General features: G+C 67.2%; 91 protein-coding genes. 37 read left to right on the top strand and 54 right to left on the bottom strand.

Going from position 1 to position 91,233, the window contains the following annotated elements:
- Both ACEQX1_RS06175 and ACEQX1_RS06170 read right to left on the bottom strand, forming a co-directional pair.
- A partial coding sequence (locus ACEQX1_RS06175; protein WP_370196621.1) for a DUF1638 domain-containing protein occupies nucleotides 1-471 on the bottom strand: 471 nt, incomplete at its 3' end.
- Nucleotides 471-1,154 carry a corrinoid protein gene (locus ACEQX1_RS06170; RefSeq protein WP_370196620.1) on the bottom strand — a complete coding sequence of 228 codons (684 nt, stop codon included), beginning with the start codon at nucleotides 1,152-1,154 and terminating at the stop codon, nucleotides 471-473. The genes ACEQX1_RS06175 and ACEQX1_RS06170, both read right to left, overlap by 1 nt.
- Before the next feature lie 350 nt (nucleotides 1,155-1,504).
- Between ACEQX1_RS06170 and ACEQX1_RS06165 the strand changes: the two genes are divergently transcribed.
- The 4 genes from ACEQX1_RS06165 to ACEQX1_RS06150 all read left to right on the top strand — a co-directional run bounded on the left by ACEQX1_RS06165 (nucleotide 1,505) and on the right by ACEQX1_RS06150 (nucleotide 7,302).
- Nucleotides 1,505-3,088, top strand: a complete 1,584-nt coding sequence (locus ACEQX1_RS06165) for a trimethylamine methyltransferase family protein (RefSeq protein ID WP_370196619.1) — start codon at nucleotides 1,505-1,507, stop codon at nucleotides 3,086-3,088.
- A gap of 277 nt (nucleotides 3,089-3,365) precedes the next feature.
- Nucleotides 3,366-4,925: an adenylate/guanylate cyclase domain-containing protein gene (locus tag ACEQX1_RS06160; protein ID WP_370193406.1), complete on the top strand. Its 1,560-nt coding sequence runs from the start codon at nucleotides 3,366-3,368 to the stop codon at nucleotides 4,923-4,925.
- A gap of 314 nt (nucleotides 4,926-5,239) precedes the next feature.
- The gene (locus ACEQX1_RS06155; protein WP_024351360.1) at nucleotides 5,240-5,671 is read left to right on the top strand and encodes a universal stress protein; all 432 of its coding nucleotides are present in this window, start codon (nucleotides 5,240-5,242) and stop codon (nucleotides 5,669-5,671) included.
- A gap of 50 nt (nucleotides 5,672-5,721) precedes the next feature.
- Entirely contained in the window at nucleotides 5,722-7,302 is a 1,581-nt protein-coding gene (locus ACEQX1_RS06150) for an alanine/glycine:cation symporter family protein (protein ID WP_370193405.1), read from the top strand.
- Nucleotides 7,303-7,323: 21 nt separating this feature from the next.
- Here the strand turns inward: ACEQX1_RS06150 and bmt are convergent, their stop codons facing one another.
- Complete coding sequence (bmt, locus tag ACEQX1_RS06145; RefSeq protein WP_024351358.1) at nucleotides 7,324-8,334, bottom strand: betaine--homocysteine S-methyltransferase; 1,011 nt, start codon at nucleotides 8,332-8,334, stop codon at nucleotides 7,324-7,326.
- A 415-nt stretch (nucleotides 8,335-8,749) separates the two neighbouring features.
- Between bmt and ACEQX1_RS06140 the strand changes: the two genes are divergently transcribed.
- Complete coding sequence (locus tag ACEQX1_RS06140; protein WP_188076226.1) at nucleotides 8,750-8,956, top strand: hypothetical protein; 207 nt, start codon at nucleotides 8,750-8,752, stop codon at nucleotides 8,954-8,956.
- Nucleotides 8,957-9,083: 127 nt separating this feature from the next.
- Here ACEQX1_RS06140 and ACEQX1_RS06135 read toward each other — a convergent pair whose 3' ends face one another.
- The 4 genes from ACEQX1_RS06135 to ACEQX1_RS06120 all read right to left on the bottom strand — a co-directional run bounded on the left by ACEQX1_RS06135 (nucleotide 9,084) and on the right by ACEQX1_RS06120 (nucleotide 14,611).
- Nucleotides 9,084-10,151: a glycine betaine/L-proline ABC transporter ATP-binding protein gene (locus ACEQX1_RS06135; protein WP_370196618.1), complete on the bottom strand. Its 1,068-nt coding sequence runs from the start codon at nucleotides 10,149-10,151 to the stop codon at nucleotides 9,084-9,086.
- Nucleotides 10,144-11,031: a proline/glycine betaine ABC transporter permease gene (locus tag ACEQX1_RS06130; protein WP_009210069.1), complete on the bottom strand. Its 888-nt coding sequence runs from the start codon at nucleotides 11,029-11,031 to the stop codon at nucleotides 10,144-10,146. Before ACEQX1_RS06130 ends, ACEQX1_RS06135 begins: the two co-directional genes overlap by 8 nt.
- Before the next feature lie 245 nt (nucleotides 11,032-11,276).
- On the bottom strand, nucleotides 11,277-12,275 hold the full coding sequence (locus ACEQX1_RS06125; RefSeq protein ID WP_370196617.1) for an ABC transporter substrate-binding protein: 999 nt from the start codon (nucleotides 12,273-12,275) through the stop codon (nucleotides 11,277-11,279).
- Nucleotides 12,276-12,631: 356 nt separating this feature from the next.
- Nucleotides 12,632-14,611 (bottom strand): bifunctional diguanylate cyclase/phosphodiesterase, encoded by a 1,980-nt coding sequence (locus ACEQX1_RS06120; RefSeq protein ID WP_246716053.1) that lies wholly within the window; start codon nucleotides 14,609-14,611, stop codon nucleotides 12,632-12,634.
- Between the two features lie 288 nt (nucleotides 14,612-14,899).
- Here ACEQX1_RS06120 and ACEQX1_RS06115 point away from each other — a divergent pair, with 288 nt between their 5' ends.
- Nucleotides 14,900-15,328 (top strand): L,D-transpeptidase, encoded by a 429-nt coding sequence (locus ACEQX1_RS06115; RefSeq protein ID WP_370193403.1) that lies wholly within the window; start codon nucleotides 14,900-14,902, stop codon nucleotides 15,326-15,328.
- 48 nt (nucleotides 15,329-15,376) lie between these two features.
- Here ACEQX1_RS06115 and ACEQX1_RS06110 read toward each other — a convergent pair whose 3' ends face one another.
- The 5 genes from ACEQX1_RS06110 to ACEQX1_RS06090 form a co-directional block, all read right to left on the bottom strand.
- Nucleotides 15,377-16,333 carry a lipid A biosynthesis lauroyl acyltransferase gene (locus ACEQX1_RS06110; protein ID WP_188076222.1) on the bottom strand — a complete coding sequence of 319 codons (957 nt, stop codon included), beginning with the start codon at nucleotides 16,331-16,333 and terminating at the stop codon, nucleotides 15,377-15,379.
- Nucleotides 16,330-17,397, bottom strand: coding sequence for a zinc-binding dehydrogenase (locus ACEQX1_RS06105; protein ID WP_370193402.1), 1,068 nt, complete (start codon nucleotides 17,395-17,397; stop codon nucleotides 16,330-16,332). Before ACEQX1_RS06105 ends, ACEQX1_RS06110 begins: the two co-directional genes overlap by 4 nt.
- Nucleotides 17,398-17,502: 105 nt before the next feature.
- Nucleotides 17,503-18,804: a beta-ketoacyl-ACP synthase gene (locus ACEQX1_RS06100; protein ID WP_188076220.1), complete on the bottom strand. Its 1,302-nt coding sequence runs from the start codon at nucleotides 18,802-18,804 to the stop codon at nucleotides 17,503-17,505.
- A gap of 7 nt (nucleotides 18,805-18,811) precedes the next feature.
- A complete protein-coding gene (locus tag ACEQX1_RS06095) occupies nucleotides 18,812-20,023 on the bottom strand; it encodes a beta-ketoacyl-ACP synthase (protein ID WP_370196616.1) in 1,212 nt (403 codons plus the stop codon).
- Nucleotides 20,024-20,118: 95 nt separating this feature from the next.
- Complete coding sequence (locus tag ACEQX1_RS06090) at nucleotides 20,119-20,400, bottom strand: acyl carrier protein (protein WP_024351348.1); 282 nt, start codon at nucleotides 20,398-20,400, stop codon at nucleotides 20,119-20,121.
- 312 nt (nucleotides 20,401-20,712) lie between these two features.
- Here ACEQX1_RS06090 and ACEQX1_RS06085 point away from each other — a divergent pair, with 312 nt between their 5' ends.
- The 4 genes from ACEQX1_RS06085 to ACEQX1_RS06070 all read left to right on the top strand — a co-directional run bounded on the left by ACEQX1_RS06085 (nucleotide 20,713) and on the right by ACEQX1_RS06070 (nucleotide 24,661).
- A complete protein-coding gene (locus tag ACEQX1_RS06085) occupies nucleotides 20,713-21,189 on the top strand; it encodes a MarR family winged helix-turn-helix transcriptional regulator (protein ID WP_370194686.1) in 477 nt (158 codons plus the stop codon).
- Nucleotides 21,190-21,264: 75 nt separating this feature from the next.
- Nucleotides 21,265-22,281: a tRNA dihydrouridine(20/20a) synthase DusA gene (gene dusA / locus ACEQX1_RS06080; RefSeq protein ID WP_370194688.1), complete on the top strand. Its 1,017-nt coding sequence runs from the start codon at nucleotides 21,265-21,267 to the stop codon at nucleotides 22,279-22,281.
- A gap of 52 nt (nucleotides 22,282-22,333) precedes the next feature.
- Nucleotides 22,334-23,746, top strand: a complete 1,413-nt coding sequence (locus ACEQX1_RS06075; protein WP_370194689.1) for an aldehyde dehydrogenase family protein — start codon at nucleotides 22,334-22,336, stop codon at nucleotides 23,744-23,746.
- A gap of 90 nt (nucleotides 23,747-23,836) precedes the next feature.
- Complete coding sequence (locus ACEQX1_RS06070; RefSeq protein ID WP_009210052.1) at nucleotides 23,837-24,661, top strand: sulfite exporter TauE/SafE family protein; 825 nt, start codon at nucleotides 23,837-23,839, stop codon at nucleotides 24,659-24,661.
- Between the two features lie 9 nt (nucleotides 24,662-24,670).
- On the opposite strand, the gene ACEQX1_RS06065 is transcribed toward ACEQX1_RS06070, so the two are convergent.
- From ACEQX1_RS06065 to ACEQX1_RS06055, 3 genes are all read right to left on the bottom strand, one after another.
- A complete protein-coding gene (locus tag ACEQX1_RS06065) occupies nucleotides 24,671-25,381 on the bottom strand; it encodes a TIGR02281 family clan AA aspartic protease (RefSeq protein ID WP_370196615.1) in 711 nt (236 codons plus the stop codon).
- Nucleotides 25,374-25,619 carry a DUF1289 domain-containing protein gene (locus tag ACEQX1_RS06060; protein WP_370192543.1) on the bottom strand — a complete coding sequence of 82 codons (246 nt, stop codon included), beginning with the start codon at nucleotides 25,617-25,619 and terminating at the stop codon, nucleotides 25,374-25,376. Before ACEQX1_RS06060 ends, ACEQX1_RS06065 begins: the two co-directional genes overlap by 8 nt.
- 148 nt (nucleotides 25,620-25,767) lie before the next feature.
- Nucleotides 25,768-27,273 (bottom strand): HAMP domain-containing sensor histidine kinase, encoded by a 1,506-nt coding sequence (locus ACEQX1_RS06055; protein ID WP_187390614.1) that lies wholly within the window; start codon nucleotides 27,271-27,273, stop codon nucleotides 25,768-25,770.
- Between the two features lie 229 nt (nucleotides 27,274-27,502).
- Here ACEQX1_RS06055 and ACEQX1_RS06050 point away from each other — a divergent pair, with 229 nt between their 5' ends.
- From ACEQX1_RS06050 to ACEQX1_RS06040, 3 genes are all read left to right on the top strand, one after another.
- The gene (locus tag ACEQX1_RS06050) at nucleotides 27,503-28,114 is read left to right on the top strand and encodes a glutathione S-transferase (protein WP_370196614.1); all 612 of its coding nucleotides are present in this window, start codon (nucleotides 27,503-27,505) and stop codon (nucleotides 28,112-28,114) included.
- 7 nt (nucleotides 28,115-28,121) lie between these two features.
- On the top strand, nucleotides 28,122-28,751 hold the full coding sequence (locus ACEQX1_RS06045) for a uracil-DNA glycosylase family protein (protein ID WP_370192539.1): 630 nt from the start codon (nucleotides 28,122-28,124) through the stop codon (nucleotides 28,749-28,751).
- 80 nt (nucleotides 28,752-28,831) lie between these two features.
- A complete protein-coding gene (locus ACEQX1_RS06040) occupies nucleotides 28,832-29,317 on the top strand; it encodes an Lrp/AsnC family transcriptional regulator (protein ID WP_009210047.1) in 486 nt (161 codons plus the stop codon).
- A gap of 85 nt (nucleotides 29,318-29,402) precedes the next feature.
- Here the strand turns inward: ACEQX1_RS06040 and ACEQX1_RS06035 are convergent, their stop codons facing one another.
- The 3 genes from ACEQX1_RS06035 to ACEQX1_RS06025 form a co-directional block, all read right to left on the bottom strand.
- Nucleotides 29,403-30,272 (bottom strand): NAD(P)-dependent oxidoreductase, encoded by an 870-nt coding sequence (locus ACEQX1_RS06035; RefSeq protein WP_370192537.1) that lies wholly within the window; start codon nucleotides 30,270-30,272, stop codon nucleotides 29,403-29,405.
- A 91-nt stretch (nucleotides 30,273-30,363) separates the two neighbouring features.
- Nucleotides 30,364-31,170 (bottom strand): ABC transporter permease, encoded by an 807-nt coding sequence (locus ACEQX1_RS06030; RefSeq protein ID WP_370192535.1) that lies wholly within the window; start codon nucleotides 31,168-31,170, stop codon nucleotides 30,364-30,366.
- Nucleotides 31,167-31,877: an ABC transporter permease gene (locus ACEQX1_RS06025; RefSeq protein ID WP_370192533.1), complete on the bottom strand. Its 711-nt coding sequence runs from the start codon at nucleotides 31,875-31,877 to the stop codon at nucleotides 31,167-31,169. The genes ACEQX1_RS06030 and ACEQX1_RS06025 overlap by 4 nt, the downstream gene beginning before the upstream one ends.
- A gap of 117 nt (nucleotides 31,878-31,994) precedes the next feature.
- Here ACEQX1_RS06025 and ACEQX1_RS06020 point away from each other — a divergent pair, with 117 nt between their 5' ends.
- Nucleotides 31,995-32,963, top strand: a complete 969-nt coding sequence (locus ACEQX1_RS06020) for an MBL fold metallo-hydrolase (protein WP_370196613.1) — start codon at nucleotides 31,995-31,997, stop codon at nucleotides 32,961-32,963.
- 75 nt (nucleotides 32,964-33,038) lie between these two features.
- Here ACEQX1_RS06020 and ACEQX1_RS06015 read toward each other — a convergent pair whose 3' ends face one another.
- The 4 genes from ACEQX1_RS06015 to ACEQX1_RS06000 form a co-directional block, all read right to left on the bottom strand.
- Complete coding sequence (locus tag ACEQX1_RS06015) at nucleotides 33,039-33,836, bottom strand: ABC transporter substrate-binding protein (protein WP_370193310.1); 798 nt, start codon at nucleotides 33,834-33,836, stop codon at nucleotides 33,039-33,041.
- A gap of 138 nt (nucleotides 33,837-33,974) precedes the next feature.
- Entirely contained in the window at nucleotides 33,975-35,240 is a 1,266-nt protein-coding gene (locus tag ACEQX1_RS06010) for a multidrug effflux MFS transporter (protein ID WP_370196612.1), read from the bottom strand.
- Nucleotides 35,240-36,133 carry a DMT family transporter gene (locus ACEQX1_RS06005; protein WP_370193308.1) on the bottom strand — a complete coding sequence of 298 codons (894 nt, stop codon included), beginning with the start codon at nucleotides 36,131-36,133 and terminating at the stop codon, nucleotides 35,240-35,242. Before ACEQX1_RS06005 ends, ACEQX1_RS06010 begins: the two co-directional genes overlap by 1 nt.
- Nucleotides 36,134-36,235: 102 nt before the next feature.
- Nucleotides 36,236-36,562: a hypothetical protein gene (locus ACEQX1_RS06000; RefSeq protein ID WP_370193307.1), complete on the bottom strand. Its 327-nt coding sequence runs from the start codon at nucleotides 36,560-36,562 to the stop codon at nucleotides 36,236-36,238.
- Between the two features lie 40 nt (nucleotides 36,563-36,602).
- On the opposite strand from ACEQX1_RS06000, the gene ACEQX1_RS05995 reads away from it, so the two are divergent.
- Complete coding sequence (locus ACEQX1_RS05995) at nucleotides 36,603-36,857, top strand: hypothetical protein (protein WP_370193306.1); 255 nt, start codon at nucleotides 36,603-36,605, stop codon at nucleotides 36,855-36,857.
- A gap of 38 nt (nucleotides 36,858-36,895) precedes the next feature.
- Here the strand turns inward: ACEQX1_RS05995 and ACEQX1_RS05990 are convergent, their stop codons facing one another.
- Both ACEQX1_RS05990 and moaA read right to left on the bottom strand, forming a co-directional pair.
- Complete coding sequence (locus ACEQX1_RS05990) at nucleotides 36,896-37,375, bottom strand: hypothetical protein (RefSeq protein WP_370196611.1); 480 nt, start codon at nucleotides 37,373-37,375, stop codon at nucleotides 36,896-36,898.
- A 2-nt stretch (nucleotides 37,376-37,377) separates the two neighbouring features.
- Nucleotides 37,378-38,367, bottom strand: coding sequence for a GTP 3',8-cyclase MoaA (gene moaA, locus ACEQX1_RS05985; RefSeq protein WP_024351327.1), 990 nt, complete (start codon nucleotides 38,365-38,367; stop codon nucleotides 37,378-37,380).
- A 209-nt stretch (nucleotides 38,368-38,576) separates the two neighbouring features.
- Here moaA and ACEQX1_RS05980 point away from each other — a divergent pair, with 209 nt between their 5' ends.
- Nucleotides 38,577-38,942: a gamma-butyrobetaine hydroxylase-like domain-containing protein gene (locus ACEQX1_RS05980; protein WP_188076204.1), complete on the top strand. Its 366-nt coding sequence runs from the start codon at nucleotides 38,577-38,579 to the stop codon at nucleotides 38,940-38,942.
- Nucleotides 38,943-38,959: 17 nt separating this feature from the next.
- Here the strand turns inward: ACEQX1_RS05980 and ACEQX1_RS05975 are convergent, their stop codons facing one another.
- The 5 genes from ACEQX1_RS05975 to ACEQX1_RS05955 form a co-directional block, all read right to left on the bottom strand.
- Nucleotides 38,960-39,763, bottom strand: coding sequence for a GGDEF domain-containing protein (locus ACEQX1_RS05975; protein WP_370193304.1), 804 nt, complete (start codon nucleotides 39,761-39,763; stop codon nucleotides 38,960-38,962).
- Nucleotides 39,764-39,857: 94 nt separating this feature from the next.
- A complete protein-coding gene (locus tag ACEQX1_RS05970) occupies nucleotides 39,858-40,589 on the bottom strand; it encodes a proteasome-type protease (protein ID WP_024351325.1) in 732 nt (243 codons plus the stop codon).
- Nucleotides 40,590-40,732: 143 nt separating this feature from the next.
- Nucleotides 40,733-41,683 (bottom strand): alpha-E domain-containing protein, encoded by a 951-nt coding sequence (locus tag ACEQX1_RS05965; protein ID WP_024351324.1) that lies wholly within the window; start codon nucleotides 41,681-41,683, stop codon nucleotides 40,733-40,735.
- A gap of 10 nt (nucleotides 41,684-41,693) precedes the next feature.
- On the bottom strand, nucleotides 41,694-43,088 hold the full coding sequence (locus ACEQX1_RS05960; RefSeq protein WP_024351323.1) for a circularly permuted type 2 ATP-grasp protein: 1,395 nt from the start codon (nucleotides 43,086-43,088) through the stop codon (nucleotides 41,694-41,696).
- A 157-nt stretch (nucleotides 43,089-43,245) separates the two neighbouring features.
- Nucleotides 43,246-44,610, bottom strand: a complete 1,365-nt coding sequence (locus ACEQX1_RS05955; RefSeq protein WP_370196610.1) for a PLP-dependent aminotransferase family protein — start codon at nucleotides 44,608-44,610, stop codon at nucleotides 43,246-43,248.
- Between the two features lie 373 nt (nucleotides 44,611-44,983).
- Between ACEQX1_RS05955 and ACEQX1_RS05950 the strand changes: the two genes are divergently transcribed.
- Together ACEQX1_RS05950 and ACEQX1_RS05945 are read left to right on the top strand one after the other, a co-directional pair.
- Nucleotides 44,984-45,745, top strand: a complete 762-nt coding sequence (locus ACEQX1_RS05950; protein ID WP_024351321.1) for an SDR family NAD(P)-dependent oxidoreductase — start codon at nucleotides 44,984-44,986, stop codon at nucleotides 45,743-45,745.
- Between the two features lie 175 nt (nucleotides 45,746-45,920).
- Nucleotides 45,921-46,787, top strand: coding sequence for a DMT family transporter (locus tag ACEQX1_RS05945; RefSeq protein WP_188076201.1), 867 nt, complete (start codon nucleotides 45,921-45,923; stop codon nucleotides 46,785-46,787).
- Between the two features lie 15 nt (nucleotides 46,788-46,802).
- Here ACEQX1_RS05945 and ACEQX1_RS05940 read toward each other — a convergent pair whose 3' ends face one another.
- Both ACEQX1_RS05940 and ACEQX1_RS05935 read right to left on the bottom strand, forming a co-directional pair.
- Nucleotides 46,803-47,372, bottom strand: a complete 570-nt coding sequence (locus ACEQX1_RS05940) for a TadE/TadG family type IV pilus assembly protein (protein WP_370193199.1) — start codon at nucleotides 47,370-47,372, stop codon at nucleotides 46,803-46,805.
- Nucleotides 47,373-47,379: 7 nt separating this feature from the next.
- A complete protein-coding gene (locus ACEQX1_RS05935; RefSeq protein ID WP_162142670.1) occupies nucleotides 47,380-47,946 on the bottom strand; it encodes a TadE/TadG family type IV pilus assembly protein in 567 nt (188 codons plus the stop codon).
- Nucleotides 47,947-48,152: 206 nt separating this feature from the next.
- Here ACEQX1_RS05935 and ACEQX1_RS05930 point away from each other — a divergent pair, with 206 nt between their 5' ends.
- Nucleotides 48,153-48,971, top strand: coding sequence for a 3'(2'),5'-bisphosphate nucleotidase CysQ (locus ACEQX1_RS05930; protein WP_370196609.1), 819 nt, complete (start codon nucleotides 48,153-48,155; stop codon nucleotides 48,969-48,971).
- Here the strand turns inward: ACEQX1_RS05930 and ACEQX1_RS05925 are convergent.
- Nucleotides 48,965-50,494 carry an undecaprenyl-phosphate glucose phosphotransferase gene (locus ACEQX1_RS05925; RefSeq protein ID WP_370193203.1) on the bottom strand — a complete coding sequence of 510 codons (1,530 nt, stop codon included), beginning with the start codon at nucleotides 50,492-50,494 and terminating at the stop codon, nucleotides 48,965-48,967. The genes ACEQX1_RS05930 and ACEQX1_RS05925 overlap by 7 nt on opposite strands.
- A 297-nt stretch (nucleotides 50,495-50,791) precedes the next feature.
- Nucleotides 50,792-51,352: a polysaccharide biosynthesis/export family protein gene (locus ACEQX1_RS05920; protein ID WP_024351315.1), complete on the bottom strand. Its 561-nt coding sequence runs from the start codon at nucleotides 51,350-51,352 to the stop codon at nucleotides 50,792-50,794.
- Between the two features lie 270 nt (nucleotides 51,353-51,622).
- On the opposite strand from ACEQX1_RS05920, the gene ACEQX1_RS05915 reads away from it, so the two are divergent.
- Nucleotides 51,623-52,384: a hypothetical protein gene (locus tag ACEQX1_RS05915; RefSeq protein WP_370196608.1), complete on the top strand. Its 762-nt coding sequence runs from the start codon at nucleotides 51,623-51,625 to the stop codon at nucleotides 52,382-52,384.
- A 10-nt stretch (nucleotides 52,385-52,394) separates the two neighbouring features.
- On the opposite strand, the gene ACEQX1_RS05910 is transcribed toward ACEQX1_RS05915, so the two are convergent.
- Complete coding sequence (locus ACEQX1_RS05910; protein ID WP_370193207.1) at nucleotides 52,395-52,634, bottom strand: DUF2842 domain-containing protein; 240 nt, start codon at nucleotides 52,632-52,634, stop codon at nucleotides 52,395-52,397.
- Between the two features lie 164 nt (nucleotides 52,635-52,798).
- Between ACEQX1_RS05910 and ACEQX1_RS05905 the strand changes: the two genes are divergently transcribed.
- Together ACEQX1_RS05905 and ACEQX1_RS05900 are read left to right on the top strand one after the other, a co-directional pair.
- Nucleotides 52,799-53,899, top strand: a complete 1,101-nt coding sequence (locus ACEQX1_RS05905) for a COX15/CtaA family protein (protein ID WP_370196607.1) — start codon at nucleotides 52,799-52,801, stop codon at nucleotides 53,897-53,899.
- Between the two features lie 86 nt (nucleotides 53,900-53,985).
- Nucleotides 53,986-55,356 (top strand): HD-GYP domain-containing protein, encoded by a 1,371-nt coding sequence (locus ACEQX1_RS05900; RefSeq protein WP_370193211.1) that lies wholly within the window; start codon nucleotides 53,986-53,988, stop codon nucleotides 55,354-55,356.
- A 24-nt stretch (nucleotides 55,357-55,380) separates the two neighbouring features.
- Here the strand turns inward: ACEQX1_RS05900 and argC are convergent, their stop codons facing one another.
- From argC to ACEQX1_RS05870, 6 genes are all read right to left on the bottom strand, one after another.
- Nucleotides 55,381-56,436, bottom strand: coding sequence for an N-acetyl-gamma-glutamyl-phosphate reductase (gene argC / locus ACEQX1_RS05895; RefSeq protein WP_370196606.1), 1,056 nt, complete (start codon nucleotides 56,434-56,436; stop codon nucleotides 55,381-55,383).
- Between the two features lie 123 nt (nucleotides 56,437-56,559).
- On the bottom strand, nucleotides 56,560-57,702 hold the full coding sequence (locus ACEQX1_RS05890) for a DegT/DnrJ/EryC1/StrS aminotransferase family protein (protein ID WP_187390636.1): 1,143 nt from the start codon (nucleotides 57,700-57,702) through the stop codon (nucleotides 56,560-56,562).
- Nucleotides 57,703-57,887: 185 nt separating this feature from the next.
- Nucleotides 57,888-58,850, bottom strand: coding sequence for an agmatinase (gene speB / locus ACEQX1_RS05885; protein WP_370193215.1), 963 nt, complete (start codon nucleotides 58,848-58,850; stop codon nucleotides 57,888-57,890).
- Between the two features lie 178 nt (nucleotides 58,851-59,028).
- Nucleotides 59,029-59,505 carry a 30S ribosomal protein S9 gene (gene rpsI / locus ACEQX1_RS05880; RefSeq protein ID WP_024351307.1) on the bottom strand — a complete coding sequence of 159 codons (477 nt, stop codon included), beginning with the start codon at nucleotides 59,503-59,505 and terminating at the stop codon, nucleotides 59,029-59,031.
- Nucleotides 59,505-59,969, bottom strand: coding sequence for a 50S ribosomal protein L13 (gene rplM / locus ACEQX1_RS05875; protein WP_024351306.1), 465 nt, complete (start codon nucleotides 59,967-59,969; stop codon nucleotides 59,505-59,507). The genes rpsI and rplM overlap by 1 nt, the downstream gene beginning before the upstream one ends.
- Before the next feature lie 212 nt (nucleotides 59,970-60,181).
- Nucleotides 60,182-60,595, bottom strand: coding sequence for a PaaI family thioesterase (locus ACEQX1_RS05870; RefSeq protein WP_370193226.1), 414 nt, complete (start codon nucleotides 60,593-60,595; stop codon nucleotides 60,182-60,184).
- 219 nt (nucleotides 60,596-60,814) lie between these two features.
- Between ACEQX1_RS05870 and ACEQX1_RS05865 the strand changes: the two genes are divergently transcribed.
- A complete protein-coding gene (locus ACEQX1_RS05865) occupies nucleotides 60,815-61,633 on the top strand; it encodes an enoyl-CoA hydratase (RefSeq protein ID WP_370193218.1) in 819 nt (272 codons plus the stop codon).
- 62 nt (nucleotides 61,634-61,695) lie between these two features.
- Complete coding sequence (locus ACEQX1_RS05860) at nucleotides 61,696-62,190, top strand: CoA-binding protein (RefSeq protein ID WP_370196622.1); 495 nt, start codon at nucleotides 61,696-61,698, stop codon at nucleotides 62,188-62,190.
- Nucleotides 62,191-62,229: 39 nt separating this feature from the next.
- Here the strand turns inward: ACEQX1_RS05860 and ACEQX1_RS05855 are convergent, their stop codons facing one another.
- Both ACEQX1_RS05855 and ACEQX1_RS05850 read right to left on the bottom strand, forming a co-directional pair.
- Nucleotides 62,230-62,733: a GNAT family N-acetyltransferase gene (locus ACEQX1_RS05855; RefSeq protein ID WP_370193220.1), complete on the bottom strand. Its 504-nt coding sequence runs from the start codon at nucleotides 62,731-62,733 to the stop codon at nucleotides 62,230-62,232.
- A 57-nt stretch (nucleotides 62,734-62,790) separates the two neighbouring features.
- Entirely contained in the window at nucleotides 62,791-63,897 is a 1,107-nt protein-coding gene (locus ACEQX1_RS05850; RefSeq protein ID WP_370196605.1) for a Gfo/Idh/MocA family protein, read from the bottom strand.
- Between the two features lie 197 nt (nucleotides 63,898-64,094).
- Here ACEQX1_RS05850 and ACEQX1_RS05845 point away from each other — a divergent pair, with 197 nt between their 5' ends.
- Complete coding sequence (locus tag ACEQX1_RS05845) at nucleotides 64,095-65,372, top strand: O-acetylhomoserine aminocarboxypropyltransferase (protein ID WP_188076185.1); 1,278 nt, start codon at nucleotides 64,095-64,097, stop codon at nucleotides 65,370-65,372.
- Nucleotides 65,373-65,500: 128 nt separating this feature from the next.
- Nucleotides 65,501-65,848 carry a cupin domain-containing protein gene (locus ACEQX1_RS05840; protein WP_370196604.1) on the top strand — a complete coding sequence of 116 codons (348 nt, stop codon included), beginning with the start codon at nucleotides 65,501-65,503 and terminating at the stop codon, nucleotides 65,846-65,848.
- A 216-nt stretch (nucleotides 65,849-66,064) separates the two neighbouring features.
- On the opposite strand, the gene ACEQX1_RS05835 is transcribed toward ACEQX1_RS05840, so the two are convergent.
- On the bottom strand, nucleotides 66,065-66,787 hold the full coding sequence (locus ACEQX1_RS05835) for a hypothetical protein (RefSeq protein ID WP_370196603.1): 723 nt from the start codon (nucleotides 66,785-66,787) through the stop codon (nucleotides 66,065-66,067).
- Between the two features lie 233 nt (nucleotides 66,788-67,020).
- On the bottom strand, nucleotides 67,021-68,028 hold the full coding sequence (locus ACEQX1_RS05830) for a heme-binding protein (protein WP_210310180.1): 1,008 nt from the start codon (nucleotides 68,026-68,028) through the stop codon (nucleotides 67,021-67,023).
- A 442-nt stretch (nucleotides 68,029-68,470) separates the two neighbouring features.
- On the opposite strand from ACEQX1_RS05830, the gene ACEQX1_RS05825 reads away from it, so the two are divergent.
- A complete protein-coding gene (locus ACEQX1_RS05825; protein ID WP_370193370.1) occupies nucleotides 68,471-68,947 on the top strand; it encodes an SRPBCC family protein in 477 nt (158 codons plus the stop codon).
- A gap of 148 nt (nucleotides 68,948-69,095) precedes the next feature.
- On the opposite strand, the gene ACEQX1_RS05820 is transcribed toward ACEQX1_RS05825, so the two are convergent.
- Nucleotides 69,096-69,992, bottom strand: coding sequence for a LysR family transcriptional regulator (locus tag ACEQX1_RS05820; RefSeq protein WP_024351295.1), 897 nt, complete (start codon nucleotides 69,990-69,992; stop codon nucleotides 69,096-69,098).
- A 57-nt stretch (nucleotides 69,993-70,049) separates the two neighbouring features.
- Nucleotides 70,050-71,021, bottom strand: a complete 972-nt coding sequence (gene trxB, locus ACEQX1_RS05815; protein ID WP_370193369.1) for a thioredoxin-disulfide reductase — start codon at nucleotides 71,019-71,021, stop codon at nucleotides 70,050-70,052.
- 260 nt (nucleotides 71,022-71,281) lie between these two features.
- On the opposite strand from trxB, the gene ACEQX1_RS05810 reads away from it, so the two are divergent.
- Both ACEQX1_RS05810 and ACEQX1_RS05805 read left to right on the top strand, forming a co-directional pair.
- A complete protein-coding gene (locus tag ACEQX1_RS05810) occupies nucleotides 71,282-72,667 on the top strand; it encodes a TrkH family potassium uptake protein (protein WP_230785040.1) in 1,386 nt (461 codons plus the stop codon).
- 19 nt (nucleotides 72,668-72,686) lie between these two features.
- Nucleotides 72,687-73,538, top strand: coding sequence for a glycosyltransferase family 25 protein (locus ACEQX1_RS05805; RefSeq protein ID WP_370193368.1), 852 nt, complete (start codon nucleotides 72,687-72,689; stop codon nucleotides 73,536-73,538).
- On the opposite strand, the gene ACEQX1_RS05800 is transcribed toward ACEQX1_RS05805, so the two are convergent.
- The 5 genes from ACEQX1_RS05800 to carA form a co-directional block, all read right to left on the bottom strand.
- Nucleotides 73,514-74,560 (bottom strand): glycosyltransferase family 4 protein, encoded by a 1,047-nt coding sequence (locus tag ACEQX1_RS05800; RefSeq protein ID WP_370193367.1) that lies wholly within the window; start codon nucleotides 74,558-74,560, stop codon nucleotides 73,514-73,516. The genes ACEQX1_RS05805 and ACEQX1_RS05800 overlap by 25 nt on opposite strands.
- A gap of 134 nt (nucleotides 74,561-74,694) precedes the next feature.
- Nucleotides 74,695-75,168 carry a transcription elongation factor GreA gene (gene greA, locus ACEQX1_RS05795; protein ID WP_024351290.1) on the bottom strand — a complete coding sequence of 158 codons (474 nt, stop codon included), beginning with the start codon at nucleotides 75,166-75,168 and terminating at the stop codon, nucleotides 74,695-74,697.
- A gap of 185 nt (nucleotides 75,169-75,353) precedes the next feature.
- The gene (gene carB / locus ACEQX1_RS05790; protein WP_370196602.1) at nucleotides 75,354-78,785 is read right to left on the bottom strand and encodes a carbamoyl-phosphate synthase large subunit; all 3,432 of its coding nucleotides are present in this window, start codon (nucleotides 78,783-78,785) and stop codon (nucleotides 75,354-75,356) included.
- Nucleotides 78,786-78,999: 214 nt separating this feature from the next.
- Nucleotides 79,000-79,260 carry a helix-turn-helix domain-containing protein gene (locus tag ACEQX1_RS05785; RefSeq protein ID WP_370193684.1) on the bottom strand — a complete coding sequence of 87 codons (261 nt, stop codon included), beginning with the start codon at nucleotides 79,258-79,260 and terminating at the stop codon, nucleotides 79,000-79,002.
- A 218-nt stretch (nucleotides 79,261-79,478) separates the two neighbouring features.
- Nucleotides 79,479-80,666 carry a glutamine-hydrolyzing carbamoyl-phosphate synthase small subunit gene (gene carA / locus ACEQX1_RS05780; RefSeq protein WP_188076177.1) on the bottom strand — a complete coding sequence of 396 codons (1,188 nt, stop codon included), beginning with the start codon at nucleotides 80,664-80,666 and terminating at the stop codon, nucleotides 79,479-79,481.
- Nucleotides 80,667-81,080: 414 nt separating this feature from the next.
- Here carA and ACEQX1_RS05775 point away from each other — a divergent pair, with 414 nt between their 5' ends.
- Nucleotides 81,081-81,530: a GatB/YqeY domain-containing protein gene (locus ACEQX1_RS05775; RefSeq protein WP_024351285.1), complete on the top strand. Its 450-nt coding sequence runs from the start codon at nucleotides 81,081-81,083 to the stop codon at nucleotides 81,528-81,530.
- Nucleotides 81,531-81,560: 30 nt separating this feature from the next.
- Here ACEQX1_RS05775 and ACEQX1_RS05770 read toward each other — a convergent pair whose 3' ends face one another.
- Both ACEQX1_RS05770 and ACEQX1_RS05765 read right to left on the bottom strand, forming a co-directional pair.
- Nucleotides 81,561-82,280, bottom strand: a complete 720-nt coding sequence (locus ACEQX1_RS05770; protein WP_370196601.1) for an LrgB family protein — start codon at nucleotides 82,278-82,280, stop codon at nucleotides 81,561-81,563.
- Complete coding sequence (locus ACEQX1_RS05765; protein WP_370193681.1) at nucleotides 82,273-82,629, bottom strand: CidA/LrgA family protein; 357 nt, start codon at nucleotides 82,627-82,629, stop codon at nucleotides 82,273-82,275. The genes ACEQX1_RS05770 and ACEQX1_RS05765 overlap by 8 nt, the downstream gene beginning before the upstream one ends.
- Nucleotides 82,630-82,788: 159 nt before the next feature.
- Between ACEQX1_RS05765 and dnaG the strand changes: the two genes are divergently transcribed.
- From dnaG to ACEQX1_RS05730, 7 genes are all read left to right on the top strand, one after another.
- Nucleotides 82,789-84,753, top strand: coding sequence for a DNA primase (gene dnaG / locus ACEQX1_RS05760; RefSeq protein ID WP_370196600.1), 1,965 nt, complete (start codon nucleotides 82,789-82,791; stop codon nucleotides 84,751-84,753).
- A gap of 306 nt (nucleotides 84,754-85,059) precedes the next feature.
- Entirely contained in the window at nucleotides 85,060-87,057 is a 1,998-nt protein-coding gene (rpoD, locus tag ACEQX1_RS05755; RefSeq protein ID WP_024351281.1) for an RNA polymerase sigma factor RpoD, read from the top strand.
- A gap of 258 nt (nucleotides 87,058-87,315) precedes the next feature.
- Nucleotides 87,316-87,609, top strand: coding sequence for an HlyU family transcriptional regulator (locus tag ACEQX1_RS05750; RefSeq protein ID WP_370194502.1), 294 nt, complete (start codon nucleotides 87,316-87,318; stop codon nucleotides 87,607-87,609).
- Between the two features lie 134 nt (nucleotides 87,610-87,743).
- The gene (locus tag ACEQX1_RS05745) at nucleotides 87,744-88,613 is read left to right on the top strand and encodes an SDR family oxidoreductase (RefSeq protein WP_370196599.1); all 870 of its coding nucleotides are present in this window, start codon (nucleotides 87,744-87,746) and stop codon (nucleotides 88,611-88,613) included.
- 45 nt (nucleotides 88,614-88,658) lie between these two features.
- Nucleotides 88,659-89,066 carry a ketosteroid isomerase-related protein gene (locus ACEQX1_RS05740; RefSeq protein ID WP_370194503.1) on the top strand — a complete coding sequence of 136 codons (408 nt, stop codon included), beginning with the start codon at nucleotides 88,659-88,661 and terminating at the stop codon, nucleotides 89,064-89,066.
- Complete coding sequence (locus ACEQX1_RS05735; protein ID WP_370194504.1) at nucleotides 89,063-89,677, top strand: GNAT family N-acetyltransferase; 615 nt, start codon at nucleotides 89,063-89,065, stop codon at nucleotides 89,675-89,677. Before ACEQX1_RS05740 ends, ACEQX1_RS05735 begins: the two co-directional genes overlap by 4 nt.
- Nucleotides 89,678-89,868: 191 nt before the next feature.
- Nucleotides 89,869-90,219: a hypothetical protein gene (locus ACEQX1_RS05730; protein WP_370194505.1), complete on the top strand. Its 351-nt coding sequence runs from the start codon at nucleotides 89,869-89,871 to the stop codon at nucleotides 90,217-90,219.
- A gap of 74 nt (nucleotides 90,220-90,293) precedes the next feature.
- Here the strand turns inward: ACEQX1_RS05730 and ACEQX1_RS05725 are convergent, their stop codons facing one another.
- Nucleotides 90,294-91,043 (bottom strand): SIMPL domain-containing protein, encoded by a 750-nt coding sequence (locus tag ACEQX1_RS05725; protein WP_370193995.1) that lies wholly within the window; start codon nucleotides 91,041-91,043, stop codon nucleotides 90,294-90,296.
- Nucleotides 91,044-91,233: the final 190 nt, after the last annotated feature.

The raw sequence follows: 91,233 nt of genomic DNA, 5'->3' as shown, positions 1-91,233 counted from the left end.
GGTGACGAAAAAGCTGCCTACTTCTGCTTCAACGATATCCTCAAAAAGCGGGCTGGTTGCATAGAATTCATAGCAATGCGCATGCGGCAAGCGCTCTGCATCGTGCCGTGCAAGCACGGCATCAAGCGCACCGCCCGTTCCGCAGTCGCCATAGCCGATCAGTACTTGCGAGTATTTCTCGCGATGCTGCGCGAGGAACTCGTCGACCCGCGGCGCGATCTGCGCCGGGCGGTTATGCAATTCGGCGGGCAGGCAGTGCAGGACCAGCTCTTCCTCGCCTATCCCCAGCTGCTTACGCAGCGCGATAACCTCATTGGCAAGCGCACCGCAGGCGAGGATCAGCGCCGGGCCGTCGGGATTTCGTGCCGTGGTGGCAAGCGTCGCGCCGACCGATCCCGCCTCGCCCCGCGGCTTGGCACGCCGTTCCAGTCGCGACTGCCGTCCGCCCGACCGGCGAGCGGCGCCGGCCATCAGTGGTTCTGCCCAACCAGTGCGCGGGCGAGCTCTGCGCTCATTGCCGCGTCGCGACCATATTGCGTGGCCCCGATCGCATCGGCGAACTCCTGGTTCAGCGGCGCACCGCCAACCATGACGGGAAGCTCCTTCATGATCCCGCGCTTGTCGAGTTCTTCGATGACGACGCCCATGTAGGGCATGGTCGTCGTCAGCAGCGCCGACATGCCGAGGAATTCCGGCTGGTGGTCCTCGATCGCCGCGAGATATTTGTCGACGTCGATATTGATGCCGAGATCGACGATCTCGAAGCCGGCGCCTTCCATCATCATGCCGACGAGATTCTTGCCGATGTCGTGGATGTCGCCCTTCACCGTGCCGATGACCATCTTGCCCTGCTTCGGCGCGCCGGTCTCGGCGAGCAGCGGCCGCAGGATGGCCATGCCGGCCTTCATCGCATTGGCCGACAGAAGCACCTCGGGCACGAATAGGATGCCGTCGCGAAAATCCTCGCCGACGATCTGCATGCCGCCGACCAGCGCCTTGGTCAGGACGTCGTAGGGCGTCCATCCGCGTTCGAGGAGGATCTGCGTTCCTTCCTCGATCTCCTCGCGCAGTCCGTCATAGAGGTCGTCCTTCATCTGGGCGACGAGATCGTCGTCCGACAGTTCGGCCAGAATGATGTCGTCGGCATCGGCCATGGCGCATTCCTTGTGGCGGGACGAACCCGGAACTGCCCCGAACGCGACTTTCAGCGACTGCGCCGCCTCGTCCGTCCGCAGCCCTCACTCTAGGGCAGCCGCAGCCGCGCAATCTCTTTGCTGCGACATCCGCCATTGCGAAAGCGACGTGCGCGCCGCCGCGCGACGCGGCGCGCAGGCGCCCGGCAGGGTCCGGCCGATGCGGACCCGCGCCGTCATTGTTCTCGGCGCGTCACCGGCCTTCGCAGGTAAGACGGCAACGGCCGGCGCTGCTCCTAGTATCGGTGACAGATCGAACGCCCGTGCGGCTTGAGCCGGCGCGGGCTGCCGCTTTGGCCGGAGACCTGACGATGAGCGACGAGACCGGACATCTGAGCGAGACGCCGCGCACCGAAGGCGGCCGGCGCGGCCGCGGCACCGGCGGCGGGGCGACGGCCCGGCGCGCCGCCCGGGTCCAGAGCGCGTCCGGGACGAAGCTGAGCTACATCCGCCGCAACGTGCCGGAATACGAGCTGCTCGACGAGGCAGGCCTCGCCATCATCGAGGCGAATGCCGACACCATCCTCGAAGAGATCGGCATCGAGTTCCGCGACGACGCCGAGGCGCTGGAGATGTGGAAGGCGGCGGGGGCCGAGGTCTCGGGCGAGCGCGTCCGGTTTCCGAAGGGCCTGTGCCGCGAGCTTCTGAAGACGGCGCCGCGGACCTTCGTCCAGCATGCCCGCAACCCGGAGAACTCGGTCGAGATCGGCGGCAAGGCGACCATCTTCGCCCCGGTCTATGGCCCGCCCTTCGTCCGCGATCTCGACGGCGTGCGCCGCTATGCGACCATCGAGGATTTCCGCAATATCGTGAAGCTCGCCTATCTGGCGCCGTCGCTGCATCATTCCGGCGGCACCGTCTGCGAGCCCGTCGACATCCCGGTCAACAAGCGGCATCTCGACATGCTGCTGGCCCACGTGACCCTGTCGGATAAGCCGTTCATGGGCTCGGTGACGGCGCCGGAGCGGGCTCGCGATACGGTGGAGATGTGCCGCATCCTGTTCGGCGAAAAGTTCGTCGACGAGAACTGCGTCGTCATCAACCTGATCAACGCCAATTCGCCGATGACCTTCGATGGCACCATGCTGGGCGCGCTGAAGGTCTATGCCCGCGCCAACCAGGCCTGCATCGTCACGCCCTTCATCCTCGCCGGCGCGATGAGCCCGGTCACGGTTGCCGGCACGCTGGCGCAGGTTTTGGCCGAGGCGCTGGCCGGTGCCGCCTTCACCCAGCTCTGCCGGCCGGGCGCCCCGGTGGTTTTCGGCACCTTCGCCTCGTCGATCTCCATGCAGTCCGGGGCGCCGACCTTCGGCACGCCCGAGCCGGCGCTGGTATCCTACGGCGCAGCCCAGCTGGCGCGTCGCCTCGGCCTGCCGTTCCGCACCGGCGGGTCGCTCTGTGCCTCCAAGGTGCCCGACGCCCAGGCCGCCTATGAGAGCGCCAACACGCTGAACTCCACCATGCTGGCGGGCACCAATTTCGTCCTGCATGCGGCCGGCTGGCTGGAGGGCGGACTGGCCGTCTGCTTCGAGAAATTCGTGATGGATTGCGACCAGCTCGGCATGATGCAGGCCTTCTCGCGCGGCGTCGATCTGTCGGAGAACGGACAGGCCATGTCGGCGATCCGCGAGGTCGGTCCGGGCAGTCACTTCCTCGGCTGCCAGCACACCCAGGACAATTTCCAGACGGCGTTCTACCGCTCGGCCATCGCCGACAACAATTCCTTCGAGCAATGGTCGGCGGAAGGCGCGTTGCGCGCCGAGAACCGCGCCGGCCAGCTTTGCCGCCGCTGGCTGGACTCCTACGAGGCGCCGGCGCTCGATCCCGCCATCGCCGAGGCGCTGACGGCGTTCGTGGCAAAGCGCAAGGCCGCCGAGGCCGACGCCTTCGCCTGAAAGGGAGAGGCGGACCCGGCCGCCCAGCCCGAAACCACCGCGGCGGCGAGGATCGCCCGGACGATCCACCGCGCGGTCTGGCGCGGCGGCGATGAGCGCTGACGGCTGAGGCGCGGCGGACGCGCCGGACGGGCTGGGTACTGGCTGCGCGGCCGGGGCGTTTCCCCGCCGCTCGCGGCGCCCCGGAAAATGACGCAAAGACATCTGCCGCGTTTTGTCGTTATATTTGCGCCACCCGTTCGAGGAGAGAACGATGGGCGCGATCTTCCGGTATCTGATGGCACGGCCGATCTACTTCGCCATCACGGTGGCGCTGGCGCTGGCGCTTCTGCCGGTGGCGGTCTGGATGGATCTGCGCCATCTCTCCGACACGGCGCTGAACGCCCAGGCGAACAGCCTGAATTCCATGATCACCGACATCCGCAGCTATTATGCGCGCAACGTCGTCGGCCGGGTGCTGGCCAATCCCGAGGGCCGGACCATCGCCGCCCATAATTATCTGGAGGTGCCCGGCGCGATCCCGATTCCGGCCACCCTGTCGCTGGAGCTGGGCGAAGTGATCGGCCGGCGCGGCGAGAATATCCGCTACCGCTTCGCCTCCGATCTGGTCTTCGCCAAGCGCGCGCCGCATGTCCTCGACGCCTTCGAGCGCGACGCGCTGCAGACCTTCCGGACCAAGGGCGCCGACCATCCGCTGATCACCCAGGTCAACGGTTCGCTGCTCGACCGCAATATCCGGCTGGCGGCGCCGGTGGTGATGGGCGAGGCCTGCGTCGCCTGCCACAACGCCCATCCCGAAAGCCCGAAGCGGGACTGGCAGGTCGGGGACATCCGCGGCATCCAGGAGGTGGAGATCGAGCAGCCGATCGCCGCCAATCTCCTCTCCTTCAAGTATCTCCTCGCCTATTTCGTCGGCGCCGGCCTGTTCGGCGTGTGCTTTGCCGCCCTGCAATGGCGCCAGGCCCGTACTTTCGGGCGCATGAACACCGAGCTGGAAGAGGCCAATTCCTTCCTAGCCTCGGTCTCCATGAAGATTTCCAAATACCTGTCGCCGCAGGTCTATCGCAGCATCTTCAGCGGCGAGCGCGACGTCACCATCTCGACCGAGCGCAAGAAGCTGACCATCTTCTTCTCCGACATCAAGGATTTCACCGTCACCTCCGAGAGGCTGCAGCCGGAGGAGCTGACCCAGGTTCTGAACGAGTATTTCACCGAGATGTCGAAGATCGCGCAGGAGCATGGCGCCACGGTCGACAAGTTCATCGGCGATGCGATCCTCGCCTTCTTCGGCGATCCCGAAACCATGGGCCCGCGTGAGGATGCCAAGGCGTGCCTGGCCATGGCGATCGCCATGCAGCGGCGGATGGTGGAGCTCAACGCCGAATGGCGCCGACGCGGGATCGAGAAGCCGTTCCAGGCCCGGATGGGGATCAATACCGGCTTCTGCAATGTCGGAAATTTCGGCAGCTCCGATCGCATGGACTACACGATCATCGGGGCCGAGGCGAACCTCGCCGCCCGGCTGGAACAGATCGCCGAGCCCGGCGGCATCGTGATGAGCTACGAGACCTATGCCCATGTGGAAGACGATGTACGGGCGCGGCCGCTGGCGCCGATCTCGCTCAAGGGCATCAGCCGCGAGGTAATCCCCTATGTGGTCGAGGGCATCCACGACGAGGCCACGGACGCGGCGCCCGGCGTGATCAACGAATATGCCGAGGGCGCCCGCATCTTCCTCGATCTCGAACGGCTGACCGAGGTCGAGCGGGACCGCCTGCATGCCGTCCTGACCGACGCCGTGGAAGCGCTGAAGCGACGCCGGCCGCTGACATCCTGAGCGGAGCGCTGCCCCTGCGGCATTGCACGCCTTCGGATCGCGTCGAATGCGGCCGGATGATCTTCGGCGGTGAAGCTGCATCCCGCGGCCGGGCGCGTGAGGGCGGCCGGAGCCCAGCCCTCTGGAAACACGAAGGATTTCCCGCTGATAGGGCCAGGTGACGGAGGTCACGCCGAGCGCTGCGGCCTTCGGCGTCAACACGCATGGCGCGAAAAGCGTTTGCCATCACCGGAATTGAACCTACCATAATCAATATTGATGGTTTGGCTCAGATCGTCTTGCTGCCCGACCGACCGATAGAGGGGTGATCGCCCATGGCGACCGAGATCTTTGTCGTTGCCTATGACGGGCATGATCGCAGCGTCGTCGACTACGCGGTGGTGCGGGCCAAGGCGAGCGGGGCGGCCCTCCACATCGTCCACGTCCTGCAATGGTCGCCCTACAGCTTCTTGACCGCCGAGGAACTCGACGAGCGCAAGATGCGCCGGCGCCAGGAACTCGAACGCGCCAGGACCACGTTGCTCGATCCGCTCGTCGCCGAGATTTCGGCCGAAGGGGTCACCGTCGATTGCGAAATCCGCTTCGGTGCACCGACCGAGATCATCCTCGCGGTCGCCGAGCATCAGAAGGCGGCGATGATCTTCGTCGGGCGCACGGGCAGGGGCCCGGTCCAGAACAAGATCTTCGGAAGCGTCACCCTGGGACTGGCGCAGGTCGCCCGCATCCCGACCGTGATTGTGCCATGAGCCGCCCTGCATCCGCCCCACGGAATTTCGATCCAGACAGAGGTTGCGTCATGCCGAAGACCGCCGCTCTCCTGCCGCTGGCGGGCGCCAGCCTTCTCCTGGCCGGGCCCGCCGCAGCGCAGGACGCCGAGCCGGGCTTTTCCATCGATGCGACCCTTTCGGCGATCATGGAGCCTGTGACGACGCCCTTCGTCAGCTTCATCTTCGCGCCGCTGCCGGGCACCGAACTGCCCTGGATCGTCCTGTGGCTGATCACGGCGGCGGCGATCTTCACGGTCTATTTCGGCTTCGTGCAGTTTCGCCTGGTCGGCCATGCCATCCAGCTCGTGCGCGGCCAGTACACCTCGCCGGATGCGGCGGGTGAGGTCACCCATTTCCAGGCGCTGGCGACGGCGGTCTCGGGCACGGTCGGCCTCGGCAATATCGCCGGCGTCGCCGTCGCGGTGTCGATCGGCGGCCCGGGCGCCACCTTCTGGATGATCCTTGCCGGCCTTCTCGGCATGGCCTCGAAATTCACCGAATGCACCCTCGGCGTGAAATACCGCGAGGAATTTCCCGACGGGCGCGTCTCCGGCGGACCGATGCATTATCTGCGCAAGGGCATGGCGGAACTCGGCTACGCCAAGCTCGGCCGGTTCCTCGCCGTCCTCTTCGCGATCTTCTGCGTCTTCGCCTCCTGGGGCGGCGGCAACATGTTCCAGGCCAACCAGGCCCATGCGCAGCTGGTCGTCATCACCGGCGGCGAGGAGAGCTTCCTGAACGGCCGCGGCTGGATCACCGGCGTCGTCATGGCGATCATCGTCTTCATGGTCATCGTCGGCGGCATCAAGTCGATCGCCCGCGTCACCGAGAAGCTCGTGCCGTTCATGGGGCTGCTGTATCTGGGCGCTGCCCTGGTGATCATCGGCGTCGAATACGACCGGATCGGCTGGGCGGTCGGCCAGATCTTCGCCGGCGCCTTCACCGGGCTGGGGGTCGCCGGCGGCATCGTCGGCGCACTGATCCAGGGCCTGCGCCGCGCGACCTTCTCCAACGAGGCCGGCATCGGATCGGCGGCGATCGCCCATGCGGCGGTGCAGACCGACCATCCGGTCACCGAGGGCTTCGTGTCGATGCTCGAGCCGTTCATCGACACGGTGGTGATCTGCACGGCGACGGCGCTGGTGATCACCATCAGCGGCGTCATGCAGCAGGACCCGGCCACCGGCCTGTATGTCTGGGATCAGGGCCTCGGCCAGATCGCCACGGAAGGCTCGCTCAGCGGCGTCGAACTGACCTCGGCGGCCTTCGGCACGGCGATCCCGTGGTTCCCCTACGTCCTGGGGCTCGCCGTGGTGCTCTTCGCCTTCTCGACGATGATCTCTTGGTCCTATTACGGGCTGAAGGCGTGGCTGTTCCTGTTCGGCGATTCCAAGACCTCGGACCTGTTCTTCAAGGTCCTGTTCTGCCTGTTCGTCGTTCTCGGCGCGTCGGTCAGCCTGGGCGCGGTGCTGGACTTCTCCGACGCCTCGCTGTTCGCCATGGGCATCGCCAACATCATCGGCCTGTACTTCCTGATGCCGGTCGTGAAGCGGGAGATGACCGGCTACCTCGCCAAGCTGCGGGCCGGCAAGATCCCGCGCTATCACTGACCGGGAAAGCGCGAAGCCGGATCAGTCCCGGCTTCGCCGCCGGCCCGTGCGCGGCGCCGTTTCGCCTGCGGCCGACGCCGCCTTGTTGACCAGCGGACCGACGGCCTCGACGATTTCGGCGATGCTCGGCCGCTGACGGCGCACATGGGTATCGATGGCGTGGCGCATGGCGCCGAGATGATGTGGCGAGGTTCCGCAGCAGCCGCCGATGATCCGGGCGCCCGCATCGATCGCCAGCCGGGCGTAATCGGCCATCTGCTCGGGCGTGCCGGAATAGACCGTGCCGCCGTCGACGAAGCGCGGAATGCCGCAATTGGCCTTCACGACCAAAGCGGAGTCCGGCGAACCCGTTTCCAGCTCCAGAGCCGTCGCCAGCATGTCCGACGCGCCGACGCCGCAATTCGCGCCGACCGCGACGGGGCGCGGCGACAGGCCGTCGACCGCCTTGTGGAAGTCGCAAGGGTGGATGCCCATCATGGTGCGGCCGGCGCTGTCGAAGGAGCCGGTGACGACATAGGGCATGTCGCAGGCAAGCGCCGCCTCGGCCGCCGCGCGCACCTCTTCGGCCGCCGACATGGTCTCGATCCACACGACGTCGACGCCGCCGTCCTTCAGCCCGGCGATCTGCTCGCGGAAGGCCTCGACGGCCTCGGCATAGGAAAGGGCGCCCAACGGCTGCAGCAACTCGCCGGTCGGGCCGACCGATCCGCCGACGACGACGGGACGACCGGCCGCATCGGCCACCGCCCGCGCCAGTTCGGCGGCGATCCGGTTGAGCGCGTGGGTGCGATCTTCGGCCTGGTGCAGCTTCAGCCGGTGGCGATTGGCGCCGAAGGAGCAGCTGAGGATGATGTCGGCGCCGTTGTCGACGAAGGCCTGATGCAGCGCCGTGATCCGGTCGGGATGGCTCTCCAGCCACATCTCCGGCGCTTCGCCGGCCTCCAGCCCCACCTCGAACAGATTGGTCCCGGTGGCCCCGTCCGCGAGGAGGACGCCCTTCGCGTCCAGGAGCTGGGTCAGCGAATGCGGCATCTGGTGGCCTCCGGTTCGAGCGGCGTCGCGGCGACGCCTGATGATGATGCGACGGCGGCACGGGTCCTTGCGGCAAGCGGCCCGTGTGCGTCTGGCCGGATGATGCCGGCCCTGCGGCGGCTGCGATCTTCCGAACGCGTCATCGCGCAGTCAGCCCGCGGCAAGCGACGTACGCCGCGGAAGATGCGGGGACCTGAGACACAATGTCTTGGGGACAAGTCGGATTGTGCGGTGCAACCGCCACAATCGGCGGCCAAGAGGGAACCCACGCACCGGATGGCAAACGGCCTTCCGTGGCGGCAAACGGGGTTGCCGCAAAGTTCCGGCAAGGTTTTGTTAATAATTTGACCATGGCGATTCGCGCGGCAGCGCGCGAGGGGAATCGCCGCAGAGGGACGAAGCAGGGGGATTTTGCATGTTCGAGCGATTGCCGAAGCGACTGGACGAGGTCGACATCGTCACCGCCGCCATTCGCGCGCTCGCCCGTGAGGGCTACGACCGCGCCCGGATCGAGCAGGCGCTGATCCGCCAGGCCCCGGTCGATCTCGACCTTCTGGCCGAATGCTACGAGCGCATCTTCGGCGCCGGCGCTTCCACGCTGTCGGACCGCATCGCCGCCTGATTGCCGCGGCGGCGCGGCCGTCGCCGATCGCACGAAACCCGCAACGTGGGGATGTCGCGGGTCGGATGAGATCGCTGCGGCGACCGGCGACCGGCGACACCCTGCGCCGCCGGCCATCCTCGCAGGATTACAGTTCGCTGGCGTCCAGCGCGTCTTTCAGAACCGGCGTGACCATGGCCGCCATCAGGCCGCGCATGGTCAGGGTGCCCATCGGCATGCCGGTCCCGTTGACCACATGCGCCTTGGTGACGCCGTCGCCGGTCATGCGGCGCGCAGCTTCCTCCAGGATCGTGCCGCGCTGGATCGGCACGCTTTCCGGCGCCGGTGCCTCGCCCGGCGCGATCGGCTCCATCACCGTCTCGACCTGAATCACCCGGCCACGGTTCACCTCGCGCACGAAGGACGAGATGTAGTCGTCGGCCGGGCGCAGCACGATGTCCTGCGCGGTGCCCTGCTGGACGATCTCACCGGCCCGCAGGATGGCGATCTGCTCGCCGAGCCGCAGCGCCTCGTCGAGATCGTGGGTGATGAACACGATGGTCTTGTGCAGTTCTGTCTGCAGGTCGAGGAGCACGCTCTGCATGTCGGTGCGGATCAGCGGATCGAGCGCCGAGAAGGCCTCGTCCATCAACAGGATGTCGGCGTCCGTCGCCAGCGCCCGCGCCAGGCCGACGCGCTGCTGCATGCCGCCCGACAGCTGGGCCGGATAATTGTCCTCGTAGCCCTTCAGCCCGACGCGCTCGATCCAGCGCATCGCGCCGTCGCGCTGCTCCTTGCGCGACTTGCCCATCACCTCCAGCCCGTAGGCGACATTGTCGATGACGGTCTTGTGGGGCAGCAGCCCGAAGCGCTGGAAGACCATCGAGATCTTGTGCCGCCGGAAATCGCGTAGGCGCGTGTCCGACATGGCGAGGACATCCTCGTCGTCGATCAGGATCTCGCCGGCCGACGGTTCGATCAGCCGGTTGATGTGGCGGATCAGGGTGGACTTGCCCGACCCCGACAGCCCCATCACCACCTGGATGCCGGAGGCCGGGATGTCGATGTTGATGTCCTTCAGCCCGAGCACGTGGCTGTGCTCGGCGAGGAGCTCGGTCTTCGACATGCCCTGGCGTACGAGATCCACCATCGCTTTGTCTTCGGGACCGAAGATCTTGTAAAGATTGCGGATCTTGATGGCGATCTCATCAGCCATGGGCGGCCTCCCGGTGACGCTGCAGGCGCTTGCCGTAGGCCTGGCTGGAGCGGTCGAAGATGATGGCGATGGCGACGATCGCCAGGCCATTCAGGACGCCCTGCGTGAAATACTGATTGGTGATGGCCTGCAGCACAGGCTGGCCGAGGCCGCGCACGCCGATCAGCGAGGCGACGACGACCATGGCGAGGGCCATCATGATGGTCTGGTTGATGCCGGCCATGATGGTCGGCAGGGCGAGCGGTAGCTGCACCTGTGTCAGCTTCTGCCAGCCCGAGGAGCCGAAGGCGTTGGCGGCCTCCAGCACTTCCTTGTCGACCAGCCGGATGCCGAGATTGGTCAGCCGGATGATCGGCGGCATGGCGTAGATCACCACCACCAGCAGACCCGGAATGAGGCCGATGCCGAGCAGCATGACGATCGGGATGAGATAGACGAAGGACGGCATCGTCTGCATCACGTCGAGGATCGGATTGATGACCGCCTGCACCTTGTTGGAGCGCGACATGATGATGCCGATCGGCATGCCGATGATGATCGACATGAGCGTGCAGACGACGATGATCGACAGGGTTCGCATGGTGTCTTCCCACATGCCGAACACGCCGATGAGGATCAGGGCGACGAAGGTGCCGACGGTGATCGCCTTCGACCGGCTGGCCAGCCAGACGATGCCGACGATGACGAGCAGGATGATCCACCACGGGGTCTGGATCAGGAGCCGTTCGAACCACAGGAGGAACTCGAGCAACGGGCGGAAGATCGCTTCGATCGTGTCGCCATAGGCGCGCGAGAACGAGCGGTAATACTGGTCGATCGTGCGCGACATCAAGCGCAGGTCTCGCCCCGCCAGTTGTGGAAATTCGGTCAACCAATCCACAGTCGAGGTCTCCTTGGCATGTTTTCTGGATCATGGGGCCCGGGGCGGGCCTGCGGTCGCACGGCCGGCGATGGACCCGCGAGGGGGCCGTGGTGCCGGTCGCAACCGTGGGGCAGGGCGCGTCGGCCGGGATCGGCCGTCAAGCGCCCGCCAGGCGCATTGCCCGGAATCGGGCAGCGGCGAGAATGACCTGCCGGTGGTGCGACCACCGGCAGGTCCGTCGTCATCGTGTCAGCCGGTCCGGATCAGAGCGCCGACTTGATCTTCTCGGCCGCGTCCTCGGAGACCCAGCCGGTCCACAGGTCCGGGTTGTTCTCGAGGAAGTAGTAGGCGGTGTCCTCGCCGGTCGCCTGCTGCTCTTCCTTCCAGGCGAGGAGCTTGTTGACCGTGTCGTTGCCCCAGGCGCGGGTGTTCAGATACTCGGCTACCTCGGGCGACTGTTCCTGCACCTTCGGCGTCAGGACGGTGAAGACCTCGGACTTGGTCCAGGCGTTGATCTTCGGCTCGGCGCAATCGACCTGGGTCGTGCACTCGGCCCATTCCTTGGGATCGTGCTCGGCGTCGAAGGGCAGCTTCTTCATCGGGTACTTGCCGAGAATGGCGGTCGGCGCCCAGTAATAGCCGAGCCACGGCTCCTTGTTCTCGTAGGCCTTGGCGATCGAGCCATCGAGCCCGGCGGCCGAGCCGGTGTCGATCAGGGTGAAGCCCTTCTCCTCGCCGTCATAGGCCTTGAACAGGTTCGCCGTGGTGATCTGGCAGCCCCAGCCAGCCGGGCAGTTGTAGACGGCGCCCTTGGACGGATCCTCGGTCGCCGGGAACAGCTCGGGATGCTCCAGCGCGTCGCCGACGGTCTTGATCTCGGGATGGGCCTCGGCGAAGTAGGTCGGGACCCACCAGCCTTCCTCGCCGCCGTCCGACAGGACCTCGGCGCCGAAGGCGATGGTGCCTTCCTCGGCGGCCTTGTCGATCTGGTCGCGGAACTGGTTGACCCACATCTCGGGCGCGACGTCCGGCTCCTGCTTCTCGGTCATCGAGGCGAAGGTCGGCATGGTGTCGCCCGGCAGGAGGCGCACGGTGCAGCCATAGCCCTCTTCGAGGATGATTTTGTCGATCGCCGCCAGAACCTCTGCCGACGCCCAGTTCATGTTCGACACGCTCAGTTCACAGTTCTCCTGCGCCGAGGCGGTGGCGCTGAACCCGAACAGGGCGGCTGCGAGACAGGTTGAGGCGAGAAGAAATTTCATGCGTAATCCTTACTTCTTTGTGCGAGGCGAGTATCGTACGCAGGAATGGCGACGCGAACACGGGGTGATTGTGCCCATGTCGCCCGCATACGACTCGTTGCTGCCGGACGGCAGACATCTCTTTGAACGTTCTTGGAGAGGCTAGCCTGCTAACGGCCGGAATCCAACCTGTTTTCTCAAATATGGCGCTCGTGGGGCAGCCGGACAGGGCTGCGCGCGGCAAAATCCACGGCCTGTTCGGCCGCTGCAGACGGGCGTCCGGCGGGCTGGCAGCGACAGGCTGCCGCGGGGATTTGAAGGGGGGCGGGAAATCGCGCCGGCGCGGCGAAGAGGTCCCTGGGAGTACGGCGAAGACGCTACGCGGTCGCCGACGGACGCACCGCGCTGTCGTCGGACGGCCCGTGGCGGAACCGCGCCAGCGCTTCGCTGGCCACCCGTTCGGCCGGCATCGGCTTGCCGAAATAGAAGCCCTGGAGCTGGTCGCAGCCCAGGCTCTTGAGCAGGTCGACCTGCTCGCGGGTCTCGATGCCCTCAGCGGTGACCTTCATGTTCATGTGGTGGGCCATCGAGACAATGGTGTCGAGAATCTGCGGCACGCTGGGCTCGCCATTCTCGTAGGCCACCATGAAGGACTGGTCGATCTTCAGCTTGTCGAACGGGAAGCGCCAGAGATAGCCGAGCGAGGAATAGCCGGTGCCGAAATCGTCCATGTCGATGGAGATGCCGAGGGCCTTCAGTTCGCGCAGCTGGGCGAGGATCTCGTCGGAGCGCTCAAGAACCAGCGACTCGACCACCTCGATCTCGAGACGGCTGCCGTCGACGCCGGCCTTGTCGAGGGCCGACTTGACGATCGAGACGAGGTCGCCGTCGCCGAATTGCACCGGGCTCAGATTGACCGAAACGAAGAGATGCTCCGGCCACAGCGCGATCTGGCGCACGGCCTCGCCGATCACCCAGGTGCCGATGGTCTTGATGTAGCCGCGCGCCTCGGCGATCGGGATGAAGACCGCCGGCGAGATCTGGTTGCCCTCTTCGTCGCGCATGCGGATCAGCGCCTCGAAGCCGAGCAGCCGCGATCCGTCCCCGTTGACGATCGGCTGGTAGAACAGCTCGAAGCTCTGGTTCTCCAGAGCCCGACGCACCAGACCTTCGATATGCCGGCGATGATGCATCGCCTCGTCCATGGACGGTTCGAAATAGATCAGGTTGCGGGATTTGTCGGTCTTGTGCTGCAGATGCGCGAGCTCGGCATGCTTGACCAGTTCCGAATGGGTGCGTCCGTCCTGGGGCGCGAGCGCGCAGCCGATGGAGACGCTCGGGGTCACCGTGGTGCCCTCGATCTCGACCGGCTCTGTCACCGCGTCGACGATCCGCTTGCACAGCGCCGCCACATCTTCCTGCGAGGCGACCCGGCGCTGCAGGACGGCGAAATCGTCGGCGCCGAGGCGGGCGAGCAGGTCGTTGCGGTCGACGACGCCGATCAGCCGGTCGGCCACCACGCGCAGGAGCTCGTCGCCGGCGGCCTGGCCCAGCCGGTCGTTGATCTCGGACATCTCGTCGATGTCGATATACAGATAGGCCATGCGCTCGCGGGTGGCGCGCACCGTGGCCAGCACCCGGTCGCTCTCCTCCTGCATGCGATGCCGGTTGAGCAGCTTGGTCAGGGCGTCGTGATTGGCCAGGAAGATGATGCGCTCGTCCGCCTCGGCGATCTTGCGCTTGCGGCGGATATAGAGGAGCAGCGGCACCGCCGTGGCGAAGAAGATCAGGACCAGCAACAGGGCGGAGGCGTTCGCCAGCGTCGTTTTGAACGCACTGCGGTTGGCGACCATGTTGCCGACCATCGAGACATAGCCGATCGTCTGGTCGTTCCGGATCAGCGGCATGATCACCGTCGGATTGGTGAAGCCGTCATCCTCGACGACCTGCCAGTCGCCCTCGCGCGCCAGGACGCTCTCGGACAGCCGGTCGCCCGACTGCATGCCGCCCGGGCGGTCGCGCAGCAGCCATTCATAGCGGTCGGAGCGCGTGCGATAGACCTCTTCGCCGTTGCGATCGAAGATCGCGAAACTCTCGATATTGGCGAGGTCCGCCAGCCGGCGGATGTCGGTTTCGGCGTCGGGGTCGCGGGACAGGCCGGTGAGGAAGGCATCGACATTGCCGCCGGGCTGGGTGAGGAGCCGGGCGAAGTTCTCGCCCTTGGTCCGCATCTCGGTCTCGACGAGACCGCCGACGGTGGCGCCACCGATGGACAGCGCGCCGAACACGACGACGCCGGCGATCGCCAGCCCGCCGAGAACAGTCAGTCCATTCCTGTAAAAAAACTTGAGCACCATCGCCCATTCCGCGCCGATTTCGCTGCGACCGTATGTCCAAGACGTAAAGATTTATCGAACATTGGCCGAAGGGCTGATCGGTGGCGTCGGCAGAAGAGACGCGAAGCCGTCTTGATGGCGCGCAAACCCTTACCCAGAGGGAAGCGGAGGAGGAGGCGCAGTTGCCGGAATATCGCGTCCCCAGACCGTGTTAATCTGTTCACGTTTTTGGCAGTTGACCGCGCGGCAGAATTGAAACTAGGTTTTTCTGCGGCGGGAATGTGGAGTTCTTGGGTCGGAGTCAAAAACATGAAGAAACTACTGGTCGCGATCGTGATGATCGCGGGCGTGCTCGGCTGCGGCATCTCGACAGCATCCGCCGGCCTGGTCGCCAAGGTGGACCTGTCCGCCCAGACGATGACGGTGATCAAGAACGGCCGGGTGATGTATCGCTGGCCGGTCTCGACGGCCCGCCGCGGCTATGTCACGCCGACGGGAAGCTGGCGGGCCAAGCGCATCCACCGCATGTGGCATTCGCGCAAATACGACATGTCGCCGATGCCCTATTCGGTCTTCGACCACCGCGGCTACGCCATTCACGGCACCGGTGCCGTCAGCCGGCTCGGCCGCCCCGCCTCGCATGGCTGCGTGCGCCTGCACACCGCCAATGCCAAGATCTTCTATACGATGGTCCGCAAGATGGGCATGCGTAACACGAGGGTCGTCGTCCAGCGCTGAACGACCGGCGCCCGGCCACGCAAGCGGCCGGGTCGCGACGGCGAGCCCTCAAGCGGGCTTCGGCTGCGCGGGCTTGCGGCGGGCCTTGCCGCTCTTCCAGCGGTCGTGAAACCACATCCATTGTTCGGGATGCTCGCGCACCCAGCCCTCGACCACGTCGTTGAGCAGCTGGCAGGTGGCGGTCACGTCGATCTCGCCGCTGTCGGCTCGCGGCAGCTCCAGTCGCGGCTGCAGCTCGAGCCGGTAGCGCCCGCCCGGCAGGCGGATCGACCGCGCCGGGTAGATCTCGCAGTCGAACTGGCGCGCCAGCTTCGGTAGCAGCGGATTGGTGCGGCATTCCCGGCCGAAGAAGGTCGTCGGTTCGCCCTTGCGGAATTTCTGGTCCACCAGCATGCCGACCGAGCCGGAACGCTGCAGGATACCGGCCAGCGACCACGCCGCGCCGGCCTTGGACGGCACCATGTGGCCGCCGCTGGTCCGCCGCGCGGCCTGCACTTCCTTGGCGATGTAGCGGTTGTTGGGCTGCCGGAAGAGGGCGGTGAATTCCAGGTCGAAGGCGGCCGCCGCGATCGGCAGCAGCTCGAAGCAGCCGAGATGGCCGGTGAAGAAGATGAACGGGCCCTTGCGCTCGCGCAGTTCGGCGAAGATTTCGGCGCCCTCGACCTCGATGCGCCCGGCCTCGGGGTTCTCCGGGTCGAAATCGAAGAGATCGTCGAGGAACACGAACTCGGCGGCGAGCCGGCCCATCTGGCCCCAATTGTCCCGCGCCACCTGCTCGACCCAGGCCGCGTCCTTTTCCGGATAGGCCTGCTGCAGATTGTCGACCGCCAGCCGGTGGCGGCTCGTCCACGGGCCCAGCAGCCGCGCCGTGCGGTCGGCGAAGGACAGGCCGACATCGGCCGGCAGCAGCCGGATGGTCCGCAGCGCGGCGAACAGCACCTGGGCAATGACGAAGTCCGCGGCGCGCTTGGCCCGCAGCGCATAGCGCGCGACGAAGAGGTTCATGCCGCGCGCGGGTTTGCGCTCTCGCTGCCGGCCTCGTCGGCGACGCGCAGCACGATCTTGCCGAACACCTCGCGCGCCTCCATCCGCTTCAGCGCGATGTCGATCTGGTCGAAGCCGATCTCCGCGTCGATCACCGGATGGACGATGCCGCGGGCCATCTTCTGCATGGCGTCGCGCATGTTCTCCATGCGGCAGCCGAAGGAGCCGAACAGCTTCAGCTGCTGCTGGAAGAGCTGCATCAGGTTCATCTGGGTGGACACGCCCGATGTCGAGCCGCAGGTGACCAGCCGGCCGCCGCGCTTCATGCACAGCATCGAGCCCGCCCAGGTGTCGGCGCCGACATGCTCGAAGACGACGTCGACGCCCTTCTTCTTGGTCAGCTTGCGGGTGACGCCCTCGAAGCGGTCGACGCGGTAGTTGATGACGTGGTCGGCACCCAGCGCCCGGGCGCGCTCGGCCTTGTCGTCGGAGCCGACGGTGGTGATCACCGTCGCGCCGTGCCGCTTGGCAAGCTGGATCGCCGCCGAGCCGATGCCGGACCCGCCGGCATGGACGAGAATGGTCTCGCCCGGCTCGAGCTTGGCATTGTCGAACAGCATGTGCTCGACCGTGCCGAAGGTCACCGGCGCCAGCGCCGCGCCGATGGCGTCGCAGCCGGGAGGGGCAGGGACCAAGAGGCGCGCCGGCAGATTGACCTTCTCCTGGGCGAAGCCGTCGAGATGGAAGCCGTGCACGCCCGAGACGTGTTCGCAGAGATTGTCGCGGCCTTCGCGGCAGGGGCGGCACAGGCCGCAGGTCTGCGCGCCGTAGATCGCTACCAGCTGGCCGGGCAGCACCGAGGCAACGCCGGGTCCGATCGCCGAGACGACGCCCGACGCTTCGGCGCCGACGACCAGCGGCATCTTGCGCTTGGCGAAGGCCATGCCGCGCCAGCCCCAGACGTCGATATGGTTCAGCGCGACCGCGGCAATGTCGACGGTGACCTCGCCGGGGCCGGGCGGTGGCGGTGGCGGCAGGTCCACCTGCTTGAGTTCGCGGTCGCCGACGAGTTGCAATGCCCGCATGGGAAGATCCTCAGACTGGATAGTGACGGCGTTGCCGTGCGGCCCCGAAGGCCGCGCGACGCCGATGGCCGGCCGGGCGGGTCGATCCCGCCGCGGCCCTGGCATTCAGTGGCGCGGTTCGCGCCCGATGACGAGGCAGGCGTTCTGCCCGCCGAAGCCGAAGGAGTTCGACAGCACCGTGGCGATCTCGGCCGGACGCGCCTTGTTCGGCACGGTGTCCAGCTCGATCGCCGGGTCCGGCACTTCGTAGTTGATCGTCGGCGGCAGCAGGCCGTTCTGGATCGACAGCACCGAGAACACCGCCTCGATCGCGCCGGCCGCCGTCAGCGTGTGGCCGATCATCGACTTGTTCGAGGAGATCGGCGTCGTCTTCAGCGCCTCGCCGAACACCGCGGCAAGGCCGGTGGCCTCCATGCGGTCGTTCTCCGGCGTCGAGGTGCCATGGGCGTTGATGTAGTCGATGTCCGACGGCTCCATGCCGGCGTCGGCGATGCCGGCCGCGATGGTCGCGATGATCGGCGAGCCGTCCGGCTTGGAACGGGTGCGGTGGAAGTCGTCGGCCCGCTCGCCGCAGCCATGGATGACGCCGAGGATCTTGGCGCCGCGCGCCTTGGCCGCGCTCAGCGATTCCAGCACCAGCGCGCCGGCGCCCTCGGCCATGACGAAGCCTTCGCGATCCTTGGAGAAGGGCTTGGAGGCCTTTTCCGGATACTCGTTATTGGTCGACAGGGCCGACAGCAGCGAGAAGCGGATCAGCGATTCCTGGGTGATCGACCCGTCGGTGCCGATGGCGATGGCGCGGTCGGTCTCGCCGCGGCGGATCGCCTCGACACCGAGCTGGATCGCCGAGGCGCCCGATGCGCAGGCGGTCGACAGGGTGATCGGCAGGCCGCGCGTGCCCAGCCGGTCGGCCAGGAGCTCGGAGATGCGGCTGCACTGGGTCAGGTTGTAGATCGCCTTGTCGGGGCGGCTGCGCGCAATCTGCAGCAGGCGGTCGTAGCCGGCCTCCTCGATGGTCGCGCCGTCCATCGCGTCGAGGGCGAGGCGATGCTGCCACTCCATCTCCACCGGCGGGGCGGCGAGGAACAGCGGTCCGCCGAAATCGTCGTCGGCAAGGCCGGCCATGCGCACGGCTTCCGAGCCGGCGGCTTCCGCCATCATGTAGGAGAGACCCGTCGAGGTCTCCGAGCCGGGGCCCATGAAGTCCACCGAGCCGGAGATCGTGGTGCGCAGGCTGTCGGTCGAGAAGCGCTCGATCCGGTGGATGCCCGAGCGGCCCGAGGACAAAGCGTCCCAATTGTCGTCGACGCCGCGGCCCAGCGACGAGACGAGGCCGAGCCCGGTGATCGCGATCACCGGGCGCCCGAGAAAGTCCAGCTCTGCGGTGTTGCCGTTCGCGCTCATCATCCGATCCTTACAGTCTGCGTCCGTCCACGGCTTCCAGTTCGCAGGCACCCTCGGCGTGAAGGTGACCGATCGCGGTCACGATGGCGCGCCGCGGGGCCGCTGAAGCCGGGCGTTCCTCGCCGACATCGAAGGGCGGGATCACCGCACCGCGAGACAGCGCGCCGGCGGCCAGCGCCACGCCGGCCGGGACCTGCGCCTCGAAGGCATGGCCGAGCATCGTCCCATACGCCCTGACCGGGGCATCGGGAAACCGTTTGTTCAGGACGCTGCGTTCCACATCCAGCAACGGCTTGATGCCGGCGGCGCCGCTGAAGATCAGCGTCTCGTCGCTCGCCGATCCGCCTTCAGGCAGCAGCGCCTCGAAGCGCGCCGCCGTGCGCTCGGCGTCGCGCTTGCCGCGGTCGCCGGAAGCGCTGACCAGCCGCGCATAGGCGAGGGCCGAACGGGCTGCGGCGTGTTCGGCCGATTCCAGGATGAGGAACGCCCCGACGCTGCCGACGGTGATGCCGTCATGGCCCTCGGTGCGCGAGGAGACCGGCCGCCAGTCGTCGCGCAGCATCAGGCCGGCGAGGTCGAAGTTCAGGATCAGGTCCTTGCGCTCAGCCGAGAACGAGCCGCCAACGAGGCAGATATCGCTCTGGCCGGCGGCGATCCGTGCCCGCGCGGAAGCGATGGCCGAGATGCCGGCCGCTTCCTCGCCCATGAAGGTGCGCGAGGAGCCCGTCACCTTGTGGACGATGGAGATGTTGCCGGCGAGAAGGTTGGAGAGCTGCGCCAGGAACAGGGTCGGGCGCAGTTCGCTGCCCAGCGTCTCGTTGACGATCCGGTCGCGGTCGTTGGCGCCGCGCGCCTTGTCCATGACCAGTGCGTCGACAGCGGTGTCGCGTTCGCCGCCGCCGGCGGCCACGACCATGTCGATCTTGGCGCGCACGGCCTCGTCGGCCGGGATACCGGCATCGGCGAGCGCCAGTCCGGCCGCATAGGTGCCCAGCTTCTGCCAGGTCTCCATCTGCCGCTGGTCACCCCGCTTGGGGATCTGGCTGGACCAGTCGATGGGCGGCAACGGGTGCACGAAATAGGGCGCGTAGGTCTCGGCATCGATCCGCGGCTGCGGTGCCGGCGCGCGGCCCATGGCGTCGAGATGGGTGGCGATGCCCTCGCCGAGCGAGGACACCAGCCCGATCCCGGTGATCACCACGTCTCTGGCATTCTGTGTCATGCAATCGTTCCACTATCCCAATCGTCCGTCCCGCCCGGCGATCGGTTCCCGAGGGCCTCCCGCTGGCGAACGGCGCCGGGCGCCGTTCCGCTGTGTCAGCCGGCCTTGGCGGCGCGCAGTTCGTCAATCTTGGCGCAGAGGTTCTTCAGGACGAAGTATTCCTCGGTCGGCGCCTCGCCGTCATTGACCGCCTGGGTCCATTTCTCGAGCGGGATCTTGATGCCGAATTCCTTGTCGATCGCGAAGACGATGTCGAGGAAGTCGAGCGAATCGATGCCCAGATCGTCGATCGTGTGGCTTTCCGGCGTGATCTCGGCGCGGTCGATCTCGCTGGTCTCGGCGATGATATCCGCGACCCGGTCGAAGGTAGAAGACAATGAATTATCCTTGTCATGTCTGGAAGAGCGATTTGGGCGCGAAGCTATAGGGAATTCGCCCGAAAAAGCAAAGCGAGGACTGTGGTGATGCCTTGGCCGACGCGCTTGCGGCGCGTCGCCGGCGGCCCTCGTGGCGCCTTCCTGTGGCAAAGGCATGGCGAATAGCGGTCGGTGGTCGGGAACGCAGGGCGCTCATGTGACGTTCACAGGACAAGACCGGATCAGTTTCCAACGATTGGCGGTGCAAGTGTCGGCACGGCAATCGCCACGGCTGTTTCCCCGCGACCCCTCCGGCCACCGGGAACAAGAACGATGACCGCGCGCCAGATCACGGCAAGAAAATCCCGGTCGGCCGACCGCCGGTCCGACCTGTTCCTGACCAGTCGCCTGATCCGTGCGGCCACGGTTCTGGGCCGCGTCGCCGCCCAGGTCCACAAGAGGGAGCACCGGCTGTCGGCCCCCGAATTCACCGTGCTGGTCATCCTTGGCAGTGCCGACGGCGAGACGGTGACGTCGTCGCATATCGTCGAGGCCACCGAGATGGACAAGACCAAGGTCAGCCGCGCCGTCTCCGCCCTCGACGAGCGGGGCTGGCTGCACCGCACCCGTGCGACCGCCGACCGGCGCTTCGAATATCTCGCCCTGACGGCGGAGGGCTCCAGGGTCTATGCCGAGCTGATGCCCAAGGTGGAAAAGGCCGAGAGCAACGTGCTGGCACTGCTGACCGCCGAGGAGCGCGACGGGCTGGAACGCGGCCTCGACGGCCTCGACCGCGCCTTCGGCCAGTAGCGCGCGGCGGGTTTGACCGGCCTTCTCGACGCCCCGGTGCTTGGCAGCGGGGCGCCAAATGGCTACCTCTCCGCGATGCAGACGTCTTCATCCCCTTCCGCCGCCCGGTCGCGCCGCTTCGCCGTGGCCCCGATGATCGACTGGACCGACCGGCATTGCCGGTTCTTCCATCGGCAGCTCACCCGGCATGCGCTGCTCTATACCGAGATGGTCGTCGCCGACGCGATCCTGCATGGCGACCGCGACCGGCTGCTCGGCCATGACGCGGTCGAGAACCCGGTGGCCCTGCAGATCGGCGGCTCGGAGCCGCAGAAGCTGGCGGAAGCCTGCCGGATCGCGGCGGATTTCGGCTATGACGAGATCAATCTGAATGTCGGCTGCCCCTCCGACCGGGTGCAGTCCGGGGCGTTCGGTGCCTGCCTGATGCGCGAGCCCGACCTCGTCGGCCGCTGCCTCGCGGCCATGGCCGAGGCAAGCGACGTGCCGGTGACGGTGAAGTGCCGGATCGGCGTCGACGAGCAGGATCCGGAGCCGGCGCTCGACGATCTTGCCGACGCCGCGGTTGCCGCCGGCGTGACCACGATCTGGGTCCATGCGCGAAAAGCCTGGCTGCAGGGGCTGAGCCCGAAGGAAAACCGGGACATCCCGCCGCTCGACTACGACCGCGTCCACCGCTTGAAGCAGCGGCTGCCGGAGGCGTTCGTCGGCCTCAATGGCGGGCTGACGACGCTGGATGCGGCCGTCGAGGAGCTCGACCGCGTCGACGGGGTGATGATGGGCCGTGCGGCCTACCAGACGCCGGACCGGCTGACCGAGGTCGATGCCCGCATCTTCGGCGCGGCGCCCCGGCCGGTGGACTATGCCGCGCTGATCGACACCATGGCGGATTACGCCGCGCGGCATCTGGAGAACGGCGGCCGGCTGGGGCAGGTGACCCGGCACATGCTCGGCCTGTTCAACGGCATGCCCGGCGCGCGGCGCTGGCGCCAGATCCTGTCGGACGGCGCGGTGCGCCCGGACGCCGGACCGCAGCTGCTGCGCGAGGCCTTCGCCGCCGTGCGGCTGGATGGCGACAAGCGCCACGCCGCCTGACACCGGCGACCGCGCCGATGACGATCACCCGACAGCACGAACGGATCGCGCCATGAACGACGACACTCTGCAGGCGCGGTTCGACCGCCAGCATGCGGCCTCGCGCAGCCAGCCGGCACCGGATGCCGTTGCACGCCGCGACGCGCTCGCGCGTCTGCGCCGGCTGATCGTCGGCAATGTCGATGCCATCGCCGCGGCGATCTCCGCCGATTTCGGCCAGCGCTCGAAGACCGAGACCGAACTCCTCGAGGTCGGCCCGACCCTCAATGCCATCCGCCACGCCTCCAAGTCGCTTGCCGGATGGATGAAGCCGCAGCGCCGCGGCATCGACATCACCTTCCAGCCGGGCCGGGCCTGGGTGCGCCACGAGCCGCTCGGCGTCGTCGGCATCATGGCGCCCTGGAACTATCCGCTGATCCTGACGCTGGCGCCGCTGGCCGACGCGCTGGCGGCCGGCAACCGCGCCATGCTGAAGCCGTCGGAACTGACGCCGCGCTTCTCCGAACTGCTGCAGCGCCTGGTCGCCGAGCATTTCGCCGCCGACCAGGTGACGGTCGTCGTCGGCGACGTGCCGGTCGCCAAGGCGTTCTCGGCGCTGCCCTTCGACCATCTGCTGTTCACCGGCTCGACCCATGTCGGCCGCGAGGTGATGCGCGCGGCGGCCGAGAATCTGACACCGGTGACGCTGGAACTCGGCGGCAAGTCGCCGGCGATCATCTGCCCGGACTATTCCGTCGACGCGGCGGCGCGGTCGATCGCCTTCGGCAAATGGCTGAATGCCGGCCAGACCTGCATCGCGCCGGACTACGTACTTGTGCCCGCGACATCTCTCGACGCCTTCGTTGCCGCAGCGATGGCGCAAGCGCGATCCGCCTATCCGGAACCGGCGGCGAATGCCGACTACACCAGCATCATCAGCGAGCGGCACCATGCCCGTCTGGCAGCCGCGCTGGCGGAGGCCGAGGTCGCCGGCGCCACCGTGCATCGCCATTCCGACACGGTGGCGAGCGAAACGGGGGAGGGCGCGGCACGGATGGCACCCGCCATCGTCGTCGGCGCCCCCGAGGACAGTGTCCTGATGCGCGAGGAGATCTTCGGCCCAATCCTGCCGGTCGTGGCCTATCGCGATCTCGACGAGGCGCTGGCGATCGTCAATTCGCGCGAGCGGCCGCTGGCGCTCTATTGCTTCACCGGCGACAAGCGGACGGAGACGCGGGTCCTCGACGGGGCGATTTCCGGCGGCGTGACCGTGAACGGCACGCTCCTGCACATCGCCCAGGACAATCTGCCCTTCGGCGGGATCGGCCTGAGCGGCATGGGCGCCTATCACGGGCGCGACGGCTTCCTGCGCTTCAGCCATGCCCGGGCGGTCTACAAGGTCGGGGCGATAAACGTCTTCGAGCGGCTCGGCCCGCCCTGGGGCCGGGCGGCCCGCATGGTGTCGCAGCTGATGCTGCGGCGCTGATCTCCCGCCGAACCTCGGCGTAGCCGCGCCGGTTTTTCCGCGGTGCAACATAACGGATGCATTCGCGACTGTTCCCCCCTATGAGGAACCATGCAGCCGATCGAAGCGTCCGCTCTGATTCCCTACCTCCTGCCGCTCTTCGGAGCGGCTGCGGCCGCGGGCTTCCTCGCCGGCCTGTTCGGCATCGGCGGCGGCGCGATCTTCGTGCCGGTGCTCTACCAGACCTTCGAGGAACTCGGCGTCAGCCACGAAGTCTCGATGCATCTGGCCATCGGCTCGTCCCTGGCGATCATCGTGCCGACCTCGATCCGCTCGCTGGTCTCGCACTGGCGGCGCGGCGTCGTCGACTGGCGGCTCCTGAAGGAATGGGTCGTGGCGATCCCGCTCGGGGCGATCGCGGGGGCCATGGTCGCCGCGGCGGCCTCTTCGGGCGAGTTACGCGGCATTTTCGCGGCGCTGGCCCTGGTGCTCGGGCTGAAGCTGGTCTTCGGCAAGGTGCCGATGTCCTTCGGCAAGCAGTTGCCTGGCCTTGCCGGTCGCTCGGTCGCCGGCTTCCTGATCGGCCTCTTGTCCTCGTTGATGGGCATCGGCGGCGGTGTCCTGAACAACACCTTCATGACGCTCTACAACCGGCCGATGATCGAGGCGGTGGCCACCAGCGCCGGCGTCGGCGTGCTGATCTCGGTTCCCGGCCTGCTCTCCTACGCCATCGGCGGCTGGGGCGATCCGCTGCTGCCGGCCTACAGCATCGGCTTCGTCAGCCTGGCGGCGGTGCTCCTGATCGCGCCGGCCTCGATCCTGGCGGTGCCGCTGGGCGCCGCGCTGGCCCACCGGCTGACCCGCCGCCAGCTCGAGCTCGGCTTCGGCGCGTTTCTTCTGATCGTCGCCGCGCGCTTCGCCTATTCGCTGCTCTGAGACAGTCGTTCAGTCGGTCAGGATTAGCCGGTCGCCGCGAAAGTCGAAGGAGGTGAGGGTGTTGAGAAAGCTCATGCCGAGCAGTGCGACGCCGAGGCCGTCGCTCTCCGTCACCGCGGCCGTCACGCCGTGCCGCACGATGTCGCCGACCCGCACCTCGTCGAGCCGCACCGGCGCCGCGCCGACGACGCCATTGGCCGTCATCACCTGCTGCGAATAGCGCAGTCGCGTCGTGTCGATGCCGACGGATTCGGCCGTCGAGCGGTCGAGCGCGATCATCGAGGCACCGGTATCGACCATGAACGAGATGGGCTTGCCGTCGATCTCGCCGTCGAGATGGAAATGGTCGTCGGCGCCGCGCAGCGACATGAAGCGGCTGCCCTCGGTGCCGTCGCCGAGCGAAACCAGTGTGCCGGGCACGAGGACGGCGACGACACGGTCCTTCAGGGCCGAGAGTTCCGGCGCAAAGCCATAGGCGGCGATCAGCACGAGGAAGGCGAGGCCCCAGATCGCCGCGCCCTTGAGCGCGCCGGCGAGGTTGGTTCGCAGGAACAGGATCGCGCCGGAAGCCAGCGCCAGCCCCCAGACGCCGTAATAGGCGAGGCTGGCGAACTGGTTGTCCGGCAGGCCGGCAATGGTGCCGTCCTGGTTGAGGACGAGGGCCAGGCACGCCACGCCGAGAATGGCGAGGATGATCCAGAGGAGGCTGCCTCTACGCATCGTCCGCTCCTTGCGCTTCGGCCCGTTCGCGTTCCAGCCGCCGTCGCCTGGTTTCGCGCCGGGCCGGGCGCTCGATCGTCGCCATGCGGGCCGGCAGGGTGTCCATCACGGCGCGGCGCTGTTCGGGGGAGAAGGCGATCCACGCGCCGATCTCTTCGCCCGTGCGGCCGCAACCGAAGCAATAGCCGGACCGGGGATCGATCGCGCACAGGGAGATGCAGGGGCTTTCGATGCTCATGGGTCCGCGGCGCGTCGGTGTCACAATCGGGGCGTCGGCGGGCGTCGTCGCACCGCGTTTCATGACCCGGATATGGCCTTTCGGGCCGTGACCTACAAGCGCGCCGCGTCGTTGCGTCCGGCTGGAAATCCGCCACGGTGCCGAGGCGTCAGGCGTATTCGTCGAGGGCCGGCATGACTTCCAGGACGCGGGAATTGGGGAAGATCGCGATCGCCTCGGTGCCCTCGCGCAGCCGCGAGCGCAGCTCGAACGAGCCGTCATGCATCTTCATCAGCGCCTGGACGATCGGCAGGCCGAGGCCGGTGCCCTGTTCGGCGCTCTTGATGGCGATGGAGCCCTGGCCGAAGGACGACAGGACGATCGGGATCTCCTCCTCGGGGATGCCCGGACCATTGTCCTTGACCGCCAGATACTGGCCGCCGCCGGCGGTCCAGCCGACGCGCAGGGTGATCTCGCCGCCGCGCGGGGTGAACTTCACCGCGTTCGACAGGAGGTTGAGGATGATCTGGCGCAGCGAGCGCTCGTCGGCCCACATGGCCGGCAGGCCGGCTTCGAACTCGGCGCCGATGACCAGGTCCTTGGCTTCCGCCTTCACCCGGACATAGCCGAGGCAGTCGCGGGCGATGGCGACGATGTCGACGGCTTCCTCGCTGAGGGCATAGCGCCCGGCCTCGACCCGCGACAGGTCGAGGATCTCGTTGATCAGGCCGAGCAGATGCTGCCCCGAGGCATGGATGTCGGCGATGTAGTCCTTGTAGGATTCGTTGCCGATGGGGCCAAGGATCTCGTTGCTCATCACTTCGGAGAAGCCGAGAATGGCGTTCAGCGGCGTGCGCAGCTCGTGGCTCATCGTCGCCAGGAAGCGCGACTTGGCGAGGTTGGCCTCTTCGGCCCGGCTGCGGGCCTCGTCGGACATGATCTTCGCCATTTCCAGCTCGGCGATCAGCTCGTCCTTCTCGCTCTGGTGCTTCAGCCGGGCGATGCTGGCGCGGCGCAGCATCTCGGCAACGAAGGCGAAGAACGGCACGGCGCCGATCAGGACACCGTACATCGCCGAGGCCATGGGCTGGGCCGTGGTGACGATGCCGTAGCCGAGCACCAGGATGGTCGGCAGGAAGGTGAGCGGGACGACGGCGCGCAGCGTCGAGGACACCATGGCGATCATCGCGATGGCGAGGAAGATCACCGTGAACTGGAAGAGCTCGAAGCGCAGCGGTTGGCATTCGGCGCAGGCCAGCGTCGCCAGATACGCCCAGGACAGGCCGGCCGCCACATGGCCGGCAAGGAAGATCCGCGACCAGCGGGTGATGCCGGCGCGCGTCAGGTTGTCGGCCGGAAACCGCCGCGACACGACGACCAGGGCGAAATGGCCGAGCAGGGCGAAGCCGGTCCACAGGATCGCCGGCAGCGGACCGGTGAAGATCGAAAGGCCGAATCCGGTGAGGATGACCGGCAGGGGCAGGACGATCGCCGCCGCCTGGATCGCCGCGGCATGCTGGACCAGGAGCTCGCGTTCGAAGTTCGGCTGCAGCCCGCCACGCGCCGACAGACGTTCCCGCGCGGCCTTCAGCGTCCGGGTCAGGTCGCCATTGCGGGCGGCCCGTCGTCTGGCGATGACCGTGTGGTCGTAGGAGTGGGGAGCTGCGATTGTCATGAACGCGATCGATCGCCTGCATACGCTTGCCGGAGCGCCCATGATGTTTCGAGGAGATTAAGAAACTCTCTTAAGGATTCCCGAAATGTCGAGTTTGTCTGGGGAAAAGCGCCGGCGCGGACCCGCCGCCGCAGGGCGCCGTCGCCCCCATGGCGGGGGATGCGGGCTTGCCGCCGGACGGGCGCGTGCCTAATGCTCGGGGTGAAAAAAAAGTGGGAGGATCTCTACGATGAAGCTGTTCGACGGTGGCCGCGCGCCCAATCCGCGCCGGGTGCGGATCTTCCTGGCCGAGAAGGGCCTGTCGGTGCCGACCGAGGCGGTGGACATGGCCAAGCTCGGCCATCGGTCCGAGGAGATCAGCCGCCGCAATCCGCTGCAGCGGCTTCCTGTCCTTGAACTCGACGACGGCACGATCCTGACCGAATCCGTCGCCATCTGCCGCTATTTCGAGGAACTGCATCCCGAGCCGGCGCTGTTCGGCACCGGCGCTCTCGGCCGCGCCCTGGTGGAGATGTGGAACCGCCGCATCGAGCTCGGCTTCTACGCCTGCGTCGCCGCCGCCTTCCGCCACACCCATCCGGCGATGGCCGAATGGGAAGTGCCGCAGATCGCCGAATGGGGCGCGGCGAACCGCCCCAAGGCGCTCGACTTCCTGGCCCTTCTCGACCAGCATCTCGCCGACAACCGCTTCGCCGCAGGCGCCGACTACAGCATCGCCGACATTACCGGCCTCGTCGCCATGGACTTCATGAAACCGGCGAAGATCGACCTGCCGGACAACCTTTCCAACGTCGCGCGCTGGTACGCCGAGATCTCGGCACGGCCCAGCGCGACGGCCTGACGTCACCTTGACGTCGGCAGCGGCCGAGAACCCGGCGGCGCTCTACGACACGATCCGCGCCTGCCGGATCTGCCGCGACGCGCCGGTCGGGCCGCCGCTGCCGGTCACGCCCAATCCGGTGCTCACTCTTTCCGGCACGGCCCGGCTGCTGATCGCCGGCCAGGCGCCCGGCAACCTCGCCGACCGCTCGACGACGCCGTTCAACGATCCGTCGGGCGTCCGCCTGCGCGACTGGCTGGGGCTGTCGCCGGAGGTCTTCTACGATCGCGCGCGGGTGGCGATCCTGCCCATGGGCTTCTGCTTTCCCGGCACGGATCCGAAGGGCGGCGACCGCCCGCCGCGCATCGAATGCCGCGCCACGTGGCACGACCGGGCGATGGCGGCTATGCCGCAGATCGAGCTGATCCTGGCGATCGGCCAGCATGCCCAGCGCTTCCACATCGCCTCCGGCGCCGGGCGGACCCTGACCGAGACGGTGGCGAACTGGCGGACGATCCTCGCCGGGGGCGGGCGCTTTGCTCCCGTCCTGCCGCTGCCGCATCCGTCCTGGCGCAACAGCGGTTGGCTGAAGCGCCACCCCTGGTTCGGCGAGGAATTGCTGCCGGAACTGCGCGGGCGCGTCGGTGAGCTTGTCTGAGCGGGCGATTGTTCGGCCACCCTACCGATTTGCCGCCGGCTCCTGTAATCCTCTGGCGCAAGGACAGGAGTGACACGTCGATGGACCGGTTGGACAAGAAGATACTGAGACTGCTGCAGGAAGACGCGACGCTGGCGGTGGCCGACGTCGCCAAGCGCGTCGGCCTGTCGACCACGCCGTGCTGGCGCCGCATCCAGAAGCTGGAGGAGGAGGGGGTCATCCGCCGCCGCGTGGCGATCCTCGACCCGGTCAAGGTGAATGCCCGCGTCACCGTCTTCGTCTCGATCCGCACCAATTCCCATTCCAACGAATGGCTGAAGCGCTTCTCCGAGGTGATCGGCGAGTTTCCTGAAGTGATGGAATTCTACCGCATGAGCGGCGACGTGGATTACCTGCTGCGCGTCGTCGTGCCGGACATCGCCGCCTATGACGCCTTCTATCAGCGCATGATCTCGAAGATCGAGATCCGCGACGTGTCCTCGTCCTTCGCCATGGAGCAGATCAAGTACACGACGCAGATGCCGCTGGACTACATGGTCCTCGACAAGGAACCGCGCGAGACCTGAACCGGCGATCGGTGCGCGATATCAATAGCTTGGCGGCCAGACTGGAATCGATCTGGCCGCCACTTCATGCAGCAGGTGAAGCGGCTCAGCGCTCCAGGCGGGCGAGCAGTGCCGAAGTGTCCCAGCGCTTGCCGCCCATCGCCTCGACCTCGGCATAGAACTGGTCGACCAGCGCGGTGACCGGCAGGGTGGCGCCGTTGCGCTTGGCCTCGGCGAGGCAGATGCCGAGATCCTTGCGCATCCATTCGATGGCGAAGCCGTGCTCGTACTCGCCGGCATTCATGGTCTTGTGGCGGTTCTCCATCTGCCAGGAGCCCGCGGCGCCCTTGGAGATCACGCTGACGACGTTCTCGATGTCGAGGCCGGACTTCTTGCCGAAGGCGATCGCCTCTGACAGGCCCTGAACGAGACCAGCGATGCAGATCTGGTTCATCATCTTGGTGAGTTGACCGGCGCCGGCCGGGCCCATCAGGCCGACCATCTTGGCATAGGCGTCGATGACCGGCTTGGCCGCATCGAAATCCGCCTGTTCGCCGCCGCACATCACGGTGAGGGCGCCGTTCTCGGCGCCGGCCTGGCCGCCCGAGACGGGCGCGTCGATGAACTTGAAGCCCTTGGCGCTGGCCGCTTCCGCCAGCTCGCGGGCGAGCTCCGCCGAGGCGGTGGTGTTGTCGATCAGCATGGCGCCGGCCTTCATGCCGGCAAAGGCGCCGTCGTTGCCGTAGATCACCGAGCGCACATCGTCGTCATTGCCGACGCAGCAGAACACGAAGTCGGCGTCCTTGGCGGCTTCGCGCGGCGTCGCGGCATGGGCGCCGCCATGCTCATCGGCCCATTTCTGCGCCTTGGCGGCGGACCGGTTGAAGACGGTCACGTCGTGGCCGCCCTTTGCCTTGAGATGTCCGGCCATCGGATATCCCATGACGCCGAGACCGATGAATGCAACTTTCGCCATGTTCTCACTCCCCCAATATGTCGTTCTGCGATGCGAGTGACCTTGTCCGGTCGCCTCGCGTTTCAATCCGGTGGCCGATCCGGCTCCTAAGCTAGCGCTTCAGATGCCGGGTCAGCCGCCGCTCGATGAAGTTGGTCGCGTGTCTCAGCCCCTCGACGATGGCGAGATACAGCACCGCCGCCCAGACATAGGTCTGGAAGTCGAAGGTGCGCGAATAGGCCTGCCGCGTCTCGCCGAAGAGATCGTAGACGGTGATGATCGCCACGATCGCCGAGGCCTTGATCATCAGGATGATCTCGTTGGCATAGGGCCTCAGCGCCACGATCATCGCCTGGGGCAGGATCACCTTGAAGAAGATCACCACCCGCGGCATGCCCAGCGACCGGGCGCCCTCCCACTGGCCGGTCGGCACGCTCTGGATGGCGCCGCGCAGGATCTCGGCCTGATAGGCCGCCGTGTTGAGGGTCAGCGAGAACAGCGCGCAGTACCAGGCCTCGCGGAAGAACCACCACAGGCCGACCGTCTCGAAGGCGCCGCGGAACTGGCCGAAGCCGTAATAGACGAGGAAGATCTGGGCGATCAGCGGCGTGCCGCGGAAGAAATAGACGAAGACGAAGGCGAGGGTGCGCGCCACCGGGTTGGCCGACATGCGGCCGAGCGCCACCGGCAGGGACACGGCGGCCCCGCAGACGAAGGAGCCGACGACCAGCGTGACGGTGATCCACAGGCCCGACAGGTAGGACGGGCCGAAGCGCGTGAACAAGGTCGGATCGAAGCCGCGGATGATGTAGATCGCCAGCCCGATGGAGATGGCGATCCAGATGCCGATCGCGATCAGCCCGCCGATCTTCGGCTTCGGCTTGACCACCGGCGGCGCGGCCATTGCGGCATTGCTCATTTCGCCACGTCCCCGCGCTTCGTCCAGCGGTCGATGCCGCCGATGGCGATCGAGGACAGCATGGTGAGCACCAGGTAGAGCACGATCGCCACGCCGAAGAAGTAGAACGGCTCGCGCGTCACGCGCGCCGCGATGCCGGTCTGGCGCATGATGTCGGCAAGCCCGATGACCGAGACCAGCGCCGTGTCCTTCAGGAGGTTCATCCACAGATTGGCGAGGCCCGGCAGGGCGATGCGGATGATCTGCGGCAGGATGACGAGAATCATGATCCGCGCCGGACCGAGGCCGAGCGCCGCGGCGCCCTCGCGCTGACCGGGGGGAATCGCCCGGAAGGCCGACAGGAAGACCTCGCTGGCGAAGGCCGAGAAGACGAAGCCCAGCGCGATCATGCCGGACACGAAGCTCGACAGGGCGATGTCCGGCAGGCCGGTCGACTGGGTGAGGGAGCGCAGCAGGCCGTTGGCGCCGAAATACACGACAAACAGCGTCAACAGCTCCGGCAGGCCCCGGAAGATCGTCGTGTAGATGTTGGCCGACAGGTTCAGATAGCGGTCGTCGGACTGTTTCGCGAGCGACAGGAGGAAGCCGAAGACGAGGCCGATCGGCAGCGTCGCGAGGCCGAGCGAAACGGTGACGAGGACGCCCCAGGCGATGTCGTCTCCCCATCCCGTGGGGCCAAAGCCGATGAGCGTCCAGTAATGATCCATCAAAATCCATGGTTAGCCGCCACCGGCGGGATCATCAAGCCGGGCGGACACACCGTTTCATTGCATTGGCCGGACGCGGCGATATTTCCACGCTCCCAACATCAAGGAGCCTCCGCCATGCCCGTTTCCCGCCGCCACTTCGTTGCCGGGGCGCTGAGCGCCCCCGTCCTGTTGCGCCTCGGCGCGCTGCCGGCCGCCGCCAAGGCACCCACGCCGACGAGCCAGGTGCTGCCGGTCCAGCAGATTCGCGTCGGCAAGGCGATCGTCACCGCGGTCTCCGACGGCTATCTCGACCTCGACATCGCGCTTCTGTCCAATATCGAGGCGTCCGAGGCCGAACGCCTGCTCGACGAAGCCTTCAAGGGCGCCCCGCCGGTGACCACCGGCGTCAACGCCTATGTCGTGCATCTGGCCGAGCAGACGGTGCTGATCGACACCGGCGGCGCGGGCGCCTTCCCGCAGATGGGCAAGCTGCAGGATCGCCTGACGGCGGCCGGCATCCCGCCCGAGGACATCGACGCGGTGCTCCTGACCCATCTGCATCCCGACCATGTCGGCGGGCTGGTGCTCGACGGCAAGCTCGCCTTCCCGAACGCGACCGTTCATGTCCACAAGGCCGAGTACGATTTCTGGACCAGCATCGAGAACCGCGACGCGGCGCCGGATTCGGTGAAGGGCTTCTTCGACGCGGCCCGCACTGCGATGGAGGTCGCCGGCGACAAGGTGAAGACCTTCGCGGCGGCCGGCGACGTCGTGCCCGGCATCGCCGCCCGCGAGCTCTTCGGCCACACGCCCGGCCATTGCGGCTATATGATCGGCGAGGGCGCCGATGGCCTCCTGGTCTGGGGCGACATCGTCCACGCCGGCGCCATCCAGTTCGCCCGCCCGGATGTCGGCATCGCCTTCGACGGCGATCCGCAGGCGGCGATCGCCACGCGCGAGGCGCTGCTGGCGGATGTCGCGGCCAATCGCACGCGCATTGCCGGCATGCACATCGCGTTTCCCAGCATCGGCCATGTGGTCAAGGGTGCGGGCGACGCCGCCTACGCCTTCCGGCCGTCCGAATGGCAGTACGATCTGGGCTGACCGCCGGGATCGATCGCGCATGAAAAAGCCGCGGCGGGTCGCCCCGCCGCGGCTTCGCATCATTCGGGTCCGGGCTTACTCGCCGTAGACGTCGAACTCGAAATACTTCTTCTGCACCTCGTCATAGGTGCCGTTCTCGCGGATCGCGGCGATGGCGTCGTTGAACATGCCGGCCAGCTTGTCGCTGCCCTGGCGCAGGCCGATGCCGATGCCCTTGCCGTAGATCGCCGGGTCGGCCTTCAGCGTGTCGAGGAGCTTGCAGCAGGCGCCGGCGTCGCTCTTCAGCCACTCGTCCAGCACCACGACGTCATCGACCACCGCGTCGACGCGGCCGCTCTCGATGTCGAGCTTGTATTCCTCGGCGGTCGGGTACTGGCGGACGTCGGCGTCGGGGAAGTAGCTTTCCGCGGCGCGCGCATGGGTGGTCGAGGTCTGCGCGCCGATCGCCTTGCCGGCCAGGGCCTCGGCGGTGGCTTCGGTGATGTCGGAATCCTTCGGCACGGCGATGGCCGGCGGGGTCTGGTAATATTTGTTGGTGAAGGCGATCTGCTCCTCACGCTCCGGCGTGATCGACATCGAGGCGACGAGCGCGTCGAAATTGCCGTTCTGCAGCGCCGGGATGATGCCGTCCCAATCCTGGGTGACGAAGCTGCACTCGACCTTCATCTCGGCGCACAGCGCCTTGGCGATGTCGACGTCGAAGCCCTGCAGTTCGCCGGAGGCGTCGAGGAAGTTGAACGGCGGATATGCGCCTTCGGTGCCGATGACGACCTTCGACCAGTCCTTGTCGGCGTCGCTCTCCTGCGCCTGAGCGTGGCCCAGGGCGAGGGCGGCAACGGTGGCGGCAAGGGCGAGAGTTCGGGTGAGACGCATGAAAACCTCTTGTGGGTAGAGGGCATGCCCGGGCCGGTGCGGCCTGTCAGGAAGGCATGCCTGTTATGGCGCCAATGCTGGCAATTTTTGCCGGGTGAGGCAACCGCCAAGCGCTTTCGGATGAAACCATCATTGGCGTCAGCCGGCGGCGTTCACGCGCTTGGCCGACAGCGCCACGCCGAGGCCGGCAATGGCGATCCCGGTCATCAGCAGGAGCAGGCCGACGGCGCCGCCGCTGCCGGTGGCCAGAAGCGCCGCGAGGATCGAGCTGAGGGCCCCGACGCCGATCTGGCAGGCGCCGAGCATGCCTGCGGCGGCCCCGGCGGCCTGCGGCATGACGCTGACGCCGCCGGCGGTCGCCGTCGGCAGCACCAGCCCGTTGCCGAAGCCGACAAAGAGCATCGGGGCGAACAGCGTCAGCGGCGACAACAGCCCGCCGGCGATCAGCGCCAGCGACAGGCTGGTCGCGGCCAGCGAGATCACCGCGCCGGTGACCATCATGGTCTTGATGCGGAAGCGTTCCGAGAGCCGCGCAGTGGCGAAATTGCCGAGCATGTAGCCGATGGCGCAGAGCGCGAACCAGACGCTGTAGCCGGCCGGCGTCATGCCCAGCACCGTCATGGCAATGAAGGGCGCGCCGCCGAGGAAGCCGAAGAACACCGCCGAGGTGAGCGACGACGTGCCGACATAGATCCAGAAGGCCGAGGAGCCAGCGAGTTCGCCATAGGCCCGCAGCTGCGGCAGGATCGGCCGCCCGGTCTCGCTGTTGGTCTCCGACAGGTCGAAGGCGAGAAGCACGATCGTCACGATGCCGATGCCGGTCAGCAGCCAGAAGACGCTGCGCCAGCCGAAGGCGGTATCGAGGACGCCGCCGATCAGCGGCCCGATCATCGGCGCGACGGCAAGCCCCATGGTGACGTAGCCGATCATCGCGGCCGCCCGCTCGCGGCTGTAAACGTCGCGCACGATGGCCCGCGATAGCGCGATGCCGGTGGCGCTCGCCGCCTGCACGACACGGCCGACGAGGAACAGCACCACGTCATCGGCCATCAGGCAGAGCAGCGTGCCGACGAGGAACAGCACCATGCCGCCGAGAATGATCGGCCGGCGTCCGTAGCGGTCGGAGAGCGGTCCGGCGACGAGCTGGATCAGCGCCGTCGCCACCAGATAGAGCGATAGGCCGAGGCCGACCGTCGCGCCGTCGGCCGACAGATCCGCGGCGATCGAGGCCATCGACGGAATGAAGATGTTGATGGCCAGCGGCGACAGCGCCGAGGCGATCATCAGCGTGACCAGCATCGGGCGGCGCGCGGCGGCGCCCGTGAGCGGTGCGGCGGCGGGAGGCGTTCCGGCCGTCGGCAGGACCGTCGGCTCGGCGTCGTGACCGGGAGTATCCCTCAGCATCAGTGCACCTGTGTCTTGACCGGCGCGGCGACGCCCCGGACCCGTTCCCGATATAGGGTGTAAAGTCCGCTCGCCACCACGATGGCCGCGCCCAGCAGCGTCAGCGGCGAGGGCAGATCGCCGAAGACGACGAGCCCGAGGATCAGCGCGAAGACGAGGACCGCATAGCGGAAGGGCGCGACGAAGCCCATGTCGCCGATCCGCATCGCCTGGACGATGAAGATGTAGCCGACGGCGATGGACGCCGCCGCGCAGCTCAGATGGACCAGCGTCAAGGCCGGCATCGGCCGCCAGCCGCCCGCCAGCGGGATCAGCAGCCAGCCGAGCAGCGAGACGGCGATCGCGGTGATCATGGCAATGAACAGCGACGGCACCTTCGGGTCCATGCGCCGGGTCGTCAGGTCGCGAACCGCCGATGCGGCCACCGAGGCCAGCACCGCGAGGGAATAGATGGTGAAGCCGTCGGTGCCCGGGCGCACGATGACGAGGACGCCGACGAAGCCGACGGCGATCGCCGCCCAGCGCCGCCAGCCGACGGGCTCGCCGAGAAACAGCGCCGCGCCCAGCGTGACAGTCAGCGGCAGCGCCTGGAAGATCGCCGAGGCGTTGGCGATGGGCATGTGGGACAGGGCGGTGATGTAGGACAGGGTCGCGGTGATGTCGGCGATGGTGCGCACCAAGAGCCGCGGCTTCATCGCCATGGCGAGGGGGCGCAGCGCGCCCATCCGCCAGGCCAGGAGGAACAGCAGCAGCGAGGCGGCGACGCCGCGCACGGCCATGATCTGGGGCGGCGAGATGTGGTCGGCCGCCAGCTTCACGAAGGTGTCGTTGACGACGAAGCCCGCCATGGAAACGAGCATGAAAAGCGCGGCGCGGGCGTTGTCGCTGAGCAAGGGAAGCCGCCGGATCGGTTGCTGGAGAAGTGTCAGGCAGCCTTAGCGCTTTGACGGCGACCACGCGACTGCAAATGCGTCATTCCCTATGCCGAAAAGCCGTCACGTCGTTGTGATTGCAACTTTAACGATTTCTGCAAAACCGTGGAAAGTCGTGCCGGCGTAAGTCTCCGTCTCTTTGTATCCAGGAGCGTAACCTATGGCATTGATCGATCTCGTCTCACCCGGCAGTCGGCAGACGCCGCCGCCCAGCAGCCAGCCCCAGCCCAGCGAGCAGACGCCGCCGCCGGCTGAAGCGAACAGCGGTTCGGGCGCCTCGGCGTCGCCGGCCAACGGCACCTCGTCGAACGAGACCCAGTCGGCGTCGGCGAATGCCGGGACCGCCGGCACGTCGTCCTCGTCATCCGGCGCAGGCGCATCGTCCAGCAATGCAGCGGCTTCCTCGACGGCGAACCGCGACAGCGCGCCGGTGACCGGTGCGTCCGCGACCCGGGCGCTGGCCGTCGCGCCGCGGACCGCCGCCGCGATCGATCAGTTGCGCGAAGCCGCGATGGCCAATCTCGAGGCCATGCGCACGCAGAGCATGATCGACGATCTGGGGACGTCCGCGACGCAGAAGACGCTGCTGACCGAAGACGAGCCGGTCGGCGAGGCCGCGCAGCAGGCGCCGCAGGCCGTGGTCGAGACCGTCAAGGAAGCCTATCGCGAGAGCGAACGGGCCTGATCGCGAGGCGCCCGGCGACGGGCGCCTCCCTTTGCGGCTCAGTCGCGCGCGGGCCCGTCCAGCGTCATGGTGATCGGGCCGACCAGCTTGTCATAGGTCTCGCGCTCCGATTCCGGGTAGCGGATCGAGACCGAATGCACGAGATCGCCGCGGAAGATGTAGCGCTCGTAGAAGATCCGGCCGTCGCGATAGCCCGAGACGACGGCCCAGCGCTTGCCGGACCGGTCATAGGTGACCTCGTCCGTATCGGCGCGCTGCCCCACCACCGCCTGGGGCGTTTCGCCGGGTTCGCGCGGCCGGGCATAGATGAAGATCTCCGCGCCCTCCGGCGAGCTCCAGCCGAGACCGTCGCCATTGGTGGGCGCCGGCAGCTGGTTCGGAAAGGCTTCGGCGGGAAAGCTCGCCGTCGTGCCGAAGCGTTCGTTGCGATAGGTGACGTCGTCGGCGTTGGCCGGCGCGGCAGAGGTCAGCGCCGCCGCCAGGGCCAGCGCGGCAACGGACAATCGTTCAAGGCGCATCATTATCCTCCGGTCATGCTCATGTGCCGCGATACCGAGGGCTTGCTCGTGTCGCGGTCGATGATGAAGTCATGTCCCTTCGGCTTGCGGCCGATCGCCTCGTCGATGGCGTTCGACAGCAATTCGTCGCCCTCCGAGGCGCGCAGCGGCGCCCGGAGATCCGCGGCGTCTTCCTGACCCAGGCACATGAAGAGGGTGCCCGTGCAGGTGACGCGGACGCGGTTGCAGCTTTCGCAGAAATTGTGGGTCATCGGCGTGATGAAGCCGAGCCGCCCGCCGGTCTCGGCCACTTCCACGTAACGTGCCGGACCGCCCGTCTTGTAGGGGATGTCGTTCAGCGTCCAGCGCTGGGACAGATCGCGGCGCACCTGGCTGAGCGGCAGATACTGGTCGGTGCGGTCCTCGTCGATCTCGCCCAGCGGCATCGTCTCGATCAGCGTGAAGTCGATGCCCTGGCCATGGGCCCACTCGATCATGCCGGGGATCTCGTCCTCGTTGAAGCCCTTCAGGGCGACCGCATTGAGCTTGATCTTGATTCCGGCGGCCTGCGCGGCGCGAATGCCGCCCATCACCCGGTCGAGTTCGCCCCAGCGGGTGATCTGCTTGAACTTGTCGGGATCGAGCGTGTCCAGCGAGACGTTGAGGCGCTTGACCCCGCAATCGGCCAGTTCGTCGGCGAAGCGGGCGAGCTGCGAGCCGTTGGTGGTCAGGGTCAGCTCTTCGAGCGCGCCCGATTCCAGATGCCGCGACAGAGAGCGCACCAGATGCATGATGTTCTTGCGCACCAGCGGCTCGCCGCCGGTCAGCCGCAGCTTGCGCACGCCCTTGGCGATGAAGGCGCTGGACAGCCGGTCGAGCTCTTCCAGCGTCAGCAGGTCGCGCTTGGGCAGGAACGTCATGTCCTCGGCCATGCAGTAGACACAGCGAAAATCGCAGCGGTCCGTGACCGACACGCGCAGATAGGTTACTGCCCGGCCGAACGGGTCGATCATCTCCGGAAACGCGTCGGTTCGCGACCGGCCTTCGGAGACCGCGGTCTTGATGTCGGGGACGAGACTCATGAGATTGCGGCCTCGCAGGCGAGGGTGATGTGGATGTCCATGCCCGCGAATGTGGAAGCGCGGTGCGTGCGGGTCAAGCGCGACGCATCGAACAAACCATTGCCAGACAAATTGAAACACGCCCAGGAGGCGAAACTGCCATGACCGACACCGTCGCGCCGCCACAGGAAATCCGCGTCACGCCCGACCGGCGCACGCTGGTGCTCGTCCAGGCCGGCGGCGCCCGCCAGGATCTGTCGGCCGAAATGCTGCGGGTGATGTCGCCGTCGGCTGAGGTTCAGGGCCATTCGCCGGACCAGCGCAAGACCGTCGGCGGCAAGATCGACGTGGCCATCGCCTCGGTGGCGCCGGTCGGAAACTATGCCGTGCGCATCGGCTTCGACGACGGTCACGATACCGGCATCTTCAGCTGGAGCTATCTTGCTGAGCTGTTCCGCGAGAAGGACACGCGCTGGCAGGCCTATCTGGCCGAGCTCGACGCCAAGGGGCTCCGCCGCGAACGCTGAGCAGGCGGGCGCAGCCGTCAGGCGCTGACCCGATCCGGCGCAGCGGCGGCGGCCGCGGCGGGGGCGGTGTCGCGCACGACGACGCGGTTCCGCCCGCGGGCCTTGGCCTCGTAGAGCCGGTTGTCGGCCTCCTGGTAGAGATAGCTGTAGCCGACCGGCCGGTCGAAGATGACGCCGCCGACACTCACCGACACCGGCACCGGCTTGCCCTCCGGCGACGCCAGTTCCATCGTCGCCACGGCTTCGCGCATCCGTTCGGCGATCTGCATCGAAGCGTGACGATCCACATCGGCGAGCAGCACGCCGAATTCCTCGCCGCCCAGGCGGCCGATGATGTCGCCCTCGCGGACCGAATCCTGCAGCCGCAGCGCGATCGCCTTGAGCGCCCGGTCGCCGGTCGCGTGGCCGTAGCGGTCGTTGATCGACTTGAAGAAATCCGCATCGATCAGGAACAGCGCGCCGGCCAGGCCATCCGTGGCCATGGATTCCAGCCGCGCCTCGACCCGCTCGGTGAAGGCCCGCCGGTTGAGCAATGTCGTCAGCCCGTCATGGGCGGCGACGATCTCGAGGCGGCGATTCAGGACGCGCAGCTCGCGCAGCTTCAGCGACAGGAAGACGAAGAGCGGCCCGCCGAGGATGGTCGGCACGACCACCGCGCAGATCATCGCGAGCCGGAAGGCCTCGGGATCGGCGTTGCGAAACAGCGCCGCGTTGTAGATGAGCGCGACCGCCATGCAGGACAGCACACCGCAAAGCGTGATGCCCGCCAGCTTGCACAAGCCGCGTGTCGTCAGAGGTTGCTGGGTGAGTGTCCGCGTCATGCCGAAACAGTTTCCTGTGTTCCGTCAGTATTGCGAACAATCTTTTCCGCAAGATTAATGCCGATGCACGGCCCGTGTCTTGACCTGTAGCGTTCTAACGCTGGAAAGGCGGCAGGCGATCGAATGCATCCTTGAGGGCATCGGACCAGCCGCCCGAGATCTCCTGGTAATACGGGTCCGACAATTCGAAGCGTCGCTTGTAGCCGGCCACCATCGTGTCGGTCTCGTAGAACTGCATGTCGATCGGCGCGCCGACCGACAGGTTCGAGCGGATGGTCGAATCGAAGGAGACCAGCAGCAGCTTGGCGCAGTCTTCCAGGCTCATCTGCGGATCGTAGGTGCGGATGATGATCGGCCGGCCGTATTTGTGCTCGCCGATCTGGAAGAAGGGATTGTCGGGCCCGGCCTCGATGAAATTGCCTTCCGGATAGATCAGGAAGAGGCGCGGACGCCCGCCCTTGATCTGGCCGCCGAGAATGAAGGTGCCCGAGAACAGCGCATCGGCCGACTGGCCGGCCGGCGTCGTGTAGGAGATGACCTCCTTGATCGTCTCGCCGACCAGCTTGGCGGTCTGGAACATCGACGGCTGGGTGAGGATCGCCGGCTGGCGCTCCGAGGGCGCGAGCAGGCGCTCTTCCAGAAGCGACACGGTCGACTGGGTGGTGGCCAGATTGCCGGCGCTGAGCAGGCACAGGAAGCGCTCGCCCGGTACCTCCCACGTCTTCATCTTCGAGACGACGGAAATGTTGTCGATGCCCGCATTGGTGCGGGTATCCGACATGAAAACGAGGCCACGATCGACGAGGAGCCCCACGCAATAGGTCATTTTGGCTGACATCCCCCTGGGGCGCGCAGGACGAATCAGCTATCCGCGCGCGGCTGCATCTTTGTGCAGGCCGCGCGCCTTCCGCAATGGTTATTGGTCGTCGGGGTTACGGTTCGCAGGCGAGCGAAGCCGTCTTGCCACTATCAGGCGTAGAAGCGGTAGCTCTCGGCGATCTCCCTGGCCACCCGGTTGTTCTCGATGATGAAGTTCTCGAGGAACTCGTGCATGCCGCCGTCGATGATCTCCTTCACCGAGGCGTCCGACAGCTTGCGTGTGATGTCGCTGGCTGTGCGCGAGCAGGGGTGCTGGGTCTCGTAGTTCCGGTTCAGATATTTCAGGCTTTCCTCGATGCAGAGGTAGCAATAGGCCAGCGAGCGCGGCAGCCGGCGGTTCAGCATCAGGAAGTCGATGATGTTCGTCGCCCGGTACTCGCCGTCATATTCCCAGGCATAGGCGCGGTGCGCCGAGACCGAGCGCAGGATCGACGCCCACTGGAAATTGTCGAGCGACGAGCCGACCGAGGAGTGCTCGGGCAGGAGCACCCAGTATTTCACGTCAAGGATGCGGGCGGTGTTGTCGGCCCGCTCGATGAAGGCGCCGAGAGAGCAGAAGTCGAAGATCTCGTTGCGCAGCATCGTGCCGTGGAAGACGCCCCGGATCAGCGCCGTCTGGCGTTTCACCAGTTCCAGGATGGCCGTCAGTTCGAGCGGGTTCAGCGGCTTGTCGAGCCGGCTCTTGATGATCAGCCAGCTCTCGTTGATCGTCTCCCACAGGTCGCGGGTGAGGGCGGTCCGCACCATCCGCCCGTTCATCCGCGCCGTGTCGATGGACGAGCGCACGCTCGATGGATTGTCCCGGTCGCGCAGCAGGAAGTCGATGATCGAGGCGGTGTCGTATTCGGTGTATTTGGCCAGATAGGCCGCCTCGACGCCGGCCGAGACCAGCACCGACTGCCATTCGTCGGGTTCGTCCGAGGACAGGTTGGTCATCGACAGCCGCTGTCCGGCGTCGACGAGGCGAGCCATGTTCTCGGCCCGCTCGATATAGCGGGACATCCAGAACAGGCCGTTGGCGGTGCGTCCGAGTAGTGCCATGTGCTTCGCTTCAGTCCCTCAGTACCCAGGTGTCCTTGGTGCCGCCGCCCTGGCTGGAATTGACCACGAGCGAGCCCTCTTTGAGAGCCACGCGCGTCAGTCCGCCGGGTATGATCCGGACCTTGTCGGAGACGAGGACGAAGGGGCGAAGATCGACATGCCGCGGGGCGAGACCGTGTTCCGCCAGGATGGGCACGGTCGACAGCGCCAGCGTCGGCTGGGCGATGTAGTTGCGCGGCCTGGCCCGCAGCTTCGCCGCGAAGGCCTCGCGTTCGGCCGTCGAGGCCGCCGGTCCGACCAGCATGCCGTAGCCGCCCGAGCCGTGCACTTCCTTGACGACGAGGTCCTTCAGATTGTCGAGGACGTAGGCGAGGCTGTCTTCCTCGGCGCAGCGCCAGGTCGGCACGTTCTGCAGAAGGGCCGGCTTGCCGGTATAGAACTCGACGATTTCCGGCATGTAGGAATAGATCGCCTTGTCGTCGGCGATGCCCGTGCCGGGGGCGTTGGCGATGGTGATCCCGCCGTTCTTGTAGACCTCCATGATGCCGGGAATGCCGAGCATGGAATCGGGCCTGAACGCCTCGGGATCGAGATATTCGTCGTCGACCCGGCGATAGAGGACATCGATCGGCCGGTAGCCCTCGGTGGTCCGCATCTGGATGCGGCCGTCGATCACCTTGGCATCGGCGCCCTCGATCAGCTCGACACCCATCTGGTCGGCCAGGAAGGCATGTTCATAGAAGGCCGAATTGTGGATGCCCGGCGTCAGGACGGCGATGGTCGGCGGGCCGTCGCAGGCGGGCGGCGCGACCGCGGCGAGCGAGCGGCGCAGGTGATGCGGGTAGGTCTCGACCGGCCGCACGCGGTTCTGCGCGAACAGCTCGGGAAACATCTGCATCATCGTTTCCCGGTTCTCGATCATGTACGAGACGCCGGACGGCGTGCGGGCGTTATCCTCCAGGACGTAGAACTCGTTCTCGCCACACCGCACGATGTCGGTGCCGATGATGTGGGTGTAGACCCCGCCGGGCGGCCGGAAGCCTTCCATCTGCGGCAGATAGGCCTCGTTGCCGACGATCAGGCGCTCGGGCACCTTGCCCGCCTTCACGATCTCCTGGTCGTGGTAGATGTCGTAGAGAAACGCATTGAGGGCCTGGACCCGCTGCTCGATGCCCTCGGCGAGAAGATCCCATTCGGCCTTGGCCATGATCCGCGGCACGAGGTCGAAGGGGATCAGCCGCTCGGCCGCCTCGGCCTCGCCATAGACGTTGAAGGTGATGCCCGTGCGCCGGAAGAAATCCTCGGCCTCGTTGGTCTTGGCGGCCAGTTCCTCGATGTTCTGCTGTCGGAACCACTCGTTGAAGCGGGCATAGGGTTCCCGGACATTGTCGTCATCGAGAAGCATTTCGTCGAACGCCGTCACCTGCACCCTCCAGACCTGTCTTCTGAATAAGAGAAAGCGACAGGCCGGAAAATCAAGGGTCTCGCAGGCCGTGGCGGTCGATTGACGTGCGTTTGTGCAATCTGCCTCCGCCGCTGCCGCCCGATCGGGCAGCCGGCGCCTATCGCGTGAGGGCGGAACCGCCGGCCGGGGGCAGCGCGGCGGGGCGCGCGCCGAAATCGGCAAGAATCGCCAGCGCCGTGTCGAGGTCGTCCCGCGTGGGCGCGGCGGTCAACGAGGCGCGTACGCGCGAATGGAAGGTGCGTCCCGAGGCGAAGGTCTCGGCCGGTACCACGGCGACGCCGCACTGGCGCAACTGCGTCGCGGCCTCCTCGGCATCGCCGTCGACACCGAGCCAGACATGGGGCGCGGCTACCGCGTCGGACGGGCCCAGATGCTGCCCCATCTGCCGCCAGCGCTCGCGGACCGCGTCGGCCTGCCAGGCGGTGCGCGCGGCGGCCGTGCCGTCCTCGATCCAGGCCGATCCGGCCAGGAGGGACAGCGGCGTCATCATCCAGGAGGTGAGGTGCAGGTTGCGCTTGAGGGCGGCCAGCATCGGATGGTCGCCGGCGACGAAGCCGAAGCGCAGGCCCGGCATGACCGTCATGGACAGGCTGGAGACGACGATGCCGCGCGCGCCCAGATCCTCCGCCAGCGGCGGCCGGCCGGCCAGGGGCCCGTAGGCGTCGTCCTCGATGATCGTCAGGTCGCGGCGTTCGGCGATCTCGGCGATCGCCCGGCGCCGGTCGTCGCCCATGACCGCGCCGGTCGGGTTGTGAAGGTTGGGCATCAGCACGGCCAGCTTTGCCGTGGAACTGCGCGCAGCCGCGTCGAGCCCCTCCGGCGTGACGCCTTCGCCGTCCAGTTCCACCGGGATCAGCCGCAGCCGCAACTGCCGCGCCAGCGCCTTCAGGCCCGGGAATGTCAGGGATTCCACGAGGATCGCGTCGCCCTCGCGGGTCGCGTGGACCAGTAGCGCCTGCAACGCCGCATGGGCCCCGGCGCAGGACACGACCGTCGCCGGTCGGCGGGTCATGCCGCGCCAGGCCATCCAGTCACCGACCGCCTCCGCGGCACGATGGACGAGGGCGCAACCGGGATAGCCGCTCATCTGCGCCCGCTCGGCGGAACTCAGGCCGTCGATCAGCGACGCCAGCGCCGTGTCGTCCGGCATGGTGACCGGCACGTTGGTGGACAGGTCCACCAGCCGCTCGGCCGACACGTCGGGTGCGAAGAGCAGCGAAGCGGAGCTGGAGGCCAGGACATAGGTGCCGCGACCGATCTCGCCGCCGATCAGGCGCCGCTGCGCCGCCTCGCGATAGGCGCGGCTGATCGTCGACAGCTTGACGCCCAGCCCGTTCGCCAGCTCGCGCTGGGGCGGCAACCGGTCGCCGGGGCGCAGCACGCCGGCCTCGATGTCCTGCGCGATCCGCTCGACGATACTGGCGACGTCGTCCAGACCGTATTCGTATTGCGCGTTCCACATGACGTTGCGAGCCTGTGCGGTGGGCAATTCTGACAGCCCGAAATCACCTTGTTATATCACATGACGAGGCTGCCTAATCCTAAGCCAGGCTTGCGACCGTGCAATAGGCCTAAAGTCGAGTGAGCACTGCAACATAGCCGCCCGGCTAAAGGCTTCCGGGCTTGACCGGACGCGGCGCATCCGGCTCGCACGGCCGGGAATCAGCGTCTGTCATTAGCCTCCGGCGGGCAGCCGCCGGAGGCGCGGCGCGAACGGCAGGGGCCTGCGCCGCAGCAAAGCGCGGCCGGCAGGCTCGCCCGGTCATGGCCGGCATGCTACCAGCCCCCGCAACAGTTCACTATCGAGCTGCAACCGGATTCAGAGGGGGCGATCCATGCGCTTTGCCAGCTATCCCAGTCTCGAAAACGCCAGCGTCATCGTCACCGGCGGCGCCTCGGGCATCGGGGAGATCATGGTCCGGGCCTTCGCGGAACAGGGCGCCCACGTCGGTTTCGTCGATCTCGACCGCGATGCCGGCACGGCGCTGGCCGGCGAGCTGACGGGCGCCGGGCGCCAGGTCCGCTTCGAGGCCTGCGACCTGCGCGACATCGACGATCTGAAGCGCGCCTTCGCGGCCCTTGCCGAGGCCAACGGGCCGGCCACGGTGCTGGTCAACAATGCCGCCCGCGACGATCGCCACGGCTGGGAAGACGTGACGCCGGACTATTTCGACGAGCGGATCGCCACCAATCTCCGCCACATGTTCTTCGCTATCCAGGCGGCCGCGCCGGGGATGATCGCGGCCGGCAAGGGCTCGATCATCAACATGGGGTCGAACTCCTGGTGGGAGGCAGCCGGCAACATGCCCGCCTACACCACCGCCAAGTCGGCCGTGCACGGCATGACCCGCTCGTTCGCGCGCGATCTCGGCCCGCACCGGATCCGCGTCAACACCGTGGTGCCGGGCTGGGTCATGACCGAGCGCCAGAAGCAGCTCTGGGCCAACCCGGAGGCGCTTGACAAGCACAAGGCGCGCCAGTGCCTGCCGGACCTGATCGAGCCGGTATATGTGGCCCGCATGGTGCTGTTCCTGGCCTCCGACGACGCGGCCATGTGCAGCGCCAACAACTACATGGTCGAAGCCGGATCGATCTGATCGCCGTCCCGACGTCCTCGGCCCCGCCCGCCAGTCCCGTTGCCGGCAAGGCTTCGGCACATGGCGGAGCGGATCGGCTGGGGGACAAACCGGTGGGCTTGATGCCGGCGGGCTCGCTTTCGCGCCGCCGGCAAGGCAGAAGTGATCGTATGCATCACTTATCGCACAGCCTTCGATGACCCGGCCGAGCGGCGTTCTGGCCGGCATTCTGCTGACGATTCTGTCCGGGCTGCTGCTCGCCACCATGGATACATTCGGCAAGTATCTCACCGGCGAACTGCCGGTTCTCGAGATCGTCTGGGCCCGGTATTTCTTCCACACGATCCTGATGACGGCGTGGCTCGCCCGGACGCGCGGCACGTCCTTCCTGCACAGCAAGCGCCCGGGACTGCAACTCGCGCGCGGCGCGGCGCTCTTGTGCGCGACGACGCTGATGTACGTGTCCTTCGCCCATGTGCCGCTGGCCGACGCGACGGCGGTACAGTTCTTCGCACCGGTCCTCGTCACGGTGCTGTCGGTGATCTTTCTCGGCGAGCGGATCGGCGTGCCGCGCATCGCGGCCGTTCTCGCCGGCTTCGTCGGCGTGCTCCTGATCGTGCGGCCGGGCTTTGCCGACACCAGCCCGTATCTCCTGCTGCCGCTTCTGTCGGCGGTGATCCTGTCGGGCTATTTCCTGATGACCCGCGCCCTCTCGGGCCCGGAGGAAAACGCCGCCACTTTGTTCAACACGACGGCGGTCGGCGCGGTGCTCCTGACCATCGCCGTGCCCTTCGTCTGGGAAACGCCGACCTGGCCGGTCTTCGCCATGATGGTGACGATCGGGACGCTGGGGGCGCTCGGCCATTTCTGCATCGTGCAGGGCTTTGCCTACGCCTCGGCCTCGGCGCTCTCGCCGTTCCTCTACGCGCAGGTCTTCTTCGCCAGCATCTACAGCGTGACGCTGCTCGGCGATCCGCTCAGCTGGAACTTCCTGGCCGGCGCGGCGATCCTGATCGCCAGCGGGCTGACGATCTGGTGGCGCGAGAACCGCACCCGCCGCTGACCGGCGGGACCCGGCTCAGTTCTCCCAGACGATGCTTTTGCTGATGCGCGGCCGGAAGGTGTATTCCTTGGCCATGGTGGTGCCTGAGAAGAACCCGCCATAATCCATGACCGGCTTGTACGGGTAGCTGACGCTGACCACGACGAGATAGGTCTCGGCGCCGAAGACCAGCTCGGAGGGAACGTCGTAGCGGGCGCCCTTGTCGAGCGCCGGGCCGGTATTGGCCTGCGACCAGTCGACCGTGCCCTTGCCCTCGTCGTCGACGCTGACCGTCGTGACGACGATCTTCAACCCGTCGGTGGAGAAGGGGACCATGATCGCCGAGGAGATGTTGTAGATGTTCTCGAGGCCCGTCTCGGTCATCGTGCGGTTGCGGGCGACGAGATTGCCGACCGTCTCCGCCGTCGATTCCACCTTGCGGCTTGCCTCCAGCGCCTTCGAGGCTTCGAAGCCGCCGAGATAGATCAGCAGCAGGCCGGGCAGGATGATGGCGAATTCCAGCGCAGCCACGCCGCCGCGATCGCCACAAAAGGCGGCGAGGGCGGCGCGTGCGCGGCGGAGCGGGCCGAAGAATTTAGCGGTCATCGATCCCTCAGGCGCAGTTGGAATTGCTGTTCAGACGATCCCCGAAAGGCTCGTTCATGAAGGCGGCGATGGAGAACATGACGCTGTTGCCGTCGGTTTCGGCGGCCAGCTTGTGCAGGAAGGACGCGGTCCACGGCCATTCGTAATAGGCGCGCAGCACGGTGATCGAATTGGCCGCGCCGGGGTCGAAACAGAACTGGCTGTCGTCCACCTGCTTCAGCTTCATCGGCACGTCGGTGGGGATATCGGCGAAGGCCGGGATGGTGCGCAGGTCGAGTTTCACCTTGTCGCAGCTCAGGAGGAAATCGACCTTGTCGCAGATCTTCTCGCGGAACACCGACGGCTTGATGTCGGACTGCTGGATCTGACCGGTGAAGACCTGCCGGGCGACGTCGTCGACGGCGGTGTCGAGCAGGATGCCCGCGGCCGAGATGACGAAGGTCTCGACGATGGCGAAGATCAGCATGAAGAGCGGGGCGGCGACCATGGCGAATTCCACCGCGGTCGCGCCGGACGTGTCGCGACCGAAGGTCTTGCGCTGGCTCTTCTTCGGACTGGCGGGTCGAAACGGCACGGTGATCTTGTGTCCCCGAATTGGTTCGCAAGCCGGCATCATCGCCCGCGGGGGTTACTTTTCCCTCAGGAAAGTCGCGCCAAATGGGCCTATTCGCCCGCACGGTTAGCCAAAGGTGACCGCGCGCCGAGCTGTCGGGCCTTGCGGCGGGCGGCCGAACCGGATTAGCCCGGCTTGGGCCCGAAGCACGGAAGGGACGAGAAGCGATGAGCGACGACAGGATCGACACGGCGCTGATGATCGAGGCGGTCCGCGCCGGCATGGCGGCGATCCGCGCCCAGACCGGCAGCGGCATCGACTACAAATCCGACCGGTCGCCGGTGACCGAGGCCGACAAGGCCGCCGAACGGGCCATCGTCGCGGTCATCCAGGGCGGCGGCTGCACCCTGCCGATCGTTGCCGAAGAGGCCTTCTCGGACGGCGACATCCCGGCCGTCGGCCAGCGCTTCCTGCTGGTTGATCCGCTGGATGGCACCAAGAGCTACATCGCCGGCTCGCCCGACTACACCGTCAATGTCGCGGTGATCGAGGACGGGGCCCCGGTCTTCGGCTGCGTCGGCATTCCCGAGACCGGGACGATCTATCATGGCGGGGCCGGAACGCCGGCCATGGTCGAGCGCGACGGCACCGCCACGCCGCTGGCCTGCCGCAAAGCAGGCACTGCGCTGGATGTCGTTGCAAGCCGCAACCATCTCGACGATGCGACCCGCGACTATATCGGCCGCCTCGACGTGGCCGAGCGGAAGTCCATCGGTTCCTCGCTGAAATTCTGCCTTCTGGCCGAAGCCGAGGCAGACCTCTATCCGCGCTTCGGCCGGACGATGCAGTGGGATACGGCGGCCGGCGACGCGGTGCTGCGCGCGGCCGGCGGCCTGACCATCACCATGGACGGGGCGCCCCTGGCCTATGGCCGCACTCATGCACCGGGCGAGGACGTCTTCGGCAATCCTCACTTCATCGCGCTCGGCGATCGCGCTTTGCTCGATCGGCCGGGGATCGTGCCCCAGCCGGCCGGGCGTCAGTAGGCCGACTTCGTCCGCAACAGGCTGATCGGCGTCATGGCGAGGATGTAGAGGTCGAGCAGCAGCGACCAGTTCTCGATATAGTAGAGGTCGTGCTCGAAGCGCTTCTGCAGCTTGTCGGGCTGGTCGATCTCGCCGCGCCAGCCCTTGATCTGCGCCCAGCCGGTGATCCCCGGCTTGACCTTGTGGCGACCGAAATAGCCGTCGACGATGGCCACGAACGCCTCGTTGCCGCTGGAAATGGCGTGGACGGCATGGGGCCGCGGGCCGACCAGCGACAGGTCGCCGCGCAGCACGTTGAAGAGCTGCGGCAGCTCGTCGAGTGAGGTCTTGCGGATGAAGCGGCCGACCCGGGTGACGCGCTTGTCGCCCTTCGTCACGATCTGCCGGGCCAGCGGATCCGACATCTCGGCATAGAGCGAGCGGAACTTGAACACGTCGACGATGTGATTGTTGAAGCCGTGCCGCTTCTGGCGGAAGATCACCGGACCCTTGGAGTCCAGCTTCACCGCGAGCGCGGTCAAGAGGAAGACCGGCGACAGGAGGACGATGGCGAGGCTGGCGAAGACCACGTCGAAGACGCGCTTGGCGATCCAGTCCCAGTCCGCCAGCGGCCGGTCGAAGACGTCGATCAGCGGCACGTCGCCGACGAAGGAATAGGTGCGCGGGCGAAACCGCAGCTCGGCCGAATGCGCCGACAGCCGGATGTCCAGCGGCAGCACCCACAGGCGCTTCAGGAGGGACAGGACGCGCTGCTCAGCCGAAAGCGGCAGGGTGACAATGAGCATGTCGATGCGGGTGCGCCGGGCGAATTCCACCAGCTCGCTGATATTGCCGAGCTTGGGATAGCCGGCGACGATCGGCGGCGAGCGCCGGTCGTCGCGATCGTCGAAGATGCCGCAGATGCGGATGTCGCTGTCGGGCTGGCCCTCGAGGCTGCGGATCAGGCTTTCCGCGCCGCGGCCACCGCCGACGATGATGGCGCGGCGCTCCATGCGGCCGTTGCGCAGCCAGCGGCGGATCTTGGCGGCCAGCGCCAGGCGCCCGACCGACAGGAGCACCAGGCCGCAGACGAACCAACTGCCCATCCAGAACCGGGAATAGGCTGCGTCGTTGAACAGGAAGAACAGGCCGACCGTGAGGAAGCAGAGCGTCAGGCCCCAGGCGATGGCGATCCGCCAGAGCTGGGCGGCCCGACCCTTCAGGACCGAGATCTCGTAGCCGTCGGCCAGATTAATCGCGAGGACGCCGAGCGCCGCGCCGACCAGCGACAGGACGACGTAGGATTCCCAAAGATGCGTGGAAACGCCGACATAGCCGACGAAGAGAGCCAGCCCGAGCAGCGTCAGCAGCACGAACTCGACACCGCGCCAGATGCCCGACAGCATCCGCGGGGTGATGAAATCGTCCTTGTACTGGGCTGCCGCCCGCGCCGCGAAGGCGTTCAGCTCGACCGGGGCATCGGGCTCGGGAAAGCTGACGACCGTCACGTCGTTCAAAGGCAGGCTGGACTCGATCTTCGCCATGTCTGGTCGACTCCCATTCCGCCGGCAGTTCGGGCCGCGACCGCACGGTCGGCGGCCGACACGCCCACCTTGGTGGGCCGCGCCTGATCTCTCGGCCGCGCAGAATGGAGGCAAAGGGCTAAGATATGCTTGAGCCCTGCCTGGAAATGCGGCGAGGGGCGGGGACGCAATACCTGATCCCGCTTCTCGCGCTGAAACCGATGCCTCGGTTTCGCATGTGTGACCCGCGAACGACGACCGCCATTCGCCTCACCGGACCGATGCGGGATCGCCCCGCAGCGGCGCAGTCGGGTCGTGTCAGAACCAGCGCTCCCGGACATAGACCGTGTCGCCGGGCAGGATTGGATCGGAGACCAGCACCCGGCCGGTCAGGATTCGCTTGCCGACCTGGCGGGTGATGTCGACGGTGCCCTGTTCGGCCCGGGGGCTGAAGCCGCCGGCGACCGCGATCGCCTTCTGGACCGTCATCCCGGGGAAATAGGCGTACTGCCCGCCGGTCGCGACTTCGCCCATGATGAAGAAGGGCCGGTAGGTCTCGACCTGAACGGTGACGTCGGGATCGTTGAGATAGCCGTCGCGCAGGCGATTGGCGATCTCGGCTTCGAGCTGGGTGGTGGTGCGGCCGCGGGCCGGGACCGAGCCGACCAGCGGGAAGGAGACGTAGCCGGCCTTGTCCACCGGATAGGCATTGGTGAGCCCGGACTGCTCGAAGACCGTGACACGCAGGACGTCGCCGCTGTCCAGGCGATAGGACTGGTTGAGCGCCGCATGGAACGCCGGCGACACCGGCTTGTAGGACGCGCAGCCGGCGAGGGCGCTGATCACGATCGCGAGGATGAAGGCCAGTCTCGGCTTCATGGTCAAGGTTCCCGTGGCACTTCGGCCCAATTGGCATCGCACCGTCATGACCCGTTGTTAGACGGTTAGGGTTAATCGACCGTAAAATGCCGGGGCGCCGGGAGCGGCAATTGGCGAGCGCTGCCGAACTGTCCCTTAACGGCACAGTTACCGGCCGATGGCAGGCTGCAGGCGAAGCTCAGGCACCGGAGTGCGCATGTCGCCCTGTTTCCAGACGATTCCTCTTCCGCCGCGGCGCGGCCGCCGTTGCCCCGGTGCGAGGACCCGGCGATGATGGGCGCCGGCATCCATGCCCTCGGCGCCTCGCTCGGCGATTTCGTCGCCCGTGGCCTTGCCCGCCCGTCGGCGCGGTTCGCGAACCGGACGGTCCCATCACGCACAGCGAGCGCTGCTCTCATGCCGCACGACATTCCTGCCGACGCTCCCGCCGCGCCGCGCCATGGCGACGAGGTGGTCACCAGCCGCGAACTCGTCATGGCCCTGCATCGCAGCGCCATCGGCCGCCTGGTGATGCTGTCGGCCGACGCGGAACAGGGCGGGCTCGGCGGCGTCGAACTCGGTCGTGCCATCGCGCGCGCCGGCATGTCCTGCATCCTGATCGATCTGACCGGCGAGGAGCGGATTGCCGCAGAAACGGGAATTGCGCCGGGCAGTCCCAGCCTGCACGAATTCGCAGAGAACCTGGTGCCGCTGGGCGAGATCATCCATCGCGACAGCCGCGGTGGCTGCCATGTGGTGCTGGCGACGGGCGCGGCGCCGGAGCCGGATTCGCCCGACGTCACGCTGGTGCTGGCCGCCTGCGCCGAGGCCTATGACTGCACTATCGTCGCGCTCGATGCCCGGCGCATGGACGACCTGCCGTCACTCCTCGACGAGGAAACCGCGATCGTGGTGGCCGGGCAGGCGGCAACGCCGGACGGCTACGCGACCATCGCCGGTGACTTGCGGGCGCTGGGCGTTGACGACCTGATCTTCATGCAGTGCGCGGCCACGCGGCGGGCGGGGCGTCGCGCCCCGGATAAGCCGGACTGAGACCGGGCGTTCAGCCGCGCGTCCCGTCGCCGTCCGCTTGATCCTTGCGCGGCACCCGCTCCATCCAGGAGATGATGAACATCGCCGGCACCACCCAGAGAATTCCGGTGAAGAAGAAATACGCCAGATGCACCCAGCCGCTGGCGGTGGGCAGATAGAGCGTCGCCACGGCCGTCGCGACGACGGCGTAGACGATGACGAGGACGATCAGCACGACCGCGCCGATGAGCTTTCTTGTTCTGACCGGCATGATCCGCCTCTCCTGTTCGCGCCTTTGCGCCGGTGGCGGGGTGTCGTCCCGCACTGCCATCGGCCGGCCGTCGCCGTGCCCGACCTCTAGGCCGGCCGGGCCGCCAATGCCAGCCTCGCCCCTGCGACTTTCCTGCGCTTGATCGCCTGCCGCTTTCGGTGCACATGGCACGCGACATGACGACGATCTCCCATTCCGCCGCCGGCCCCGTGGCCCGATCTCCCCGTCTGCGCGACCGCGCCGCGATCCGCTGGTGGCTCTATGTCACAGCGCTCCTGATCTTCGCGCTGGTGCTCGTCGGCGGTGCCACCCGGCTGACCGAGTCCGGCCTGTCGATCACCGAATGGAAGCCGATCCACGGCATCGTCCCGCCGCTTTCGGCCGCCGAATGGGACGAGGAATTCGAGCTCTATAAGCGCATCCCGCAATATCAGCAGCTCAACCTCGGCATGAGCCTCGACGAGTTCAAGACGATCTTCTGGTGGGAGTGGGCGCATCGCTTCCTGGCCCGCGCGATCGGCTTCGTCTTCGCGATCCCGCTGGCCTTCTTCTGGCTGACCGGCCGCATCGAGCCGTTCCTGAAACCCCGTCTCGTCGGCATTCTCGCCCTCGGCAGCCTGCAGGGCGCCGTCGGATGGTGGATGGTCGCCTCGGGCCTCACCGAGCGCACCGATGTCAGCCAGTACCGGCTGGCGACGCATCTGACGATCGCCTGCGTGATCTTCGCCGCGATCATCTGGGTGGCGCGCGGGCTGGCGCCGAAACGCTTCGACATGCCGCCGTCGCGCGGTTCGGCAGGCGTTGCGGCGCTGATCGCGCTGCTGGCGCTCGCGCAGATCTACATGGGCGGCCTGGTCGCCGGCCTGAATGCCGGCCTGACCTTCAACACCTGGCCGCTGATGGACGGCGCCCTGATCCCCGGCGGCCTGTTCGTCATGGACCCGGCCTGGCGGAATTTCTTCGAGAACGTCATGACGGTGCAGTTCATGCACCGGATCGGCGCCTATGTGCTGTTCGTGGTGGTCGCGATCCACGCGGTCGCGTCCCTGCTGCAGGCGGCGGGCAGCGTTCATACGAAACGCGCCATCTGGCTCTTCGCCGCCGTCTTCGTGCAGGCGCTGATCGGCATCACGACCCTGCTTCTGGCCGTGCCCATCGACTGGGCGCTGGCCCATCAGGCCGGCGGCGTCATCGTCCTCGGGTTGGCGGTCGCCCATGCCCGCGCGCTGAAGGGCGAATATCCCGAGCCGGCGCCGGTCGCCTGAGCCGTTTCGCCGCGCGCCGCCTTCGTCGTTCCGTTAACCCGGGGCTGCGATGATCCCCGCCATCGGGGCAGGGGCCAGGACGCGGGATGAGTGTGATCACGGGTGAGCGAGGACGGCAGGCGGTCTCCAAGGCCGAACTCGTCAGCGCCCTGAGCTACGCGCTGGACCTCACCGAAGGCCAGCCCGACGGTCACGGCCTGCGCTGCTGCTGGATCGGCATGAATGTCGGGCGGGCCATCGGCCTGTCCGAGCCGGAGATGGCCGACCTCTATTACACGCTGCTCCTCAAGGATATCGGCTGCAGCTCCAACGCGGCGCGCATCTGCCAGCTCTTCCTGACCGACGACATCGCCTTCAAGCGCGACATCAAGATCGTCAGCGACAGCCTTCCCCACGTTCTGCATTTCGTTCTCAAGCATACCGGCCTGAAGGCCAGCCTCGCCGAGCGCTTCCGCGCCATGGTGGTGGCGCTGGCCAAGGGCGACGCGATCTCCCGCGAGCTGATCGAGACGCGTTGCCACCGCGGCGCCGACATCGTCCGCCAGATGCGTTTTCCCGAGACCGTGGCCGCCGGCATTCTCGATCTCGACGAACACTGGAACGGCAAGGGCCAGCCCCAGGGCCTGAAGGGGGAGGCGATCGCCCTGTTCGGCCGCATCGCGCTGCTGGCCCAGGTGGTCGACGTCTTCCACACCAGCGCCGACGCCGACTTCGCCCTTCGCGAAGTGACGGCGCGCAGCGGCAGCTGGTTCGACCCGGCCCTGATCGACGCCTTCACGAAGGTGGCCGCCGATCCTGCCTTCTGGACGACGCTCAGGGCTCCGGACCTTGCTGCAACGGTGATCGGCCTTGCCCCCGACAACAATGCCGAGCTCGCCGACGAGGAGTTCCTCGACAGCCTCGCCGAGGCCTTCGCGCAGGTCGTCGATTCCAAGAGCCCCTATACGGCGGGCCACAGCGAACGCGTGGCGCTGTTCACCGATCTGATCGCCGAGAATCTGGGCCTGGGCGACCAGCGCCGACGCTTCCTGAAGCGCGTCGCGCTGCTCCACGACATCGGCAAGCTCAGCGTGTCCAACCAGATCCTCGACAAGCCGGGCAAGCTGGACGCCGACGAATGGGCGGTGATCAAGGGCCATCCCGGCTTCAGCGAGGCGATCCTGTCGCGCATCAGCATCTTCGCCGACCTGGCGCGGATTGCCGGCGCCCATCACGAGCGGCTGGATGGTCGGGGCTATCCGAACGGACTGGCGGGTGACGAGATCTGCCTCGACACCCGCATCATCACCACGGCCGACATCTTCGATGCGCTGACAGCAGAGCGGCCCTATCGCGCGGCAATGCCGGTGTCGAAGGCGCTGGCGATCATGCGGGCCGATGTGGGAACGGCGATCGACGCGGGCTGCTTCGCAGCCCTGGAAGCGGCGCTCGAGAGCATCGACCGCGCCGCCGCCTGACGCCGCGCGGTCGCTGGCCTCAGCTCAGGGGAACAGCGGCAGCTGGGCGATGCCGGTGGTTTCCTCGAGGCCATAGGCCACGTTGAAGTTCTGGATGGCCTGGCCGGCCGAACCCTTCACCAGATTGTCCAGCGTCGAGATGACGATGGCGCGGCCGGGGATGCGGTCGGGCACAACGTTGATCACCACATAGTTCGAGCCGCGGACCATCTGGGTCTGGGGCAGGACGTCTTCGTCCGGAATGGTGATGAACGGGTCGTCCCGATAGGTCTCGATCAGGTGCTGGCGCAGATTCGCGGCGGTCTTGCCGGCGGAAAGCCGCACATAGCTGGTGCAGAGTTCGCCGCGGCTCATCGGAATGAGATGCGGGGTGAAGTTGACCCTCAGATCGTCGATGCCGGCGGCCTTGCCGATTTCCTGCTCGATCTCGGCCGAATGCCGGTGCTTGCCGACCGCATAGGGCGACAGGCCTTCGCCGGCCTCGCAGAACAGGGTGTTCTCCTTCAGCCCGCGACCGGCGCCCGAAACGCCCGACTTGGCGTCGATGACGATGTCTGTGGCGTCGATCAGCGATGCGCTGGTCAGCGGCACCAGCGACAGGAGCGCCGCGGTCGGGTAGCAGCCGGGGCAGGCGATCAGCCGCGCGTCGCGGATGGCCTCGCGGTTGAGCTCGGTCAGGCCGTAGACGGCCTCGCCCTGCAGCTCGGTGGCGACGTGGTCGAGCCCGTACCATTCCTTGTAGGCGGCGGGGTCCCGCAGCCGGAAGTCGGCCGACATGTCGATGATCTTCGTCTGCGGATAGGTCTCGAAGATTTCCTTGGTGATTGCCTGCGTCGTGCCGTGCGGCAGCCCGCAGAACACCGCGTCGACCTCGCTCCAGGGCGCTTCCTCGATGGTCACCAGATCCGGCAGGTCGATATGGGACAAATGGCGGAAGACCTGCCGCATGGGCTTGCCGGCATGGCTGTTCGCCGTGAGGACGGCGATGTCCATGTTCGGATGGCGGGCGGCGAGACGGACGAGATCCGCGCCGGTATAGCCGCTGGCTCCGAGCACACCAATCCTGATCTTGTCGGCCATCAGCCATCTCCTCGCATGGGTTTCGGGCCCGCAGCGACCTCGCGCGGTGCCCCTGTTGTCATTGCCGGGGTTTATCGAAATCTGGCGCGACGTCCAGACCGGGGCGTCGCGCCGGGCCCGATGTCAGGCCTGCAGTGCGGCCTTCACGGCCGCCACGATGCGGTCCTGCGTCGCCTCGTCCAGATAGGCGTGCATCGGCAGGCTGATCACGTCGCGGGACAGGGCGTCGGAGACCGGCAGTTCGCCGCCCGTCACCGGGAAATGGCGATAGGCGGTCTGCCGGTGCAGGGGCTTTGGATAATAGATCGCCGTCGGCACGCCGGCCTCGCGCAGGCTGGCCGCGAAGGCGTTGCGGTCGGTCCCCTCGGGCAGGCGGATCGTGTACTGCGCCCAGGTCGAGACGGCGTCGCGCAGGAGCTTCTGCGGGGTGACGATCCCGGCCAGCATCTCCGAATAGCGGGCGGCGACGCGGCCGCGCGCGGCTATCTCGTCCGGGAAGATCGCCAGCTTCTCCATCAGGATCGCAGCCTGCAGCGTGTCCATGCGGCCATTCATGCCGATGCGGATGTTGTCGTACTTGTCCTCGACATTCTGGCCGTGGACCCGCAGCGACGCCATGATCTCGTTGAGTTCGGCATCGTCGGTCTGGACCGCGCCGCCATCGCCGTAGCAGCCGAGCGGCTTGGCCGGGAAGAAGCTGGTCGAGACGACATGCGACCACTTGCTGGACAGTTCGCCGTCGATGGTGCCGCCATAGCCCTGCGCGGCGTCGGAGATGAGCTTCAGCCCGTGCGCGTCGGCGATGCGGCGCAGCGCCGGGTAGTCCGCCGGCTGGCCGAACAGGTCGACGGCGATGATCGCCCGCGGCGTCAGCCCGTCCTTGCCGGCAACCTCGGCAATCGCCGCTTCCAGATGCGCCGGGTCCATGTTGAAGGTGTCGGCATCGACATCGACAAAATACGGCGTCGCGCCGAGCCAGGCGACGACTTCCGCCGTCGAGGCGAAGGTGAAGCTCGGGCAGAACACCACGTCGCCCGGCTTGATGCCCCAGGCCATCAAGGGCAGCGCCAGCGCATCGGTGCCCGAGGCGCAGGACAGGGTGTAGGGCATCTGGCCGAATGCGCCGAGCGCCGCTTCCAGCTCGCGGATCTCCGGGCCCATGACGAAGGCGCCATGGTCCAGCACGGTCGCGATGCGATGATCCACCTTGTGGCGGATCCGGTCACGCTGGGTGGCGAGGTCGATGAAAGGGATGTTCTGGGTCATGGGGCTCGTCTGGGTCGGGTGAATCGCCGCCGCAAAGGCGCGATGCCGTGGTGATCGAAAAGCCGGCGTCCGGCTACTCAAGATTCGTATCAGTCGCTTACGGAGCGTCGTTTCAACGGGTTAGGCGCGTGTCCTGAATCAGGAAGGCAGCGTGTTGAATCACTTTGTCAGCGCGCCGGGCCGCATCATCCCGCCTGCTTCTGCGCCAGCAGGCCGAGCACATACATGGCGACCGTTGCGCCCGCGATCGCCGTCATGTCGCTATGGTCATAAGGCGGCGAGACTTCGACCACGTCCGCGCCGACCAGCCGGAGATCGCCGAGCCGGCGCAGCACCGACAGCATCTTGGCGCTCGACGGGCCGCCTGCAACCGGCGTGCCGGTGCCCGGCGCGAAGGCGACGTCGAGGCAGTCGATGTCGAAGCTGAGATAGGTCGGCGTGCCGCCGGTGCGTGACAGGATCGCCTCGGCGATGGCCGCGCTGGTCATCTCCTCCACCGCCTCGCCGTCGAGGATCGCCAGGCCGCAATCCTCCGGCGCGTGGGTGCGGATCCCGACCTGGATCGAGGTCGCCGAGTCGATCAGGCCCGCATCGACGGCCGCCTTGACGAAGGAGCCGTGATCGACGCGCGGCTGGCCGTCAGCGCCGGTGGCGACGGGCCAGGTGTCCTGATGGGCGTCGAATTGCACCAGCGACAGCTTGCCGTGCCGCGCCACATGCGCCTGCAAGAGCGGGAAGGTGATCGAATGGTCGCCGCCCAGCGTCATCAGGAAGCCGGTCCGCGCGATCAGGGCCGCCGCCTCGGCGCGGATGGTCTCGTGGGCCGTCTCCGGCAGCCGGTAGTCGAGCAGGCAGTCGCCGTAATCGACGACGCTCAGGGTTTCGAAGAGGTCCGTGTTGAAGGGGAACTGCGGATCGTTGTCGAAGATCGCCGAGGCGCGGCGCAGTGCCTGCGGGCCGAAGCGCGTGCCCGGGCGGTTGGAGACCGAGGCGTCGAAGGGAATGCCCCAGACCGTCACGTCGGTGCCGTCGACCGCCTTGGTCTGGCGCCGCCGCATGAAGGAGAGGGCGCCGGCATAGGTCGGGTCGCCCGCCGCGCCGTGTGCGCTGTCGGCGGTGAAGGCATGGTCGATGGACGTGCTTGGCATGGTCACTTCCGCGAGGGAGCGTCGGGGAGGCGGCGGGCCGGAGGTGGCCGGGGCCGGGCGCAGCTCCGATGCGCCAGACCAGCCTGTCGGGCCCACATAAGCAAAAAGCCGCCGGGCGACCACCCGGCGGCTTTGAACTTCGCAGGAGAAAGGGCGGCGGCAGACGCCGCCGCGCCGATCAGCGCTTGGAGAACTGGAAGGACCGGCGGGCCTTCGCCTTGCCGTACTTCTTGCGCTCGACCGTACGCGAGTCGCGCGTCAGGAAGCCGCCCTTCTTGAGAACCGCGCGCAGGCCCGGCTCGTAATAGGTCAGCGCCTTGGAGATACCGTGGCGAACCGCACCGGCCTGGCCGGACAGACCACCGCCGGCCACCGTGGCGACGACGTCGAACTGGCCGTCACGGGCCGCGGCGACGATCGGCTGGCGCAGCACCATCTGCAGGACCGGACGGGCGAAATAGGCCGTGAAGTCGCGGTCGTTGACGGTGATCTTGCCGGTGCCCGGCTTCACCCAGACGCGGGCAACCGCATCCTTGCGCTTGCCGGTGGCATAGGCGCGACCGTACTGGTCGAGCTTCTGCACATGCACCGGAGCTTCCGGCTGTGCGGTGACTTCGGCCGTGCCGAGTTCTTCGAGCGAAGAGAGCTGGGACATTATGCGGCCCTCGAGTTCTTGGAGTTCATGGCCCGGACGTCGAGCGTCTCGGGGGACTGCGCCTCATGCGGGTGCTCGGCACCGGCATAGACGCGGAGGTTCTTGAGCTGGCGACGGCCGAGCGGGCCGCGCGGCAGCATGCGCTCGATGGCCTTCTCGACGACGCGCTCCGGGAAGCGGCCCTCGAGGATGTGGCGCGCCTTGCGCTCCTTGATGCCGCCGGCATAACCGGTGTGCCAGTAGTACGTCTTGTTCTCGTACTTCTTGCCGGTCAGGACGATCTTGTCCGCATTGATGATGATGATGTTGTCGCCATCATCGACATGCGGCGTGAAGGTCGGCTTGTGCTTGCCGCGGAGGCGAAGCGCGACGATGGAAGCGAGGCGGCCGACGACGAGCCCTTCGGCGTCGATCAGGATCCACTTCTTCTCCACCGTCTCGGTCTTCTGCGAGAAGGTTTTCATGTTCTGCCCTTGGGTGTTCGTGAGCATCGTTGCCGGCCGCTGTGGCCGTCGATCTTGGGAAGGCGGCGCGAGCCGGCTCTTCGTGGAGCGGGACATACGGGCCCGCACCGCGTCTGTCAACGTCAAAAGACGTATCGGCACCCGTCGCGAGCCCCTGTCATGCAGGGGATCGCGGCATCAAGGTATCATGATACCGCAGTGCCCGGCACGTCTCATCGGGGCGGGATCGAATAGGTCGCCACCGCATGGGCGACCAGCGCCTCGTCCGCGGCATTGGTCAGGGAGATGTCGACGACCGCCAGCCGCTTGCCGAGCTTCAGGAGCCGGGCCTGGCCGAGGATGCCGCCGGGCTCGGGCTTGCGCAGGAAGTTGATCGACAGATTGGTGGTGACGGCGAGCGCCACCGGCCCGATATGGGCGAGGATCGCGACATAGGCGGCAAGATCGGCCAGCGCGAACAGGCTGGGCCCGGAAACGGTGCCGCCGGGCCGCAGATGCCGGTCCCCGGCGTCGAGCCGCATGGTGGCCGCGCCCGGACTGACATCGGTGATCGAATAGCCGCCCTCGCGTCCGCCGATCTGCGGAAAATCGCTGTCGAGAAAGGCTTCGAGTTCGGCTTTCGTCATGATCGGCTGCACGCGCGCGTTCCTCCCGCTCCTGTCCGGGCCGGGCAGATGCCGCCTCCCGACCTGCACCGTCCTAGCTTCGGGGCCCTGCAATGGCCAGCCGGACTGACGATATCGGCGGGGACCGTCCGCCGGAGCGCACCGACGATCTTGCGGAGGGCGGGGCGATTCTGTTGAAGGTGGCGGGAACGCCTTCCTTCAGTCGACCGGAACCGATCCATGGCAGACATCTTCGAAATCGCCGATGCGGGCCAGCATCCCGTCGAAATCCAGCGTGCGACGGGCCTGACCCGGATCGTCCTGTCCAGCCCGCCGGCGAACGCCCTGTCGATGGCGATGATGGACGCGATCCTCGCCGCGCTCGCCGATGCGGCGGCCGATACCGACAACCGCGTGGTGGTCATCGCGGGGGCCGGCAAGATCTTCTCGGCCGGCCACGACCTGAAGGAACTGACCGCCCATCGCGCCGATGCCGATCGCGGCCGCGCCTTCTTCGCGGCGACGATGCGCAAATGCTCCGAGGTGATGCAGGCGATCGTGCGCCATCCCGTGCCGGTGATCGCCGAGGTCAACGGTCTCGCCACGGCCGCCGGCTGCCAGCTCGTCGCCTCCTGCGATCTCGCCATCGCCTCCGAGGAAGCCCAGTTCTGCACGCCGGGCGTCAATATCGGGCTGTTCTGCTCGACGCCGATGGTGGCGCTGTCGCGCAATCTCAGCCGCAAGCACGCCATGGAGATGCTCTTGACGGGCGAGACCATCGATGCCCGCTCGGCCCGCGAGTTCGGCCTGGTCAACCGGGTCGTCCCGCCGGAATATCTCGGCACCATCGTCGGCAAATACGCCACGACCATCGCCTCCAAGTCGGCGATGACGGTGAAGACCGGCAAGGAAGCGTTCTACCGGCAGGCCGAGATGGGGCTGTCGGACGCCTATGAATATGCCGCCTCGGTGATGACCGAGAACATGCTGGCGAAGGACGCGGAGGAGGGCATCGGCGCCTTCCTGGAGAAGCGCAAGCCGGAATGGACCCACGAATGAGCCCGGCGGAGAGCGCCTCGGGCGCCGCTGCGCCGGCACCGCTGGTCTATGACGACGCCGCCATGCGCGGCCTGCTCGACCGGGTGAAGACCATCGCCCTCGTCGGCGCCAGCGCCAAGCCGGTGCGACCGTCCTATTTCGTCCTGAAATACCTCTTGGCCAAGGGCTACCGCGTCATCCCGGTCAATCCGGGCCTCGCCGGTCAGGACCTCCTCGGCCAGCGCTGCCATGCCGATCTCGCCAGCATTCCCGAGCCGGTCGACATGGTCGACATCTTTCGCTCGGCGGACGCCGTGCCGGGGATCGTCGAAGAGGCGCTGGCGCTGTCGCCGCGCCCCTCGGTCATCTGGATGCAGCTCGGCATCCGCAACGACGCCGCCGCGCGGACGGCCGAGGCCGAAGGCCTGACCGTCATCATGGATCGCTGCCCCAAGATCGAATATGCGCGCCTGTCGGGCGAGATCGGCTGGAACGGCGTCAATTCCCGCGTCCTGTCGTCGAAGAAGCCGGCCATGGGCAAGGGCTTCCAGAGCTACGGGCTGAACCGGACGAAATAGGCGAGGGCGCATCGCGTCGCGATCAGGGCGCCGGCCCGATCATCGAGCCGCAAAGCCCAGATGGTAGGCAACGCGGCCCGCCGGGATCTCGGGACCGAAGGCAAGGCGCATGAAATACGGCGCCGGCGCATCCGGGTAGCGAAGCTGCGGATCGGCCGCAAAGCCGAAGCGGCGATAATAGCCGGGATCGCCAAGCACCACGCAGCCCCCGGCGCCATGGTCCCGCAGGCGGTCGAGGCCGGCCCGCACGAGAGCGCCGCCGATCCTCTGCCTCTGGCGATCCGGCGAAACGGCCACCGGTCCTAGCCCGAACCAGCCGACATCGCGGCCGTCGATCGCCACCGGCGAGAAGGCGACATGGCCGACGATCTTCCCGTCCGCGACCGCGACGAGCGACAATGTCAGCGCGTCATCGGCGCGCAATGCATCGACGATGGCGCCCTCGGTGGCATCGCTGTGCGGCGCATCGGCAAAGGCTGCAGTGACGACCTGCCGGATCTCGGCGGCGTCGTCCGGGCGTTCCGGGCGGATGTCGTAGGTCATCCGGGGAGTATAGCGGCGGCGAAGTGGGGCACCACCCGGCGTGATGCCCCGATGCCCTTAGCCGGTGGGTGTCGCCGCGTTGATGAAGTCCGGCACGTCGGCGAGCGGGAAGTCGCGGACCTGGTCCTTGCCCATCCGGCGCTGGCGATTGCGCGGCTCCAGCGCCTGCGGCTGACCGGTCTCCAGCGCCCGCTCGATCGCCTCGATGACGATCATGTCGAGAACGCCTTCCTCGCCATTCGGTTCGGGCTCGCGGTCTTCCAGGATGCAGTCGGAGAAATAGGCCGTCTCGCCGGCGAACTGGTCGACCACCGGATGGGTTCGCTCCTCGGTCTTGCCGCCCCGCGTCAGCCGGAAGTCGATGGACACGCCCTCGCCGAAGCCGAAGGCCGGGTTGGCCTCGATGATCCCCTCGCTGCCGACCACATGCAGCCGGTCGACGCTGTCGCCGGAGTAGCTGACGGTGAAGCTGGCCGCGCGCCCCTCGGTGAAGGAGAGGATGACGCTGACCGTGTCGGCGCAGCCGAGCCCGCGCTCCGGCACCTTCGACGCGACGGCCGTCACCGAGATCGGCTCGGCCTCGAAGAAATTGCGCACGGCGTTGATCGGATAGGCGCCCATGTCGGGGATCGGCCCGGCCCAGAAGCCGTTCTGCGCCCGGTGGTTCGTAGCATCGACATTCTGCGCGAAGGTCGCGGTGAAGAAGCGCGGCGTGCCGATCTCGCCGGCGCGGATCGCCGCCAGGATCGCCTGGGTGCCGGGCTCGGAATGCAGGCGATAGGCCAGCATCAGCCGGGCGCCGGAGGCGCGGGCCGCGGCCTCGATCGCCTCGGCGTCGGCCAGGCTGCCGGCCATCGGCTTTTCCAGGAGCACGTGAATGCCGGCCTTGAGCGCCGGCTCGGCGAATTCCCGGTGGCGGAAGTTCGGCGTTGCCACATAGACCGCGTCGATGTCGCCGCTGGCCAGGAGCGCGTCGTATTCGTCATAGCCATAGGGCCTGATGTCGTAGCGCTCGCCGAGCGCGCGGGCCTTCTCGGGATCGCCGGTGACGATCGCCGTCATGACCGAGTTCGACGTCTGGCCGACGCCCGGCATGAAGGCGCCCTGGGAGATCCAGCCGCCGCCGACGACGGCGTAGCGGATCTGTCCGTTGGAATTCGGCATGCGTGCTGTCCCCTGGTGGTTCGTTCGATCCTCGCAGAATGGCTGGCATGCACGGCGGTTGCATCCCCGGTGCTGCGACATTTGGAAAAACCGTGCCGGCAACTCGCCGCCCCGGGCGCGGCATGCTAGAGCGTGCCGAGCACCGGAGGGCCCGGAAGGGCTGTCCGGAACGGCATCATGGAAGGGGAGAGAGACACATGAGCGGACCGAATTTCGAGACCCTGGCGATCCACGCCGGCGCGCAGCCGGACCCGGCGACAGGCGCCCGGGCGACGCCGATCTACCAGACCACGTCCTTTGTCTTCGAGGATGTCGACCACGCTGCCTCGCTGTTCGGGCTCCAGCAGTTCGGCAACATCTACACCCGCATCATGAACCCGACCCAGGCGGTGCTGGAAGAGCGCGTCGCCGCGCTCGAGGGCGGCACCGCGGCGCTGGCCGTGGCCTCGGGCCATGCCGCGCAGCTCATCATCTTCCAGGCGATGATGCAGCCGGGCGACGAGTTCGTCGCCTCGCGCAAGCTCTATGGCGGTTCGATCAACCAGTTCGGCCACGCCTTCAAGTCGTTCGGCTGGACCGTCAACTGGGCCGATCCGGACGATCTCGCCAGCTTCGAGGCGGCGGTTACTCCCAAGACCAAGGCGATCTTCATCGAGTCGATCGCCAATCCCGGCGGCATCGTCGTCGACATCGCCGGCATCTCGGCGATCGCCCAGAAGCACGGCATTCCGCTGATCGTCGACAACACCATGGCGACGCCGTATCTGTGCCGGCCGATCGAGCACGGTGCCGACATCGTCGTGCATTCGCTGACCAAGTTCATGGGCGGCCACGGCAATTCCATGGGCGGCGCCATCGTCGATGCCGGCACCTTCGACTGGTCGGCGAACGACCGCTACCCGATGCTGTCGCAGCCGCGGCCGGAATATAACGGCGTCGTGCTGCACGAGACCTTCGGCAATTTCGCCTTCGCCATCGCCTGCCGCGTTCTCGGCCTGCGCGATCTCGGACCGGCGATCTCGCCCTTCAACGCCTTCATGCTTCTGACCGGCATCGAGACGCTGCCGCTGCGCATGCAGCGCCACTGCGACAACGCCAAGGCCGTCGCGGCGCATCTGCAGGGCCACGAGAAGGTCAGCTGGGTGTCCTATTCGGGGCTGCCGGACCATCCGAACCACGCGATGATGCAGAAATATTCGCCCAAGGGCGCCGGCGCCGTCTTCACCTTCGGCCTGAAGGGCGGCTTCGAGGCCGGCGTCACCTTCGTGGAAGCGCTGGAACTGTTCTCGCATCTCGCCAATATCGGCGACACCCGCTCGCTGGTGATCCATCCGGCATCGACCACCCACAAGCAGCTCGCCGACGAGCAGCGGATTGCCGCGGGCGCCGGGCCGGACGTGGTGCGCCTGTCGATCGGCATCGAGAATGTCGACGACATCATCGCCGATCTCGACCAGGCGCTCGCCAAGGTCTGATCGCCGCCACTTGAACCATCCGGAAAGGGCCGGTCGCTTCGTGCGGCTGGCCCTTTTCTCTGCGATGGCGGGAACGCCTCGCGCGCGCCGCGCTTTCTGGCCGTCGCTGATCGACGAAGGAGACCGACATGACCGAACATTTCGTCCGGTTCGACAAGGCGCTGGTGCCCGTCGAGACCGGCGCGCCCGACAAGGAGAAGATCCGCAGCGGCCGCCCGAGCAACAAGACCTGGAACATGGAGGAGACCGGCGACGGTCTCTACGCCGGCATCTGGGAATCCTCCGCCGGCGAATGGGACATCGACTATGACGAGTGGGAGTTCTTCCACATCCTGGAAGGCGTCTCCGTCCTGACCGAGGACGGGTGCGAGCCGGTCAAGCTCGTCGCCGGCGACAGCTTCGTCATCCGCCCCGGCTTCAAGGGGCGCTGGAAGGTCGTGGAGCCCACCAAGAAGCATTACGTCATCAAGGTCTGAGCGGTTTGCGGCAGACCGATTAGCCGGCGGGGCAGGGCGCGCGCCGTCGCCTGGCGTTGAATCGATTTGCGAAGACAGTTGGCCAGCCCCTTGGCCGGACTCGCGAATGTCCGTGGATCGCGGACGCCCCGCACGGCATCTGCCGCAAACGCAAACTGGCCGGACGATGCGCCCGGCCAGTTTGCGTGTCGATGGTATGCGTGCGGCCGGCCTGCCTCAGCAGGAGTTGCGCAGATGCACCTGCTGCCAGCCGGAGCGGCCTTCCCGCACCTTCACCCGGCGGTGGCGGGTATCGTATTCGGCCGGAATGGTGCGGGCGACCGAACGCGCCGGTTCCAGCACCACCGTCTCGCGGACCGTCTCGTAGCGCGCCGGGATGACATGCTCGCGGGTGCGGGCCGGCTCGACCTCCACCCGGACGTGCTGGACGCTGTATTCGGCCGGGATCGTCTCGGTCCAGCTGTCGCCGGGATCGACGACGACCTTGCGATACCGGGTGGCATAGCGCGCCGGCACGGCGACGCGGCAATAGACCCGGTGGCCGTTGATCACCCGCCATTCCCAGCGCTCGGTCGCCGGATGCACCATCACCGTTTCGGCGACCTTGCGATAGACGGGCGGGGAAGAACGGTGGACGGTCCGTGCCGGGTGGATGAGCACCTTGCGGGCGACGGTCTCGTAGCGGGCGGGCACGACGCTGCGCACGACGCGCTCCGGCTCGACGAGGACGTGACGCTTTTCGGTGCCATAGACCGGCGGCACCGTCTCGTAGACAGTCTCGGCGGGCCGCACCATCACGGTTTCCGCGACCGATGCGTATTCCGCCGGCTCATGCACCGGCTGGTAGCAGGAGATGGCCCGGCTTCCGCCCGCCATGGATGGCGAGACGGCGAACAGCAGGCTGCTCCCCGCGGTCAGCAAAGCAACAAGTCGCTTCATACTCATACACTCCAGCGATTGTTCAGATGAGAACAGTCAAGAGGAGTGCAGAGGAAATTGCAACATGTTCAGTGGCGGCCTGAGCGGAAAGCCGATCTCTAGTTAATGTGTCGAATTGTAAGGATCTTCTGCCGGACAACAGAAAGCCCGCGCGCGGCGGGCTTTCCGGTCTTGCTCGGGATCGGCGCGGCGACCGGGTTTCCGTAGGGTTCCGGTCGCCGCTACGATGACTGTCAGCGCATGATCTCGATGAGGATCTCGTTGCGCTTCATGAAGCCCGGCGTCCAGGGCGGGTTGTAGAAGGCGTATTCCGGATCGCCCTTCTGGGTCAGGTTGTTGTCCGCCAGATAATTGTAGAGCTTCATCAGCTGCTTGCTGGCCAGCGTGGCGTTGAAATTGCCGGAGAAGGAGATCGACACCATGCGGCGTGCCGGCACTTCCTTCAGCGTGACGCCGGTGTTGGTCGGCTCCGGCAGGCTGGCGCGGGTGTACTTCTTCGGCATGATGAAGCGGACGGCCCAGCCCTTGGTGTGGCCGTCGCCCTCGGCGAGCTGCTGCAGCACCGGGCTGGTCATGGCGATCTTCTTGCCCGACCGGCTCTTCGCGGCGATGTAGTCGTACAGCGTCTCGAAGCCGCTGCGGCGCGCCTTCTCGTGGTAGCCGCTCTTGACCGTCTCGGCGACGACCATGCCGTCATAGTCGCGAATCTGGATCTCGCCATCGTCACGCACGACGTCGTAATCGGGCTCCTCGGTGTGCTCCTGCACCTTCTTGGTGACGAAATACGCTGCACCGACGACGGCGATCGCGCCGCCGACGACGAGGAGGCCGGTCAGTTCCGGCCGGGCGCGCAGGCTGTCGAGAACCCGCTCCGGCTCGCTGCGGCGGATGGAGCGCGGCAGGCGGACGCTGGAGAGATAGTTGCGCGCGTCGTCGAAATAGCCGCGGGCATCATGGGCGCCGTGCTCGGCGCTGTCGCGCAGCGAGCGCGCATGGCGACGGGCTTCGTCGGTGCTCGGCAGGCTCCAGCCCGTGGCGAAATCCGGCAGGTAGCGGGCAAGGCCCGTCGGCTCGGAATGGAACGGGTTGGCACGATCGAACGAACGGCGAAGACGCTCGGTGCGCGTCGGGCGCGGGCGGACCGTCTCGACCGCACGCTCCTCGATCTCCGCGAGACGCTCGCCGATGTCGCTGAGTGCGTCGGACAGGCGATCGTAGGCGGTAGGCTTGTCGCGAAACATGAATGTGACTCCTGAGGTCGAAATTTGACTGCGCCGTCTTGCCACTGGGCGGGCGACTGCCCGCCTGCGGTCGTAAGATCGCGCCCCGCTCCCCTAACGCCACCGTGCTGCATTGGTTGCGGGTGCGAACAGTTCCGCCCTCGCTTTGGCCGGAAACCGCATGATTCACGGAATCGACGGCCCGGATGCAACCATCCGGTATCGGCCACGTTTGAACGACATCAGGTTTTCATGGCCTGATACTCCAGCCAAATTTCGGGCGGCCTCAGTGCCGCCCATTTTTTTGCCTGCTCGCCGGATCGTGCCGGCGAGGGGCGGCCTGCACCTCATCCGCCGCGGCGATCACCTGTCGCGCCCTTCCAGTTCCGGTGGTTCGAACTAGCTTGGATCACGGGCACTGCAATGACGCGCGGCCGTGCCGTGCGTGCGGAGGAGACGACATATGCGCAAACTGACCTTGGGAGTGGCCGCGGCGACGATGATGCTGGCGGCGCCGGCCTACGCGCTCGATATCGGCCGGACGGTCGAGGTCGATGCCAAGCCGGCCGCGGTCTGGGCTGCGATCGGTGATTTCTGCGGGATCGGTGCGTGGCATCCGGCGGTGGCCAAATGCGAGGAGGCAGAGGCCGACGGCAAGACCCGCCGCACGCTGACGCTCGGCGACGGCGCCATGATCGTCGAGGAACTCGTGGCCTGGGACGACGATGCCATGAGCTACACCTACACCGCCGTGGAGGGACCGCTGCCGGTCGACAATTACGAATCGACCATCACGGTGACGGAAGCGGGCGAGGGCTCGCAGATCAGCTGGACCGGCAGCTTCGATGCCAAGGGCGCGACCGATGCCGAGGCCGAAGAGGTCATGCTCGGCATCTACGACGCCGGGCTGAAGGGCATCACCGAAAAGGCAGGAATGTAACGACTGGCGGGGATCGCCCCGGTCGGTTCCCTTCGCGGCGGTGATCGCCGTGCGGCACGGGGCGTTCGCTCGCACCGTGCCGACTTCCGATATCAGGCAACGGACGACGCGCCTCTCTACCAGGGGAGAAGGCACCGCGGCCCGTCCCTCAGAAGGCCCAGGTACGCGCCTTTGAGATCAGGAAGTCGCGAAACACCTTGAGCTTGGCGGCGTTCCGCATCTGCTCGGGATAGCAGAGATAGGTGTCGAAGGTCGGCATCTCCATCTCCGGCAGCACCTGTACCAGCTTCACCCGCTTGTCGATCATGTAGTCGGGCAGAAGCGCCAGGCCGATGCCGCTTTCGATCGCCGAGCGGATCGCCATCAGATTGTTGATTTGCAGGATTGGGCTGCGGCTCTTGCCGTCGGGCAGGCCCACCGTCTCCAGCGTGTTCAGGTTGCGCAGATAGTTCGGAGCCGGTTCGCCGAAGGTGATGATCCGGTGGTTGTCGAGATCCTCGACCGTCTCGGGCGTGCCGAAGCGGTTCAGATAGGCCGGCGACGCATAGACATGGAGATGCACCGTGAAGAGGCGGCGCTGGATCAGGTCCGGCTGCTGCGGCTGGCGCAGGCGGATCGCCGCGTCGGCCTTGCGCATGGTGAGGTCGATTTCCTCGTTGTCGAAGACCAGCTGCAGCTCGAGATCGGGATAGAGCTCGAGAAACTCCTTGGCGCGCTCGGTGAGCCAGCCGGAGCCGAGACCCACCGTGGTCGTCACCCGCAGCTTGCCGGTCGGCTTCTCGCGCGTCTCGGTGAGCTGCATGCGCACCTGCTCGAGCCGCTTCAGGACGTCGCTGGCGGTGTGGAACAGCAGTTCGCCCTGTTCCGACAGGACCAGGCCGCGGGCATGGCGGTGGAAGAGGGGCGTCCCGACTTCCTGCTCCAGCGCCGCGACCTGCCGGCTGATCGCCGACTGGCTGAGATTCAGGACGTCCGCCGCATGGGTGAACGATCCCGCTTCGGCGGCGGCGTGAAAGATCCGCAGTTTATCCCAGTCGAGAGCCATAGGTCGTTATCCCCGGACGGCCTGAGGCCCGGCAGGCACGATGCCTGCCCGCATCAGCTACTCGGCAGCCTGCCGCTTGTCTTCCACGGCCTGAACGGCCAGCCATTTCTCTGCTTCGAGCGCCGCCATGCAGCCCATGCCCGCAGCCGTCACCGCCTGACGGTACACGTCGTCGGCGACGTCGCCCGCCGCAAAGACGCCCGGAACCGAGGTCTGCGTCGTGCCCGGCTCGACCCACAGATAGCCGGACGGCTTCTGCTTGAGCTTGCCGGTGAACAGTTCGACCGCCGGCGCGTGGCCGATGGCGACGAAGACGCCATGGGTCGCCCGCTCGCTGGTCTCGCCGGTGACGCGATCGCGCAGCCGCACGCCGGTGACCGACTTCATCGGCTTGGTCTCGCCAAGGATCTCGTCGATCTCGCTGTTCCAGACGATTTCGATGTTGTCGGCCTTGAAGACGCGCTCCTGCAGGATCCGCTCGGCGCGGAACTCGTCGCGGCGATGCACCAGCGTCACCGACTTGGCGATGTGCGACAGATACAGCGCTTCCTCGATGGCGGTGTTGCCGCCGCCGACCACGACCACGTCCTTGCCGCGATAGAAGAAGCCGTCGCAGGTGGCGCAGGCCGAGACGCCGAAGCCCTGGAACAGGTCCTCGCTGGGCAGGCCGAGCCATTTGGCCTGGGCGCCCGTCGCGATGATCAGCGCGTCGCAGGTGTAGACGGTGCCGGAATCGCCGGTCAGGCGGAACGGCCGCTGGTCGAGATCGGCCGACACGATCAGGTCGCTGGCCATCTCGGCACCGACATTGAGCGCCTGCGCCTTCATCTGCTCCATCATCCAGGGGCCCTGGACGGGATCGGCATAGCCCGGATAGTTCTCGACATCCGTCGTGATCGTCAGCTGGCCGCCTTCCTGGAGGCCGGCGACGAGCAGCGGTTTCATCATCGCGCGCGCAGCGTAGATGGCGGCGGTGTAGCCTGCCGGGCCGGAGCCGACGATCAGGATTTCCGCATGGCGTTCGGTCATATGGGCCTCGCTGGATTGGCGTCCGGCAGATGGCGACGGCCGCCCGCCCGTTCAATAGACGAGGGGATGCGGGGCTGCAACATGATCGCCTGCCGTAGCGTCGGTCATCCCCCGCTCGATTGCCGAGCGCGCGCCGAGGGGGTAAGAGACCGCTTTACGCGAGGCCTTCGCCTCCCGAAGATGCCACGTCCCGGAGCCCTTCCATTTTCAGGACCATCGCGTACGTCACCTCGAATTTCGGGCTGGGACTCGCGGCCGCGATGCTCATTCCCGCGCTTGTCGACCTGGCCGACGAGAACGAGGACTGGCGCGTCTTCGTCGGCTGCAGCCTGCTGGTCGGGATGATCTGCATCCTCCTGGCCACGGCCACCCGCGGCGATCGGCCGAAATTCACCCAGCGGCTGGGCTTCCAGCTCGTCACCAGCGTCTGGCTCTTCGCCACGCTGATCGGCGCGCTGCCGATCTACATCGCCTCCGTCAACGTGACTTTCGCCGGGGCGATCTTCGAATCCATGTCCGGGCTGACGACGACCGGCTCGACGGTGATCTCCGGCCTCGACGCCCTGCCGCGTGGCCTCCTGTTGTGGCGCTCGCTGCTGCAATGGCTGGGCGGCATCGGCATCATCGGCATGGTGCTCCTGGTCCTGCCGTCGCTGCGGGCCGGCGGCCTGGCGCTGTTCCACATGGAAAGCTCCGACAAGTCGGACAAGGTGCTGCCGCGGGTGAACCAGCTGACCGGCGGCCTGATCGCGGCCTATACGGTGCTGACCATCCTGTGCACCGCCGCCTATACCTCGCTCGGCATGAGCTTCTTCGATGCGGTCAACCACGCCATGACCACCATGGCGACGGGCGGCTATTCCACCCACGACGCGTCGATGGGCTATTTCGAGAGCAACAGCATCCTCGTCGCCGCGACGCTCTTCATGATCCTCGCCGCGCTGCCCTTCGTCATCTACATCCGCGCCTTCCTACCGCGGCGCTTCCAGCTCTGGCGCGACCCGCAGATCGCCGTCTTCCTGATGATCTGTCTCGTCCTGAGCTTCGCCATCGCGGTGACCCGGCGGGTGGTCAACGACACGCCCTTCGGCGAGGCGCTGATCTCGTCGGCCTTCAACCTCGTCTCGGTAATCACCACCACGGGCTTTGCCTCGGAGGATTATACACTCTGGTCGAACGCCGCGATCGGCCTGTTCTTCCTCGCCACCTTCCTCGGCGGCTGCGCCGGCTCGACCTCGGGCGGCATCAAGGCCAACCGCCTCGTCATCCTCTATCGCCTCGTGCGCTCCAGCTTCCGCCGGCTGGTGCGCCCACACGCCATCATCCGGCTGAAATACGGCAATGACGACATCTCGTCCGAGACGATCCAGACGGTGACGATCTTCTTCTTCCTGTTCTTCGGAACGCTGCTGCTGGGCACCGTCCTTTTGACCATGTTCGGGCTCGACCTGATCACCGCCTTTTCCGGTACGCTGACGGCCATCGCCAATGTCGGTCCGGGCTTCGGCCAGATCATCGGCCCGGCCGGCAATTTCGCTACCTTGCCGGACCCGGCTTTGTGGACCCTGTCGGTCGTGATGCTGCTCGGCCGCCTCGAACTGGTAACGGTGCTGATCCTGCTCTTCCCGTCGGTCTGGACGGACTGAGACAATTACGGTGCGCGCCATGGCCGACATCTGGTTCATCAATCTCGCCGACGCCCGCGAACGCCGGGCGCTCATCGAGGTGCAGGCCGAAGCGATCGGGCTGGACGTGCATCGCCAGGAGGCCTGCACGGTCGCCGATATCGACGACGCCACCCATCGGCGTCTCTCCACAAGCTGGGAGCGGCCGATGACCCGGCCGGAACTGGCGGCCTTCCTGTCGCATCGCAGCCTGTGGGAGCGGGCCGCTGACAGCGAGGACGGCCTGATCGTCCTGGAGGACGACACGGTCTTCGGCACGCATTTTCCGCAGGCCGCCGCAAACGCTGCAGCCAGCGGTTTCGACCTCGTCAATTTCGAGACGGTCGGTCGCCGCAAGTTCTTTCGCAAGGGCGGCGGCACGTCCGTCGGCGGGGTCCGTTTCACCGAACTGGTGCGCGAGAAATCGGGTGCAGGCGCCTATTTCGTCTCGCAGAACGGCGCCCGCGCGCTGCTGGCGAAGGCCGAGACACAGGCCGCCCCGGTGGACGCCTTCATGTTCGGCGTGTGCCGTCTGCGGACGGCGCAGGTCGAGCCGGCGGCGACCATGCAGGTTCATCTCCTGGAAGAGCGCGGCTTCGATGTCGGCCTGTCGACCCAGACGTCGATCCATCAGCCCCGCCAGCGCCTGCCGCTGAGCTGGGCCAATCTGCCCTATACCGGCCGGCGGATCGGCACGCAGCTGCGGCTGGCGCTGGTGCAGGCGCGCCGTCTCGCCGATGTCGAGTTTCGCCCGGCAGGTTTCGACGCGGCGGCGTTCACGGCCGTCCTGCCGGTATCGCGCGACGCAATGGCCGCGCGATTGCGCCGCTACGACGACCAGAGCGTCTCGTAGACCTTGCGGATTTCCGCCGCTTCCCGCGCCAGTGGAAACGCTTCCCTGGCCCGCAGAAGACCCGCCTCCGCCGCGCTTTGGCGAAGCGCTTCGTCGTCCAGATAGGGGGCGATGGCATCCGCCAGTGCGCCGGCGTCGTCCACCGGCACCACGCGGCCGGTCACGCCCTCCACGATCTGCTCGGCAAAGGCGCCGGCATCGCTGGCGACCACCGGCGTGCCGCTCGCCATCGCTTCCAGCGGCGTCAGGCCGAACCCCTCGTTGCGCGGCGGCGCCACATAGAGGTCGAACCGCCGGAACCACGCGGTGACGTCCGCAACTTCCCCGAGAAGGAGGATGCGGTCGGCAAGCCCGGCATCGGCGATGCGCTGGCGGAGGCTCGCTTCGTAGGCGGCGTGTTCGGCGGTCGTGCGACCGGTGATGACGGCTGTCCAGTCCGGCCGCGCGGGCAAGAGCGCGATCATCGCCTCGACGAAGAGATCGGTGCCCTTCTGGTGCCGGATGCGGCCGGAGCATCCGACGATCCCGCGGCCTTCGAGCACCTGCCCCTGCGGGCCCTCGGGGAGCGGACCGTGCGGGGTGAATCGGTCGAGATCGATGCCGTGCATGACGATTCGCGACGGCACCTGCAGGAAGGCGGCGCTGCGGGCGCTGGTGGCGATCACCGCGTCCATCCGGCGGATGAGGAAGCGGGTCAGGCCCTTGTGATGGCGCTGGGCGGCCGAGGTGAAGACGAGCTTCAGCGGCATGCGGAGAATGTCGCGCAGGACGATGCCGGCGATCATCTCGATATTGCGGCGGGCATGCCAGATGCGGCGGCGGCGATGGCGCGGCCGGGTCCAGAGCTTCGGTAGCGCCGACCAGGGCAGGCGGGGAACGCCGTCAGGCAGGACGTCCGGACCCATGGTGGCGATGCCGAGGGTGCGGGCCTGCAGCGGCAGGAGCTGGACGATGGTGGAGGTGACGCCCGACAGCCGGCGCTTGAAGTTCGGGGCGATGACCTCGACGTCCCGGATGTCCATGGCGGCCATTCTTCTGCGATTGCCGGGCAGGGGCGGCGGGCGCGCAACGCGTCCGCCTGCCGGTCTTGGAAGGGCCCGTCCGTGTCAGCCTGCGCCGGGGCGCGGCGCCGACAGGCGGGCGGAGACAGAAGCGATCAGGCCCAGCGGACCTCGATGATCTCGTAGGAGCGGGCACCGCCGGGGGCGGCCACCTCGATCGTATCGCCGTCGGTCTTGCCGATCAGCGCACGGGCGATGGGCGAGGAGATCGAGATGCGGCCCTTCTTCACGTCGGCTTCCTGATCGCCAACGATCTGGTAGGTCTTCTCTTCCTCGGTGTCCTCGTCGATCAGCTTCACCGTGGCGCCGAACTTGATCGTCGCGCCGGACATCTTGGTCACGTCGATGACCTCGGCGCGGGCCGTCAGGTCTTCCAGTTCGGAGATCCGGCCCTCGTTCAGGCTCTGGGATTCCTTGGCGGCATGGTACTCGGCGTTCTCCGACAGGTCGCCATGGGCGCGCGCCTCGGAAATCGCCGCGATGATCCGCGGACGCTCCTCCTGCTGGCGACGACGGAGCTCCTCGCGCAGAGCGTCGTAACCGTGGTTCGTCATCGGGACCTTTTCCATGGCCTCCACCTTTCCGATGCGCGGCCCTGCCGCGGCATCTGCATTATTCTTTGATTGCCGGACGGCGAACGCGCCAGGCCGGAGCACAATAACAAACCGGTCCCATACGACCGGGGTCGCTGGAACCAGCTTGGTTATCCGGATTGAAGTACGCCCGGGCGCCAGGGCGTCGGGCGCCGTTTCAATCAGGCAGCATTAAAGTACGATTGCAACGGCCGAACTTCAAGATTGCCCTTCCGCAGGGCCGCGATGGCCTCCGCGGCCGCCACCATGCCGGCGAGCGTGGTGTAGTAGGGCACCTTGTGGATCAGCGCGGCGCGGCGCAGCGAGCGCGAATCCGACAGCGCCTTGGCGCCCTCCGTCGTGTTGAGGACGAGCTGCACCTGCCGGTTGCGGATGGCGTCCTCGATATGCGGACGGCCTTCCAGCACCTTGTTGATCTTCTCGGCCGCGATGCCGCGATCGGCGAGGAAACGATGGGTGCCGCCGGTCGCGATGATCTTGAAGCCCATCTCGTAGAGTCGGCGGACCGGCGCGAGGCTGCGCTCCTTGTCGGCTTCCTTCACCGAGATGAACACCGTGCCCTCCTGGGGCAGGTCGACGCCGGCGCCGAGCTGCGACTTGGCGAAGGCCACGGCGTAATCGTAGTCGAGACCCATGACCTCGCCGGTCGACCGCATCTCGGGCCCGAGCAGCGTGTCGACGCCCGGGAAGCGCGCGAAGGGGAAGACCGCTTCCTTGACCGCGATGTGCTTCAAGGCGCGCGGGTCCGGTGCGCCGCCATAGGCCGCAAAGGCCGCGTCCAGGGTCTCGCCGGCCATGATCCGGGCGGCGACCTTGGCGATCGGCGCGCCGATGGTCTTGGCGACGAAGGGCACCGTGCGCGAGGCGCGCGGGTTCACTTCGAGGACGTAGACCACGTCGTCCTTGATGGCGAACTGAACGTTCATCAGGCCGCCGACCTTGAGCGCCAGGGCCATTTCGCGGGTCTGACGGACCAGTTCGTCGGTCATCGCCGTCGACAGCGAATGGACCGGCAGCGAACAGGCCGAGTCGCCCGAATGGATGCCGGCCTCCTCGATATGCTCCATGATGCCGGCGACATAGGTCGAGGTGCCGTCGCTGAGGCAGTCGACATCCACTTCGATGGCGTCCGACAGATAGGAGTCGATCAGCACCGGCGACTTGCCGGACACGACCACGGCCGTGTGCATGTAGCGCTCGAACTGCGCCTCGTTGCGCACGATCTCCATGGCCCGGCCACCCAGCACGTAGGACGGACGCACCACGACCGGATAGCCGATACGGGCGACGATCTCGCGGGCCTCGTCCACCGAGCGCGCGATGCCGTTGCGCGGCTGGCGCAGGCCGAGCTCGTTCAGGAGCCGCTGAAAGCGGTCGCGGTCCTCGGCGAGATCGATGGCGTCGGGCGAGGTGCCGAGGATCGGGATCCCGGCCTTCTCCAACGCTTCGGCGAGCTTCAGCGGGGTCTGGCCGCCGAACTGCACGATCACGCCATGCAGCGTGCCGGCGGTCTGCTCGGCCTTGAGGACCTCGAGCACGTCCTCGGCGGTCAGCGGCTCGAAATACAGCCGGTCCGACGTGTCGTAGTCGGTCGACACGGTCTCCGGGTTGCAGTTGATCATGATGGCTTCGTAGCCGGCGTCCTGCAGCGCGAAGGCCGCGTGGCAGCAGCAATAGTCGAACTCGATGCCCTGGCCGATCCGGTTCGGACCACCGCCGAGGATGACGACCTTCTTGGCGTCGGTGACCGCGGCCTCCGAGCGCATCTCACCGGCAAAGGCCCGCTCATAGGTCGAGTACATGTAGGGCGTCGGCGAGGCGAACTCGGCCGCGCAGGTGTCGATCCGCTTGTAGACCGGGTGCACGTCGAGCCTGTCGCGCAGGGCCGAGACATCGGCCGTCTCGCCGCCGATCAGCTTGGCCAGCCGCGCGTCGGAGAAGCCGACCGACTTCAGGAAGCGCAGATTGTCGGCGTCGTCCGGCAGGCCGTGGGTGCGGATCTTCTCTTCCAGGTCGATGATCGCCTTGATGCGGGCAATGAACCAGGGGTCGATCTTACAGGACTGGTGAACCTGCTCCGGCGAGGTGCCCATGCGCAGCGCCTGGGCGACCATCAGCAGCCGGTCCGGCGTCGGCGTGCCGAGCGCGGCGCGGATGGCGTTCTTGTCGTCGCCTTCGCCGATGCCCGGAATCTCGATCTCGTCGAGGCCGTCCAACCCCGTCTCGAGGCCGCGCAGCGCCTTCTGAAGCGATTCCTCGAAGGTCCGGCCGATCGCCATGACCTCGCCGACGGACTTCATCGCCGTGGTCAGGATCGGCTCCGAGCCCGGGAACTTCTCGAAGGCGAAGCGCGGGATCTTGGTGACGACATAGTCGATCGACGGCTCGAAGGAGGCCGGCGTCGCGCCGTCGGTGATGTCGTTCTCCAGTTCGTCGAGCGTGTAGCCGACGGCGAGCTTGGCCGCGACCTTGGCGATCGGAAAGCCGGTCGCCTTGGAGGCGAGGGCAGAGGAGCGCGACACGCGCGGGTTCATCTCGATGACGACAAGGCGGCCGGTCTGCGGATCGACGGCGAACTGCACGTTCGAGCCGCCGGTCTCGACCCCGATCTCGCGCAGCACCGCGATCGAGGCATTGCGCATGATCTGGTATTCCTTGTCGGTCAGCGTCAGCGCCGGCGCGACGGTGATCGAATCGCCCGTATGGACGCCCATCGGGTCGATGTTCTCGATGGAGCAGACGATGATGCAGTTGTCCGCCTTGTCGCGGACGACCTCCATCTCGTACTCCTTCCAGCCGAGGACGCTTTCCTCGATCAGCACCTCGGTCGTCGGGGAGGCGTCGAGGCCGCCCTCGACGATCTCGAAGAATTCCGAACGGTTGTAGGCGATGCCGCCACCGGTACCGCCGAGGGTGAAGGACGGCCGGATGATCGCCGGCAGGCCGACTTCCTCGAGCGCCTCGGCCGCCGCGGCCAGCGCCCGCGTCATGTAGCGCTGCTTGCGGTCGGGCTCGCCGATCAGCCACTCGTGCTCCAGCGTGGCGAGCGCGGCGTCCTGCTCGGCCTCGTCGGTGATGGTCGCGATGATCTCGGCGCGGCGGGTGTCGTGGACCTTGCGGTCGGCCGACTTGGCGTCGGTGGCATTGGCCAGCAGCGAGCGCGGGGTCTCCAGGCCGATCTTGGCCATGGCCTCGCGGAACAGGGCGCGGTCCTCGGCCTTGTCGATGGCGTCGGCATCGGCGCCGATCATCTCGACCCCGTATTTCTCCAGGACGCCCATGCGGCGCAGCGACAGGGCCGTGTTGAGCGCGGTCTGGCCGCCCATCGTGGGCAGCAGCGCGTCCGGCCTCTCCTTGGCGATGATCTTGGCGACCACTTCCGGGGTGATCGGCTCGATATAGGTCGCGTGGGCCAGATCCGGGTCGGTCATGATCGTCGCCGGATTGGAGTTGACCAGGATGATCCGGTAGCCCTCCGCCTTCAGCGCCTTGCAGGCCTGCGTGCCGGAATAGTCGAACTCGCAGGCCTGCCCGATGATGATCGGGCCGGCGCCGATGATGAGAATGGACTTGATATCGGTACGCTTTGGCATGGCGAGGCTTCGTCCGGTTATGTTGCGCGCCAAAAGCCCGGCTGCACGATGTGACGGCCGGTCGCTTCAGGTTCTGTCGAGGCTGAGGCCGGCTTATAGGCAACCGGCGCGGATGGCGAAAGGGTGGATCGTCCGGAATCTTGTGCGCGACGCGATCGGCCGGTCGGCAGGCGCGGGAAGACGGCGTCCCGAGCCTGTCTGGCCGGCACGACGCTCACACGTCCGGGCGGGGCGGTTTGGCCGAGATCAGTTCGGAGGCACTGCGTGGCAGGCCGCGGCCGTCATAGGTCTCGATGCCGAGCGACAGCGCCAGGCACGACAGCTCCACGGTCTTCGGGATCTCGACGCTCTTTCCGTCGCGGGCGCCCTTTTCGTAATACTGGATGACCCGCTTCTTCAGGCCGAGCTTCTCGGCCGCGTCTTTCTGTTTCAGGCCGAGCGCCTTGCGCCAGGCCCTGAAGTCATCAGGGTTCATGGGGCCTCCCGTGACCGGACCGGCGCGTCTGCGGCCGGCCGCTGCCGGTCGACCCGCAGATCGGGGTCCGGGCCCATGCTATCGCGTCGGCCGGGGCGAGAAAACCGAGGGGCGTGGCCGCCGGTGCGGCCGTCCGCCTGGCCAGCCGTCCCGTCCGCGGACCGGGACGGTGGCCGGTCAGCCGCGTGCCGGTATTCGTCGCCATCGCCCGTCGCCGCTCAGGCGGCGGCCTTGCGGCCCTTGTGCTCGTCGATCATCCGGAAGAACCGGTCGAAGAGATAATGCGAGTCCTGCGGGCCGGGCGAAGCCTCGGGATGATGCTGGACCGAGAACACCGGCTTGCCGGTGAGGCGCAGGCCGCAATTGGAGCCGTCGAACAGCGAGCGATGGGTCTCCTCGACACCCTCGGGCAGCGAATCGGCCGCCACGGCGAAACCGTGGTTCATCGACACGATCTCGACCTTGCCGGTGGTGAAGTCCTTCACCGGATGGTTGGCGCCGTGGTGACCCTGATGCATCTTCTCGGTCTGGGCGCCGAGTGCCAGCGCCAGCATCTGGTGGCCGAGGCAGATGCCGAAGACCGGCACGTCCTTCTCGATCAGCGTCTTGATGGTCGGCACGGCGTAGTCGCCGGTCGCCGCCGGATCGCCGGGGCCGTTCGACAGGAACACGCCATCGGGATTGTGGGCGAGAATGTCCTCGGCGCTGGTCGTCGGTGGTACCAGGATCACCCGTGCGCCTTCGCCGGCCATCCGCCGCAGGATGTTGCGCTTGGTGCCGTAGTCGATGGCGACGATGGTGTAGCGCGGCTCGGCCTCGGAGGCGTAGCCGGCATTCCAGACCCAGGGCTTCTCGTCCCAGATCACCGCTTCGGAGCCGGCTGCTTCCTTGGCGAGATCGAGACCGACAAGGCCGCTCCAGGCGGCGGCGCGCGCCTTCAGGGCGTCGATGTCGAACTGGCCGTCCGGCTCGTGCGCGATCACGGCGTTCACGGCGCCCTTTTCGCGAATCAGCGCGGTGAGGGCGCGGGTGTCGACGCCGGACAGGGCGATGACGCCGCGGTCCTTGAGCCAGGCATTGAGGTGGCCGGAGGAGCGATAGTTCGACGGCTCGGACACATCGGCCCGGAAGATCGCGCCGACCGCGCCGGTCGCATTGGCCGGGACCAGGTCTTCCTGGTCCTCGTCATTGGCGCCGACATTGCCGATATGCGGGAACGTGAAGGTAACGATCTGCCGCGCATAGGAGGGATCGGTGAGGATCTCCTGATAGCCGGTCAGGGCGGTGTTGAAGCACACCTCGCCTTCGATCGCGCCGGTGGCGCCGAGACCGAAACCGTCGATGACCGTCCCGTCTGCCAGCACCAGAACTGCGGTCGGCTTGCGGATTGTCCAGCCTTCGGTCATGGGGCGCCTCTTTCGTCTGTGGGTCCGTGCCGGGCCAGCCATCGCGGCCGCAGCGTCGCATCGGCAGGCCTTCAATCGGCGCCGGCATGTCCCCGCGATATCTGCCGAGACGGCGGTCGTTGCAAGGGACCTTGCGGAGTCTTCCGCGATTTTCTACATGCGCGCCACGCTGCACGGCAGGAAGCCGGCGGGTGCCTACCGGCATTCGCGCAGATCGTCACGATGACAGGATTGCAAAACGGCGGCCTTGACGGCCCGATCAGACATGGACCAGCGGCACTCTCCTGTGCCGAGGCTGGAATCGCCGCCCGGACCCGGCTTTACCTTTTCATCCGTTAGGTATGGATTAGTATCGGACTGGTGGCATTCGTCGGTCATGCAGACTGTTCACGAAACCTGAAAGACAAAGATCCCATGCGCGAGCATCTTGCGGACGCCCTCAAATCCGCGACCAATGGCCAGGACAAGACCCGCTGCTCCACGCTGCGGCTGATCCACGCCGCCATCAAGGATCGCGACGTCGCCAATCGCACGGCCGGGCGTGATCCGGTCAGCGACGAAGAGGTGCTGCAGATCCTGTCGAAGATGATCAAGCAGCGGATCGAATCGGCCAAGGGCTTCGACGAGACCGGCCAGCCGGCGCTGGCCGACCAGGAGCGGCGCGAAATCGCGGTGATTCGCGAATTGCTGCCGCCGCAGCTCGATTCCGGCGAGATGGAACAGGCCTGCCGCGAAGTGGTGGAAGACACCGAGTCGCGCGGATTGCGCGACGTCGGGCGCTGCATGAACGCGCTCAAGGAGCGCTATCCGGGCAAGATGGACATGGGCAAGGCCTCCACCGTGGTGAAGGGCCTGCTGCGCTAGGCGCGGCGACCGAGCGATAATTTCCCCAAGCTAGAACAGAAACGTCCAGAGCAGCGGCAGGATGATTGCCGTCGCCAGGGCGTTGAGGCCCATGGCGAGGCCCGAGAAGGCCCCGGCGATCTCGCTCTCCTGCAGGGCCCGGGCCGTGCCGATGCCGTGCGAGGCCGTGCCCATGGCAAAGCCTCGCGCCGCCGGATCGCGAATCCCCATGAGATCCAGCAGTACCGGTCCCAGCGAGGCGCCGAGAATCCCCGTTGCGATGACGAAGACCGCGGTCAGTGAGGGCAGGCCGCCGAGCTTCTCGGCGATGCCCATGGCGACCGGCGCGGTGACCGATTTCGGCGCCATCGAGACCAGACTCACCGCATCCGCCCGCAGGAGGAAGCCGAGCCCGATCGCCGAGGCGAGCGCCGTCAGCGACCCGGCAAACAGGCTCGCCGCCACCGCCAGCGCGCTTTCCCGCACCCGGTCGAATTGGCGATACAGCGGAATCGCCAGCGACACGGTGGCCGGCCCCAGCAGGAAATGGATGAACTGCGCCCCCTCGAAATAGGTGGGGTAGCTGGTGCCGGTGAGCGTCAGCACCGCGACGATGGCCGCCACGGTCAGGAACACCGGGTTGAGCAGCGCGGTCGAGCCGGCCTTGCGGTAGAGCCCGATAGCGGCCTGATAGGCGACCAGCGTCATGGTCAGGAACAGGAGCGGGCTGGCGGCCAGATAGACCCAGACGTCGACGAGTGTCTCACCCACGGCGCGCCGCCTTCCGGCCGGGGCCGAACCGGTTCATCAGGAAGGCGGTGACGGCGATGGTCGCCAGAGTCGAGACGACGAGCGTCACCCCGACCGACAGGATCTCCCCCTCCAGCCGCCCGACATGCATCATGATCCCGGCGCCGGCCGGCACGAACAGCAGCGACAGATGCGACAGCAGGCCGTCGCCGACCTTGCCCAGATCGTCCGGCACCTTGCCCTTGATGAGAAGGAGGGCGAACAGCAGCGCCATGCCGATGACCGGGCCGGGCAGGGGCAGGCCGGTGGCGACCGTGATCGCTTCGCCGGCGAGCTGGCACAGGAAGATGGCGGTCAGGGCTTGCAGCAAGGGGGCACCTCTTCGTCGCGACAACGATCAGCTATCATCGCCCCGGGCGCGCTTCGCAAGGCTTTGCCGCCCCTTCGCGACGACCGGCGGGGGCGATCCGTCCCCCCCCGCGTCGAGAGTCGATGACAAGCGGTCGTCAAAGGCTGTATCAGGCACCTCATGCGCTTCTCTCCCGCCTTTCTCGACGACATCCGCGACCGGATCCCGATCTCGGACGTGATCGGCCGGCGCGTGACCTGGGACCGGCGCAAGTCGCAGCCGGGTCGCGGCGACCACTGGGCCTGCTGCCCGTTCCATGGCGAGAAGACGCCGTCCTTTCACTGCGAGGATGCCAAGGGGCGCTATCACTGTTTCGGCTGCGGGGTGTCCGGCGACCATTTCCGCTTCTTGACCGAGCTGGAGGGCCTGTCCTTCCCTGAAGCGGTGGAGCGGCTGGCGGCCGAGGCCGGCGTGCCGATGCCGGCGCGCGACGCCCAGGCCGAGCAGCGCGAGGCGGCCAAGGCGACCATCGTCGACGCCATGCGCCATGCCAGCAGCTTCTTCCAGGCCATGCTGCAGGAACCCGAGGGCGCCAAGGCCCGTGCCTATCTGCGCGACCGCGGCCTGACCCCGCACACCCAGAAGAAATTCGGCCTCGGCTATGCGCCCAATTCGCGCAACCGGCTGAAGGAATATCTGGCGTCCAAGGGCGTTGGCCGCAGCGAGATCGAGGCGGCCGGGCTGGTCGTCCACGGCGAGGGAATCGCCGTCTCCTACGACCGCTTCCGCGACCGCATCATGTTCCCGATCGTCGACCTGCACGACAAGCCGATCGCTTTTGGCGGCCGTGCCATGTCGGCCGAGGCCCAGGCGAAATATCTGAACTCGCCGGAGACCGAGATCTTCCACAAGGGGCAGGTGCTCTACAATCTCGGCCAGGCCCGGCGCGCGGCGAAGGCGGCCGGCACGCTGGTCGTCGTCGAGGGCTACATGGACGTGATCGCCCTGGCGCAGGCCGGCTTCGAGAACGTCGTGGCGCCCCTCGGTACGGCGCTGACCGAGCGCCAGCTCGACCTTCTGTGGCGCTCCACCGGCGAGCCGATCCTGTGTTTCGACGGCGACGCCGCGGGGCTGAAGGCCGCCCATCGCTCCGCCGAACTGGCATTGCCGGCGCTGAAGCCCGGCCGGTCGCTGCGCTTTGCCCTGATGCCGCCGGGCACGGACCCGGACGATCTGGTGCGCGAGGGCGGGCCGGACGCGTTCCGCGAGATCCAGGGCGCGGCCCGGCCGCTCGCCGATCTCCTGTGGATGCGCGAGACCGCCGGCGGCGATTTCGACACGCCGGAGCGTCGCGCCGACCTCGAACACCGGGTCAAGGCGCTGCTGCGCCAGGTCGGCGACGAGAGCGTGCGCCGGCACTATCTGCAGGATGTCGAGGAGCGGCTGCGCTCTTTCTTCGGCAGTTCGGCCAAGACGGCCGGCTACGGCAATCGCCGCGACGGTCGCGACAACCGGGGCGGGGGCCGGGACAGGGACGATCGCGGCGGCGGGCAGCGCCGCGGCGGCGCGGCCGGCGGCCGGCGCTCGGCGATCTCGGACCGCCTCGCGCGCTCCAGCCTGATGCGCCCGCAGCAGGGGCCGCAGCCCTCGCTGCGCGAGATCGCCATCGTCCTCGGCTTCGTCAATCATCCGGCGCTGATCCACGAGGAGTTCGACTATTTCGCCGATCTCGACCTGCCGACGGGCGATCTCGACCGGCTGCGCTCCTGCGTCCTCGACGCCTATGCCGAGAGCCCGCCCGCCGATCGCGACGCGCTTCTGGCCGAGCTGCAGGCCCGCGGCGCCCGCGACATCTTCGAGAGCTACGAGAACAAGGCCCGCATGGTGCGGCTCTGGCCGTTCCTCTCGGACGCCGCGCCAGAGGACGCGCGCGAGGCGGTCCGCCAGGCGCTGCACCTGCATCACCGGTCGCGGGCACTGGCGTCGGAGCTGAAACTTGCCGAGGAAGCGCTCGGCCGCGAATCGACCGAAGCGGCCTTTGCCCATCTGATGGAGGTCAAGCGCGAACTGGAGCGCGTCGACGGCACGGAAGCCCTGATCGAGGGCTTCGGCACCTTGTCGGGGCGGCCTGCGAAGGCCATATAACCATTCTGACGGACGGCCCGCAGCCTGGAGCACTGCCGCTGCGTGCAGGTAGACCATTGCTTTCAAGCACTTGACTCATCATATGGATGAGGTCGTGGGCAATCGTCCGGTCTCCGCGCTTGAAATTGCCGCTACATGCCCCTTCTTGGGGGCGTCGTCCTGCTTGATCAGCGCCGTGTGGCACGGCGCTTTATGGTTAAGCGAAAGTTTACGGCTCGTGCCGCATGGTGGCGGGCGAGATGACCGCAGCGTCCGCGGTCCGCGACGGCGGACAGCGCGGTACGCGCGAATTGGAGAATGACACGCATGGCGATCAAGGCCAAGGAAAGCGAGGCACCGATCGAGGAGCGGAACGAGGGTGCTCCCGATGGACCCTTGCTCGACCTGTCGGATGACGCTGTCAAGAAGATGATCAAGGCCGCCAAGAAGCGCGGCTTCGTGACCATGGACAAGCTCAACTCGATGCTGTCGGCGGAGGATGTCACCTCCGAGCAGATCGAGGACATGATGACCAATCTCAACGATATGGGCATCAATGTCGTGGAGAGCGACGAAGAGGGCGAGAACGAGGAACAGTCCGAGTCCTCCGAATCGACCGAGGTCGCCGAGACCGGTCGCACCCAGGTCGCCACCACCACCAAGAAGGAAGCCGGCGACCGCACGGACGATCCCGTGCGCATGTATCTGCGCGAGATGGGTTCGGTCGAGCTTCTGTCCCGCGAGGGCGAGATCGCCATCGCCAAGCGCATCGAGGCCGGCCGCGAGACGATGATCGCGGGCCTCTGCGAGAGCCCGCTGTCCTTCCAGGCCATCATCATCTGGCGCGACGAGCTCAACGAGGGCAACATCATGTTGCGCGAGATCGTCGATCTCGAGGCGACCTATGCCGGCCCCGAGGCCAAGACCCCGACGCCGCCTGCCGTCGAGGGCTCCAACGGCTCGGTGAGCGGCGTTCCCAACGGCCCGCCCCATTCGACCGGCGCCCGCGCGCCCGGCGAGGAGGAGGACGAGGAGGACGACGACCTCGAGAACAACCTCTCGCTGGCCGCCATGGAAGCCGAGATCCGGCCGCAGGTCATGGAGACCTTCGACCAGATCGCCGACGCCTATCGCCGGCTGCGCAAGCTGCAGGACCAGCAGGTCGAGAACCGTCTCGCCGCGCAGGGCACCCTGTCGCCGAGCCAGGAGCGGTCCTACAAGAAGCTCAAGGAAGAGCTGATCACGGCGGTCAAGAGCCTGTCGCTGAACCAGAACCGCATCGATGCGCTGGTCGCCCAGCTCTACGACATCAACAAGCGGCTGGTCGGCAATGAGGGCCGTCTGCTGCGGCTGGCCGAATCCCACGGCGTCAAGCGCGACGAGTTCCTGAACGAGTACCAGGGCACCGAGCTCGATCCCAACTGGACGCGGCACATCGCCAATCTGTCCGGCAAGGGCTGGCTCAAGTTTGTCCAGGCCGAGAAGGAGCAGATCAAGCGGCTGCGCCAGGAGATCCAGAATCTGGCGACCGAGACCGGTCTCGAGATCACCGAGTTCCGCCGCATCGTCCACATGGTGCAGAAGGGCGAGCGCGAGGCCCGGCAGGCCAAGAAGGAGATGGTCGAGGCCAATCTCCGGCTCGTCATCTCGATCGCCAAGAAATACACCAATCGCGGCCTGCAGTTCCTGGATCTGATCCAGGAAGGCAACATCGGCCTGATGAAGGCGGTGGACAAGTTCGAGTACCGCCGCGGCTACAAGTTCTCGACCTACGCCACCTGGTGGATCCGGCAGGCGATCACCCGCTCGATCGCCGATCAGGCCCGCACCATCCGTATTCCGGTGCACATGATCGAGACGATCAACAAGATCGTCCGCACCTCGCGCCAGATGCTGCACGAGATCGGCCGCGAGCCGACCCCGGAAGAGCTGGCCGAGAAGCTGGCCATGCCGCTGGAGAAGGTCCGCAAGGTCCTGAAGATCGCCAAGGAGCCGATCTCGCTCGAAACGCCGGTCGGCGACGAGGAGGATTCGCATCTCGGCGACTTCATCGAGGACAAGAACGCCATCCTGCCGATCGACGCGGCGATCCAGGGCAATCTGCGCGAGACCACCACGCGCGTCCTCGCCTCGCTCACTCCGCGCGAGGAGCGGGTGCTGCGCATGCGCTTCGGCATCGGCATGAACACCGATCACACGCTCGAAGAGGTCGGCCAGCAGTTCTCGGTCACCCGCGAGCGTATTCGCCAGATCGAGGCCAAGGCGCTGCGCAAGCTCAAGCATCCGAGCCGTTCGCGCAAGCTGCGCTCCTTCCTCGACAGCTGATCGATCATCGGCGGCGCGTCGGTTCCGGACATCCGGGCCGGCGCGCCGTTTTTTATTGACGGCGCTGACGCCCGCCTCTGCTGCCTTTCGGCAGCCCTCCGCCCGCTCCGGCCGGCGCCGCACGGTCCCTTTCGGCCCGGCACGATCTCCACATGACACGGCCCACGCCTATGCGGGCTTGCCGAACCGGCAGGGCCGCTATCTCCTCCTGTCCACGGCGCAGATGCGCCCGGTGCCACCAGCGCGCGAAGGAGAGCCATGTCCTTTCTCAAGAAGCTGTTCGGCGGAGGTTCCGCACCATCCGCGCCGAAGCCGGCGCGGGTTGCGGCCGAAGAGACCTATGGCGGGTTCCACATTGCCGCGACGCCGATCGCCGAGGGCGGTCAGTTCCGGCTCTGCGCCACCATCACCCGGACCATCGACGGCGAGACCCGCACGCACCGGCTGGTGCGCGCCGACCTGTTTCAGAGCGAGGAGGAAGCCGCCCGCTTCGCGCTGATGAAGGGCCGGCAGGTGATCGACGAACAGGGCGAGGCGATCTTTGCCGGCTGATGCCGGCTAGGCCAGGTGATCGGGCGCGGCCGGCGACCGACTGCCACGGCCCGAGGCAGCCCTCGGAGCGGCGGTCGACACGTGCCGGTGAGTATGATGATGTCCCGCCGGTCAGGCGAACGGGGAGGCCAACCGTGACACTTCGAAACAAGACCATCTTCATGTCCGGCGGCTCGCGCGGCCTCGGCCTCGCGATCGCGCTGAAGGCGGCGGCGGACGGCGCCAATGTCGTGGTGGCGGCCAAGACCGACACGCCGCATCCCAAGCTGCCGGGCACCATCCACACGGCGGTCGAGGAAATCGAGGCGGCCGGCGGCAAGGGCCTCGCCGTCGTCTGCGACATCCGCGACGAGGATCAGGTGCAGGCCGCGGTCGACCAGGCGGTCGCCCGCTTCGGCGGCATCGACATCTGCATCAACAACGCCTCGGCGATCCAGCTCACCGGCACGCTCGACACGCCGATGAAGCGCTACGACCTGATGAACGGCGTCAATGCGCGGGGCACCTTCCTCGTCTCCAAGACCTGCATCCCGCATCTGAAGACGGCGGCGAACCCGCATATCCTCAACCTGTCGCCGCCGCTCGACATGGACCCCAAATGGTTCCGCAACAACGTCGCCTACACCATGGCGAAGTTCGGCATGTCCATGTGCACCCTCGGCATGGCCGAGGAGTTCCGCCGCGACGGCATTGCGGTGAACTCGCTCTGGCCGCTGACCGCCATCGACACCGCGGCGATCCGCAACGTTCTGGGCGGCGACCAGATGGCGCGGATGAGCCGCTCGCCGCAGATCGTCGCCGATGCCGCCCATGCGATCCTCACCCGGCCATCGCGCGAATGCACCGGCAATTTCTTCGTCGACGAGGTGCTGTTGCGCGAGACGGGCGTCACCGATTTCTCGGTCTACGGACCAGAGGGCGGCGGCGATCCGGTCGCCGATTTCTTCGTGCCCGACGCGGTGATCGAATCCCTGCCGACCAAGCTGCAGCGCCTGCTCGGTTGAACCGAGCCGGCCGCAACCCACCCGCCCAACCGACGGAGCCTTCCGATGAACGACAATGCGGCGCTGATCGAGCGTTATCTCGCGGCCTTCAATGCCAGCGACTGGAGCGCCATGCTCGACTGCCTGCACGAGGACGTCGCCCATGATTTGAACGAGGGCGGCCGCGAGATCGGCCACGCCGCCTTCCGCGACTTCCTTGCCATGATGGCCCGCCATTACCGCGAGACGCTGAGCGACATCGTCGTCATGACCGCCGCGAACTCCGGCCGCGCGGCCGCCGAATACACTGTCCATGGTGAATATCTGGCGACCGCCCCGGGCCTGCCCGAAGCGAACGGCCAGCGCTATGCGGTGCCCGCCGGCCAGTTCTTCGAGATCGACGACGGCAAGATCACGCGGGTGACCACCTACTACAATCTCAACGCCTGGATCGCGGCTGTCTCGGCGCGATGACACGGGACGACACCGGCGGCCTGTCGGTCGCAACGCTGCAGGGCGAGGCCGTGCTGGACGAGCTGGCGGGTCTGCGGATCTCCGTCTTCAGCGCCTTTCCCTATCTCTATGAGGGCGACCGCGACTACGAGCGGCGCTACCTCGCCACCTATGCCGCCTCGCCGGGGGCGGTGATCGTCGCCGCACGGGCAGGGGACGGCCGGCTCGTCGGTGCCGCGACGGCGGCGCCGCTGGGCGATCACCAGCCGCAGCTCGCCGCGAGTTTCGCCGCCCACGGCATCGACCCGGCCGGCGTCTTCTATCTCGGCGAATCGGTCCTCGATCCGCAATGGCGGGGTAGGGGCATCGGCCACCTTTTCTTCGACGGCCGTGAGGCGGCCGCGGCCGAACAGGGCTTTGCCGTCACCGCCTTCTGCGCCGTCGAGCGTCCCATCGACCATCCGGCGCGGCCAGCGGACTACCGGCCCCTAGACGGCTTCTGGCACAAGCGCGGCTACCGGCCAGTGCCGGGACTGACCGCGACCATGGCGTGGCGCGATCTCGGCGAGACGGCCGAGAGCGACAAGACCATGCAGTTCTGGATGCGCGCCGTCCCGGCGGATGCCGGCTGAACCGTCGATGAACGGCCGGTTCCGGCAGCGTTCAGTCCCGCTCTCCTAGTCTCGGGTCACTCCTTGCCGAACGGGCGGGGAGGCGATCGCTGCTTCCGCCGCACCCTGTCCGGCGGCCTTGCGATCGGACTTCGGCCAATGCGGTCCGGGCGGCGTGTCTGCCCGCCGGACCCCAAAGAGGAGACGCCCCGATGTTCCAGTCTTTCGCCCGCTCGATCTGTGTCGTTGCCGCGCTCGCCACCGGCGGTGTCGCGACCGCCACCGCCCCGGCCGCCGCCGATGGCCTGCGCTTCGGCCTCACCATCGGCTCCGGTCATGCAGCCCAGCCCGTGCGCCACGTCCGCCGCGGCCACCACGCCCGTGTCGCCTGTTCGCCGCGCCGCGCCGTGCGCAAGGCACGCAACATGGGCGTCCACCGGGCCCATGTCCGCCGGGCCAACCGTCGCGCCGTCGTCGTCGCCGGCCACTCGCGCGGCCACCGTGCCGTGATCCGCTTTGCCCGCGAGCGGGGCTGCCCGGTGATCAGCTTCCGCCGTCGCTGACCCTCTCGGCCCCCGCGCCCGGAAGATGCCGGGGCGGGGGCCGCTGTCCTGTCCGCCGCGCGGACCGCGGCGTGTCAGTCGGCGATGGAAAACACCATGCGCACGCTGGCATTGAAGCTGTTCTCGCCGGTTTCGACCGGAACGCTGGGCGCCGCCTCCGCCGCCATCATCTTCATCGACCGGCCCATGGGCTGCGGCGGCATCTGGCTGCCGCTTTCGCTGATCTCGCGCACCGGGCCGAGCGTCACGCCCGCCGCCTCGGCGAGCACCTTCGCCGTGGCCATGGCGTCGCTCACCGCCTCCTGCCGCGCCGCATTGCGCGCCTCCTGCGGCTCGGCGACATCGAAACCGATTTCGCCGCCCTGATTGACCCCGAGTGTGACCGCCCGGTCGAGGATCTCGCCGAGCTGCGCGATGTCGCGCACCCGAACGGTCAGGCTGTTGCGCACCTCGTAGGCGACGATCTCCGGCGGCTTTTGGGTGCCGTCATTCTGGTTGTCGTAGCGATATTGCGGATTGATCGAGAAGCCGGAGGTCTGCAGGTCGCGGTCCGCGACGCCGAGCGCCCGCATGCCGGACGTGACTTCACGCATCGCGGCATTGGCCGCATCGAGGGCCTCGCGTGCGGTCTCGGCTGAGCGCAGCACGGTGAAGCTGGTCATGGCAACGTCGGGCGTCGCCCGGGCCTCGCCGGTTCCGGTCACGACGAGGGTGCGCGCGGCCGCTTCGGCGGCGGGCTGCGGCGCGCCGGCCTGCGCCAGCGCGGCGGTCGGCGAAGCGACGAGAATCAGGGTGGCGATCAGGGGACTGAAGCGGCGGTTCATGGACGCTGACTCTCCGTTGATGGAAGGTGACAGGGACCGCTCTTCTATGGTCGCATTGCGGCGTCAACACGAAATCATGCGCGGGTGCCCGCAGAACCTGCGTGACGCCGCCCGCGCGCCGCGCTCCCGCTTGAGTGGCGCCAGCCTTTGCGCTACGCCCATCCCCGGCGGGCCTGTAGCTCAATTGGTC

Origin of the sequence: Aurantimonas sp., assembly GCF_964217435.1 — a bacterium.
GTDB classification, from domain to species: domain Bacteria; phylum Pseudomonadota; class Alphaproteobacteria; order Rhizobiales; family Rhizobiaceae; genus Aurantimonas; species Aurantimonas coralicida.
This window is presented reverse-complemented; position numbering and strand designations above follow the sequence as displayed.

Bases quoted from the DNA above. Each gene is read 5' to 3' on its own strand.
- ACEQX1_RS06170 (WP_370196620.1), bottom strand. From the start codon at position 1,154: ATGGCCGATGCCGACGACATCATTCTGGCCGAACTGTCGGACGACGAT.
- ACEQX1_RS06165 (WP_370196619.1), top strand. From the start codon at position 1,505: ATGAGCGACGAGACCGGACATCTGAGCGAGACGCCGCGCACCGAAGGC.
- ACEQX1_RS06160 (WP_370193406.1), top strand. From the start codon at position 3,366: ATGGCACGGCCGATCTACTTCGCCATCACGGTGGCGCTGGCGCTGGCG.
- ACEQX1_RS06155 (WP_024351360.1), top strand. From the start codon at position 5,240: ATGGCGACCGAGATCTTTGTCGTTGCCTATGACGGGCATGATCGCAGC.
- ACEQX1_RS06150 (WP_370193405.1), top strand. From the start codon at position 5,722: ATGCCGAAGACCGCCGCTCTCCTGCCGCTGGCGGGCGCCAGCCTTCTC.
- bmt (WP_024351358.1), bottom strand. From the start codon at position 8,334: ATGCCGCATTCGCTGACCCAGCTCCTGGACGCGAAGGGCGTCCTCCTC.
- ACEQX1_RS06140 (WP_188076226.1), top strand. From the start codon at position 8,750: ATGTTCGAGCGATTGCCGAAGCGACTGGACGAGGTCGACATCGTCACC.
- ACEQX1_RS06135 (WP_370196618.1), bottom strand. From the start codon at position 10,151: ATGGCTGATGAGATCGCCATCAAGATCCGCAATCTTTACAAGATCTTC.
- ACEQX1_RS06125 (WP_370196617.1), bottom strand. From the start codon at position 12,275: ATGAAATTTCTTCTCGCCTCAACCTGTCTCGCAGCCGCCCTGTTCGGG.
- ACEQX1_RS06120 (WP_246716053.1), bottom strand. From the start codon at position 14,611: ATGGTGCTCAAGTTTTTTTACAGGAATGGACTGACTGTTCTCGGCGGG.
- ACEQX1_RS06115 (WP_370193403.1), top strand. From the start codon at position 14,900: ATGAAGAAACTACTGGTCGCGATCGTGATGATCGCGGGCGTGCTCGGC.
- ACEQX1_RS06110 (WP_188076222.1), bottom strand. From the start codon at position 16,333: ATGAACCTCTTCGTCGCGCGCTATGCGCTGCGGGCCAAGCGCGCCGCG.
- ACEQX1_RS06105 (WP_370193402.1), bottom strand. From the start codon at position 17,397: ATGCGGGCATTGCAACTCGTCGGCGACCGCGAACTCAAGCAGGTGGAC.
- ACEQX1_RS06100 (WP_188076220.1), bottom strand. From the start codon at position 18,804: ATGATGAGCGCGAACGGCAACACCGCAGAGCTGGACTTTCTCGGGCGC.
- ACEQX1_RS06095 (WP_370196616.1), bottom strand. From the start codon at position 20,023: ATGACACAGAATGCCAGAGACGTGGTGATCACCGGGATCGGGCTGGTG.
- ACEQX1_RS06085 (WP_370194686.1), top strand. From the start codon at position 20,713: ATGACCGCGCGCCAGATCACGGCAAGAAAATCCCGGTCGGCCGACCGC.
- dusA (WP_370194688.1), top strand. From the start codon at position 21,265: ATGCAGACGTCTTCATCCCCTTCCGCCGCCCGGTCGCGCCGCTTCGCC.
- ACEQX1_RS06075 (WP_370194689.1), top strand. From the start codon at position 22,334: ATGAACGACGACACTCTGCAGGCGCGGTTCGACCGCCAGCATGCGGCC.
- ACEQX1_RS06070 (WP_009210052.1), top strand. From the start codon at position 23,837: ATGCAGCCGATCGAAGCGTCCGCTCTGATTCCCTACCTCCTGCCGCTC.
- ACEQX1_RS06065 (WP_370196615.1), bottom strand. From the start codon at position 25,381: ATGCGTAGAGGCAGCCTCCTCTGGATCATCCTCGCCATTCTCGGCGTG.
- ACEQX1_RS06060 (WP_370192543.1), bottom strand. From the start codon at position 25,619: ATGAGCATCGAAAGCCCCTGCATCTCCCTGTGCGCGATCGATCCCCGG.
- ACEQX1_RS06055 (WP_187390614.1), bottom strand. From the start codon at position 27,273: ATGACAATCGCAGCTCCCCACTCCTACGACCACACGGTCATCGCCAGA.
- ACEQX1_RS06050 (WP_370196614.1), top strand. From the start codon at position 27,503: ATGAAGCTGTTCGACGGTGGCCGCGCGCCCAATCCGCGCCGGGTGCGG.
- ACEQX1_RS06040 (WP_009210047.1), top strand. From the start codon at position 28,832: ATGGACCGGTTGGACAAGAAGATACTGAGACTGCTGCAGGAAGACGCG.
- ACEQX1_RS06035 (WP_370192537.1), bottom strand. From the start codon at position 30,272: ATGGCGAAAGTTGCATTCATCGGTCTCGGCGTCATGGGATATCCGATG.
- ACEQX1_RS06030 (WP_370192535.1), bottom strand. From the start codon at position 31,170: ATGAGCAATGCCGCAATGGCCGCGCCGCCGGTGGTCAAGCCGAAGCCG.
- ACEQX1_RS06025 (WP_370192533.1), bottom strand. From the start codon at position 31,877: ATGGATCATTACTGGACGCTCATCGGCTTTGGCCCCACGGGATGGGGA.
- ACEQX1_RS06020 (WP_370196613.1), top strand. From the start codon at position 31,995: ATGCCCGTTTCCCGCCGCCACTTCGTTGCCGGGGCGCTGAGCGCCCCC.
- ACEQX1_RS06015 (WP_370193310.1), bottom strand. From the start codon at position 33,836: ATGCGTCTCACCCGAACTCTCGCCCTTGCCGCCACCGTTGCCGCCCTC.
- ACEQX1_RS06010 (WP_370196612.1), bottom strand. From the start codon at position 35,240: ATGCTGAGGGATACTCCCGGTCACGACGCCGAGCCGACGGTCCTGCCG.
- ACEQX1_RS05990 (WP_370196611.1), bottom strand. From the start codon at position 37,375: ATGCGCCTTGAACGATTGTCCGTTGCCGCGCTGGCCCTGGCGGCGGCG.
- moaA (WP_024351327.1), bottom strand. From the start codon at position 38,367: ATGATCGACCCGTTCGGCCGGGCAGTAACCTATCTGCGCGTGTCGGTC.
- ACEQX1_RS05980 (WP_188076204.1), top strand. From the start codon at position 38,577: ATGACCGACACCGTCGCGCCGCCACAGGAAATCCGCGTCACGCCCGAC.
- ACEQX1_RS05975 (WP_370193304.1), bottom strand. From the start codon at position 39,763: ATGACGCGGACACTCACCCAGCAACCTCTGACGACACGCGGCTTGTGC.
- ACEQX1_RS05970 (WP_024351325.1), bottom strand. From the start codon at position 40,589: ATGACCTATTGCGTGGGGCTCCTCGTCGATCGTGGCCTCGTTTTCATG.
- ACEQX1_RS05965 (WP_024351324.1), bottom strand. From the start codon at position 41,683: ATGGCACTACTCGGACGCACCGCCAACGGCCTGTTCTGGATGTCCCGC.
- ACEQX1_RS05960 (WP_024351323.1), bottom strand. From the start codon at position 43,088: ATGCTTCTCGATGACGACAATGTCCGGGAACCCTATGCCCGCTTCAAC.
- ACEQX1_RS05955 (WP_370196610.1), bottom strand. From the start codon at position 44,610: ATGTGGAACGCGCAATACGAATACGGTCTGGACGACGTCGCCAGTATC.
- ACEQX1_RS05950 (WP_024351321.1), top strand. From the start codon at position 44,984: ATGCGCTTTGCCAGCTATCCCAGTCTCGAAAACGCCAGCGTCATCGTC.
- ACEQX1_RS05945 (WP_188076201.1), top strand. From the start codon at position 45,921: ATGACCCGGCCGAGCGGCGTTCTGGCCGGCATTCTGCTGACGATTCTG.
- ACEQX1_RS05940 (WP_370193199.1), bottom strand. From the start codon at position 47,372: ATGACCGCTAAATTCTTCGGCCCGCTCCGCCGCGCACGCGCCGCCCTC.
- ACEQX1_RS05930 (WP_370196609.1), top strand. From the start codon at position 48,153: ATGAGCGACGACAGGATCGACACGGCGCTGATGATCGAGGCGGTCCGC.
- ACEQX1_RS05925 (WP_370193203.1), bottom strand. From the start codon at position 50,494: ATGGCGAAGATCGAGTCCAGCCTGCCTTTGAACGACGTGACGGTCGTC.
- ACEQX1_RS05920 (WP_024351315.1), bottom strand. From the start codon at position 51,352: ATGAAGCCGAGACTGGCCTTCATCCTCGCGATCGTGATCAGCGCCCTC.
- ACEQX1_RS05915 (WP_370196608.1), top strand. From the start codon at position 51,623: ATGATGGGCGCCGGCATCCATGCCCTCGGCGCCTCGCTCGGCGATTTC.
- ACEQX1_RS05910 (WP_370193207.1), bottom strand. From the start codon at position 52,634: ATGCCGGTCAGAACAAGAAAGCTCATCGGCGCGGTCGTGCTGATCGTC.
- ACEQX1_RS05905 (WP_370196607.1), top strand. From the start codon at position 52,799: ATGGCACGCGACATGACGACGATCTCCCATTCCGCCGCCGGCCCCGTG.
- ACEQX1_RS05900 (WP_370193211.1), top strand. From the start codon at position 53,986: ATGAGTGTGATCACGGGTGAGCGAGGACGGCAGGCGGTCTCCAAGGCC.
- argC (WP_370196606.1), bottom strand. From the start codon at position 56,436: ATGGCCGACAAGATCAGGATTGGTGTGCTCGGAGCCAGCGGCTATACC.
- ACEQX1_RS05890 (WP_187390636.1), bottom strand. From the start codon at position 57,702: ATGACCCAGAACATCCCTTTCATCGACCTCGCCACCCAGCGTGACCGG.
- speB (WP_370193215.1), bottom strand. From the start codon at position 58,850: ATGCCAAGCACGTCCATCGACCATGCCTTCACCGCCGACAGCGCACAC.
- rpsI (WP_024351307.1), bottom strand. From the start codon at position 59,505: ATGTCCCAGCTCTCTTCGCTCGAAGAACTCGGCACGGCCGAAGTCACC.
- rplM (WP_024351306.1), bottom strand. From the start codon at position 59,969: ATGAAAACCTTCTCGCAGAAGACCGAGACGGTGGAGAAGAAGTGGATC.
- ACEQX1_RS05870 (WP_370193226.1), bottom strand. From the start codon at position 60,595: ATGACGAAAGCCGAACTCGAAGCCTTTCTCGACAGCGATTTTCCGCAG.
- ACEQX1_RS05865 (WP_370193218.1), top strand. From the start codon at position 60,815: ATGGCAGACATCTTCGAAATCGCCGATGCGGGCCAGCATCCCGTCGAA.
- ACEQX1_RS05860 (WP_370196622.1), top strand. From the start codon at position 61,696: ATGCGCGGCCTGCTCGACCGGGTGAAGACCATCGCCCTCGTCGGCGCC.
- ACEQX1_RS05855 (WP_370193220.1), bottom strand. From the start codon at position 62,733: ATGACCTACGACATCCGCCCGGAACGCCCGGACGACGCCGCCGAGATC.
- ACEQX1_RS05850 (WP_370196605.1), bottom strand. From the start codon at position 63,897: ATGCCGAATTCCAACGGACAGATCCGCTACGCCGTCGTCGGCGGCGGC.
- ACEQX1_RS05845 (WP_188076185.1), top strand. From the start codon at position 64,095: ATGAGCGGACCGAATTTCGAGACCCTGGCGATCCACGCCGGCGCGCAG.
- ACEQX1_RS05840 (WP_370196604.1), top strand. From the start codon at position 65,501: ATGACCGAACATTTCGTCCGGTTCGACAAGGCGCTGGTGCCCGTCGAG.
- ACEQX1_RS05835 (WP_370196603.1), bottom strand. From the start codon at position 66,787: ATGAAGCGACTTGTTGCTTTGCTGACCGCGGGGAGCAGCCTGCTGTTC.
- ACEQX1_RS05830 (WP_210310180.1), bottom strand. From the start codon at position 68,028: ATGTTTCGCGACAAGCCTACCGCCTACGATCGCCTGTCCGACGCACTC.
- ACEQX1_RS05825 (WP_370193370.1), top strand. From the start codon at position 68,471: ATGCGCAAACTGACCTTGGGAGTGGCCGCGGCGACGATGATGCTGGCG.
- ACEQX1_RS05820 (WP_024351295.1), bottom strand. From the start codon at position 69,992: ATGGCTCTCGACTGGGATAAACTGCGGATCTTTCACGCCGCCGCCGAA.
- trxB (WP_370193369.1), bottom strand. From the start codon at position 71,021: ATGACCGAACGCCATGCGGAAATCCTGATCGTCGGCTCCGGCCCGGCA.
- ACEQX1_RS05810 (WP_230785040.1), top strand. From the start codon at position 71,282: ATGCTCATTCCCGCGCTTGTCGACCTGGCCGACGAGAACGAGGACTGG.
- ACEQX1_RS05805 (WP_370193368.1), top strand. From the start codon at position 72,687: ATGGCCGACATCTGGTTCATCAATCTCGCCGACGCCCGCGAACGCCGG.
- ACEQX1_RS05800 (WP_370193367.1), bottom strand. From the start codon at position 74,560: ATGGACATCCGGGACGTCGAGGTCATCGCCCCGAACTTCAAGCGCCGG.
- greA (WP_024351290.1), bottom strand. From the start codon at position 75,168: ATGGAAAAGGTCCCGATGACGAACCACGGTTACGACGCTCTGCGCGAG.
- carB (WP_370196602.1), bottom strand. From the start codon at position 78,785: ATGCCAAAGCGTACCGATATCAAGTCCATTCTCATCATCGGCGCCGGC.
- ACEQX1_RS05785 (WP_370193684.1), bottom strand. From the start codon at position 79,260: ATGAACCCTGATGACTTCAGGGCCTGGCGCAAGGCGCTCGGCCTGAAA.
- carA (WP_188076177.1), bottom strand. From the start codon at position 80,666: ATGACCGAAGGCTGGACAATCCGCAAGCCGACCGCAGTTCTGGTGCTG.
- ACEQX1_RS05775 (WP_024351285.1), top strand. From the start codon at position 81,081: ATGCGCGAGCATCTTGCGGACGCCCTCAAATCCGCGACCAATGGCCAG.
- dnaG (WP_370196600.1), top strand. From the start codon at position 82,789: ATGCGCTTCTCTCCCGCCTTTCTCGACGACATCCGCGACCGGATCCCG.
- rpoD (WP_024351281.1), top strand. From the start codon at position 85,060: ATGGCGATCAAGGCCAAGGAAAGCGAGGCACCGATCGAGGAGCGGAAC.
- ACEQX1_RS05750 (WP_370194502.1), top strand. From the start codon at position 87,316: ATGTCCTTTCTCAAGAAGCTGTTCGGCGGAGGTTCCGCACCATCCGCG.
- ACEQX1_RS05740 (WP_370194503.1), top strand. From the start codon at position 88,659: ATGAACGACAATGCGGCGCTGATCGAGCGTTATCTCGCGGCCTTCAAT.
- ACEQX1_RS05735 (WP_370194504.1), top strand. From the start codon at position 89,063: ATGACACGGGACGACACCGGCGGCCTGTCGGTCGCAACGCTGCAGGGC.
- ACEQX1_RS05730 (WP_370194505.1), top strand. From the start codon at position 89,869: ATGTTCCAGTCTTTCGCCCGCTCGATCTGTGTCGTTGCCGCGCTCGCC.
- ACEQX1_RS05725 (WP_370193995.1), bottom strand. From the start codon at position 91,043: ATGAACCGCCGCTTCAGTCCCCTGATCGCCACCCTGATTCTCGTCGCT.